The 115,343-nt window shown below is 42.3% G+C and carries 96 protein-coding genes (1 of these 96 running past the window's edge); 80 read left to right on the top strand and 16 right to left on the bottom strand.

Features of this window, described 5'->3' with window-relative positions; translation table 11 throughout:
- On the bottom strand, positions 1-589 hold the 5' portion of the coding sequence (locus DEF30_RS06225) for a tetratricopeptide repeat protein (protein ID WP_294097452.1). It extends 356 nt beyond the left edge of the window; only the first 589 of its 945 coding nucleotides appear in the window; its start codon is at positions 587-589; its stop codon lies beyond the left edge, outside the window.
- Between the two features lie 207 nt (positions 590-796).
- On the opposite strand from DEF30_RS06225, the gene DEF30_RS06220 reads away from it, so the two are divergent.
- The 4 genes from DEF30_RS06220 (at position 797) to DEF30_RS06205 (ending at position 6,035) form a co-directional block, all read left to right on the top strand.
- Positions 797-1,351, top strand: a complete 555-nt coding sequence (locus tag DEF30_RS06220; RefSeq protein ID WP_294097451.1) for a sigma-70 family RNA polymerase sigma factor — start codon at positions 797-799, stop codon at positions 1,349-1,351.
- Entirely contained in the window at positions 1,348-2,568 is a 1,221-nt protein-coding gene (locus DEF30_RS06215; protein WP_294097450.1) for a hypothetical protein, read from the top strand. The genes DEF30_RS06220 and DEF30_RS06215 overlap by 4 nt, the downstream gene beginning before the upstream one ends.
- Positions 2,569-2,793: 225 nt before the next feature.
- Entirely contained in the window at positions 2,794-3,447 is a 654-nt protein-coding gene (gene ppaX, locus DEF30_RS06210; RefSeq protein WP_031576665.1) for a pyrophosphatase PpaX, read from the top strand.
- Between the two features lie 305 nt (positions 3,448-3,752).
- Positions 3,753-6,035 carry a hypothetical protein gene (locus DEF30_RS06205; protein ID WP_294097449.1) on the top strand — a complete coding sequence of 761 codons (2,283 nt, stop codon included), beginning with the start codon at positions 3,753-3,755 and terminating at the stop codon, positions 6,033-6,035.
- A 90-nt stretch (positions 6,036-6,125) separates the two neighbouring features.
- On the opposite strand, the gene DEF30_RS06200 is transcribed toward DEF30_RS06205, so the two are convergent.
- Together DEF30_RS06200 and DEF30_RS06195 are read right to left on the bottom strand one after the other, a co-directional pair.
- A complete protein-coding gene (locus tag DEF30_RS06200; RefSeq protein WP_294097448.1) occupies positions 6,126-7,934 on the bottom strand; it encodes a family 10 glycosylhydrolase in 1,809 nt (602 codons plus the stop codon).
- Positions 7,935-8,061: 127 nt separating this feature from the next.
- Positions 8,062-9,378 carry a serine hydrolase gene (locus DEF30_RS06195; RefSeq protein WP_294097447.1) on the bottom strand — a complete coding sequence of 439 codons (1,317 nt, stop codon included), beginning with the start codon at positions 9,376-9,378 and terminating at the stop codon, positions 8,062-8,064.
- Between the two features lie 189 nt (positions 9,379-9,567).
- Here DEF30_RS06195 and DEF30_RS06190 point away from each other — a divergent pair, with 189 nt between their 5' ends.
- The 13 genes from DEF30_RS06190 (at position 9,568) to DEF30_RS06130 (ending at position 21,893) form a co-directional block, all read left to right on the top strand.
- Positions 9,568-10,185, top strand: coding sequence for a CoA pyrophosphatase (locus tag DEF30_RS06190; protein ID WP_294097446.1), 618 nt, complete (start codon positions 9,568-9,570; stop codon positions 10,183-10,185).
- Positions 10,172-11,332 (top strand): iron-containing alcohol dehydrogenase, encoded by a 1,161-nt coding sequence (locus tag DEF30_RS06185; protein ID WP_294097445.1) that lies wholly within the window; start codon positions 10,172-10,174, stop codon positions 11,330-11,332. The genes DEF30_RS06190 and DEF30_RS06185 overlap by 14 nt, the downstream gene beginning before the upstream one ends.
- A 177-nt stretch (positions 11,333-11,509) precedes the next feature.
- Complete coding sequence (locus tag DEF30_RS06180) at positions 11,510-11,746, top strand: hypothetical protein (RefSeq protein ID WP_294097444.1); 237 nt, start codon at positions 11,510-11,512, stop codon at positions 11,744-11,746.
- A gap of 164 nt (positions 11,747-11,910) precedes the next feature.
- Entirely contained in the window at positions 11,911-12,537 is a 627-nt protein-coding gene (locus DEF30_RS06175; RefSeq protein ID WP_294097443.1) for a deoxynucleoside kinase, read from the top strand.
- A 445-nt stretch (positions 12,538-12,982) separates the two neighbouring features.
- Positions 12,983-14,536: a phosphoenolpyruvate carboxykinase (ATP) gene (pckA, locus tag DEF30_RS06170; RefSeq protein WP_294097442.1), complete on the top strand. Its 1,554-nt coding sequence runs from the start codon at positions 12,983-12,985 to the stop codon at positions 14,534-14,536.
- A gap of 177 nt (positions 14,537-14,713) precedes the next feature.
- Positions 14,714-15,553 carry an undecaprenyl-diphosphate phosphatase gene (locus DEF30_RS06165; RefSeq protein WP_294097441.1) on the top strand — a complete coding sequence of 280 codons (840 nt, stop codon included), beginning with the start codon at positions 14,714-14,716 and terminating at the stop codon, positions 15,551-15,553.
- Between the two features lie 63 nt (positions 15,554-15,616).
- A complete protein-coding gene (locus DEF30_RS06160) occupies positions 15,617-16,375 on the top strand; it encodes a serine hydrolase (RefSeq protein WP_074911321.1) in 759 nt (252 codons plus the stop codon).
- A 147-nt stretch (positions 16,376-16,522) separates the two neighbouring features.
- Positions 16,523-17,149 carry a PASTA domain-containing protein gene (locus DEF30_RS06155; RefSeq protein ID WP_294097440.1) on the top strand — a complete coding sequence of 209 codons (627 nt, stop codon included), beginning with the start codon at positions 16,523-16,525 and terminating at the stop codon, positions 17,147-17,149.
- A 49-nt stretch (positions 17,150-17,198) separates the two neighbouring features.
- Positions 17,199-18,152, top strand: coding sequence for a PASTA domain-containing protein (locus DEF30_RS06150; protein WP_294097439.1), 954 nt, complete (start codon positions 17,199-17,201; stop codon positions 18,150-18,152).
- Positions 18,153-18,375: 223 nt separating this feature from the next.
- Positions 18,376-18,903: a GNAT family N-acetyltransferase gene (locus DEF30_RS06145; RefSeq protein WP_294097438.1), complete on the top strand. Its 528-nt coding sequence runs from the start codon at positions 18,376-18,378 to the stop codon at positions 18,901-18,903.
- A 155-nt stretch (positions 18,904-19,058) separates the two neighbouring features.
- On the top strand, positions 19,059-19,436 hold the full coding sequence (locus DEF30_RS06140; RefSeq protein ID WP_294097437.1) for a RidA family protein: 378 nt from the start codon (positions 19,059-19,061) through the stop codon (positions 19,434-19,436).
- A gap of 43 nt (positions 19,437-19,479) precedes the next feature.
- The gene (locus tag DEF30_RS06135) at positions 19,480-20,862 is read left to right on the top strand and encodes a tryptophanase (RefSeq protein ID WP_294097436.1); all 1,383 of its coding nucleotides are present in this window, start codon (positions 19,480-19,482) and stop codon (positions 20,860-20,862) included.
- A gap of 164 nt (positions 20,863-21,026) precedes the next feature.
- Entirely contained in the window at positions 21,027-21,893 is an 867-nt protein-coding gene (locus DEF30_RS06130) for a hypothetical protein (RefSeq protein ID WP_294097435.1), read from the top strand.
- A 99-nt stretch (positions 21,894-21,992) separates the two neighbouring features.
- On the opposite strand, the gene DEF30_RS06125 is transcribed toward DEF30_RS06130, so the two are convergent.
- A complete protein-coding gene (locus tag DEF30_RS06125) occupies positions 21,993-22,913 on the bottom strand; it encodes a Gfo/Idh/MocA family oxidoreductase (RefSeq protein WP_294097434.1) in 921 nt (306 codons plus the stop codon).
- Between the two features lie 132 nt (positions 22,914-23,045).
- Entirely contained in the window at positions 23,046-23,927 is an 882-nt protein-coding gene (locus DEF30_RS06120; RefSeq protein WP_294097433.1) for a polysaccharide deacetylase family protein, read from the bottom strand.
- Positions 23,928-24,382: 455 nt separating this feature from the next.
- Here DEF30_RS06120 and DEF30_RS06115 point away from each other — a divergent pair, with 455 nt between their 5' ends.
- The 3 genes from DEF30_RS06115 to DEF30_RS06105 are packed head-to-tail and all read left to right on the top strand — an operon-like array spanning position 24,383 to position 29,177.
- Positions 24,383-25,084: an ABC transporter ATP-binding protein gene (locus DEF30_RS06115; protein WP_074911344.1), complete on the top strand. Its 702-nt coding sequence runs from the start codon at positions 24,383-24,385 to the stop codon at positions 25,082-25,084.
- Positions 25,084-28,581 carry an FtsX-like permease family protein gene (locus DEF30_RS06110; protein WP_294097431.1) on the top strand — a complete coding sequence of 1,166 codons (3,498 nt, stop codon included), beginning with the start codon at positions 25,084-25,086 and terminating at the stop codon, positions 28,579-28,581. The genes DEF30_RS06115 and DEF30_RS06110 overlap by 1 nt, the downstream gene beginning before the upstream one ends.
- A gap of 11 nt (positions 28,582-28,592) precedes the next feature.
- Positions 28,593-29,177, top strand: a complete 585-nt coding sequence (locus tag DEF30_RS06105) for a TetR/AcrR family transcriptional regulator (RefSeq protein ID WP_294097430.1) — start codon at positions 28,593-28,595, stop codon at positions 29,175-29,177.
- Between the two features lie 112 nt (positions 29,178-29,289).
- Here the strand turns inward: DEF30_RS06105 and DEF30_RS06100 are convergent, their stop codons facing one another.
- Both DEF30_RS06100 and dusA read right to left on the bottom strand, forming a co-directional pair.
- Positions 29,290-33,126 carry a S8 family serine peptidase gene (locus tag DEF30_RS06100; protein ID WP_294097429.1) on the bottom strand — a complete coding sequence of 1,279 codons (3,837 nt, stop codon included), beginning with the start codon at positions 33,124-33,126 and terminating at the stop codon, positions 29,290-29,292.
- A 325-nt stretch (positions 33,127-33,451) separates the two neighbouring features.
- Positions 33,452-34,471, bottom strand: a complete 1,020-nt coding sequence (gene dusA, locus DEF30_RS06095; protein ID WP_294097428.1) for a tRNA dihydrouridine(20/20a) synthase DusA — start codon at positions 34,469-34,471, stop codon at positions 33,452-33,454.
- Positions 34,472-34,889: 418 nt separating this feature from the next.
- Here dusA and DEF30_RS06090 point away from each other — a divergent pair, with 418 nt between their 5' ends.
- The 7 genes from DEF30_RS06090 to nagA all read left to right on the top strand — a co-directional run bounded on the left by DEF30_RS06090 (position 34,890) and on the right by nagA (position 46,002).
- On the top strand, positions 34,890-35,768 hold the full coding sequence (locus DEF30_RS06090; RefSeq protein ID WP_294097427.1) for a methyltransferase domain-containing protein: 879 nt from the start codon (positions 34,890-34,892) through the stop codon (positions 35,766-35,768).
- A complete protein-coding gene (locus DEF30_RS06085) occupies positions 35,765-37,705 on the top strand; it encodes a DNA topoisomerase IV subunit B (RefSeq protein WP_294097426.1) in 1,941 nt (646 codons plus the stop codon). The genes DEF30_RS06090 and DEF30_RS06085 overlap by 4 nt, the downstream gene beginning before the upstream one ends.
- A gap of 11 nt (positions 37,706-37,716) precedes the next feature.
- The gene (locus tag DEF30_RS06080; RefSeq protein ID WP_294097425.1) at positions 37,717-40,689 is read left to right on the top strand and encodes a DNA topoisomerase (ATP-hydrolyzing); all 2,973 of its coding nucleotides are present in this window, start codon (positions 37,717-37,719) and stop codon (positions 40,687-40,689) included.
- Positions 40,690-40,962: 273 nt separating this feature from the next.
- The gene (locus DEF30_RS06075) at positions 40,963-42,531 is read left to right on the top strand and encodes a PTS transporter subunit EIIC (RefSeq protein WP_294097424.1); all 1,569 of its coding nucleotides are present in this window, start codon (positions 40,963-40,965) and stop codon (positions 42,529-42,531) included.
- A 45-nt stretch (positions 42,532-42,576) separates the two neighbouring features.
- Positions 42,577-43,914, top strand: a complete 1,338-nt coding sequence (locus DEF30_RS06070; RefSeq protein WP_294097423.1) for a 6-phospho-alpha-glucosidase — start codon at positions 42,577-42,579, stop codon at positions 43,912-43,914.
- A gap of 113 nt (positions 43,915-44,027) precedes the next feature.
- Entirely contained in the window at positions 44,028-44,801 is a 774-nt protein-coding gene (locus DEF30_RS06065; RefSeq protein WP_294097422.1) for a MurR/RpiR family transcriptional regulator, read from the top strand.
- A 1-nt stretch (position 44,802) separates the two neighbouring features.
- Entirely contained in the window at positions 44,803-46,002 is a 1,200-nt protein-coding gene (gene nagA / locus DEF30_RS06060; protein WP_294097421.1) for an N-acetylglucosamine-6-phosphate deacetylase, read from the top strand.
- 124 nt (positions 46,003-46,126) lie between these two features.
- On the opposite strand, the gene DEF30_RS06055 is transcribed toward nagA, so the two are convergent.
- A complete protein-coding gene (locus tag DEF30_RS06055; protein WP_294097420.1) occupies positions 46,127-46,456 on the bottom strand; it encodes a hypothetical protein in 330 nt (109 codons plus the stop codon).
- 237 nt (positions 46,457-46,693) lie between these two features.
- Here DEF30_RS06055 and DEF30_RS06050 point away from each other — a divergent pair, with 237 nt between their 5' ends.
- From DEF30_RS06050 to recJ, 17 genes are all read left to right on the top strand, one after another.
- Positions 46,694-48,325, top strand: a complete 1,632-nt coding sequence (locus tag DEF30_RS06050) for a PucR family transcriptional regulator (RefSeq protein ID WP_294097419.1) — start codon at positions 46,694-46,696, stop codon at positions 48,323-48,325.
- Positions 48,326-48,478: 153 nt separating this feature from the next.
- Positions 48,479-49,585, top strand: coding sequence for a ring-opening amidohydrolase (locus DEF30_RS06045; protein ID WP_294097418.1), 1,107 nt, complete (start codon positions 48,479-48,481; stop codon positions 49,583-49,585).
- A 31-nt stretch (positions 49,586-49,616) separates the two neighbouring features.
- The gene (locus tag DEF30_RS06040) at positions 49,617-50,873 is read left to right on the top strand and encodes a hypothetical protein (RefSeq protein WP_294097417.1); all 1,257 of its coding nucleotides are present in this window, start codon (positions 49,617-49,619) and stop codon (positions 50,871-50,873) included.
- Positions 50,874-50,926: 53 nt separating this feature from the next.
- The gene (locus tag DEF30_RS06035) at positions 50,927-52,231 is read left to right on the top strand and encodes a nucleobase:cation symporter-2 family protein (RefSeq protein ID WP_294097416.1); all 1,305 of its coding nucleotides are present in this window, start codon (positions 50,927-50,929) and stop codon (positions 52,229-52,231) included.
- Positions 52,228-53,115 carry a DUF2877 domain-containing protein gene (locus DEF30_RS06030; RefSeq protein WP_294097415.1) on the top strand — a complete coding sequence of 296 codons (888 nt, stop codon included), beginning with the start codon at positions 52,228-52,230 and terminating at the stop codon, positions 53,113-53,115. Before DEF30_RS06035 ends, DEF30_RS06030 begins: the two co-directional genes overlap by 4 nt.
- Entirely contained in the window at positions 53,096-54,640 is a 1,545-nt protein-coding gene (fdrA, locus tag DEF30_RS06025) for an acyl-CoA synthetase FdrA (RefSeq protein ID WP_294097414.1), read from the top strand. Before DEF30_RS06030 ends, fdrA begins: the two co-directional genes overlap by 20 nt.
- A gap of 3 nt (positions 54,641-54,643) precedes the next feature.
- Positions 54,644-56,074 (top strand): DUF1116 domain-containing protein, encoded by a 1,431-nt coding sequence (locus tag DEF30_RS06020; protein ID WP_294097413.1) that lies wholly within the window; start codon positions 54,644-54,646, stop codon positions 56,072-56,074.
- Entirely contained in the window at positions 56,067-56,984 is a 918-nt protein-coding gene (arcC, locus tag DEF30_RS06015; protein WP_294097412.1) for a carbamate kinase, read from the top strand. The genes DEF30_RS06020 and arcC overlap by 8 nt, the downstream gene beginning before the upstream one ends.
- 661 nt (positions 56,985-57,645) lie before the next feature.
- A complete protein-coding gene (locus DEF30_RS06010; RefSeq protein ID WP_294097411.1) occupies positions 57,646-58,821 on the top strand; it encodes a hypothetical protein in 1,176 nt (391 codons plus the stop codon).
- Positions 58,822-59,056: 235 nt separating this feature from the next.
- Positions 59,057-59,962, top strand: a complete 906-nt coding sequence (locus DEF30_RS06005; protein WP_294097410.1) for a diacylglycerol kinase family protein — start codon at positions 59,057-59,059, stop codon at positions 59,960-59,962.
- A 219-nt stretch (positions 59,963-60,181) separates the two neighbouring features.
- On the top strand, positions 60,182-61,138 hold the full coding sequence (locus DEF30_RS06000; protein WP_294097409.1) for a Gfo/Idh/MocA family oxidoreductase: 957 nt from the start codon (positions 60,182-60,184) through the stop codon (positions 61,136-61,138).
- Between the two features lie 201 nt (positions 61,139-61,339).
- The gene (locus DEF30_RS05995) at positions 61,340-62,701 is read left to right on the top strand and encodes a DUF4301 family protein (protein WP_294097408.1); all 1,362 of its coding nucleotides are present in this window, start codon (positions 61,340-61,342) and stop codon (positions 62,699-62,701) included.
- Between the two features lie 218 nt (positions 62,702-62,919).
- On the top strand, positions 62,920-63,870 hold the full coding sequence (locus DEF30_RS05990; protein ID WP_294097407.1) for a Gfo/Idh/MocA family oxidoreductase: 951 nt from the start codon (positions 62,920-62,922) through the stop codon (positions 63,868-63,870).
- 121 nt (positions 63,871-63,991) lie between these two features.
- Complete coding sequence (locus DEF30_RS05985; protein WP_294097406.1) at positions 63,992-64,333, top strand: hypothetical protein; 342 nt, start codon at positions 63,992-63,994, stop codon at positions 64,331-64,333.
- Positions 64,323-65,909 carry a sulfatase-like hydrolase/transferase gene (locus DEF30_RS05980; protein WP_294097405.1) on the top strand — a complete coding sequence of 529 codons (1,587 nt, stop codon included), beginning with the start codon at positions 64,323-64,325 and terminating at the stop codon, positions 65,907-65,909. Before DEF30_RS05985 ends, DEF30_RS05980 begins: the two co-directional genes overlap by 11 nt.
- A 119-nt stretch (positions 65,910-66,028) precedes the next feature.
- A complete protein-coding gene (locus DEF30_RS05975; protein ID WP_294097404.1) occupies positions 66,029-66,613 on the top strand; it encodes a DJ-1 family glyoxalase III in 585 nt (194 codons plus the stop codon).
- Positions 66,614-66,777: 164 nt separating this feature from the next.
- Positions 66,778-68,535: a single-stranded-DNA-specific exonuclease RecJ gene (gene recJ, locus DEF30_RS05970; protein WP_294097403.1), complete on the top strand. Its 1,758-nt coding sequence runs from the start codon at positions 66,778-66,780 to the stop codon at positions 68,533-68,535.
- Between the two features lie 317 nt (positions 68,536-68,852).
- On the opposite strand, the gene DEF30_RS05965 is transcribed toward recJ, so the two are convergent.
- The 6 genes from DEF30_RS05965 to DEF30_RS05940 form a co-directional block, all read right to left on the bottom strand.
- Positions 68,853-69,551, bottom strand: coding sequence for a class A sortase (locus DEF30_RS05965; protein ID WP_294097402.1), 699 nt, complete (start codon positions 69,549-69,551; stop codon positions 68,853-68,855).
- A gap of 181 nt (positions 69,552-69,732) precedes the next feature.
- Complete coding sequence (locus tag DEF30_RS05960) at positions 69,733-70,752, bottom strand: LCP family protein (RefSeq protein WP_294097401.1); 1,020 nt, start codon at positions 70,750-70,752, stop codon at positions 69,733-69,735.
- 151 nt (positions 70,753-70,903) lie between these two features.
- On the bottom strand, positions 70,904-71,626 hold the full coding sequence (locus DEF30_RS05955; RefSeq protein WP_294097400.1) for an NAD-dependent protein deacylase: 723 nt from the start codon (positions 71,624-71,626) through the stop codon (positions 70,904-70,906).
- A gap of 141 nt (positions 71,627-71,767) precedes the next feature.
- Positions 71,768-72,352 (bottom strand): sigma-70 family RNA polymerase sigma factor, encoded by a 585-nt coding sequence (locus DEF30_RS05950; RefSeq protein ID WP_294097399.1) that lies wholly within the window; start codon positions 72,350-72,352, stop codon positions 71,768-71,770.
- A 262-nt stretch (positions 72,353-72,614) separates the two neighbouring features.
- Positions 72,615-72,875, bottom strand: a complete 261-nt coding sequence (locus DEF30_RS05945; RefSeq protein WP_294097398.1) for a hypothetical protein — start codon at positions 72,873-72,875, stop codon at positions 72,615-72,617.
- Positions 72,876-73,024: 149 nt separating this feature from the next.
- Positions 73,025-73,876 carry a DUF4037 domain-containing protein gene (locus DEF30_RS05940; RefSeq protein ID WP_294097397.1) on the bottom strand — a complete coding sequence of 284 codons (852 nt, stop codon included), beginning with the start codon at positions 73,874-73,876 and terminating at the stop codon, positions 73,025-73,027.
- A 270-nt stretch (positions 73,877-74,146) separates the two neighbouring features.
- Between DEF30_RS05940 and DEF30_RS05935 the strand changes: the two genes are divergently transcribed.
- From DEF30_RS05935 to DEF30_RS05880, 12 genes are all read left to right on the top strand, one after another.
- A complete protein-coding gene (locus DEF30_RS05935) occupies positions 74,147-74,713 on the top strand; it encodes a sugar transferase (protein ID WP_294097396.1) in 567 nt (188 codons plus the stop codon).
- An 18-nt stretch (positions 74,714-74,731) separates the two neighbouring features.
- Positions 74,732-75,925 carry a glycosyltransferase family 4 protein gene (locus DEF30_RS05930; RefSeq protein WP_294097395.1) on the top strand — a complete coding sequence of 398 codons (1,194 nt, stop codon included), beginning with the start codon at positions 74,732-74,734 and terminating at the stop codon, positions 75,923-75,925.
- A 2-nt stretch (positions 75,926-75,927) separates the two neighbouring features.
- Complete coding sequence (locus DEF30_RS05925; RefSeq protein ID WP_294097394.1) at positions 75,928-76,953, top strand: polysaccharide biosynthesis protein; 1,026 nt, start codon at positions 75,928-75,930, stop codon at positions 76,951-76,953.
- Complete coding sequence (locus DEF30_RS05920) at positions 76,950-77,804, top strand: SDR family oxidoreductase (protein ID WP_294097393.1); 855 nt, start codon at positions 76,950-76,952, stop codon at positions 77,802-77,804. Before DEF30_RS05925 ends, DEF30_RS05920 begins: the two co-directional genes overlap by 4 nt.
- Positions 77,805-77,814: 10 nt before the next feature.
- Entirely contained in the window at positions 77,815-78,939 is a 1,125-nt protein-coding gene (gene wecB, locus DEF30_RS05915) for a UDP-N-acetylglucosamine 2-epimerase (non-hydrolyzing) (protein ID WP_294097392.1), read from the top strand.
- Positions 78,940-79,003: 64 nt separating this feature from the next.
- Positions 79,004-79,996: a glycosyltransferase family 2 protein gene (locus DEF30_RS05910; protein ID WP_294097391.1), complete on the top strand. Its 993-nt coding sequence runs from the start codon at positions 79,004-79,006 to the stop codon at positions 79,994-79,996.
- Positions 79,993-81,288: an O-antigen polymerase gene (locus DEF30_RS05905; RefSeq protein ID WP_294097390.1), complete on the top strand. Its 1,296-nt coding sequence runs from the start codon at positions 79,993-79,995 to the stop codon at positions 81,286-81,288. The genes DEF30_RS05910 and DEF30_RS05905 overlap by 4 nt, the downstream gene beginning before the upstream one ends.
- A 71-nt stretch (positions 81,289-81,359) precedes the next feature.
- Complete coding sequence (locus DEF30_RS05900; protein WP_294097389.1) at positions 81,360-82,754, top strand: oligosaccharide flippase family protein; 1,395 nt, start codon at positions 81,360-81,362, stop codon at positions 82,752-82,754.
- A gap of 49 nt (positions 82,755-82,803) precedes the next feature.
- On the top strand, positions 82,804-83,640 hold the full coding sequence (locus tag DEF30_RS05895) for a LicD family protein (protein WP_294097388.1): 837 nt from the start codon (positions 82,804-82,806) through the stop codon (positions 83,638-83,640).
- A gap of 59 nt (positions 83,641-83,699) precedes the next feature.
- The gene (locus tag DEF30_RS05890) at positions 83,700-84,650 is read left to right on the top strand and encodes a glycosyltransferase (RefSeq protein WP_294097387.1); all 951 of its coding nucleotides are present in this window, start codon (positions 83,700-83,702) and stop codon (positions 84,648-84,650) included.
- A 62-nt stretch (positions 84,651-84,712) separates the two neighbouring features.
- Complete coding sequence (ispD, locus tag DEF30_RS05885; RefSeq protein WP_294097386.1) at positions 84,713-85,423, top strand: 2-C-methyl-D-erythritol 4-phosphate cytidylyltransferase; 711 nt, start codon at positions 84,713-84,715, stop codon at positions 85,421-85,423.
- Positions 85,423-86,466, top strand: coding sequence for an alcohol dehydrogenase catalytic domain-containing protein (locus DEF30_RS05880; RefSeq protein ID WP_294097385.1), 1,044 nt, complete (start codon positions 85,423-85,425; stop codon positions 86,464-86,466). The genes ispD and DEF30_RS05880 overlap by 1 nt, the downstream gene beginning before the upstream one ends.
- Positions 86,467-86,629: 163 nt before the next feature.
- On the opposite strand, the gene DEF30_RS05875 is transcribed toward DEF30_RS05880, so the two are convergent.
- On the bottom strand, positions 86,630-87,649 hold the full coding sequence (locus tag DEF30_RS05875) for an LCP family protein (protein WP_294097384.1): 1,020 nt from the start codon (positions 87,647-87,649) through the stop codon (positions 86,630-86,632).
- A 301-nt stretch (positions 87,650-87,950) separates the two neighbouring features.
- Between DEF30_RS05875 and DEF30_RS05870 the strand changes: the two genes are divergently transcribed.
- From DEF30_RS05870 to murJ, 7 genes are all read left to right on the top strand, one after another.
- Positions 87,951-88,538 carry a sugar transferase gene (locus tag DEF30_RS05870; RefSeq protein WP_294097383.1) on the top strand — a complete coding sequence of 196 codons (588 nt, stop codon included), beginning with the start codon at positions 87,951-87,953 and terminating at the stop codon, positions 88,536-88,538.
- Positions 88,539-88,570: 32 nt separating this feature from the next.
- Entirely contained in the window at positions 88,571-89,977 is a 1,407-nt protein-coding gene (locus tag DEF30_RS05865) for an O-antigen ligase family protein (RefSeq protein ID WP_294097382.1), read from the top strand.
- A 25-nt stretch (positions 89,978-90,002) separates the two neighbouring features.
- Positions 90,003-90,722: a WecB/TagA/CpsF family glycosyltransferase gene (locus tag DEF30_RS05860; protein WP_294097381.1), complete on the top strand. Its 720-nt coding sequence runs from the start codon at positions 90,003-90,005 to the stop codon at positions 90,720-90,722.
- A 74-nt stretch (positions 90,723-90,796) separates the two neighbouring features.
- A complete protein-coding gene (locus tag DEF30_RS05855) occupies positions 90,797-91,966 on the top strand; it encodes a glycosyltransferase family 4 protein (protein WP_294097380.1) in 1,170 nt (389 codons plus the stop codon).
- Between the two features lie 116 nt (positions 91,967-92,082).
- Positions 92,083-93,309: a nucleotide sugar dehydrogenase gene (locus tag DEF30_RS05850; RefSeq protein WP_294097379.1), complete on the top strand. Its 1,227-nt coding sequence runs from the start codon at positions 92,083-92,085 to the stop codon at positions 93,307-93,309.
- 30 nt (positions 93,310-93,339) lie between these two features.
- Positions 93,340-94,452, top strand: a complete 1,113-nt coding sequence (gene wecB, locus DEF30_RS05845; RefSeq protein ID WP_294097378.1) for a UDP-N-acetylglucosamine 2-epimerase (non-hydrolyzing) — start codon at positions 93,340-93,342, stop codon at positions 94,450-94,452.
- A gap of 237 nt (positions 94,453-94,689) precedes the next feature.
- Positions 94,690-96,222 (top strand): murein biosynthesis integral membrane protein MurJ, encoded by a 1,533-nt coding sequence (gene murJ / locus DEF30_RS05840; RefSeq protein ID WP_294097377.1) that lies wholly within the window; start codon positions 94,690-94,692, stop codon positions 96,220-96,222.
- 149 nt (positions 96,223-96,371) lie between these two features.
- Here the strand turns inward: murJ and DEF30_RS05835 are convergent, their stop codons facing one another.
- A complete protein-coding gene (locus DEF30_RS05835) occupies positions 96,372-97,373 on the bottom strand; it encodes a glycosyltransferase family 2 protein (RefSeq protein WP_294097376.1) in 1,002 nt (333 codons plus the stop codon).
- Between the two features lie 453 nt (positions 97,374-97,826).
- Here DEF30_RS05835 and DEF30_RS05830 point away from each other — a divergent pair, with 453 nt between their 5' ends.
- The 17 genes from DEF30_RS05830 to DEF30_RS05750 all read left to right on the top strand — a co-directional run bounded on the left by DEF30_RS05830 (position 97,827) and on the right by DEF30_RS05750 (position 115,328).
- Positions 97,827-98,513, top strand: a complete 687-nt coding sequence (locus tag DEF30_RS05830; protein ID WP_294097375.1) for a Wzz/FepE/Etk N-terminal domain-containing protein — start codon at positions 97,827-97,829, stop codon at positions 98,511-98,513.
- Between the two features lie 29 nt (positions 98,514-98,542).
- Positions 98,543-100,411 carry a nucleoside-diphosphate sugar epimerase/dehydratase gene (locus DEF30_RS05825; RefSeq protein WP_294097374.1) on the top strand — a complete coding sequence of 623 codons (1,869 nt, stop codon included), beginning with the start codon at positions 98,543-98,545 and terminating at the stop codon, positions 100,409-100,411.
- 50 nt (positions 100,412-100,461) lie between these two features.
- Positions 100,462-100,854 carry a prepilin-type N-terminal cleavage/methylation domain-containing protein gene (locus DEF30_RS05820; RefSeq protein WP_294097373.1) on the top strand — a complete coding sequence of 131 codons (393 nt, stop codon included), beginning with the start codon at positions 100,462-100,464 and terminating at the stop codon, positions 100,852-100,854.
- A gap of 251 nt (positions 100,855-101,105) precedes the next feature.
- Entirely contained in the window at positions 101,106-101,723 is a 618-nt protein-coding gene (locus tag DEF30_RS05815; RefSeq protein WP_294097372.1) for a sugar transferase, read from the top strand.
- Positions 101,724-101,932: 209 nt separating this feature from the next.
- A complete protein-coding gene (locus DEF30_RS05810; protein WP_294097371.1) occupies positions 101,933-103,084 on the top strand; it encodes a glycosyltransferase family 4 protein in 1,152 nt (383 codons plus the stop codon).
- 22 nt (positions 103,085-103,106) lie between these two features.
- Positions 103,107-104,426 carry a nucleotide sugar dehydrogenase gene (locus DEF30_RS05805; RefSeq protein WP_294097454.1) on the top strand — a complete coding sequence of 440 codons (1,320 nt, stop codon included), beginning with the start codon at positions 103,107-103,109 and terminating at the stop codon, positions 104,424-104,426.
- An 18-nt stretch (positions 104,427-104,444) separates the two neighbouring features.
- Positions 104,445-105,434 (top strand): SDR family oxidoreductase, encoded by a 990-nt coding sequence (locus DEF30_RS05800; RefSeq protein WP_294097370.1) that lies wholly within the window; start codon positions 104,445-104,447, stop codon positions 105,432-105,434.
- A gap of 4 nt (positions 105,435-105,438) precedes the next feature.
- Entirely contained in the window at positions 105,439-106,566 is a 1,128-nt protein-coding gene (locus DEF30_RS05795) for a glycosyltransferase (RefSeq protein WP_294097369.1), read from the top strand.
- 49 nt (positions 106,567-106,615) lie between these two features.
- Complete coding sequence (locus DEF30_RS05790) at positions 106,616-107,725, top strand: glycosyltransferase (RefSeq protein WP_294097368.1); 1,110 nt, start codon at positions 106,616-106,618, stop codon at positions 107,723-107,725.
- Between the two features lie 90 nt (positions 107,726-107,815).
- Positions 107,816-109,036, top strand: a complete 1,221-nt coding sequence (locus DEF30_RS05785) for a hypothetical protein (protein ID WP_294097367.1) — start codon at positions 107,816-107,818, stop codon at positions 109,034-109,036.
- 43 nt (positions 109,037-109,079) lie between these two features.
- On the top strand, positions 109,080-109,619 hold the full coding sequence (locus tag DEF30_RS05780; protein ID WP_294097366.1) for an acyltransferase: 540 nt from the start codon (positions 109,080-109,082) through the stop codon (positions 109,617-109,619).
- A 4-nt stretch (positions 109,620-109,623) separates the two neighbouring features.
- Positions 109,624-110,634 carry a hypothetical protein gene (locus tag DEF30_RS05775; RefSeq protein WP_294097365.1) on the top strand — a complete coding sequence of 337 codons (1,011 nt, stop codon included), beginning with the start codon at positions 109,624-109,626 and terminating at the stop codon, positions 110,632-110,634.
- A gap of 58 nt (positions 110,635-110,692) precedes the next feature.
- Positions 110,693-112,126, top strand: coding sequence for a lipopolysaccharide biosynthesis protein (locus DEF30_RS05770; RefSeq protein WP_294097364.1), 1,434 nt, complete (start codon positions 110,693-110,695; stop codon positions 112,124-112,126).
- A 49-nt stretch (positions 112,127-112,175) separates the two neighbouring features.
- Positions 112,176-113,060 carry a glucose-1-phosphate thymidylyltransferase RfbA gene (gene rfbA / locus DEF30_RS05765; RefSeq protein ID WP_294097363.1) on the top strand — a complete coding sequence of 295 codons (885 nt, stop codon included), beginning with the start codon at positions 112,176-112,178 and terminating at the stop codon, positions 113,058-113,060.
- Between the two features lie 17 nt (positions 113,061-113,077).
- Entirely contained in the window at positions 113,078-113,626 is a 549-nt protein-coding gene (gene rfbC / locus DEF30_RS05760) for a dTDP-4-dehydrorhamnose 3,5-epimerase (RefSeq protein ID WP_294097362.1), read from the top strand.
- Between the two features lie 28 nt (positions 113,627-113,654).
- Complete coding sequence (locus DEF30_RS05755; RefSeq protein WP_294097361.1) at positions 113,655-114,794, top strand: DegT/DnrJ/EryC1/StrS family aminotransferase; 1,140 nt, start codon at positions 113,655-113,657, stop codon at positions 114,792-114,794.
- Positions 114,795-114,797: 3 nt separating this feature from the next.
- Entirely contained in the window at positions 114,798-115,328 is a 531-nt protein-coding gene (locus DEF30_RS05750) for a GNAT family protein (protein WP_294097360.1), read from the top strand.
- Positions 115,329-115,343: the final 15 nt, after the last annotated feature.

The following is a 115,343-nucleotide window of genomic DNA, read 5'->3' as shown; positions in this document are numbered from 1 at the left end:
AGAAGTAGGACTGGGCGAGGTTGTCTGTGATGACATAGTCGTCCTTATTGTACTCATAGGCTTCTTTATTGAAGGACAGGGCTTTTTCGTAGTCCCCTGACGCGATGTAGAGGTAACCGAGGATCTCATACATGATGGAGTTTTTATACTCCTCTTTGATCTCTTCTACAATGTCAATGGCCTTGGGGAGATTTCCTTTTTTCCACTCGAGAATGGCCATGTTGAGAATGTTGTTGTAGCGGAACCTGGGGTCCTTCATCTTGGAGTTCTCCGCTTCTACCAGGTACTTCTCTGCTTCTGTGAGGTTTCCTTCCCGAAGAAGGATGTAACCAAAGCTGGACTTGATATAGGGCTTGGCAAAGGGATGCTTCACGGCTTTCTTAAAATAGGTCATTGCCATATCGGTGTTTCCGGCGTTATAGGCTCTACTTCCTTTGGTGGCCTGAAGGGTCGGGAAGTTTCTGTACACCGTAAAGAGAAGATACGCGCCTATGAGCAGATTTGCCGGCGTGGAGTATCCGCTGTAGATCAGGATAAAAATTCCTGCAATGGCCAGGAGATCTAAAATGGGGAGATTTCTTGTTTTCATCGTCATTTCCTCAACTTCAATTTACTTTCTTTTCTATAAAATCATAACATGAATCGGACTATATTTGAACAGGGAAGCTTTATAGAAGATTATTACACAATAGGGTTATAGAAAGCTTAATTTCTTTCAAGATACCTGTGCTATAGTGAAAAGAAGAACGTCTATAGAAGTGAACAGACAAAATATAGAGAATAGGGGGGGGAGAGTTTGGAAGATAAAAGGATTATGGATCTTTTTTTCAGAAGATCAGAAAAAGCAATTGAAGAGCTGGCCGCTAAATACGCTGTGCATCTTCGGTGGATTGGAATGAACATTCTAAAAGATCCGAGAGAGACGGAAGAATGTGAAAACGACACCTATCTTAAAACCTGGAACAGTATTCCGCTGGAAAGACCGGAGTTTCTAAAGGCCTATGTGAGTAAGATCATGAGAAATCTGGCCCTCGACCGGTACCGGAAAAGCAGGACACTAAAAAGAAATGTAGAGATGGATGCGCTTCATCGTGAGCTTCTGGAGACTATTCCAGACAGTAAAGATGATTTTAAAGCCGAAGACCAGGAAATTCTACAAGCGATCCATACGTTTCTTGGAAGTCTTGATGAAAATCTGCGAACGCTCTTTGTAAGGCGGTACTTTTATGGGGAAAGCGTTAAAAGTCTTTCAGTAAAAATGGGGATCAAAGAAAGCGGTGCGGCTACGAAGCTCTGGCGCCTAAGATCTCAGCTGAAAGAAACGCTTGAGAGGGAGGAGGTTTTCTTATGAGAAAAGAAGACAGACTGATGGATCTTCTGGGACAATTGGATGATTCGTTTCTGGTAGATCTTGATGATGAAGTTTCTACTGTATTGAAAGAAAAGAGGAAAAAAACTGTTGGAGAGGCGATTTGGTTTCAAGGAGCTTCACTTGCAGCGGCGGCTGTGCTGACGCTCATCATAGCAAGGACTTCCCTTTTGCCTGAAGTGAAAGTACCACCCTTTGATTCCACCCTTCCGATCCTCCATATGGACTATGAGCGTTTATTTGCTGGAGGCTTGGGCTATGAAGGACTCATGGGAAAGAACATTGAGGAAATCCACTATGATGCGCCTTGGGAAAGTGGAGACTTTGATACCCTTCCAGTGTTTCAAAATGCCATGGGAAGTAAGAGTGAAGTCTATACCATGGAGGAGAAGCTGTTGAGGATGAAAAAGACGCTGCTCTCCGCAGGGGAGAGAGTGGGGGTAGTGATACAAGAAGAGGAGATTCTTGTGGAATGGGTCCAAGAGGATTATCCCATAGTATCTTATGAATCAGAAGAACATACCATTAGTGTGAATCCGGATCTTAGTGCTACCATTCAGTTCAAAACGCCGGTGATGATTCCGAATGATCTGAGAAGTAAGGAGGAGCCATATTTCGAGCAAGACTCCAGCATGGTTTATCCAACGCTCAAAGAGAAACTTAGACTTTCGGAGTACTTTGCTGCAACCTATGGTGATTTATTAATGATGAATTATCCTGAAACGGCCGTAGAGGGGGGAGACAGGAATATTTATGGAAAGAGATACTATCATGTATTCTTCTATGAGGGTTCTGAAGATCCAAAAGAAAAGTTTTTGAACTACTTTTTTAGTAGAACCTATTTCAATGCGTTGGAAATGGACGAACTGAGTTCTATAGCTATTTTCCATACGGATCTATCTCAAAAAGTAGGGGAATATCCCATCATTTCTGAAAGAGAAGCCAGAGACCTTCTAGTGAAGGGTAATTATGTGAGCTCTGTTCCGGAAGTGTTTCCCGGCAGAAAGTATATCAGAAGGGTGGAGCTTGTTTACCGCACGGGTTATGAAGAGGAACTTTTCATGCCTTACTACAGAATTCTAGTGGAAGTGCCTGCACTGAAATATGAAGGGATGAATACCTATGGGGCCTACTACGTGCCTGCTGTTAGATCGGAGTACCTTTTAGGGCTCCCGACCTATGACGGTTCCTTCAACTGAGTGGAAAGATGCTTTAGATTCTATAATTTGACATATATATCTTTAAGAGCGGAGTAAGGTTTAAGACCATGCTCCGCTTTTGAAGAGCTTTCGTGGACAAATCTTTTCTCACTGGGTACAATGGAAGAGTCCAGTTTCTTCTTTTCACCGATAAATAAAGCACATCCTAGTGGATAGAAAGGTGAGAAGTGAAGAAAAGTATGAGATGGGAAAGGTGGAAAATAGATGATAGAAGCAGTGTTTTTTGATTTGGATGGCACAGTGGCCAATACCAATGAACTCATTTACCAGTCCTTCAAAAGGATGTTTACCGATAAGATGCAGATGGAAGTGGAGGATGCGGAGATTTATAGCCTCTTTGGAGAGCCTCTCACCACAAGTCTTCTGAAATACCAGGAGGACATCACAGACATCATGGACTACTACAGAGCCTATAATGCAGAGCATCACGATGCCATGATCACTTCTTTTGAAGGGGTGGAGGAAGCACTGAAGGCACTGAAAGATAATGGACTGAAGCTTGGCATTGTCACCTCCAAAAGAGAGCGTATGGCAAGAAGAAGCCTCAGCTGCCTGGGACTTTTAGAGTATTTTGATGTCATTGTCACACCGGAATATACGGAAAAGCATAAACCTGAGCCGGATCCTTTATGGAAAGCCTGCGAGCTTGCCGGGGGCATCGATCCGAAAAATACCATCATGGTGGGAGATGCCACCTATGACATTCTTTGTGGAAACGCAGCAGGTGCCACCACCGTTGCAGTATCTTACAGTGTCATCGCACCCGAAGTGCTGAAAGGGGCATATCCTCATTATACCGTGGATGATCTGCGGGAACTTTTGAAAATAATTGAAGAGAAGAACCAGAAAGCCATTTAGTGCAAAGTAATAAGATAATAAAACCCCCTCCAGTTCTTTTTAAGAACAGAGGGGGTTTTTGCGCAAATGAATGAAAAGATAGATATTATCGAAGAAAAAGAAAAACTAGTAAAGTAAATCAAATACGATGAAGAGGAATATCAACTGTTTATGAAAAAAGCCAGATAATCCATAAGTATAATTAAATATTGGAATAAATTCATGAATATGTTTAGGTTGTATTAGGTCAGAATAACTCAGATAAATTATTTGATTATCCAATCTATTCATTGGATAATATATGTATAAACGGAGGAGGATCTAGTATGTGGTGGATTATTGGAATTATTTTTTTTGTAGGTGTCATCTGGCTGATCGTGCAAGGTATTCGGAATGGGGTGAAAAAGTTCAATACCTCATCATCAGCAAGAGTGAAGTACTTTCTATTCATGCTGATTTTGTTCTATGCCCATGGAATGAACTTTGGATTTAGCTGGATTGTAGCTTTATTTTTATTTTCTCCATTTCTATTGAGATTTTATAAGAATTTGAAAAACAATCTTGGCAATGGGCTGATTAAAAATCAGATTAAGGAATGGGAGAGTCAGCATGCACCAAGATTTTCCTACTCAGAAATCTATAAAATGTTTGATGGGGTACCTGAGTCCATTGCTAAAACAGATGCCAATACGCAGATATATTTTGGAGAAACGATACCTTACGGTAGGGCGAATAATTTTCTGAATTATTTTGAGAAGAGCATAGAGTTGGAAGAGGTGCTCTATTATTCACCAAAAAGAAGCTTGGAGGATGAGGAGCTACGCGAATATGGCATGATTGTAACCCTTGGAGGGATTTATCTGTCCAATCAGTACTTATTGGACAGTAAGAAAAGAGAATATGGTGTGGATCTTTTTGATATCCGATTCAAAGGTCTGTTCGTGACGAATCTCCATGAGGACATACTTACACTCATTTACAATGATTTATCAGGAGTCCGTTTGAGGCGGGGAGAATGTTCAATTCCACTGGAAGTTATAGACGAACTTTGCAAATTTTTGATCAATAATAGGTTCACGCTGTCTCTTTTAAAAGAGAACATTTCTGATGATACCATTTCAGATGGTATCAGCTATAAAAATGCATTGAAAGAGGTAGAAGAGACTTTTTCGAAAAATCAGAACGAGAGTTACAGTAATGATATACTGACAAACGCGGGTACTGTTGGAGCGATGCATAGTATGGCCGGACAGTATGGAGAGCTAAAAAATCTGATGAATGGGCGTCAGGGACATGGATATGGGGCGGAGTATGGAAATAACACCATGGATAAGCTAAGAGGAAAATCTGTTCAGAATGCTGGCCAAAAACTTGTAGATGGACGTCAGGTGAAAAATGGTGCAGACCGTATAGTCAACGGGGTCGAGATCCAAACAAAATACTGCAGGTCTGCATCCAGTACTCTTGGAGAAATTATTGATCATGATCGTTTGAGGTATTGGAACTCAGAGGGAAAACCCATGCGTATTGAAGTGCCTAGAGAGCAGTACAAAAAAGTGGTCAATGATCTTCAGAGGAAAATCGATAATGGTGAAATCAAAGATCTCCCCAAGGGAACAAAAGCAACAAAGATCATTGCGAAAGGATTGCTGACCTATCTGGAATCTCAAAGAGTAGCAAAAGGCGGTACGATTGAAGGGCTTGTAGTTGATACAGCCAATGGTGTGATTACCTGTGCCTATGCTGGTGGAATCAGCGCACTCATGAACTTTGCAACGAATATATGGGCTGGAGCAAGTCTTGAAGATTCCATTGCTTCCAGTGTGAAGGTATCAGCCAAGGTGATGGGAAGAGGAACCGCAATCTATGTGCTTTCTATGCAGCTCTCCAGGAAAGAGTTTGTTAATTATTTCAAGGGTCATACTCTGGACGGTATTTTGAATGGAACGGGATACAGCACCATCCTGAATCCTGCCTATATCGCATCAGAGAAGCTGGCACGGGATATAAAAGGATCTACACTGGCAAGATCTACCTTGGGAAACAAACTTCAACTCCAGAAAATTGATGGGAAGATGGTTATATCCTCAGGAGTTATGTTCGCGTTTACCTTTGGTCCAGACATCGCTCGTACGATGGTGGGCAGAATTTCAACTAAGCAGTTATTTAAAAATGCCACAACCAGCTCAGCGGCGATTGCCGGAGCAGCCATCGGTAATACGTTCATGCCCGTTGTAGGTGCGGTGGTTGGAGGTGCTGTTGGTGGATTCATCGCAAAAAGTGTTCTGGATGAATTTATTGAGGATGATGCAAAAGAAATGTTTCAGGTTCTGAAAGAAGAGTTCATCGACTGTGTGATGCTCATGAACCTAAAGAAAGAGGAGTTTGCTGAGATGCTTTCTATGACTATGGGTAATCCTGAACTTCCTCATGTGCTTCGAGATATGTATGCAAGCCAGAATGTAAGGAACTATGCCCGGGAGAACCTGGTGGAAGAAGCAGCAGTGATTATTCTTGGGAAGAGAAAGAGAATCACAGCGGATATGATGGATGAAGCGATGAATAAGTACATAGAAGCAGAGTATACTCTTACAAAAGAATTAGCCTGATCTTCTATCTAAACAGAAGAAATCAAAATAAAGAAGTCCACCACAATCGAAATGATTGGGTGGACTTCTTTGTGAGCGATATTCTGTTTGTCAATCATTGAGGGGTAACACCACGCTGCTCTCTTCATGAAGCCTGGTGAAAGCGGATACGCCATAGGTGTAGTTTTCTGTGTCCAGATGATTGAGGCTGTAGGTTTTTATGCCAGACACCACAGGGATTTTCTTAAAAAGATAGGCGGGGTTTTCTGTGTTCTGGTCTCCTTTTGGAAACTGGTAGACCATGAAGTACCGGGTCTTGTCTTTTTCTTCAAAGCCTTCATACCCGTCCTGGAAAGTGAGTACATTATTTTTTAGACTGACCTCTTTTGGCTCTTCCGGCATAGTTTCCGGGAGATTCCGGTTCACAGGCACCACAGCCATCTGGCTGAAGTGGTTTTTGATGTACTCATTGTTCTTCCTGAGGTTTTCCAGACCAGAGCCTGAGAATTCTCCACTGTTTTCTGCGAGATAACCCAGTCTGAAGAAGACACTTCCTCTTACATTTTGCAAGGTATTTGTGTAAGCCATCTGGTCTGTGAGGACGCTCGCCTGAGCCCAATTTGGATCTTTGACGTTCTCATAGAGCTTGTAGTTTGCATGTCCGATATATAGATCCACCTTGGTGCCTTCCGCCACATCATTCCACCATCTGGCTAAGGTGCCAAAGGGAGCAGCGTTTTCTTCAAAGGCCCAGTAGATCTGGGGCACGATATAGTCCACAAGATGTTCTTTAACGAGTTTTCTGGAGTCTAAAAAGACGCTGTGATGATAGGTTTCTGAACTGTCTGTAGGGGTGTCTGACCCCAGACCATCGGTCTCCTCACTGTGTCCCCAGATGCCGAAGGGACTGAGTCCCACCTTCACGTAGGGCTTCTGGTCGTGGACTCTGTGGCTCAGCTCCTTCATAAACTCGTAGGTGTTATTTCTTCTCCATTCTTTGATGTCTGTGAAATCTCCTTTATGGGTTTCAAAGGTTTGTAAGTCCTCTTCATCTTCTCCGAAGAAGTAGGGAACCGTTTCCCCATCCTCATTCACCCTGGAGCTTCTATAGGGATAAAAGTAATCATCCAGATGCACCGCATCGATGTCGTAGTTTCTCACCACTTCCATGATGCTTTCTATGACGAAGCTTCTGACTTCCGGGTCTCCGGGATTGAGAAACAGTCTGTCGTCAAAGCGCAGCACCTTTTCAGGGTGAAGCCTTGCGTAGTTTTTCTCGGACAATGTAGCTAGAATCTCTTCTGTGGTCAGGTCCGGTATTTTATCCACCGTAACCCGGAAGGGATTGAACCAGGCATGAAACTCCATGCCTCTTTCATGGGCAGCATCTACGGCGTAGGCCAAAATGTCTGTGGGGAGGCCTTTTGTGATATCTCCTGTGACATAGATGGAAGGGGGATTCAGTTCGGAAGCGTATAAAGCGTCACCGGAAGGACGCACCTGAAGGATTACGGCATTCATTCTGTAGAGCTCATAGAGATCCAGATTTCTTTCAAAGGCACGTTTCAGTTCATCCAAGCTCATACCCTGGCTTTTTGGGAAGTCCAGGTTCCTCACAGAAGCCATCCAAGCGGAGCGGAAAGCGTATTTACCGCTGTCTTCGTCTTTCTCCACGGGCAGCAGAGTGTAAGGAGGCTCTTCCTCTTCAGGTTCGGAAGGGGTTTCCACTTCCGTTTCTGGTGGTGGCAAAGGTGCGGAATCAGGCTCGTCCTGAAAAAGCTCACTGCAGGCAAGAAGAAGTGCGGAAACCAATAGAAGGCTCAGCAGTGTCAGGAGCGCTGTATTTCTTTTATTCTTTTTCGGAATGGACAAATCTTCAGGGTACTGAAGTATCTTATCCTGTTCCTCCGTAGGATTCATGCGTTTCACCTCACAGGGGTCAAGTTTCATCTCATTTCATTACGCATACAGTATGGCATGAAATCGAAGGGAAAGAGTGACATTTTTGTGAAAAGAAAGGGACCGATTCCTTCGGTCCCGGTATATCTTATTCTAGGAAGCCTTTCTTGCTTCTCTCATCCACATAGCGTTTGTTTTTTCTGGCCGCCTCGATTCTTCGTCTTCTGGCAAGCTTTCTTCGTCGCCTCTTAATGGAAACCACAAGGATGGTGACAATAACTGTAATGGTCACAAGGACGATGAGGATGTAGCTGAGCAGGTGAGTTTTTAGGATTCTTTTACTCACATCCACCGTGGAGAGAAGATTCACTTTCTTTTCCACAAGGCGCTCTTTGATGGAAGCTTCTCCCACAATGGAGTCCACTTTCACCTCTTTTGCTGTGACCTCCTTATAGGTAAGAACCAGTTCGGACTCACTCAGGTTGACGCCGTTTCCATAGTAGGAGATGGTGTCTTCCGCTTTCACGGGGACTTCCATTTCCTTGGTGGGACCCAGGATGAAGTAAGGCTTGTAGGATACCGTGATGACACCCACTTCTTCAGATTTGGAGAGCTTGATGATCTTGTCTTCTTCAAAGGCGCTGTCTACGACTTTCAGAATGTCCTCGAAGACGAGAATATTTACTCCATCATTTTGAGAATTGAGGATGATGCTTCCTAGGGTTCTGCCGTCTCTTTGGTAAACTCCAGCAAAGCATCTGCCTGCCTGCTCCGTGTATCCAGTCTTTCCCATGATGTTTCCATGGAGTCCGATGTGCTTGTTGGTGCTTTCAATGAGGCCTAAAGTCTGATCTTTGGTCTTTAAGTCATAGGACTGCTTGCTGGCTACCTCTCGGATCCAGGGATCATTGTAGGCCGCTTCCAGAAGAAACATCAGGTCATAGGCAGTGGTGTAGTGATTGTCATCATGAAGGCCTGAAGCGTTGACGAAGTTTGAGTTCATCATGCCGATTTCTTTTGCTTTTTCATTCATCAGCCCTGCAAAAGCGGCTTCTGATTCTGCCACATTGAGTGCCACCACTACAGAAGCGTCATTGAAAGACGAAAGAAGCAGCGCATGCATCATATCATCTGCAGAAAACTCTGTGCCCACCGGAATGTTTTTTAAGTTCCAGTAGATGGCGTTGGGGACCACCAGCTTCCCTTCCTGGGGATAGGTGAGATACTCCGTTTTCTTTGCCGAGTATTCATCTGAAAAGACGAGAGCCGTTAAAAGCTTGGTGATAGACGCCGGATAGACCTTGCGGTCAATGTCTTTTGTATAAATGAGTTCCTTGGTGTCCAGATCAAAGGTGATGGATGAGGAACCATTGATCTCCGGCATTTCTGCCCGGGCTGCCACTGCGGGAAACAGCAGAAGCAGAAGTAGAAGAAATGCTGGAATTTTTAAGAGAGTCTTTTTCATTCAATCGCCTCCAGAAAGTAGTACCTTTTCTATGTGTAAATAAGTTATATCATTCATATGATTTCACAAGGCTTATCAAAGCCTGTAAACATTATAACGCAAAATACACGAACTTTTCATCCTTTTCTGGTGAATAAATCTGTTATAATGAAATAGTAAGAGAATTTTAAGGTAGAGGTGAGTGTAAGCTTGAAATCTGTGGATATTTTCAGTACCCGTAAGCCTAAAATCATTGGGAAAAGGCGGGAATACTCCGTGATGCTGCTGCTCACAGAGATAGAGGGAGAGCCCCATCTTATTCTGGAAAAGAGAGCCAGTACTTTGAAAAGTCAGCCCGGGGATATTTGTCTTCCTGGCGGAGGGATCGAGCCTTTAGAGTCCCCTCTGGAAGCTGCTGTCCGGGAAACCATGGAGGAGCTTTGCATCTCCAGGGAGGAGATTGAGGTCATTGGGCCTATGGACTACTTCTTAAGTCCCTATGGCCAGACCATGTATCCCTTTGTGGCGAAGACAAACCGTACAGAGTTTCTGCCCAGTGCGGATGAAGTGGAGCGTCTTATTTTTGTTCCTCTTTCATTTTTTGAGGAGCATGTGCCGCTGAAATATGAAATTGATCTCACGGCAAAGCTTGGAGAAGATTTTCCCTACCACCTCATTGAGAACGGAAAGGATTACCCCTTTCGGCGGGCCACCAACAAACAGTATTTCTATAAATTTGGAGACATTGTCATCTGGGGCTTCACCGCTCAAATCGTTAAAAGTTTCATCGATATATTAAAGGAGGACGAATCACATGCTGAATTTTGATTTTCACAATCCCACGAGGCTGATCTTTGGACAAGGAACCATCAAAGATCTGGGAAAACATATTAAAGAATATGGAGACAAGAAGGTGCTGCTTCTGTACGGAAAAGGGTCCATCTTCAAGAATGGGGTCTATGACGAAGTGGTGAACTCTCTAAAAGAGTATGGCATTGAATATGTGGAAATGGACGGCGTAAAGCCAAATCCTGTTCTTTCCAAGGTCATTGAGACCGTGGATCTTATGAAAAAGGAGAAAGTGGATGCCATCGTGGCTGTGGGAGGAGGATCTGTTCTGGACACCTCCAAGATTTCTGCAGCAGCGTACTATTATGATGGAAATCCCTGGGACTTTTATGAAGGCAAGGTTTACCCGGAGAAAGCCCTGCCCATCTATGGGGTGCTGACCATCTCTGCCACTGGCTCGGAGATGAACTCCGGTGGGGTCATCACCAATGAGGAAGAGAAGAAGAAGTGGGGATGGGGATCCAAATACACCTATCCAAGACTTTCCATCGTGGATCCATCGGTGCAGAAATCCCTTCCAAGAAATCAGACGGTAAACGGTGCAGTGGATACGCTGACCCATGTGTTTGAAGCTTACTTTGGCGGAACCAGCGGCACGCTGATGCAGGATGAGTTCTCGGAAGGCATCGTCCGCACCACCATGGCCTCTGTGAAAGTGCTTCTGGAAAATCCGGAAGATTACGAAGCAAGAGCAAACCTTGCCTGGGCAGCGACCTTAGCGCTCAATGGATTGAATGGTCTTGGCCGAAGAGGAGACTGGGCTTCCCACAGCATTGAGCATTCTGTGTCTGCATACTATGACATTGCCCACGGGGAAGGTCTTTCCATTGTGATGCCTGCCTGGATGAAGTATGTGTATAAAAATGATGTGGAGAAGTTCGCACGGTTTGGTGAAAAGATCTTCGGCATCGTGAAAGAGGACAAAGAGGAGCAGGCTCTGGCAGCCATTGAGGCTTACAAGGAATTCTTGAGAAGCATTGGCGCACCGGTTTCATTAAGCGAAAGAAACATTGGAGAAGAGCATCTGAAGGAAATGGCGGAGAACGCAGTACTGAGAGGTCCTCTTGGAAGCCTCATGAAGCTTCAGGCGGAAGATGTCTATGAAATCTACAAGCTTGCGCTGTAGACCCTGAAAGAAAGAAAAAGAATCGGCATAGACGTCGAACTGATGAGAAGAGAATGGTTGTGAAACCTCTCTTCTCTTTTTTTGACCCATGAATCGGTAAACTAGAAGGAGATTTCCGCTATAATAAGGTTAGGATGTAGAAAACATGGATTATTGAGGAAAAGGAGAAAGAGCACCATGACAAAAAAGGAAAAAACGAAGGAGAAGAAGTTTGAAAAAGAGCAGAAGGAAAAACACTCCCGGGTGGGCGTAGGGATCACCTATGGACTTCTTGGTGGTGCGGCCTTTGCTGCCGTCTTCAGCTCATTCTTTGAAGGGTACATCCTGTGGTCCCTGGCCCCCCTTCTGGGGATGACCCTGGGCATTCTCCTTGGTGCGGTTCTTGATGCAAAAGAGCAAGGAAAGGACCAGTAAAAAGAATCTTTTTGTGCTTTTTCAAGCGGTTCACAGCTTTCGAAGAATTTCAAGACTTATGAGGATTGATATTTTTTGGTAAGATGAGAAAGCTTTAATTTATAAGATCCGAAGTTTTCATGTCGGATTGAAAGGACTGTTTCATGTACAAGGAGTTTTTTAATATGATAAAAAAGAATAACCCCAATGAGCTCATCATTGTGGATGGCGTGGTGGGCTCCGGCAAGACCACCTTTATGAATCTTCTGAAGGAAGAGCTTTCCCTGCCGGGCTTTGAAGAGCCCGTGACAGACAACCCCCTTCTCTCCAAGTTCTACCATGACAGAAAAAGATATTCCTTCCCGCTTCAGGTCTTCTTCCTCAACAGGCGTTTCCGGATGCTGAAGGATGCAGGAGCGAATCTCACCGCTTCAGTCATGGACCGAAGCATCTATGGGGATGTGATCTTTGCAAAGCTTCTCCATGAAGGCGGAGATATGGAAAAGGATGAGTTTGATCTATATCAGGAGCTTCTCGTCAATATGCTGGACCACATTGAGTCCCCGAAGCTCATGATTTATCTCAAATGCGATGTGGATACCGCCATCAGCCGTATAGAAAAACGAGGCAGAGACTATGAGCAGATTGTGGAAAGAGACTACTGGGAACGGCTGAACCGGGAGTATGAAGCCTACTTCAAAGAATACAACCTCTCCAAGCTTCTGGTCATTGATGTGAAGAACTATGACCTTCTGGAAAATGAGAAGGACAGAAAAGAAGTCATGGATCTTGTGAAAGATGCTCTGAAATAGACTTGTGGTAAAATCATCCATTACTGGTGTCAGATGAGAACCTCTTTGAGGTTCTTTTTTTGATTGTCTGCCATGGAAGACAATCTGTTTTTCTCTTGTGGCAAAAGCCTTTCCCTTGCATCCAATATGAAATGTGAAAATTTAAACCATCTATGAAAAATGAAATAGAACTGGGATCTTATCTCAAAAATGATGAGTTTTCTAGAAATGTTCTTCCATAAATTGAATAACTTGTTAAATTATTGAAAAAGTCATATAAAAACGGGCAAAAGGTCCAAAGGCTTCATCTTATGTTATAATTTTGCCGAAGAGATGAAATATCGTTTTCATCTGCACTTTCAGTGCATTTCTTCATCGGGGCATATAGGTTTGTTTCTTCATCGGGGTTATGATGGGGATGGAAACAACTTATAGATATTTAGGGTAAATCTAAGGAGGAAATGGAATGTCAACAATGGACTTATTGGGACTGAGAGAAGAACAGCTGAAGGCTGGCTACTCTGTATGCAGGCTCATCAACGAAGCGGTGATGAGAGGCGAGGGAAGGCTCACAAAAGAAGGAGCACTGCTCATCGAAACGGGACAGTATACCGGGCGCTCTCCTAAGGACCGATTTATTGTACTGGATGAACTGACAAAGGATACGGTGGCGTTCGGGAAAACCAACCTTCCTTTATCAGAAGAGGTCTACAGAAGTCTTCTTCAGAAAGTAAAGTCCTATGTGGAGGACAAAGAATTATACGTCATCAAAGCCAAGGCAGGAGCATCCGAAAACCACGCATTGAACATCAATGTGTTCTGTGAAGATGCAGCCCAGGCGGTATTCTCCAGCCAGATCTTCATCAAGGATCAGGACAGGGAAGGATTCGATGCCGATTTCACGGTCATCGCGCTGCCCAACCTGAAAGCCAATGGCAAAGAGGATGGTATAAACTCTGAAGCCTTTGTGGTGATCAATTTCACGGACAGAGTAGTCCTCATTGGAGGCACCAAGTACTCTGGTGAGATTAAAAAATCCATTTTCTCTGTGATGAACTACGGACTTATGGCTGAAGGAGTTCTGCCCATGCACTGCTCTGCCAATATGGGCAAAGATGGAAAAACGGCTCTCTTTTTCGGACTGTCCGGAACCGGAAAAACAACCCTGTCTGCGGATCCAAAGAGATTCCTCATTGGAGATGATGAGCATGGCTGGTCAGAAGAAGGAGTCTTCAACATGGAAGGCGGATGCTACGCCAAGTGCATAAACCTCGACAAAGACAAGGAAAAGGAAATCTATGAGGCCATCCGTTTTGGGTCGGTCCTTGAGAATGTCGTCGTCAGTGACCGGGGGATTGCTGATTACTGTGATGGCAGCTTAACTGAAAACACCAGATGCACCTATCCTCTGGAATATATTGAAAACAGAGTGGATGAGAAGAAAGGCGGCCATCCTTCCACGGTGCTGTTCCTGACAGCAGACGCCTTTGGGGTGATTCCACCCATCTCTAGGCTCACTAAAGAAGGGGCCATGTACCACTTCATGTCCGGATACACCTCAAAGCTCGCAGGCACAGAAAGAGGCATTGTGAATCCGGAAACCACTTTTTCTGCACTTTTTGGAGAGCCTTTTATGCCAAGAAAGATCGAAGAGTATGCGGAGCTACTTGGAAAGATGATTGACGAGCACAATACTGAAGTGTATCTTATCAATACCGGATGGTCCGGTGGCGTCTATGGCATAGGTCAGAGAACACCGCTGAAGTACACAAGGCTCATGGTGGATGCAGCCCTTGGTGGAGATCTGGATAAGGTGGAGTTCATCCATGACGAGATCTTCCATCTGGATGTGCCCGTTTCTGTACCAGGAGTGCCAGAGGAGCTTCTTCATCCAAGAAAGTTCTGGCAGGATGAAGCCGAGTATGAAGCCACGGCAAAAGAACTGGCCAGGAAGTTCAAAGAGAACTTCAACCGCTTTGAGGGCGCTGCGGAAAGAATCGTCGCAGCAGGTCCTTACTAAAATTCTAAAAAAAGGTCTCAGGATCAGGCCCTGTGTGAAAAGGAGATTGGGGGAAGCGCACAGGAGCCTGTCCTGGGCCTTTTTCTTTTTGAAAATTAAGGGGATTTTCAGGGATTTATGAAAAAAAGTCTAGTAGAATAGAAGATAGACGTAAATTGAAGATGGAGGTATTTTTTCTTGGATATTTATTTTATTTTTAGAGCTGTGGTGGTGGCCATTGTGGAGGGGCTTACAGAGTTCATTCCGGTGTCTTCCACAGGGCATATGATTCTTGTGGGAGATCTTATCGGGTTTCCAGAGACGGAGTTCACGAAGATGTTCAACGTGGTGATTCAGCTTGGCGCCATCCTGGCCATTGTGGTCCTTTATTGGCAGAAGCTGCTTCATGCAGCCATTTCCTTTTTTAAGGGAGAAAAAAGAGGGCTGAATTTTGGGTTTGCTCTCATCATCGGGGTGCTGCCCGCTGCCTTTTTTGGCTTCCTTCTGGAAGACACCATTGATGCGTATCTTTTCAAGCCCCTGCCCGTGATCATCGGCCTTTTTGTGGGAGCGGTTCTCCTCATATTTGTGGAGAACAAGTACCGTGGGAAAGCCCATGTTCATGAAGTGGAAGAGATCACAAAGCTTCAGGCTTTAAAAATCGGCTTTTTCCAGTGCCTCGCCATGTGGCCTGGTATGTCCCGTTCCTCCTCCACCATCATGGGAGGCTGGATCAGCGGCCTTTCTTCGAAGGTGGCTTCAGAGTTCTCTTTCTTCCTGGCCATTCCTGTGATGGTGGGCGCTTCTCTTGTGAAAGTGGTGAAGTTTCAGGGAGATGTGGGCTTTGGCACCTTAGGGGCTACGGAGTGGACCGCATTTCTTCTTGGATTTGTGGTGGCTTTCATCGTGGCGCTTTTATGCGTAAAGGGATTCATCGGCTACATCCAGAAAAAGCCCATGAAGATTTTCGCCTATTACCGCATTGCCATTTCCACTGTATTTGCACTTCTTCTTCTCACTAATGTCATTTCCATCTAATGCTTTTCAATAGGTCTTTCTTTATGCTAAAATGGGCTTAGTAACGAATTGGAGTGATTGAAAATGAAGGAAGTCAGAAGATATTTGGAAGACCGGCTCGGGTCCTACAGTTTTTACTTTGAGGATCTCAAATCCGGATTCATCTATGGGTACAACGAACATGTGAAAATGACCTCAGCAGGGTGCATGAAGCTTCCTGTGGCCATGGCGGTGATGAAGGATGTGGAGGAAGGAAAACTTTCTCTCAATGATCAGGTACTTCTCATCAGCAGGGACCGCGTGGAAGGATCGGGTATTCTGAAACATTTGAACTCCAGAGAATACACCGTAGGAGAGCTGATTCTTGTGATGCTTGTGGAGAGTGACAATACGGCTACCCAGAAGCTTGTGACGCTCATCGGTTTTGATGAGCTGAAGTCAAAGTTTGAGGAAATGGGACTTCAGAATACGGCCATGAATGACATGCCGGGTTCTCCGATAAACCATACCACCAGCTATGACCTTTCTTTATGCTGGAAGATCCTGAAAAAGGGAGAGTATCTTTCCCAGGAACATTCCAGATATATCATTGAGCTTCTGAAAGGTGAGAACAAAAAGAAGAAGACGGCTTTTTATCTGGATGAACCGCTGAAAAACAAGATTGCCTCCAAGGCAGGAGATATGCCTGGCATAGAAAATGACACCACCCTCATTGAGCTTCAGAAGGGGGATTTCATTTTTACCATCATGAGTCAGGATCTGCCAAACAGTGTCTATGGACTGGTTTCTTTGGCGAAATCCGGTAAAATGATCTGGGATGGCATCACCTACAACTGGAAATAAGAGATTTTTTAACGCCTGCAGGGTTTTCTTGCAGGCGTTTTTCATTTTATGTTCAAAAAATGTACTGGGGTATGTTATACTATTTTCATATTAAGAGTATCTTTGAGAAAAGATGCAGAAATAAATGGAAGAAGTTTGAGGTGTATCATGAAGAGTAAAATCATTATGATTTTGATATTGCTTGTAGCAACATTTTTCTTTGTCACAGGTTTTTTAAAGTATCAGAGCAATTTACAGGAAACCCTGGCCAAGGAGATTGGGGATTCCGGTCTGCCATCTCTTGAGATTCCTTCTGAAGGATCTGGCGGTGAAGAAGACCCCGTAAAGGAAGAGCCTTCTGTGATTGAAAATCCGGAGAGGGTGGAAATGCCAGATCTTTATGAGCTGACAGAGGAAGAGGCGAAAGAGCTTCTGTCGGAGCTGAAACTGAAGATGGAAGTTCTGGAGGAAAAGAACGCCTCCTTTGCCACAGGAGTGGTGTTTTTCCAGGAACCTTATGTGGAAGAGGAGATTCTGCAGGGAGAAACCGTCACAGTCTATGTGAGCAACCAGAATCTTCTGGGGGAAGAAGAAAAAATAGCGGTGCCCCTGCTCATTGGCCTTTCGGAAGAAGAAGCAGTGAAAGAGCTGAGAAACCTTGGTTTCCAGGTGGGATATGAATACAATCCTGCCAGTGGCTATGGCAAAGGGATGGTCTACAGCCAGAATTACCTGGTGGACTCCAAGGTGTCCAAGGGCACCAGAATCACCATCAGAGTCAGCACCGGGTCCTAACAGAGAAGAACAAAAAAGCTAGAAGTTTAGAAGGATGGGAGGGGTCAAGATGCTGAAAAAATTACTCTTGAGTGGTCTTTTTGCCATGGTAACCTTAGGTTTTTTTATAGGCTTTGTTTCCTATCAGAAGGAAATCCGGGATGCGCTCTCCCAGTCCATTGATACGCCCTCTCTGGAAGAAGAGCCACCCCTTGTGGAAAAGCCCACGGAAAAGAAAACTGCAGTGCCCAGAATCATTGGTCTTCCTGAAGAAGAGGCGAAAAAACTTCTGGAAGAAGCGGGGCTCATTCCCAGTGCTGTGACAGAACATACGGATCAGGTGGACAAAGGCTATGTATTTTATCAAAGACCCATGGAAGGGACTGAAATGTTTGAAGGGCAAGAAGTCATTTATACCGTGAGTGCAGGTCCTTTTGGACAGGGGAATCTGGAAGAAGAAGAGAAAAAGGAAGTGCTTCTTCCCTCTCTCCTTGGAAAAACCCAAAGAGAAGGAGAGAACATCCTCAAGGAACTGGGTCTTCGTGTCCGGGTGAGAAAAGACTACAGCGCGGATGTGGCTGCAGGGATTGTCATGGAGCAGGAGCCTTCCATAAATGCAAAGCTTCAGCCATCGGATGAAGTGACGCTGTGGGTGAGCCTTGGGGCAAAGCCCGAAGAGACAAAGCATCAGGTGCCTCGTGTGGTGGGGAAGACAAGGGCGGAAGCCGAACGTCTGCTAAAGAATGCAGGCTATGAGGTATCGGTAACTGAAAAAGAAGATACGGATGTGAATATTGGAAAAGTCATTTCCCAGTCCCCTGGAGGTGGAACGGAAGTTTCTGTAAAAGGCAGAGTACAGATCACCATCGGGAAGAAAAAGACTGCAGCGCCTGAGACGCCTTCGGAAGGGCCAGGGGAAGAGGAGCCAGATCCCGGCGATGCAAAAGACCCCTCTGTGGAAACGCCTGTGGAGACTCCCTCTGTGGGAGAACCGGAAGAGCCTGTGGAGACCGGTAATGAGTAGAAGCGAAGAAAGAGCATGCAGATCCTGCATGCTCTTTTGTATGGTGTTTTTTAGTAGCGTGGAGGACCGGCCGATCCCTTTTTCCAGGATAATGAATCTGTGGAATCGGGATACTATCATAGCGGTGTACCATCATAGCGATAGAAATGGTTTACAATTTCATGACAAAGCAGTATAATTATGGGCAATGACAAAAAATGTGTGATGATATTTGGGGTGAACTATGTCAATTGCTGAACAAAACACGAATCTTGTGATCAGAAGATGCAATGCGGAAGATGTGGAGGAAATGAAAGCATTTCTGAAAGAATGCATCACCGTCAACAAATATATTTACGGAGAGTATGACTGGATGGAGTTTCCACTGGAGGATGCCACCTATGAGACCTTCCAGGAAACCTTCGGAACAGGAAACCTTCTTTTGGGTCTGGAGGACGATGTGCTCCAGGGCATCGTGGTACTCACAAAGAAAAGTGCTGAAAAGTACAAGCATGTGGGGAACATCACCCTGGCACTGAGAACGGATGAACATGTGAGCACCATGGGGAAAGAGCTCATCGCCAGAATGATTCTGGTCTGTAAAGGCAAAGGCGTCATCCGGAAGGTGAATCTTCGGGTCCGGGAAGACCATTTCAAGATTCAGGAGATCTACAAAAATCTTGGGTTTTATGAAGAAGGAAGCCTTGCAAGAGATGTCTGCCAAAATGGAATGTTTTTCTCCACGCTTCTTTATGGACGAAGTATTGATTAAGAATTATGACGTGAAGACCCGCTGTTTCAGCGGGTCTTTGTGGTTTTGTGGTATAATTTCTAAAGGAACCTTTTCCGGAACTTGTCCTTGTAAGAAGAAAGGGACCTGTACTATAATAAGTTTGTAAACATTTACAGATTAAGGAGGAATATGAGTTGAAAAAAGTCATTGCAACCAGCAAAGCACCCGGCGCCATCGGGCCTTATTCACAGGCCATCATTGCAGGCACCATGATCTATACGTCTGGCCAGCTGCCCATCGATCCAGAGACCGGAGAGATGGTGGCAAACGACATCACCCTTCAGACCAGAATGTGTTTGAAGAATGTCAAAGCCATTTTGGAAGAAGCGGGGTCCAATATGGACAAGATTGTGAAAACCACAGTTTTTCTCAGTGATATGGCAAACTTTGTCAAGATGAATGAAGTCTACAAAGAGTTCTTCTCCGGTGATTTTCCGGCAAGAAGCGCTTTCCAGGTGGCAAGGCTGCCAAAGGATGCCCTGGTGGAAATTGAGGTCGTGGCGATTCTGTAGCGTTTAAAATGCGCAAATAATGAGGTTGGGGGATAATTTATAAATGAGTGTGAAGTATTTTGCAGAGCCTTTCAAAATCAAAATGGTGGAACCCATCAAGATTCTCACAAGAGAGGAGAGGCTGAAGAAAATCCAGGAGGCGGACTATAACGTTTTTTCGCTGGCAGCAGAAGACTGCTATATTGATCTTCTCACAGACAGCGGCACCGGTGCCATGAGTGCGGACCAGTGGGCAGGCATCATGCGGGGGGATGAGTCCTATTCCGGGTCCAAGAGCTTTTACCGCCTTCAGGAGTCGGCGAAGGATATTTTTGGCTATGCATTCATTCAGCCCGTGCATCAGGGACGGGCAGCAGAGAAAGTGGTGATGCCGATTCTTCTTGGAAAAGGTAAGGTATCCATTTCCAATATGCATTTTGACACCACCAGAGCCCATGTGGAGATTGCAGGGGCTAGGGCTGTGGACTGCGTCGTGCCCGAAGCTCTTGATACGGAGTCCTATGCGCCTTTTAAAGGGAACATGGACAATGAGCGTCTTGTGAGACTCATTGAAGAGTATGGAAAAGAAAATGTGGGGGCCATCATCATCACGGTGACCAACAACAGTGCTGGAGGACAGCCGGTTTCCATGAAGAACATCAAAGAGACGTCAGAGATCGCCAAGAGATATGGCATTAAGGTGGTCATTGATGCGGCAAGATTTGCTGAAAACTGCCACTTTATTAAGCGAAGAGAAGAAGGCTATGAAGATAAGTCCATCCGGGAGATCGCAAGAGAGCTGTTCAGTTATGGAGATCTCTTTACCATGAGCTCTAAAAAAGATGCCATCGTGAACATTGGTGGTCTTGTGGGCGTCAAGGAAGATGCGGATCTTTTTGAGAAGGTCAAAGCCAATACCATACCCTTTGAAGGGTTCATTTCCTATGGCGGCCTTGCCGGAAGAGATCTGGAAGCTTTGGCCATTGGTCTTCAGGAAGGTGTGGAGGAAGACTTCCTGAAATACCGCATCGGTCAGATGGAATACCTTTCATCAAAGCTCACAGAAGCAGGCATCCCGCACCAGACTCCAGCAGGCGGTCATGCCATATTTCTGGATGCCAAGAAGCTTCTGCCCCGCATTCCTTATCATGAGTTCCCGGGTCAGGCTCTGACCATTGAGCTTTATCTGGAAGCGGGCATCAGAGGCTGCGACATCGGCTCCTATATGCTGGGGAACGATCCGGACACAGGAGAGCAGCTGGAATCCCAGTTTGAGTTCACAAGGCTGGCGGTGCCAAGAAGAGTGTACACCCAGTCCCATCTGGATGTGATTGTGGAGGCACTTGTTGAAATCAAAAAGAGAAAGGACTCCTTGAAAGGGTATGAGATTACCTGGGAGCCTAAGATTTTAAGACATTTCACCGCAAAGCTTCAGCCACTGAAGTAAAAAAGAAAAAAGAGAAGATAGAACTTCAGTGCCCTATTCCTGAAAGGAATACAGTACGCTGGAGTTCTATTTTTATGATCTTTCTGTCATTTTATAGAGAGAGATGGAAGATAGTATGATACTATAGGAGGTAAGTATTAGTAGAAACAGCTGGAGGTTTATTCATGGATAAAAGAAATAAAGGTCAGGTATTGGTCGTCTTAGGAGCACTTCTACTGCTCCTGGTCAATAATTTCAGTCTGAGGCATAAGCTTTCAGATCTGCAGCTGGAGCTTCAGAATATTAGAGGATCCATTTCCGCCATTTCCTTTAATGATGGTGGCATGGAGTACCGGATCATGGAAGAGCTCAAAAAAGGAGCCAGTGCTTTGGCGTCCTCAGAAACTAGACTTTCTTTCAAAAACGGTAAGCTCATGCTGGATGTCACCATGGTTCCCAAAATGCTGCAGCCAGGGAGCACATACTATGTGGTGTCCGGATACAATAAAGTAGAGGCCAGAGCAGAGAATGAAACTTCATTTGCAGCTTCTCTGCCCTTTGATGTGGCTGAAAACAATCAGGTCTATGCTGTCATAGAGACAGAAGAAGGTTCCCTTCAGGAGAAGCTTCCTGAAATCTATGTGGACCAGTACCTTGCTGTAGAGATCAGAAGCATGAGTCTGGAAGAAAATGACAAGAAAGTTGTCATGAATCTCACCGCTGCCACAGAAGAGACCGCTACTTTTTTAAAATCTCTAAAAGAAGTCTCTGCAGTGGTCTTGAATGAAAAAAATGAGGAAACCGAAAGACTTGAGATGAAAGAAACGGATGAGGTGCTTCCTGATTTAGAACATGATTATGGTTTTGCCCACAAAACTTTTACAGTGAACCTTCCAGAAGAACTGTACGAAATGGATCTATTCAAAGTGATTGTAAAACTCAAGAATTATGGCGTGACCATGACTTCGGATGAAATCTATCAGTATAGTAAAGATGGCACTGAGATGAATGGTGTTATGGGTGCAGGATTCCGAATATCCTTTGAGGAGTAGGTAGAACATAAACAAGGGAATGAAAATAATAAACCCCGACATTCTCCGAACAGTGAAGTACTGTTTCGTGATTGTCGGGGTTCCCTGTTTAAAAAATGATCAGATGCCTCGCAAAAGGGAATCCATGACTCTTTGGGTCGCCAGGGCTTCCATTCCGGAAGAAGGCATTTCTTTATTTAGAAGAATGGCATCAGAAAAGGCGTCAATGGCATCGCTGAAGCCTTTTACCTTCTCCACTGTATCCCATTGGGAAGGGGATTTGATTCTGGTTTCGTTCTTCACGTCCGTCTCCATGGTGGCAAGATCGATGACTCGGACGGTTTTTCCTTCTTTCACCAGTTCCATGAGTTCCAGAGTCTTTCCGGAGTCCCGATGAAGGAGTGTTTCCACCTGAAGCCCTTCCGGGCTTACAAATCTGTGCTTTGCATAAATGAGCTGATTGTCTCCATTCACCTCAATGTTCCCGTCCTCCATAATGAGCTTTCCGTCCACCAGCCACCTGGCGGTGTCCACCAGATGGATGTAGTCATCATTCAGTGTGAAGAGGGCATCTTCCGGTCCAATGCGGCCGCAGCGGTTCTTCACGATCCGGATGAGAGAGGTGGGGGTGATTTCGTCTTTCACCGCCTGATAAAGGGGGGCGAATCTTCGGTTGAAGTTCACCATGAGTTTTGCCTGATGATGGACGGAGTAGAAGACCAGTCTTTCACATTCCTCCACCGTAGGTGCAAGAGGCTTATCGATCATCACATGGATGCCTTTTTCCAGGAAAAATTTCGCCAAGGTAAAATGACTCTCTGTGGATGCATTGATGATGACAGCATCCACGTCTTCGGAAAGAGCTGTAAGGCTTTCATAGGCTTTGACCCGGTATTCTTTTTCAAAAGCGTCCCGTCTTTCTTTTGTTCTGGCATACCCACCTACTAAGGTCCATTTGGTTTCCTTGGAGAGTACAGGCATATAAGCTTTTCTGCAGATGGAGCCTAAGCCCACCAGTCCCAGTTTAATTCGTTCATCCATTTCTATTCCTCCCACGCGATCAGGCATTGGATAATCTTCTTTAAATTCAGATAATTTCACTATATATCCTCATTATAGCTAGAATCGCCTATGGTGACAACAAAAGCTTTGTAAAAGACGTGGTGAAAGGGACTACTTTTCTCCATAGGCCAGGCGAATGGCTTCTCTCAAATCAGAGTTGTTGTAGACGGGATAGAACTTCAGGTTATCCAGTGCGTAAGAAGGAAAGTGGCCGAGGTCTTTCCTCCAACCGCGGATGAGATCATACCCCAAAGATTTTCCGTAGCTTTCTACTGCTTCTTCTTTGAATCCGGAACCGAAAGGAAGGGCGAGAAGATTTACGGATTCACCCAATGCGTTTTCCAGAATTGTTTTAGATAAAGAAAGTTCCTCCTGAAGTTTTTTATGAAAAGCTTCCTCTGATTCTCCAACTTGCCTGCCGATGGCAATATGTTTTCCACCATGGACGCCTACTTCTATGAGAGGGACACCCTGGTCTGTGCGGCAGTTTCTCATGGCTTGAATTTCTTCAAAGGACATGAAACCTTTATGATGTTCCGCCGCTCGGACGGAGGAGATGAAGTGGGTGGATTTCATACCATACTTCTGAAGGAGAGGAAGAGCTAGATCATAGTCACTCTTAAGGCCATCATCAAACTGCAGGATGAGTGCAGGCTCTCTAACAGAAGGATCACCGTTTTTTAGTGCGGTGAGTATTTCGTTATAGGATTTTACCTGGATGCCACATTCTTTAATGAGCTTAAGGTCCTTCTCAAAATCTGCTGCTGTCCGAAAGAACTGCCACGGATCCTTGGTGAGGGCTTCCGTGCAGAGGGCATGGTAAGTTACAAGGACGATGTTTCCCGAAGTAGGTTTTAGGACAACATCTAACTCGGGGGAGTCTGGTGTCTCTGATGGGAGAGGTGATTCTGACTCCGGTGCCTCTTCTGGTGACTGCTCTTCGGAAGAAGGGAGAAGATTCTTTGGGTTCTCTGCAGTTTCTTCTTCAGGCATAGCAGTTTCTCGGGGAGGGAGAAGAGGTTTTACTGGTTCTGTATTTGTTTCCGAGGCTGCATTGGGATGCTTTTTTGGGGGGATATAGATATGGATGAATTCTGTCTTATTTTCTGATTCTGGAGGCCAAGGGCTAGCTGGTGAGGTCGATGCAGTTTTTACAGCACACCCCGGCAGTGATAGCAAAAGAGTAAGAAAAAAGCATAGATAGTAATTTTCTTTACGATTCATATAAAGTACCTTCCAAAAAAGTGTAATCATGGACGTATAACTCCTGAAGAATATCCTCATAAAGTTATTTTATCATTAAAGATAATAAAGGAGTAACAAATGCAAGACAAAAGATAGTCAGAATTCGAAGTGCTTTCCGAAATATTTAAGGGTTTCTTCATTGACTATCGGTCAGTCAGTGATAAAATGAAGCATATACCAAGTGAAAGAAAAGGTGAATGAAAATGGCATTTATAGAACTGGAGAATGTCCAGAAACGATATAAGATGGGAGAGGTCACCATCACCGCCGTGGACGGTGTGGACTTTTCCATTGATCAAGGAGACTTTGCGGTGGTGGTGGGAGCCTCCGGCGCAGGAAAGACCACGGTGCTAAATCTGCTGGGTGGCATGGATACCTCCGACGGCGGAAAGATCCTGGTGGACGGAAAAGACATCAGTAAGTATAACCGGAAGATGCTCACAGAGTACCGCCGGTTTGACATCGGATTTGTGTTTCAGTTTTACAATCTGGTGCAGAACTTGACCGCTGTGGAGAATGTGGAACTTGCGTCCCAGATTTCAAAGAACCCCCTGGACGCGGAGATGGTCCTGGATCTGGTGGGGCTTTCAGAGCGTGCCAACAATTTCCCGTCCCAGCTTTCCGGTGGAGAGCAGCAAAGGGTGGCCATCGCCAGGGCTATTGCAAAAAATCCAAAGCTTCTTCTTTGTGATGAACCCACAGGTGCTCTTGATTACCAGACAGGAAAGAACATCCTGAAACTTCTTCATGACACCTCCAGAGAGCGTGGCGTCACCGTGGTGGTCATCACCCATAATGCGGCTCTTACGGCCATGGCGGATAAAGTCATCCGCATGAAGAACGGCAAGGTCCGGGAGTTTTATGTCAATGAGAACCCTGTGCCTGTGGAAAGGATTGAGTGGTAATGGCGAAGAATGCGTTTCAGAAGGACCTGTACCGGGCCATCACAGGCAGTAAAGCCAGATTCTTCTCCATCCTGGTGATGATTGCCCTGGGCGTAGGATTCTTCTCGGGCATCAATGCCACCAAACCGGATATGGTGCTGTCGGCAGATGCCTACTATAAAGACTATAACCTGGCGAATTTCAGGATATATAACCCCTTAGGGTACCAGGAAGAAGACCTTGCAGCCGTAGAAGAGACACAAGAGGTGCTTGAGGTGCTTAGAAGCTACAGCAAGGATCTTTTTGTATCGTCCTCTTTAGAAACGGCTGTGACAAAAGTGTTCAGCTATGATATGGGGAAAGAGGGACTTCTCAATGAGCCCAGAGTGCTGGAAGGAAGACTGCCGGAAGCGTCCGGTGAGATTCTTCTGGAGATGGGCGCAAAAAACGGCCTCTCCATTTCCCTGGGAGATGAAGTAACGCTTTCTCTTCCCAACGGGGAAGAACTCACTGATTTTATCAAGGAGGATACCTACAAGGTGGTGGGATTTATCATGTCCCCCCTCTACATCAGTTTTCAAAGAGGACAGACCAACATCGGAGATGGCTCCATTGATTATTTCGCTTATGTGCCCCAGGAGGATTTCTCCATGGAACACTATACGGATCTTTTTGTGAAGACCGTGAAGTCTGATGATCTGGAAGCTTATTCCAAAGGGTACAAGACCTACCATGAGCCTCTTCTATCCTCTTTTTCCGCTTTGGGAGAGCTGGCCATGGCAAGGGACACCAAAGACCTCCGGGAGGAACTGGAGGAAGGGCGTGCAGAGTTTTTATCCGAAAAAAATGATGCCCTGAAGAAGATTGCAGATGCCCAGGAAGAGCTTCTAGAAGCAAGAGAAGAGATCCAGGAAGGAGAAGAGAAGCTTCTATCAGAAGAGGAGAAGTATACGCAGGAGTTCCAGGAAAAAAGACAGGAGATTCTGGATGGAAAAGAAGCCCTGGTGAAAGGCCGGGAAGAGTACTTTGAAGGATATGCTGCCTGGCTGGAAGGCTATAATGACTATCAGGATGGGCGGGCTGAGCTTCAAAGCGCAAAGAGCACCCTGGATCTTGCGAAGAACCAGATTGATGCAGGAGAAAGAGAACTTGCTTCAGCCAAAGCTCAATTGGATTCTGCCAAAGAGCAGATTGCCCTTCTGGAAACTGCACTTCAGGGGCTAAAAGACATCCGGGCCAGTCTTCCGGAAACGGGAGGAGAACTGACAGAGGAAGAGTACAGACAGATCATCGAGGACATCCGGGTGTTTTCACCAGACCTTGCAAGGCTTCTGGAGGAAAGTGTTCCCTATAATGACCCGAATCTTGTGAATGCCTTAAGAACCGCTCTGGACAGCACCATCCTGCAGCTCACAGACACCCTGGAAAGTGCGAAAAAAGACTACGCAGATGGCGTTCTTGCCTACGAAGAAGGACAGAAGACCCTGGCGGAGAGTAAAGCCGCCTATGAGATAGGCTTACGGGAATACCAGCAAGGGGAGAGGGAGCTGGCTGAGGCCAAGAAGGAGCTGGATGCTGGAAAGGCCGAGCTGGATGCTGCCAAAAAGAAACTCGATGACAGTGAAAAGACCTTAACAGATGGAGAAAAGGCGCTGGAGGAGGGAGAAAAGACCTTTAAGGCATCCATGGAAGAGGCAAGAGCGGACCTGGAGAAAGGAAAGGCGGAGCTTCGGGAAGGAGAAGAAACCTTTGCCCGGGAGAAGGCCGACGCCGAGAAGAAGATTGCCGATGCGGAGAAAGAAATCCTCGATGCAGAGCGTGCTCTTCTGGAAATTCCCAAAGAATGGTTTGTCTATGACCGGGAAGGATTCCCGGGCTACGGATCCTTAGGAAACGATGCAGACAGGCTGGGGTCCCTGGCCACCACCTTCCCGCTGTTTTTCTTCCTGGTGGCGGCCCTGGTATGCCTCACCACCATGACAAGAATGGTGGAGGAGGAAAGAATCCAGATCGGCACACTGAAAGCCTTAGGATACACCACTTTTACCATCGCCATGAAGTACATCAGTTATGCGCTGCTAGCAAGCCTTCTTGGCAGCGTCCTGGGCTTTTCCATTGGATTCAAGCTGTTCCCTTATATCATCATCACGGTGTACGGAGCCATGTATAATACGCCTTATGTGCTGACGCCCTTTCACCTGGATCTGGCACTTCTCTCCACGGCCATTGCGGTGTTCACCACGGTGTCCGCCAGCCTCTTCGCTACTCTTTCGGAGCTTCGGGAAACACCGGCGAACCTTATGATGCCCAAAGCGCCAAAGCCCGGCAAGAGAATTCTACTGGAAAGAGTGCCGCTTCTTTGGAAGCGCATGAGTTTTTCCTACAAGGTGACCTTCAGAAACATCTTCCGGTATAAAAAGAGGTTTCTTATGACGGTGCTTGGGGTTTCCGGTTGCACCGCCCTTCTGGTCACAGGCTTTGGCATCCAAGATTCCGTCAATGCCATCATGGGCAAGCAGTTTGAGGAGATTTTTCTCTATGACGGACTGGCGCTGCTTAATATGGACAAGGAGGAAGGAGAGAGAAACCTTTCTGAAATTCTTGGAGAAGAAGGAGAAGTGGAGCGCTATGGGGCTTTCTTAAGTGAAAGCATCCGGGTGCACCTGCCGGGAAAAACCAGAGAGTATGAAGCGACGCTGATGGTGCCGGAAGAGAAGGGTTCCTTTGCAAGCTTCATTGACCTACATGACCGCGTGACCCAGGAAAAGATCCCCCTGCCAGAAAAAGGCGCGGTGATTTCAGAGAAACTGGCCAATCTTCTGGGGGTATCAGAAGGAGAAGAGCTCATCTATCAGGATGCGGAAAACAGAACCTATACCTTCACGGTGACGGACATCACAGAGAATTATCTCGCTCATTATATCTATATGTCTCCAGAAGCCTTTGAAAGCCTTACGCTTCGAAAGCCGGAGTTTAATGCCGGCGCTTTCCGATACCGTGAAGGCCTTCAGGTGGAGGAGACGGCCCTTAGTGAGCGGCTTCTGGAAAACGACGGAGTGCTTGCCACGGTGATGGTTGAGAGTATCCAGGAGGAGTTTGAGAAAAGCATCTCGTCTTTAGATTATGTCATTGTGATTCTCATTCTTGCTGCAGGCGCCCTGGCATTTGTGGTGCTGTATAATTTAACTAACATCAACATCACAGAAAGGCTCCGGGAGATTGCCACCATCAAGGTGCTGGGATTCCGGGATCAGGAAGTGGCGTCCTATGTGTACCGGGAAAATGTATTTTTAACCATTGTGGGCAGTCTTGTGGGGCTTGTTCTGGGCTTCAGTCTGCATCTTTTTGTCATCCGTACCATGGAGATTGACACCATGATGTTCGGCAGGAACATCCATGTCTTGTCTTTCCTCTATTCCATGGTGCTCACCATGGCCTTCTCAGTGTTTGTGAATCTCTTCATGTCGAAGAAGCTTCAGAGCATTGATATGGCTGCTTCACTAAAATCTGTGGAATAGGAGGACTTCTTATGCGTATTACAAAACATCCGGAGGAACGGAAACAGGAAATACTGGAGACTGCCCTGGGGCTTTTTGAAGAGAAGGGGATCCAGAAAACGTCCATGAATGACATTGCAGAAACCATGGGCGTTGCGAAGGGGCTCATCTACTACTACTTCCGTTCCAAGGAGGAACTGGTGAAGGCTGTGGTGGAGAGTTTTTCTGAAGGTGTGGAGAAAGAAATAAAAATGCTGCTTTCTACGGAAGGGCTTTCTTTCCACAAGCGTCTGGGTCAGGTGGTGAAGGTGTTTTTTCTATCCATCCAGGAGCATCCAGCCCTCATGAACATCACGCCGAAGAATCCAGGTCTTTTCGAACTGGTAAAGACCAGCCTTTCGGAGCTAGCGCTTCGGCATGCGAAAGTGCTGCTCCAAAAAGGGGTGGAGGAAGGATATCTGAATCTTCAGTATCCGGATTATATGCTGAAGATTCTCATCCACGGCATTGCAGACCTTTATGTGGAAGGAGTTACAGATCCCGAGATCCACTGCACTCTCATTGAGGAGGCGCTGGGGCTGAAGACGGGTACCATCTTAAAGGAGTTTGGCTACTAGGAAAACTTATGGTCCTTTCGTTGAGCTTACTATATACCCCATGAAAGAGACCCCGGAAAGGGCTTTGCAGAAAATCTGCAGCTGCCTTTCGGGGTCTTCTCCATGGGAGAGATTATTTGTTACGTCTGATGGTATAGGTCATTTTCGTCAGGTTTCCTGCACTGTCTTCCGCTTCTAAAATGATGGTGTTGTTTCCAAGGTTCAGCGGAATACTTTCTTCTACCGAATAGGAAGCAGGGGCCAGACTGTCAAAGTAGGACCAGTCCTGCTCGATATTTACCAGCATATTGCCGTTCAGTGTCACTTTTAGATCCGGCAGGTTGTCTGATACAAGTGCTTTCAATGTGATGGAGGCTTCCTTGGTGACTCTTGGGAGGGATTCTGTGAGATTGATCACAGGTTTCTTTGTATCTACAAAGATCTTGTGGAGGAAGTCCAGCTGATTTCCGGCTTTGTCTTTCACATCCACGCGAATAGAATGGTAGCCATCCTCAAGAAGCAGCGTGTGGGTGAAGACCCATTTGCCGCTGGCTGCGTTCCATCTGTAGAGCACATTCATTCCATCGATCTTCAGATACTCCAGAGGAGATGGGTCAGAGACCGTTCCTGTTACCGTCACTATTTTTGAAGTGACAGTTTCAAAGAATTCTGGGGACTCGACCATGACCACAGGAGCGTCCACATCACCGGCAACAGGAGTTTCAGGCTCCAGATAGGCTGCAGGTGGGATAGGAGGCTCTGGTACTGGAATACCAGGAAGTTCAGGATTCACAGGCTTGATGATTTTTCTCAGTTCTTTGGCAAGATCCAGAGTTTCCACATTTCCTGCAAAGTCATAGATTTTCAGGGTGGATTTCTTGGTTAAGGTTATATCCGTGAAGTCAAAGATACCTGTATTGTTTGAAACAGGCTCTTCACCGGTGATTTCCAGCACATAGGCATAGATGCCGCTGAAGTCATCTTTACCTTCTACGCTAAGGGTTTTGGTATCTTCATCATAGGCGAGGCTTTCTTTCATCGGCTTCTTGGTGTCCACTTTTACAGGGAACTTCATGCTCTGCCATGCAGCATCCTCAAAGTCGATCTTTGTTTTCACCTCATAGAAGTAGTTACCGTCTTTTACAAGCTTGCCTCCAGCTGTTCCGTCCCAGATCCAGTCCAGGCTTGCTGTGTAAGGAGAACCGTTACCACCGTCATAGTAGTTCTTTGTGAGGTTACTGTCCTTGTAGAGCGCTCTGATGATCTTTCCGCTCTCATCAAGGATATTCAGTTCCATTTCCTTGGCGTTTCTTAAGAAGGATAGTAGAGGAAGTACATCATCGCGGTTCTTGTCTCTGTTTGGAGAGAAAGCGATGGTATTCTTGTCTCTTGCGCCATCGAGGTCCACACCCAGGAACTCAAACATCTCATTGGGTTGATCATACCAGGCCAGAGTAGTGATGCCATAGAAACTTCTGCCTTCATAGATGCTCTGATCCACTATAGGAGCTTTATCCCATTCTCCATAGAATCCCATGTAAGGAATGCTGAGGGTTGGGTTCACTTCTTCTGGATCTTCCAGCACCACAAAACCTTCCAGGAAGGTTCCATTGGGGAATACTTCTGATAAAGGCAGATTGTAGTACCAGTCTATACCATTGGTCACGTCTACGGTGACCGTGAGAGTTCTTGTTTCTCCGGCTGGAATCGTTAAAGAGTCTTCACTGAAATAGATGGGGTACTCACCGGAGTATAGTCCGTTTGGTCCATATTCTTCCAGGGTGCCATCTAAGTATACTCCCTGGGTTTCCAGATAGTTATACTCGCCGTCGGAAAGATCCGTCTGCACGGTGCCTCTGGGCACATAAGTCACTTCTTCATCGGACAGATTTTTCACGTCTACTTTGAATGTAGTGACATCCTTCATTTCCTTCAAGCTGACTTTTCCAATACCTGAGGTTTTTTCATAGGCCACGGCTGGGCTTACCACTGCGGCGTAGACATCCATGACTCCAGCGCCTTGTCTTCGTGGAGAAGAGTAGTTGTAGTCGCCGTTTCCGAAGTAGCTGTTGTATGTTCCAGTATCGTGGTGGGCGATGGCTGTATTCATGAGGAGGTTCTTCGCCATGAGAACTCTTTCTGAAGAGGATAAGTTGAAGTATTCATCCACTCTCTGAAGAACCAGGGCAGATCCACCAGCCACATGAGGGGCTGCCATAGAGGTTCCGCTCATGGTCTGGTACTGGTTGTTTTGAGCAGTAGACCAGATGCTGCCGCCAGGGGCGGTGATTTCTGGTTTGAAGTCCAGGTTCGGTGTGGTGCCCCAGGAACTGAATCCGGATAGGTTTCCTGCTTCTGGATTTCCTGCTTTTGCAAGTTTGCCGGAGAAGGCCACATAGTTTCCTTCTGTCTGCAAGAGTTCCACAAGGTTCAGTCCATGGGATCTTCCGATGAAGACCGCTGGAATACTGATGCCTTCAGGGTAGAGCATATTGATGAGACCATCTCCACCTGCAGGACTGTTGTAGACGATGACGCCGATGGCGCCGTTATTATATGCGTTCTGGATCTTGTCTGTGAAATTGTAGCTGCCTCTTTCAATGAGGGCAATTTTGCCATTGAAATCCTGTCCGGCAAAATCGTCAGGCCCACCGAGACCGGCATGAAGATAAGGAACCCTTTCTGTGAATACATCTTTGGGGTCTTTAGGGCCAGCATTGGCGTATGGAGCTAGAAGTTCTTCTCCTGCGTAGAAATAAGACAGGGCATTTGCAGTGACGATGTTGTTCTCAATGGACGCTACCTGAATGGTTTCAGGAGCAAGACCTGGAGAACCTACTACGCCGATGTCCGGATTTTCTGTGTAAGGCTTGTCAAAGCCGTCGCCGAACATGGCGGAGTTACCAGCAGATACTGCTGCGATGACGCCGTTTTCCATGGCATTACGGATGGCCACCTGCTCCAGATCATTCTCATCCACATAGGAAGCGGTGGAGCCAAGGCTCATATTGATGACGTCTGCGCCCAGAGCCACAGAATCATCGATGGCTTTCACAATGACATCTCCAAAGGTGGAAGGCATAGACGGATTATTTCCAAATACTTTCATGGCAAGAAGCTGGGCTTCAGGGGCTACACCCTTGATGCCACCGGCTTCCAAGTCGCCATTCGCGCCTACGGTACCGGCCACGTGCATGCCGTGCATTGATGCACCAGGTCCTAAATCGAGAATCTCCTGATTCTTGTCCATATAGTTGTAGCCATAAGGAACCTTTGCTGTGCGGTAGGTTCCAGGCAGTCCATTCAGAGTAGAAGCAGTGAGTTTTGCTTTGCTTTCATCGGAAAGGATCATATCTTTATGGGATGGATCAGTGCCCGTATCGATGATGGCAACGACCATGCCTTCGCCGTTATATCCTGTATCTGTCCAGGTTTTGATGGCGTTGACCATTTCTGTGCTGCTGCTCATATCTGGCTCAGGTCTTGAGAAGGTATGGGCCACGGATACGTGGGTGACTCCTTTCAGGTTTTTGATGGTTTTCAGGTTCTTGTAGGTGGTTTCAATACTGAATCCATTGAGGACATTATCATAGGTTTCCAGTTCTTTGAGAGAAATTCCCGCAGCTTTTATCAGATCCTTGACGGATTTCTGGGTTGCGCGGTTCTTGTCTGTGATGGATTTTTTCAAGGATTTTGTAAGATCTCTTACAGAAACACCTCTTTCTGTCGCCACATCGATGACTGGTTTTCCGGTGACTTCGATGAGAAGACGCACCACATCGTCATCTTCATAGAGGATGTCGCCTTTGCTCTTGGCGATGCTGGTGGAGGTGGTATCCCTTAGGGTGCTTTCAGGGCTCTTCAATGCATCCTTGGGCACCAGAGGAGAAGCTTTTACTGTGAGGGCACTGGACGACAGTAGAAACAGCGACAACAGAACGGATGTGAATTTTACCATGTGTCTTTTCAAGTATGTTCCCTCCTATGATTCAATTGAATGTCAATTCTGAATATTTATGATGAAAAAAAAGAACCTATCCAGAGGTTGAAATTCTGTGATAATTATAGCAATTGCGAAGTTTATTCACAAGAATTCTGTAACTGATTTGTCATATTTTGCGTTTTGTAACTATATTCTACCAGATGTTTAAAAATACCATCGGTATTCTGTGGATAAATACGAAATATTACTTCGAAATTCAAATAAGTTTTCGACATGGTTGTATAGGATTATTGTCACAAAAAAGAGAATCTTTCAGGATGATCCCAACAGATTCTCTTGGTTTTTCCGCTTGTTACAGGGAGGTTTCATGGAGGCTTTCTTCAGGAAGTTCCCTGAGGGCTTTATGAAGCACCTCTTCTGCGGTCATGTCCGGATGAAGAGAGCTGCTTACAAGCTGCCGCCAGAGCCTGCTTCCCGGTCTTTCATGAAAAAGACCCAAGGTGTTTTTCAGCGCACGATGGGCTGTCCGTTTGTCTTCGCCAAACTGGGCCACATAGGGAAGAAAGTTCTCGATGACTTCCCGTCTTGTGGGGGAAGGAGTGGTTTCTCCGGGAAGAAGTGCATCCACTTTTGAAAGAAGATAGGCATCCTCATAGGCAGCGCGGCCGATCATGACCCCATCCACCTGGTTCAGATGGCGTTTGATGCTCTCCACTGTCCGGATGCCACCGTTGATCTCCACAAAAAGATCCGGAAACTCTTTTTTGATGCGGTACACATCCTCATAGCGAAGAGGCGGGATCTCCCGGTTGTCCTTGGGACTGAGGCCGGCTAGGATGGCAATCCTTGCGTGGATGATGAAATGCTCTGTGCCGCGGTCTTTCAACGTCTTCACAAAGTGGTATAGATCTTCATACTGGTCGAGCATCACCCGGGGCAGAGAGTCAGGGAGCACACCCGTGCCGTCAATGCCGATGCGGGACTTCACGGTGACAGGCTTCTTTGTGACCTTTCTTGCCTCACCAAGGATTTCTGCCACAAGATCCGGATAAGCCATGAGGGAGGCCCCCATGTCATTTCCTGAGACCCGGTCGGAAGGGCAGCCAGCGTTTAAGTTGATTTCATCATAATCCCAGTCTTCTGCAATTTTTATTGCTTCTGCAATCTCTCTGGGATCTGAGCCAGCGATCTGAAGGGTGATGGGTTTTTCAAGAGTTGAAAAATCCAGAAGCTTCTTCCGGTCTCCGTGGAGGATGGCGCTGCTGGTGATCATCTCTGTATAGAGCATGGCTTTCTTTGTGAGAAGCCTTGTGAAATATCTGAAATGACGGTCGGTGACGTCAATCATGGGGGCAATACTGATTCGTTGCACGATGCTAACTCTCCTTTATCTTTTCCATGGAATCAGGGGTCTTTTCTCCATGAGGCAGTTCATAAGATCCTTCATGGATTATTTTTGAAGGATTCCTTTGGGGGATAATCTGTTTATTATACATTCAACAGAAAGAAGTTTGAAAGCCAGTTCATAGAAAATTAACAGGAAGGAAAGAGGAGAAGACCTGGAAGGAGGGGGAGAAATCGTGGGGTATCCCGATGGGAAAAAGACGCAGACACGCTCTCCTCAAAGTTTCATTTTCCAATCCCTGGGCTTTTCTGCTATAATTTAGAATGGGTTTAGCATGCAGGCTTATCATACCGCAGTATGTGCTATGCAGATGCTTTCATGGCAACGCATGGAAAAACCGAATGAACACCTTCTTTTTAAGAGAAAGAAGACAGGAGTTTAGAAGATGAAAAAAATGGATCAGAAAATCATTCAGATGAAAGAGATGGACCTTCTTCTTTGTCCCAAGTGCAGAGAAGAGCTTCATGTGGAAGAAAAAAGTTTAAAATGCAAAAACCGCCATACCTATGATGTGTCCAAGAAAGGCACCGTGAACTTCGTGCTGGGTTATGGAGAAGAAAACTACAACCTGGCTATGCTGGAAGCAAGAGAGCGGGTCATGGGAGAGGGTTTTTTTGAAGAGATCTTAACGGCCCTGGCCGAAGAGATCTATGAGGATATCCTGCTTCTGGAAAAGGAAGGGGATGTCATCCGAATTCTTGATGCAGGCTGTGGAGACGGAAGTCACTTGGCCATGCTGGGAGAGGCGCTGAAAGAAAAAGGTCTTCAGGTGTCCATGGTAGGCGTAGACCTGTCGAAGGACGGGATTCTTCTGGCAGGCAGAAAAATGAACGACGCTCTTTATTTTGTGGCAGACCTCAGTGCACTGCCCTTTAAGGACAATTCCTTTGATGTGATCTTAAATATCCTTTCCCCTGCCAGCTATAAAGAGTTTCAGCGGGTCCTTTCCCCTTCAGGCCGTGCCTATAAGGTAATTCCGGGGGCAAAGTACCTGACAGAGCTTCGGAAGCTCTATGGTCTGGCCGAGTATGACAATGGAGAAATCGTCTCCCATCTGAAAAGCCACACGGTGGTATACAAGGAGCGGGATATAAGAGTCCAGAAAAAGGTAGAGCGTTATGCGGATGATCTGCTTCTCATGACGCCCATGCTGTGGGACAAAACGATTCTGGAACCCGGAGCCAAGCTGTCCAAGGTCACCATTGATGTGCATCTGGCCACCTTCGGGTATCCAAAGAAAATTGAGGAAGGAGTGTCTCTATGAGTGAACAGAATAAAAGCTATAGTGTAGAAGACTTAACTTCGCTGGAGAAACTCGAGCCTGTAAGAGTCCGTCCGGGGATGTACATTGGAAGCACCGGACAAAAGGGAGTCCATCACTGTGTATGGGAGATCCTCGACAATGCCATTGATGAGATCACCAATGGATATGGGGATACGGCTTATGTGATTTTGAACAAAGATAAGAGTGTCACGGTCATTGACAATGGCCGTGGCATTCCTGTGGGCATACATCCCACCAAGAAGATCTCTGGTGTGGAAATGGTCTATACAGAGCTTCATACCGGTGGTAAGTTCAACCACGAAAACTATAAGACTTCAGGTGGCCTCCACGGTGTAGGCGCTTCTGTGGTCAATGCCTTAAGCAAGTGGCTGGAAGTGGAGGTCCATAAGGACGGAAAGCTTTATCGCCAGCGTTTTGAACATGCTTATGACAAGAAGTACGACAGAAAGATGCCGGGAACACCGGTGACAAAGCTCGAAACCGTGGGCAGCACCAAGAAGCAGGGAACGAAAGTCACGTTCATGCTGGACCCGGAAGTCTTCACCAATGTGGAGTTCCGTTTTGAGATCATCGACATGAGAATGATGGAGCTTTCTTTCCAGAACAAGGGCATCACCTTGGTTTTAAAGGATCTTCGGGGCGAAGAACCTGTGGAGAAGACCTATCACAGTGAACGGGGACTGCTGGATTTCATTGCCTATTTAAATGAATCCAAGACCGTGATCCATGAGGAGCCCATCCATTTTGAAGGCGAAAGAAGCATTGGCAATGTGACCTTGGAAGGGGAGGTCTGTGTGCAGTTTACAGACTCTTCTTTGGAGAACATTGCAAGCTATGTGAATAACATTCCCACCAATGAGGCAGGTACCCATGAGACGGGGTTCAAGACCGGCATGACAAGAGCGTTCAAAGAGTGGGCAAAGAAGCTGAACCTGGGGAAAGACAAAAACTTTGAAGGGGACGATCTTCGGGAAGGCATGACAGCCATTGTGAAGGTGCGTCTCACAAACCCCATGTTTGAAGGGCAGACCAAGAACAAGCTTGGAAACTCTGAAGCGTACACCCTTATGAACGATCTAGCGTACACCAAGTTCTATGAGTGGATTGAAGACCATAAGGACATCGCTTCTCAGCTTATTATGAACGCCATTGATGCGGCGACCCGCCGGGAAAAGATCAAGAAGATCAGTGACATGGAACGTAAAAAGGTGGGTAAAGGCACCTCTCCTCTGGCAGGAAAGATTGCTGTAGCCACCTCAAGAGACAAGAATGTTTTGGAATTCATCGTGGTGGAGGGAGACTCCGCAGGAGGATCCGCCAAGCAGGCAAGAGACAGACGGTTCCAGGCCATCATGCCGTCTAAGGGAAAGATCATGAACACGGAAAAGCAGAAGCTTGAAAACGTTCTGGGATCCGAAGAGCTGAGGCTTTTTAACACAGCCATCGGCACCGGCACCTTAACGAGCTTCAAGCTGGACGATGTGCGCTACGGGAAAATCATCATCATGAGCGATGCCGATGTGGATGGATATCACATCAGAACCCTGTGGCTCACCTACATCTACCGCTACATGCGGCCCCTCATCAGTAATGGCATGCTGTATCTGGCTCAGCCCCCTCTTTATAAGGTCTACAAGCAGACCAAGAAGGGGGAAGTTCATAAGTACGCCTACTCCGATGATGATCTGGAAGTGCTGAAGAAAGAGTTTGGACAAAACTACAACATTCAGAGATTTAAAGGTCTGGGAGAAATGAATCCGGACCAGCTGTGGGAAACTACCCTCAATCCGGAGACCAGGACCCTTCTTCGGGTCACCATCGATGACGCCGCCAGGGCGGAGCGTATGGTGTCTCTACTCATGGGCGACGTGGTGGAGCCCCGTAAAAACTATATTTATAAACATGCAGAATTTTAGGAGGTGGCATTTTGGCGAAAGACAACAGAATTCCTGAAGACCAGAACATCTTGAATGTCCCTCTGGAAGAGGCCATGCCGGACAATTTTCTACCCTATGCCGTGGAAGTGGCCAAGGACAGAGCTCTGCCGGATGTTAGGGACGGTTTGAAGCCTGTTCATAGAAGAATCCTTTATGGTGCCTATCAGCTGAAGGCGTTTCCGGATAAGCCCTACTATAAATCCGCAAGAGTGGTGGGGGACATCCTTGGAAAGTATCATCCCCATGGAGACTCTTCGGTCTATGAGGCCATGGTGATCCTGGCCCAGGATTTTTCCACAAGGCTGCCTCTTATAGACGGCCATGGAAACTGGGGCTCCATCGATGGAGACAGCGCGGCTGCCATGCGTTACACTGAAGCCAGGCTTTCGCCCGGGGCCATGGAAATGCTCCGGGACATTGATAAAGATACGGTGGATTTTACCTATAACTACTCTGATACAGAGCTGGAGCCTAAGGTGCTTCCGGCCAGATACCCCAATCTTCTCGTGAACGGCGCCTTCGGTATTGCCGTAGGCCTTGCCACAAACATTCCTCCTCACAACATGAGAGAGAGTATTGATGCGGTGTGCGCCTACATTGACAAGGAAGACATCACTGTAAAAGAGCTCATGAACCACATCAAAGGACCGGACTTTCCCACAGGGGGGGTTCTCATAGGTGGAGACTCTCTACAAGAAGCCTATGAAAAGGGCGAAGGAAAAGTCGTCCTAAGAGCCAATGCCAAAGTGGAGAAGCTCACCACGGGACGTTATGGCGTCGTCATCACGGAGTTTCCTTATCGAAAGAACAAGGCGAAGCTTCTTCAGCAGATCTCTGCCATGACGGCAGACAAGCGTCATCAGAAGGTTCTGGAAGGCATCATGGACATCCGGGATGAGTCCGATCGAAACGGCGTCCGGGCGGTCATTGAGTTTAAAAAGCAGGTGGATCTGGAGACGGCAGAAAAGATTCTTCTCTATCTCTACAAAAGATGCGACCTGCAGATTAATGTGAATTTCAACATGGTGGCCCTCTATAAAGGAAAACCAGAAACCATGAGTCTTCTGGATATGATCCGCTATTATGTGGAGCACCAAAGAGAAGTCTTAACAAGAAGAACAAAGAAAGAGCTGGAGACGGCCATGAAGAGATTCCACATTGTGGAAGGCTTCATGAAGGCCATTGACATCATGGATGAAGTCATTAAGACCATCCGGGAGTCCAGTTCCAAAGCCAACGCCAAAGAGAACCTCATGAAAAACTTTGGCTTCTCTGAGGAGCAGGCCACAGCCATATTGGAGCTGATGCTCTACAGACTCACAGGATTAGAGCTGAAAGCCTATGTGAAGGAACACAACGAGCTGAAAAAACTCATCGCGTCCCTAGAGAAGATCCTAAACAGCGAAAAAGAGCTCAACAAGCTGGTGAAGAAGGAGCTTCTGGAAGTGGCGGAAACCCACGGGGATGAAAGAAGAACCATGATCATCCGGGACGAGGAGGAAGCAGTCATTGATGTCATGGACATCATCGTCCAGGAGGATGTAGCGGTGACCATCTCCAAGGAAGGCTTCATCAAGCGTCTGCCGCTGAAGAATTTCCAGAGGGTCACCTCCGACACCTCTGCCATTGAGTATCGGGAAGGGGACAGTCTGTCTGTGCTTCTGGAGAGCAACACCCGGGATCTTCTTTATATCTTCACGGATGCGGGGATGCTGTATCAGATGAAGACCATGGATGTGCCGGAGCACAAGTGGAAGGACAAGGGCGTACGGCTGGACAACTACATCAAGGGCATTGACTTCAATGAGGAGTCTGTCATTGGTGCCTTCAGCCTGGAGAATCCGGAAGAGGAAGGCACCTTCCGCTTCATCACGTCCCGAGGAGCCATGAAGAGAACGAGTCTTGAAAGCTTCAAGACCAGTTACACCAAGATCATTGCCCTGAAGCTGAAAGGGGAAGAGAAGCTGGTGTCTGTGGTCCTTGAAAAGCATAGGATCTATTATGAGAATACAGCAGGAGCACTGCTGCCTAAAAAATACAAAGATTTCCTTTATGAGCATAAGGAAGCGCTTCATCTTGTGGAGCTGCCAAAGGCCCCTGAGTTTATCAGGATCCTCACAAAGAATGGTCTGGACTTCACGGTGCCCGAGGCCCATGTGGAGGTCAAGGACCGTATGACAACACCGGATCCTTTCTTATCCCTGCCGGATAAGGATGAGGTCTACCGTGTCCACTATGAGGAGGACTATGAAGCCAAGGCCTTCAATGTCACAGTCTCCGACCGAGGAGAAATCAAGCTGACCCAACGGGCCAGCAGAGCCCGTAATCTGTATAAGGCTTCTGGAGAGTCCTATGAGATCCTCGTCATTGTCACGAGTCTTGGGGCCTACTATAAGCTTCCCCTCTATATGTTTGAAAATCTTACAGGAAGCGTTCTCATGCAGGACCTTTATGACGACTACGACAAGAATGAGAAGGTGGTGGGCATCTTTACCCTGGAGGAGGAGACAAATTCCGGGAAAGAAGTGTATTTTGCCACCGAAGAAGGCATCGTGAAGAGAACCTCTGTGGAAGACTTTAAGGGCGATTCCACCAAGGGGCAAGTGGTGAAGTTCAAAACGCCAACGGATAAACTGGTCTATGCAGAAGCCTTCCCTGAAAACATGGAGGAGACCATGCTCATGGTGTCTTCTAAAGGGATGGCCATCCGGTTTGAATCATCCAGTATTTCTTTATTATCGAAAAATGCAGCGGGCGTTCTTGGGATGAATCTTCGGGAAGAGGACAGGGTGTTCTTTGCGAAGATCATCACCGAGGAAAAGGAAATGGTTGTGGGATCCAAGGGTAATGCCGATGAAACTCAAGTGATTTCGGACATCAAGCTTCAGAATCGTGCCACCCGAGGAAAGAGCATCATGACCCTGTACCTCGGAGATACCATCAACAAGGTGGATCTCAACTAAAAACAGCTAAAATGTACGGTTAGAATAAGCGGATCAGCCTAGTAGAAGGCTGGTCCGTTTTTCCATAACAGAAAGACTTGTGTCCGTACAGGTTCAGTGAAGATATAGAGATAATCAATCTTAGAGCCTAGAGACGCAAGGGTTCTATACCATGGTCACAGGTTCTGACCAAAGGCAAAACTGGGAATATGCGTCCTAAAGGGTGAGAAACCCTTTTCATTTTATTTTCTCTCCGATAAGGTAAGAGTATCAAACAAGAAAGAGGTGCAGTACATGACAAAACGAGAACGATTCAGTGAAGGAATCCAGAGATTCGGACGATCTCTCCTTCTGCCCATCGCCATCATGGCCCCCATGGGAATGATTCTAGGACTGACAGGTGCCCTGGTTCAGGGGTACATGGTCGAAAGAGTGCCATTTTTAGCCAATGAGACGCTTCAGCTGATTCTAACCAGCCTACGAAGTATCGCCGACATTATTTTTTCTAATATTCCGGTACTCTTTGCCATGGGCGTAGCCTATGGAATGTCCAGGAAGGAGAAGGGCATTTCTGTCTTTTCCTCCATCATCGCCTATCTCATTTTAAACATCACCATCAACGTCTACTTAAAGGCCACGGGAACCCTGGCGGATTCCGAAACCATGGCTCAGGTGGGTCAAGGCATGGTCCTTGGCATCCAGACCTTAAGGCTCGATGTCCTTGGCGGCATCATCGCCGGTCTCATCGGCGCCTTCGCAGCAGACAAGTATTACAACAAAGAGCTTCCCGTAGCGTTTGCCTTCTTCTCCGGTAAGAAGTTTGTGCCCATGGTGAGCATTGTATGGGCCACCATTGCAGGGCTCATTATTCCCTTCTTCTGGGCATATCTCACCAAGGGACTCATTGCCCTGTCCAAGGTCATCCTGGTAGGTGCGGTTGGACCATTCGTCAATGCACTGATGGTGAGGCTTCTTATTCCACTGGGTCTTCATCATGTATGGAGTGCGCTGATCCGATTCACCCCAGCCGGAGGAACCTACGTCATTGACGGAGAAACCTTCACTGGTATTCTTCCAACCTTAAACGAAGTGCTCTTTAATCAGGGACCTAATTCTGAAGCTTGGGAAATGCTGCCAGAGCTCACCAAGTTCATGGCGCAGAACCAGATGCTGGTGACTCTTTTCATCATCCCTGCCATCGGCCTTGCCATGTATAAGAGTGCCTATGCCAAGAACAGACCTTTTGTAAAAGGTATCATCATCACCATGGTGATTACACCATTTCTTGGGAACATCACAGAGCCTATGGAATTCTCCTTCCTCTTCATCGCACCGCTTCTTTACGTGGTCTATGTGCTTCTTGCAGGTGTGGGCGCTGTGGCGCTTTACCTCATGGGTACTGGGGTAGGATACATTAGAGGAACCATCTTTGACTTTGCCATCTTCGGTCTCATGTATGAGAACACCAGATGGTACAACATCCTCATCGTGGGTGTGCCTCTAGCCATTGCCACATACTTTATCTTCAAGTGGGCCATTGAGAAATATAACATTGCCACCCCTGGAAGAGAAAGTGATGAGTATGAATACAACAACCTCATTAAGGAAAAGCGTTATGGAGAAGTGGCGAAGATTGTCATTGAAGCCATCGGTGGATCTTCTAACATTGTCAACGTGGACAACTGCGTCACAAGGCTTCGTATTGACCTGAAGGACATGAACTTGGTGAACAAGGAAAGGCTGAAAGACTCCGGCACCTCCGGAATCTTCTTCCCCATGAAAAACCACATCCACATCGTCTTCGGACCCAATGTGGAATTTGTGAAAAACGCTGTTACAGACGAACTGAAGATGATCAGCTAAAGGGGTTCTCCCCTTTAGCTCCTTTAAAAGAAGGAGGAAATTACCATGAGAAAGAACCCTGTGATTACCATTGCGGGCGCTGGAAGCCTTCGGATTCCTGCCCTCATTGGCAGTCTCATTTATTATAAGGAAACGCTGCCCGTAGCAAAAATCATACTCTTTGACATTGATGAAGAAAGGCTGGAAAGAGTGAAAGCCTACATCGATCTCACCCTCAAGGAGTACTACAGTGAGGCGGAAGTGCTGTTCACAACCAAAGAAGAGGAAGCCTATGGAGACACGGACTATGTCCTCTGCAACATGAGAGTGGGTGTGGACACCATGAGAAGTGTCGATGAGAAGATTCCTCTAAAGTACGGCCTGGTGGGTCAGGAAACCTGCGGTCCGGGAGGCTTCTCTTATGGCATGCGGTCCATCGGCGCTATGATTGATATGGTGAACACCGTGAGAACGTACTCCAAGGACACCTGGATCCTCAACTACACAAACCCTGCCGCCATCGTGGCGGTGGCACTGGACAAGGTCTTCCCAGAGGACAAGCGCATCATGAACATCTGCGACCAGCCCTACTCCATGATCAAGTCCTTTGCGAAAATTCTCGGCGAGGATATGTATGATCTAGAGCCCAGATACTTTGGCCTCAACCACTTTGGCTGGTTCACCTCTCTAAAGAACGCAAAGACCGGGGAGGAGCTTCTTCCAAAGCTCAAGGACTACCTCATGGGCCATGAGTTCAAGCCTTTCAACGCGGAGCAAAGAGACCCTTCCTGGCTGAAGACCTATAAGAACGTCAACAAGCTCATGCAGTTCTTTCCGGAATATGTGCCAAACACCTATCTTCAGTACTACTTCTTTGCAGAAGAGATCGTGAAAGATTCGGATCCAAGCTTTACAAGGGTAGATGAAGCGAAGCTGGGCCGGGAGAAAAAGGTGCTGGATATCCTGAAAAAAGCGGAGGAGCAGGGAAACCTTACAGACATTCCGCTGATGCAGGGAGAAGTCTTTGGAAATCTTATGGTGGAAGTGGTGGACTCCATCCACAATGACCTCAATAAAGTCTTTGTGGTCATTGGCAGAAATGGAGACCTCATTCCAAACCTTCCGGAAGACGCCATGGTGGAGCTGGCCTCTTACCTTGGAAAAGAAGGTGCGAAGATGATTCCTTATGGAGAGGTGAAGCCTTTCTATAAAGGGCTCATTGAAGGCCAGTATGCCTATGAGAAGCTCACGGTGGAAAGCTACCTGGAAAAAGACTACACCAAAGCACTCCAGGCCCTTACTTTAAATCGGTCCATTGTGGATCCTGTGAAGGCGAAGCTGGTGCTGGATGATCTCATGGACCACAGCTCGGACTACTGGACTTTAGAGAAAAAAGAGCTGTAGGAGATCATAGAAACATAAAAGAGAAAGAGCTGAAAATGAAGGAAACCCCCAAGGCGTTGGGGGTTTCTTCCTAAATAATTTGATATACTGGAGAAAGGGGGTGCATGCAAAATATGAAACTGGATAGACTCACAGGTTCCTACGGACAGCTCAGCAGCTTGGAGAAGAAAGTGGTGGAGTTCATGGCGTCTTCGCCGGAAGAGGTGGTGAAGATGACTGCCAGGGATCTTTCAGAAAAACTCTTCATCTCTAAGACCACCATCATCAATTTGTGTAAAAAACTGGGCTTTGAGGGCTATACGGAGCTGAAATACTATCTCAAAAGCTCTTCTGAAGAAGAAAAGAAGGTGTGGAAGGAAATAGAAGAGGTATCTTTTTCGGAGATTCTCCGGGATCTCCGGGAGGAAGCCGAAAAGACCTTGGATCTTCAGAAAGAGGAGAATGTGGCCAAGATGTCCGAGATTCTCCAGTCGGCGAGAACCGTCTATGTGGTGGCCCGAGGAGCTTCGAAACCCTTTGGGAGCTACCTGAATACTAGGCTCGCCATGCTGAAAATAAGGACTATTTTCGTGGATGACTTCAATCTCATCGACAACATCAAAGACCATATAGAGCCCGATGAAGCGGTGCTTCTTCTTTCTTTATCCGGAAACACCAAGAGGATCCTCGATATTGCCAAAGGGGCCAGGATCCGTGGGGCCAAGGTGCTGGTGATCACTGGTTTTTCGGACAATAAAGTGGAAAAGTACGCAGACAGCGTGCTGTATGCCTATGCCAAAACCACAGATACAGAAGTCAATGATCTCATATCCAGAGTGGGCATGCATCTGACGCTCCAGATTCTCTTGACCTATACGCAGAAAATGCTGGAGAAAAGGAGAGTTTGACATGATCATTCGTTCTAGAAATATACATACAGAAAAAGGCGTTGTGGATGGATTCCTCAAAGTCCAGGATGGCAGAATTGTATCTATTCATGAAGAGGGGAAGGGAGAAGGATTTCTTGATTATGGTGACAGCCATATCATTCCGGGCTTTCTGGACCTTCATGTCCATGGCTTTGGCACCGGATCCTTCTGGTATGAAAAGACCGAGGAGTCTCTCAATGCCATGGCGAGAAGCATGGTGAAAGAAGGAGTCACCACCTTTCTTGGCACCACAGGCACCGATGATCTTGAAGAGATCAAGGAAAGCCTGGTGGAAGCGAAGAAAGCGGTGGAAAACTGGACACCGGAAAAGGGATCCAGGATCCTTGGCGTCCATCTGGAGGGACCTTTCATCAATAAAGAGTTCAAAGGGATGCAGAAGGAGGAGTTCTGCCTCGATCCCACGGTGGAAGTGGCAGAGGAGCTTTTGTCTGCCATAGGAGAAGAGCATGTGTATCTCATGACCCTGGCACCGGAGCTTCCTGGTGCGGAGGAGGTCATAAAGTATCTTCATGAGAAGAAGGTCCAGATCAGCATCGGTCACAGCGCAGCGGAGCTGGAAGACATCGGAAGGCTCAAGGGCTATGGCCTCGGGGGCGTCACCCATATGTACAGCGGCATGCGGGGCTTTCATCATAGAAGACCTGGCGTGGTGGGGGCTGCTCTCTTCTTTGAGGATCTCTACTGCGAGTTTGCCAAGCAGACGGGAATGACGGTGTCTCATGAAGCTTTCCGCATTGCCTATAAAGTGAAAGGGGCCAAGGGCATCATGCTGTGCACGGATTGCACGGGTCTTGCCCATGTGAAGAGTCCTTTCCATCACTACATCCGGAAGGAAACCTATATCCCTGATGGAGAGTCTGTCCTCATCCGGAAGGATTCTGGCGAGGAGTACCGCCTAAACAGACGGGATGTGGAAGAAGTAAAAAACCTGGAGATGGGCTACTTCTCCTCGGTGAAGACCATCATGGAAAAGCACAGCATTTCTTTAGAGGAGATCATCACCATGGCTTCGGAAAATCCAGCCAAGTACATTGGTGTCTTTGATCAGGTGGGATCTCTGAAAGAAGGAAAGAAGGCGGATTTCCTGGTGCTGGACAACCATATGGACCTCATGGAAGTCTATGTGGAAGGGATATCTCAGAAGATCCATAAAGAATAGAATCAATGAAAAAGTCTCTGTGAAGAAATATGCTTCTTTCACAGAGACTTTTTCCCATCTCTAGGTTTTTGCATTGAGATAACAGGCATAACAAAAGGGACTCCGTGGAATCCCGTGCGATTGTTTATATAGTGCTGATATAGTTTACTGTATGGAGCGTCATGTCGGTGGCGACAAACACCAAAAGAATCAAGGCAACCCCTATAAAAAGTATCTGAAGATTTTGGGATACTGTTCTATCTTTCCGTTCCTTCAATGTGCCAAGGATCAGCAAAACGCCCTTCACGAGGACATAGATACTGAAGATGATTAGGAACAGTCGATAGGGAATATAAGCAGATGGAATGGTACTCAGTTTTTCATTGTTATTCAGTGCCATGAGTGCAACAGAGAAAACACTTAGGAACAGTTGGCGTAGAGGGCTTCTTTCTTTTTTCTCAAATAAGTTTGCCATGATGCATACCTCCAAGATATTGAATTTGTATTTTACAAAACATAATAAAACCACTTACTTCTACTCTATTATATATTGTAATACTACTATAGTCTAGAAAATCAGGATTACTATTGTTATATATCTTCATCTGTTCTCTTCTTTTGGTTTCTAAGGGAGAAAGAAGGAGAGAGGCCTTGTCAAAGGGGGCGGTCTTCCGCATAATGTACATAAGTGATAGAAGGGGGAGATAGAAAGATGGCACTGGTGACAATTGAAAACATACTTCAGCTGGAAGGATTCCAGAATGCAAAGGTGGTGGCCGGAGCAGCGGGCATGCATCTCATGGTGAATAATGCCATGCTCATGGAGGTTCCAGATATCTTTCCTTATGTGGAAAAGAATAATCTTCTTATTACGACCCTCTTTCCGGTCTATGAGGATGAGAAGGCCATGGAGGAGCTGATTCCAAGGCTCTCTGAGCTGGGAGTCTCCGGCATCTGCATCAAGCCTTTCCGGTACATCGGGGGAATTCCAGAACGGATGAAGGAGCAGGCGGATGCCCTTTCCTTCCCGGTGATTGAGCTTCCCAAAGAAGCGAACCTTTCGGGTCTCGTCACAGAGATCCTGGAGATCTCCCTGAAAAAACATATGGATGTGCTGAACTTCAGAAATAATGTCCACGACCGCCTCATGGGGCTCTTTCTGGAAGGCCGGGAAATCCCGGAGCTTCTTCAGAGCCTTGCGGACATCTGTCAGAGTGAAGCGGTGCTTCTGGATGCCTCCTATAAGGTTCTTCACCGGTCCGGAGAAGCCTGTAGCCCTTGTTATACCTTCACAGGAACACCAGAAAGGGGCGTTTTGAAAGTTCATCTGGGAGAAAAGCTTCTCAGTGAAGAAGACTATATTCTTCACCCCATCCGGGCTGGAGCGAGGCTTTTTGGCTATCTTCTTCTTCTGAAAGAAAATGGAAAAAGCGACAGTCTTCAGGTGGCGGCAGAGGAAGCATCGCTTCTCATCGCCTCCGTATATTTTAAAAACTATGCGGTGATGGAAAAGGAAAGAAGTTTCCAGGACTCCTTTATCCGTGACATCCTCCAGGGGAAGGTCACCTCGCCCATGGAGACCATCAATAAAGCCCGGTACTTCGGCTGGAACATGGAGTTTCCCCAGGTGATCCTGGTGCTGAAGATCTTTGCAGGTGACGAGAAAATGAAAAAGACCTACTATGAAGAGGTCATGGATGAGAAAATCATTGACGGCGTGCTGGAAAGAGAGCTGAGACTCACAGGCAAGAAGTTCAAGTATGTGTATCTCGATGACTCCATCGTTATTTTCATCAACACCATCTTCCTGGAAAAGAGGGAAGAAGCGTTAAAAAATGCCGCGGAGAAGCTTCTTCAGATGAAAAAGACAGAGATGCGTCTTGGCATCGGCATCTCCGAAGAAGCACTCTCCATTTTAGAGCTTCCTTCGTCTTACAGACAGGCGAAAATGACCTTGGAGATTGGCAGCCTTCTGAAAGAAAGTTCCTTCACCTCTTCCTATCGGGACTATGAAATGTTCTCTCTTTTACGGGAGATGAAGGACAAAGTTCTTCTGGAGGCCTTTGTGGAGAAGAAGCTTGGGAGGCTTCTTCTCCATGAGAAAACCCACAGCGGAGATCTTCTGAAAACCCTTCAGGTGCTTCTGGAAGAGAACTTAAATGCCAAAAACGCTGCCAAGAGGCTCTTCATCCACTACAATACCATGCGCCACAGAATCGAGAAGCTCAAAGAGCTGGGGGTGGAGCTGGAGCAGGGCTTCTCCTTAGGAGAACTTGTCTTTGCCTATTATGCCTATATATGGCAGGAGGCGGAAAAGTCTAGAGAACGAAAAGAAGAGCTATAACACAGATAGTATCATCATTGGGTTCATTGTCACTTGGTGACAGTGAACTCGTTTTCTTTTGGCACTATATCATGATGAAATCACATTTTCCTTCATGATATGATGAGGGCAACAGATAATTTGTTAACAATCAACATTCTAGGAGGAAACAACATGGTAGATATCAACGTATTCAAACTTCCAGTGGCAGGACCCGATGATGTGTCCGTACTGAAGGAAAAAGTAGCAGCAGGAGAGATCGTCGCAGAGGACATCATTGCAGTTCTCGGAAAGACAGAAGGAAACGGCTGTGTCAATGACTTCACCAGAGGATTCTGCACCATGGCGTACAGAAAAACCATCTCTGATCTCACAGGCTTATCCGAGCATGAAGTGGAGAAGAAGGTGGCCTTTGTCATGTCTGGTGGAACTGAAGGAGTCATGTCTCCTCATGTGATGATCTTCACAAGAAAAGAACTGGAAGAGGAAACCTCATCTGAGGAAAAAGCACTGAACGTTACGGTGGGATTCACCAGAAACTTCCTGCCAGAAGAGATGGGTACCGTCACCATGGTTCAGGAAGTGAAGAGAGTGGTGCTGGAGCTTATGGAGCAGGCAAACATCGAAAGCAAGGACGATGTGCATTTTGTGCAGATAAAGTGTCCACTTTTAACCTCTGACAGAATCCTGGATGCAGAAAAGCGTGGAAAGAAAGTTGTGGTCACCGATACCTACAAGTCCATGGGATACACCAGAGGCGCATCTGCTCTTGGCGTTGCCATTGCTCTGGGTGAAGTGGATGAGGCGAAGGTCACAGAAGAGACCATCTTAAAAGACTACAGCCTGTATTCCGGTGTTGCTTCTACTTCCGCAGGGGTTGAACTTCTAAACTGCGAGATCATTCTCATGGGAAATGCCAAGGGATCAAAGAGCAAGTACAGAATCGGCCACAGCGTCATGAAGGATGCCATTGATCTGGAAAGCATCATCGAAGCCATGAACAGTGCGGGTCTTTCTGTGGACAAGCTGCCTACAGAAGAAGACAAGAAGAGAATCGTCAATGTGCTGGCGAAGGCAGAAGCTTCACCGGACGGCTATGTGAGAGGCAGAAGAAACACCATGCTGACGGACTCTGACATCAACCACACAAGACATGCAAGAGCTGTGGTCAATGGACTCATCGCAGGACTTGTGGGAGACCCTATGGTCTATGTGTCCGGTGGTGCAGAGCACCAGGGACCAGCAGGCGGCGGTCCTGTGGCTGTTATCATCGAAAAATAAACGTCGAAGAGTGACGTAAAGGAGACAGAAAATGGATTTACTGATTAATCTTGTGCCTCTTATCATAGTTGTTGCGCTTCTTTTCATGAAGAAGCATATGCTGGTGGCAGGCCTCTTCGGAGGACTGGCTGCCATTCTCATCGGCGGGATGAACCTTTCTGATGTTTCAGGCATGTTTGTGGGCGGCATCTCCAATATGCTGGGCATCACAGTGCCAATCCTTTATGCGGCTTCTGCTGCCATGGTTTCCCAGGCAGGAAGCATCGAAGCTCTGGTGGCCTTGTTCAGCAAGAGCCTCAAAGGTAAAATTGCAGTTCTAGCAGGATTCATTGTCCTCATCCAGGGTTTTGCCACCTATATGGCAGGCATGGGTGCAGGAAACACCATGGTCACCGCGCCACTTGTGGCGGCTGCTGTAGGTGCAGTACCTGAAGTCATTGCAGCCATGGCCATCATTTCTGCAGTAGGCTTCACTACATCCCCAGCTTCCACAGAAACCATTCTGGCGGCTGAAAGCGCAGGGGTGGATGTGGCAGTCCATGCAGGAAACATGATGCCCTTCACCGTGGTATTCTACCTTCTTGCCTTTGGACTGGCAGTTTATGGCGTGAAGAAGAGAGGTGCTCTCTTTGCTGGAAAAGACGCGAAAAAAGAGGAAGATCTTCAGGATGCGACTACAGGTCAGCTTCTCAAAAGAGCCTTCCCAGCCATCGCACTGCTTCTCATGGTGGTAGGTGGATCCAAGATCAACGGACTCATCGGCTTTTCCCTCTTCAATCCAGCCACCACAGTGATTCTTACAGCGGTGCTGACCGTACTTCTCACCAAGATGAACTCTGATGAAACATCTGAAGCACTCATTGACGGGTCCAGATTCATTCTGACCACCATGTTCTCTGTGGGTATTTTCTTATCCTTCATCAACATGATTGCAGCCCTGGGCACCTTTGAACAGATTGCGGGCATCGCAAGAAATGCGCCGGAGTCCATCATTCTCCCCGTGGCCATGATCATCGCGTTCCTCATCGCCATTCCTTCTGGTGCATTCACTGCTGGAGTGCTGACCCTTATTCTGCCAACCCTGTCTGCTTTGGGACTTCCATCGGAAGCCATGGGCTTTGTGGCCATTGCCACAGGTCTTGGTACCCAGATCAGCCCGGTGCAGATCAATGTGGCAGCTTTAGCGAAGGGCTTTGATTCAGACATCATGGGAGTCATCCGAATGAACTTCAAGTATGTCATTGGCGCGATGGTGCTTCTCACTGCCATGGCCGTGATTTTTGTATAACAGACAGCAAGACGTAATAACTGAGTAAACAGGTAAAGGAGCAGGTAAAAGATATGACGGAAAAGAAAGTAAACCCGGATATTTTATATGGGATGGAGGACAGACCGGAGCTGAAGAAAGCGGTGCCTCTGGCTTTCCAGCATATCTTTGCCATGTTCGCCGCGAACATCACAGTGCCGCTTATGGTGTCTGCACTTCTTGATCTTCCCCCTTCGGATAAGACCTTTCTCATCCAGTGTGCCCTTTTCATGGCCGGAGTGGGAACGCTCATCCAAATCCGTAAAGGGAAAAAGATCGGTTCAGGCTTGCCCATTGTCATGGGCACCAGCAATGCGTTCATTGCCACGGTGATGTCCATTGCCGGCACCTACGGCATTGGTGCGGTCTTTGCCTCCAGTTTTGTCGGCGGTCTTTTTGAGATGGTTCTCGGAAAGAGCCTGCCGAAACTGAAAAAAGTATTTACTCCTTTGGTATCCGGCGTGGTGGTGGTCACCCTTGGGGTGACCCTCATCCCGGTGGCTGTGAAGCAGGCAGCGGGTGGAGCGGGGAATCTGGGAGACCCTACGGCGCTTCTGCTGGCGTCGGTGGTGCTTCTTACCATCGTCTTCTGCCACCGCTCCAAAAACAGATTTGTGAAGTCTGCTTCCATCCTTCTGGGGATCCTGACAGGTTTTGTACTCTCCCTTTTCCTGGGGATCCTGGATGGAGGAGCCATCAAGGATGCTTCCTTTGTGGCGATGCCTCTTCCTTTGAGATACCAGTGGCGTTTTTATCCTGCGGCCATCATCGGGATGCTGTTCATGTATGTGGCCACCACCATTGAAACCCTGGGAGACATTTCTGCCATCACCATCGCTGGGGAGGACAGAGAGCCCACAGAAGAGGAAAAGACCGGTGGCGTGCTGGCGGACGGACTTTCCAGCGCCCTGGCAGCTCTCATGAACGGCTTTCCGAACACTTCCTATACCCAGAACATCGGAGTGGTGAATCTCACTGGAGTATTCAGCCGTCATGTGGTAAGAATTGGCGCGTATATGCTTCTTCTTCTGGCCTTTTTCCCTAAGTTCTCGGCGGTGCTTTCAATGATTCCAGTGCCGGTCCTTGGCGGAGCGTCCATTGCCATGTTTTCCATGGTGGCGGTGTCCGGGTTCTCTCTTCTTGGAAAGATCCCCTTCACCAGCAGAAACTCTCTCATCATCGCCCTGTCTCTTGGCCTTGGGATTGGGCTCAGCCTGGTGCCGGAAGCTTTGGGGCATCTTCACCAGGACATTCAGCTCATCTTAACCTCTGGCGTGGTGCCTTCTGCGGTCACCGCCATCGGGCTGGATCTCTTTCTTCCGGCGGAGGAGGAAAAGTGAGGACCTTAAAAGGTCTCCGGGCAGAGGAGCTTCTTTACCGGAGGCTTCAGCCTGGCTGTCCTTTCAAAGGGAAAATCCACAGCATCTTTTCCACCACCATGAATCTCATGGAGGAGGACGGCAGGCTCTGGACCCTTTCCATCCAGCGGGATATGTATCTGCCTGGCACTCTGGAGATTTCAGGAAAAATCCCTTTTGAGGAATACCACCATCTTTTGGGAAAGCCTGTGCATTTGGCTTCGGGGATGCTGGTCTTAGGACACAGCCTTCAGGTGGATCTCTCAGATCTTCTCATGAGAAAACCTGAAGAGAGACAATCTGCAGCCAATGGCGCAGGGAATCCCAAAGATACTGTAGAAAATACCCTGGAAGAGCTTCGGTTATATGGAAAGCGGGGAGGTTGCCTCTCCTTTTTTCTTCCCGGACCTCAAGAGGGGTATCTGGAAAAAGCCTTTCAGGAAAGAATCTTCGAGGTGAAAAGAACGGGAGACTTCAGAAAGATCCTTGGTCTTGGCCTCGGCCTGACCCCTTCGGGGGATGATTTCGCCCTGGGATTTATGGCCATGGCATCTTACTTACAGGGCACCTTTGTGCGAGACACCGCACAAAACCTTAAGACCCTGCTCGAACAGGGGACAGTGAGCACCACGGAGGTGAGCCTCCAGATGCTGCACTTTGGCAAAGAGGGCAGATTTCCCGGAGCTCTCACAAACTTCTGTGAAGAGATCCTCTATGGCAGTGATGTAGAAAAGAGGAAAAATGCTATGAAAAAATTACTGAATATTGGGTCTATTTCGGGGACGGATATGGCCTCTGGTGCACTTTTTGCACTACAACTACATCTAGAACAACAATGTGGAGGAAATGATGATAAAAAAAGCTGAACTGAGAAAGAATATGTATTTTGACTCTGTGACTCTCATGTCTCTCACCGGCAAGATCCGGGAGATGGAAGGCGTGATTGATGCGGTGGTCTCCATGGCCACAGAAATGAATAAGGACCTTCTGAAGAGCGTTGGGCTTTTCACCGAGGAAATGGAAGGCGCAGGTCCATCGGATCTTCTTCTGGCTGTTTCTTCCGAGAAGCAAGAAGTGGTGGAAGAAGCCTACAAAATGATCCATGAGCTTCTGTCTCCAAAGAAAAAAGTGCAGGGAAAAGGGGCGGAAGTAATTCCGGAGTCCGTGGAAGAAGCGGTGGATCTGATTCCTGAAGCCAATGTGGCGGTGCTTTCTGTACCAGGAGCCTATGCGGCAAGAGAAGCAAGAAAAGCTCTGGAAAATGGACTTCATGTCATGATCTTCAGTGACAACATGTCTCTGGAAGAAGAGCGTGAGCTGAAGGAAATGGGCAGAGACAAGGGACTTCTTGTCATGGGACCGGACTGCGGCACTTCTTTTATCAGCGGTACAGGCCTGTGCTTTGCCAATGATGTGAGACGCGGAGGCATCGGTATCGTCGGCGCTTCTGGCACAGGTCTTCAGGAAGTCATGGTTCAGATCCATCATCTGGGCGAAGGTGTTTCCCATGGCATCGGCACCGGCGGACGGGACCTTCATGAGAAGATCGGCGGCATCATGATGCTTCAGGGCATTGAAGCGCTGAATAGCGATCCGGACACAAAAGTGCTTCTTCTGGTGTCCAAGCCACCAGCCAAGTCCATTGCGGACAAGATCTTTGAAACCATCAAAAAGATTGAGAAACCTGTGGTGGTCTGCTTCCTGGATGGAGAACCTGTGGAAGGTCTTCCAGAGCATGTGCATTTTGCCAAAGGACTTTATGAAGGAGCGGAACTTGCAGTATCTCTTCTCCAGCCGGAGAAAGAGAAGAAGGTGCTTCTTTCCGGATTTGATCCAAAGCCTTACAGCGATCTTCTTTCAGAAAAGCAGACAGATCTTCGCGGTCTCTACTGTGGCGGTACCCTCTGCGCAGAAGGCCTCAGCATCCTAAGAGACGCACTAGGGCCTGTGAAGAGTAATGTGGCCAAGAAGAGTGAAGAGAAGCTCACCGATGGCGTAAAGACCAAAGGACATGTGCTTCTGGATCTGGGGGAAGATGAGTACACCAATGGAAAGCCCCATCCCATGATTGAGCCTTCCTTGAGAAATGAGCACATCCTAAGAGAAGCGGCGAAGGAAGAGACCGGCGTTATATTACTTGATTTCGAACTGGGCTATGGATCCCATGACGAAGCGGTGGAAGTAACGTTAAAGGCCATTGAAAAGGCGAAGATCCTGGCAGAGAAAGACGACAGACATCTGGTGTTTGTGGCTTACGTGCTGGGTACAGACCTTGACAAGCAGGATTATCATCTACAGAAGAGACTTCTGAGAGAGCATGGCATCCTGGTCTTTGACAGCAACAAAGAAGCAGCCCTGGCGGCAGCAATGATCATGAAGAAGGCGGTATAAAGAATGAGTGAAATGAGTAAGCTTCTTCAGAGTGAACTGAAGGTAGTAAATATTGGTGCAAAAACATTTATTGAAGATCTGAAGCTTCAGGAAAGAGATGTGGTCCATGTGGCCTGGAAGCCACCTGCCGGTGGAGATGTGTCTCTTATTAGAGCACTGGAAGTGCTGGAGAAGGATGAGAAGGTGAAGGAAGCCAATGAGAAGGTGGTAAACATCATGAAGGCTTCCCATGGCGTCCTCATCGATATGGCGGAAGCCATTGATGTGGTGCCTGGTATGGATGAAAACACCATCCTCCATGCAGGTCCTCCTATTTCCTGGGAGAGAATGTGCGGGCCCATGAAGGGTGCCGTCATCGGAGCTCTTATTTTTGAAGACAGGGCAAAGAATGAAGAGGAAGCGGTGAAGCTCATTGAGTCCGGCATCATCAAGTTCTCTCCTTGCAACGAACATAGTGCGGTAGGTCCCATGGCTGGCGTTCTTTCTCCTCACATGCCCGTGCATGTGGTAAAAGACATGACCCATGGCAACGTGTCCTTCTGCAGTGTCAATGAAGGTCTTGGCAAGGTGCTTCGATATGGCGCCTATGACGAGAGCGTCATCAAGAGGCTCAAGTGGATCCGCGAAGAGTTTGCGCCCATCATGAAGAAAGCTCTAGCATTAAAGGGAGACGGCGTAGACATCAAGAGCCTCATTTCCCAGGCGGTGCATATGGGAGATGAGTGCCATAACAGAAACAAGGCAGCCACCAGTCTGTTCTTCCGTGAGATCTCCTCGTACTTCTTCCTCCTGGAGGAAGACAAGAAGGCCATCGCCAGATGTGTGGAGTTCATGAAAGGCAATGACCACTACTTCCTGAATCTTTCCATGGCGGCTTGTAAGGCAGCTACAGATGCAGCCCAGCATGTGGAAGGATCCACTGTGGTCACAACCATGGCCCGTAATGGTGTGGATTTTGGCATCAGAATCAGCGGTCTTGGCAAGGAAACCTGGTTTACTGCACCTGCAGACAAAATCAAGGGACTTCTTTTCCCAGGCTTCACCGAAGACGATGCAAACCCTGACATCGGGGACAGCACCATCACAGAAACCATGGGCATCGGCGGATTTGCCATGGGCGGATCTCCTGCCATCGTGCAGTTTGTAGGTGGAACCGTGGCGGACGCCATTGCCTACAGCGAAAAGATGTACACCATCACCACATCTGAGAATACAAACTTCTCCATTCCTACGCTGGATTTCAGAGGATCTGCCATCGGCATCGATGTCCTGAAGGTCATCGCCACAGGCACTCTTCCCATCATCAATACAGGAATGGCCCATAAAGTAGCCGGTATCGGTCAGGTAGGTGCAGGTCTTGTCAGTCCGCCAATGGACTGCTTCAAGAAAGCTCTTCTGGCTCTGGCAGAAAAAAGGAGCAACGCGAATGAGTAGAATACTGATTGCCCTGGGCGGAAACGCCCTGGGAAATTCCTGGAAAGAACAGAAGGAAGCGCTGAAAGAAGCGTCCAGATCCATTTCAGATCTGATTGAAAAGGGACACGAAGTGATCATTTCCCATGGAAATGGTCCTCAGGTGGGGATGATCCATGATGCCATGGCGAAGGAAGAGATGCCTCTTACCGAGTGCACCGCCATGAGCCAAGGGTATATCGGCTATCATCTGCAGAATGCCCTAAAGACAGAGCTTTTATCTAGAGGCATTGAAAGAGAAGTGGTCTCAGTGGTCACCCAGGTGGTGGTGGATGAGAAAGATGAGGCCTTCAAGAATCCTCAGAAGCCCATCGGACGTTTCATGACCTATGAGGAGGCCAAGGCTCAGGAAGACGCCATCGGGTATCCTTTTGTGGAAGATTCAGGAAGAGGCTACCGAAGAGTGGTGCCTTCACCAAAGCCCGTGGACATTGTGGAGAAGGAGTCTGTGAAGGTGCTTCTGTCCGCAGGACACATCGTCATCTCCGTAGGAGGCGGCGGAATTCCGGTAAAGAAGACAGTAAATGGATATGAAGGACTGGAAGGGGTCATCGACAAGGACCTTTCCAGTGGAAAGCTTGCAGAGCTTTCCGATTGTGATTTCATGTTCATGCTCACTGGAGTAGACCGGGTAGCCATCAATTTTGGCAAGAAAAACCAGGAAAATCTCTCCAGCATGCATGTGGAAGAGGCCCTGCGCTATGCAGAGGAAGGACAGTTCCCACCTGGAAGCATGCTCCCTAAGGTGCTCACAGGTGTGGCCTTTGCTCAGTCTGGAAAGGACAGAAAAGCCATCATCGGTTCTCTAGAAAGAGCCAATGACGCTCTGGTTGGGAAAAGCGGCACCATCATCTACATCAGCGAGAAGTAGACCTAAAGGACATAGAAAGAAATAAAAGAAGGATTCCCTGGAGCTTTACTGAAAGCTTCCTGGGATCCTTTTTTAAGTTCAAGAAAGCAGTTTCATGCAAGTTCAAAAAGATCATATGGATGGTTCTTTGCTCCTGCTATTTTTGTTTATTCTGTTTGAGTGGGGCCTTATGAGTCTATGGAGTTTAAATCTTTAAAAATGCAAGTGTGTGGAAATTTATTCCAGCAGAATTTTAAAAGAGAATAAAAAATAGAGCAGTATTTCTGTGGTATTGGTAAATTTTTTAGTTGATGTAAACGATTAAACGTATTTATAGTATAATAGAGGTACAGTCATCCCTCTGAAGTCCTGTAAAGAGCAATTTTAGGGGGAATCAGTGGTAGGATCTTCATGTGGAGCCTTTATAGGAGATGCCTCGAAAAATCAAAAAGTACAATGCAGAAGGAAGGAGTGTTTGGGGCTGGGAGACTTCTTTTAAAGAAACCCAGCGTTTAAAGGTACAGAAGAACATGATAGAAAATATAAGCAGATGCGGTGCATCTGTTTTTTGACTTCTTCAAAGCGAAGCTGCTAAAAAATTGCTGGATCCATGGTTCGCTGCAGAAAAAAGACGTGGGACCAAGGTCCAGCGAGAATGAAACAAAAGAATAAAGAATAAAGGATGAAGAACATGAGACTCCTCAAACTTAAGATAGAAGGCCTTAAGGCCTACAAGACTCCTCTGGAGCTGGAATTTGTCGCCAGGCAAAGGGTAGTAAAAGAAAACAGTCCCCTTTATGAGCTGCTTCCCAGGGTCTATCAGAACAGCACCCTGATGTTTATTGGAGACAACACATCAGGAAAATCTCCCACCATAGAGATGATTTCCTTTGCCATGCGTATGCTGGAAGGCATGCCTCTGTCTCTTATTAGAAATGCGATGGTTCTAGATGGCGTTGGTATTGGAGAACGCTTTCATCTGGAAACATATTTTATGGGGAAATCGGAGAGGCTCTATAAGCTGGTGTCCACCATCCGAAAAGATGTGGCTTTCTTTGAAGAGGAGAGCAAGTTCATCATTGAATACGAAGCGCTCTATGAGAAGGAGCCTTCGAAGATCCGATCGAGAAAAAATCTCTTCGCCTTTGAGGCAGAGGAACCGGTCCTCACACGGAAAGGAAAGGCCGAAGAACTGCCTGTAGATGTGAGCATTGCAAAAGATATTTATAAAGAAGAGACCTGTGGAATGCTTCACCTGGATCTCATCCGCTTATCAGAAGAAGAGCTTCTTCAGAATTTTTTCTCTGTGGACAAGACTCTATTAAAGTATACAGCCCCTCAGATTGAGGAGATCCGCTTGGATGCTGTGGATGAAGTGAGGGGAGTGAAGGGAATCCAGTTGAAGTTCTATGATCTGGACCCGTTCTTTCTCAAGGAGGAGAAAGAGCTGAAAAGGTACATATCACCGGGCCTCATGAGAAGCACCGTGCTTCTCCATATGGCCTCCCAGGTGCTGAAACATGGAGGCTATCTTTTGGTAGACGGTCTGGGGAGAGAAATGTCAAGAGACAAAGCCATTGCTCTTTTACGTCTTTTTGGAAATTCTGAAGTGAACCGAAAAGGAGCGTGCCTCCTTGCCACTACATTGGATCCGGATCTTCTGGATGAGATGGAACGAAATGACGGAATCTATCTTCTCCATTACGAAGCTGGAATTGAGGTGAGAAATCTCGCGGAGCTTTTAACGAGAAATGACCTGAAGAAGAGCGACATCTATAGAAGTGGCACTCTTCCGGGTACAGCACCTCTTAAGAGTCAGTTTTATGAACTTCTTAGCCATCTGAAGAGTCAGATGTAGAGAAGACTTTGAGCTTCTGGTTTTCGAAGAAATGCTCGACGTAGAAAGGGGAGATCAGCCCTTTCTACGTCGAGCGTTTCTTTTGGCTTCTCTTTTCAATATTTGTTTTTTATGAGTTCACAGCCGTTACACAGAAGTTTCTTATACTACTATCATCAGTATGCAGTTTTTTGGGGAGACCTTTAGCATGAGGACTCTCATGGATGATTGCGTGTGAGAAAGAGGAGAGGATACTATGAAGAATAAGGCAGTACTCATTGTCAATCCTTCATCCGGAAAAGAGCAGGCGAAAGCCTATGAGGAAGAAGCGGTGAAGGAGCTTAAAAAAGTCTATGAAGAAGTGGAAGTGAAGGAAACAAAGGGAGCAGGGGATGCTGCGGGTTTTGCCAAGGAAGCTTCAAAAGAAGGAGTCTCTTTGGTGGTCTCCATGGGCGGAGACGGTACGGTCCATGAGGTTGTCAATGGTCTTTCAGACCATAAGGTGAGGCCAGCTTTAGGCATCATTCCCCTTGGCACCGTCAACGATCTGGCACGGGCTCTTAAGATCCCTCTGGATCCTGAAGAAGCCGTCAAGGTGCTTTCCGGAGGAATCAAGCGGCCCATCGATGTTGCAAAGGCTGGAGACCGGTACTTTGCCAGTGGATTTGCACTGGGCAGAGTTCCGGAGAGTATCCATCAGGTGACTCCGGATGAGAAATCAAAACTTGGACCTTTGGCGTATCTTCTGGCTGGCCTGAAAAAACTTCTGGAGAAAGAGAAGATTCAGCTGAAGATCGACAGCAGAGAAGAGGTGTTCCAAGGAGAGCTCACGGCTGTTGTGGGTTCCTTATCCGGATCTTTGGGAGGCTTTGAGGGAATTTTTCCCGAGGCGACCCTGGAGGATGGAAAGCTTCATGTACTCCTTATAGAAGACTTGAGCCTTCTCGATACGGCGAAAATTCTGCCAGATTTTCTAAAAGGAGATGTGGTGTCGTCAGATCACCTGACGTATTTTTCCACAAGAAAAATGAAGGTGGCGCCCTTAGGCGAGGAGCATTACGAGAGCGATCTGGACGGAGAAAAGGGACCTAAGGTGCCCTTTACCGTGGAGGTGCTGGAAGGGCATCTGAAAGTTCTGGTGCCGGATGTGGAGAAGAGCTAAATCATGGATGTAGAAGAGTAGTAGATTCAAGAAGGATTAAAGCAAGGGCACAAAGCAAAAGGTGTCCTTCTTTTTTTGAGGATCTCGTCAAGAAAAGAGGAACCATACCTGTGATACACTGGAAGTGTGAAAGAAGTCCGTGAAAGTGACAACTACACAACAAACATGTAGATGAGATCCGATCATAGGTCCATAAATGAAAAAGGGGAGTGGTAGTAAGTGAAACAGATCCATTGGGGCATACTGGGTTATGCAAGGATTGCGAAAAATGAGGTGATTCCAGCGCTACTGGAAGCGCCTTCTGCAAGGCTTTATGGCATAGCCTCCAGAGATGCCGAAAAACGGGAAGAGGCAAGGAGCCTTTTTCCTTTTGAGAGGGTTTATGAAACCTATGAGGAGCTTCTGGAGGATGAGCACATTCAAGCGGTGTATATTCCGCTGCCCAATGCTCTCCATAAGGAGTGGGCAGTAAAAGCCATGGAGAAAGGAAAGCATGTCCTATGTGAAAAGCCTTTGGCATTGTCAGAGAAAGAGGTGAAGGACATGACAGAGACCAGCGAAAAGTATGGTGTTCTTCTCATGGAGGCCTTCATGTACCGCTACACCCATAGAATCAGGAAGGTTCTGGAGCTTGTACAAAGTGGGGTCTTAGGAGAAATCCGTCATATCGACTCCTCGTTCCGGTTTTACCTGAACCGGCCCAATACCATCAAAATGAAGAAGGAGCTGGGGGGAGGAGCGCTGTATGATGTGGGGTGTTACCCCGTGAGCTTTGCAAATCTTCTTCTGAAAGAAGAGCCGCAGGGGATTGCAGTATCCTCCGTCATGGAAGATGGGGTAGACATTGAGACCTCGGTGCTTTTAACGTATAAAAATGGGGTCACGGCGTCTCTTCACTGCGGGTTCAATGCCTATGGGGTAAACTCCAGTGAGATCCTCGGTACAGAAGGAAGGCTGGTGATTCCCGATACCTTCCTGGAAGAAGCGGGAGACCTTACCCTTTATCATAAGAATCAGGTGGAGGATATTTCTGTACCTGGCTGTCACCGGTACACTTTGGAAGTGGAGGATTTCTCAAAGGCTGTTTTAGGGAAGTCTAGGCCTCTTATCTCCCTTTTAGAGAGTCTTCTTCAGGCTCGGGTCATGGACAGGATCCTTTGGAACATCTACAAATAAGCATTTCTACTTAGAAAATAAATCCATATAGAAAGTGTATTTTGATATTTATCAAGAAATCTTCATAGAATCAGATGATATCGGAATGAGAATCAGGAAGTTCTGAGAAACTCTGAAGATACATTTTTGGTGCAGTTTCTAAGGGGATTCTCTTGTATAATAAAACAAGAACGATAAAAAGAAGTGCATTTGGAGGATCTTGTGAGAGAATATTTGGAGAAATTTGAAGCTGGAACAAAGTATGTACGTATTGTGTCCCCGGTGACCCGGGAGCATCTGACGATGTCAAATGAAATCACAGAGGAGTATCTTGATCTTCACTGTGTGAAGTTTGTGCCGGCCAGCGGCGCTGCCACCAGAATGTTTGAGGATCTTTATCGGTATCTGGATGAGGGCAAAGAGACAGAGGCCATATCTGAGTTTTTCGAACATCTGGAAGAGTTTCCTTTTTATGAGGATCTTGAAGGAGTGCTTCAAGAGAAGTATCTACAAAAGGAGAAGGAAGAGGACCGAAAGAGAATCATAAGGCATCTTCTTTTTGAGATGAAGTATGGGGAATACCCCAAAGCCTTCATCAAGACGAACCGCTATGAGCATTTTTCATCCATGCCCATTGAAGAGCATCTCTATGAAGGAGAGAAGTATCTGAATCCTGAGAGTCTGAAGCTTCACTTCACCATCTCCCCAAACCATGAAGGACTCTTTTTGGCCTTTCGGGAAGAGGTGGCAAAGAGCGGGATGTCCGTGGAGCTGACCCATTCATTCCAGAAGCCTTCCACGGACACCGTGGCAGTGGATATGGAGAACAAGCCCTTTCTGCTGGAAAATGGAGAGCATCTTTATAGACCTGGCGGCCATGGAGCCCTCATTGAAAACCTCAACGATCTGGAGGCGGATGTGATCTTCATCAAGAACATTGACAATGTCTGTCATAGAGCTTTTCTCGGGGATACCGTCCTTTCGAAGAAGAAACTGGCTTCCATCGGATATGCGATGAAGAAAAGAATCGATGAGTATCTTGTGAAGCTCTTGGAAGATGAGGCAGATCTTCAGGAAGTTGGAGCGTTTCTTCTGAATGAGCTGCATATTTCCTATAAAGGGGAACTGACCAAAGAGAAAATAGTAGAGCTGTTACACCGGCCCCTTCGGGTCTGCGGTGTGGTGAAAAACCAGGGTGAACCTGGTGGGGGACCCTTTGTGCTCGATCAAGGGGACTACTCGGATCTTCAGATCTGTGAAAAGAGTGAAGTGGACTTTTCAAAGGAGGATCAGAGGAAGCTTTTTGAAACGTCTGAGTTTTTCAATCCTGTGGATCTGGTGTGCTTTGTGAGAGACTATAAAGGAGAGAAGTTTGATCTTCTTCAGTTTGTGAATGAGGACAGATACTTCATTGCGAATAAAAGCCATCAAGGAAAGCCCATCAAAGCTCTGGAGCACCCAGGACTCTGGAATGGGGCCATGGACAGATGGAATACCATCTTTGTGGAGGTGCCCCTTTCCACCTTCAATCCGGTAAAGAAGGTCAACGATCTTCTTTCACCTTGTCACCGGGGAGAAGCCTAGATTGTAAAAAAGATTAATTAGTGGACAGAAGAGGTGTAAGAGCAGTCTTACTTCTCCTCTGTCCTTTTCTTTTTCCCATTGTTCAAAGATTCTTCAGGAGTGTTTTCTTCCTGTTCATGCCAAGGTAAAAGATTATGCATATACTTCTTAGTAGCACCTTCTAAAGAGGTGTTTAAAAAGAATAATATTAATAAGATAGATACCAACGGAGGTACGACATGAAAAAGATCAATTGGGGAATATTAGGGTATGCATCCATTGCCAAGGACTCCGGCATTCCAGCCATACTGGATGCCAAGCATTCTCATCTGTATGCGCTGGCGACCAGGGATCAGGAAGAGTTGGAAGAGGCGAAGATGAAAGAGCCCTTTGAAAAAATCTATGGGTCTTATGAGGAGCTTCTGGAGGATAAAGACGTCCATGCAGTCTATATTCCGCTGCCCAACAGCCTTCATAAGGAGTGGACGGTGAAAGCTCTGGAGAAAGGAAAGCATGTGCTTTGTGAGAAGCCTCTGGGCCTTTCAGAGGAAGAAGTGGTGCATATGATGAAAACAGCGGAAGAACAGGATAAACTGCTCATGGAAGGATTCATGTACCGCTATACACCAAGGATACAGAAGGTGATGGAGATTGTGGACAGTTGTGTTTTAGGAGAAATCAGGCACATCGATGCCTCTTTCCGGTTCATGATGGAAGAGGATGGAGACATCCGTATGGACAAGGACCTTGGTGGGGGAGCCCTTTACGATGTGGGAAGCTACGGCGTGAACTTCCTGACACTTCTTATGAAAAAGGAACCCATCAGTATCCTGGGAACAAAGAAAGTGAGAGAAGGAGTAGATGTTCAGAGCACGGTGCTTTTTGAATATGAGGATGGGGTCACGGCGGTGATCCACAGCGGCTTCAACTCCTTTGAGAAGAATGAGGCAGAGATCATTGGTACCCAAGGAAGATTGAGGATACCAGATCCTTTCCTCTACAACGACGGAACCATCACGCTGTATGTGGAAGGAAAGAAAGAGGACATCTATGTGGAGCCTTGTGAGAAGTTCACAGAGGAGTTTGAGGACTTTTCTGTGAGCATTCTGGACGGAAAGCTTCCGCTTTTGTCTCTTTCTGAGACCCGGATGAACGCAAGGATACTAGACCGGATTTTTGCTGTAATCTAGATATTCATACTATGAAGTAGCAGAGTTTTCTAATGAAGAACTCTGCTATTTTGTGCTGTTCATTTAAATCATGATGAGTCTATGTTATCATGTGAGTAGATTTTTATGTGAAGGAGCTATTATGGGAGAGATTATTTTTTTGTTGTCAGGACTTCTTACATACCTCATCATGACTAATGAAGAGGTGAGAGATTCACTTCAGCTAAAATGGAAACATGAGTTAAGACGAGCTATAGAGTGTATATTCCTGAACATCATAGTTTTAATTGCTGTTCTTAGATTCCTGTCTGGAAACTCAGAGAGTTTTGTCAATGGAAGAATCAACCCTTCCTTCATTTCGTTAAAGTACCTAATTGTCATTATTGCTGTATCATATATGAATGGTCTTTTACTGAAATTTATAAAGAAAAGCATAAGTATCAAAATTAGTAAGGAGAGAATTATCTCAAAAGATGATGAATAAAAAAACAAAGTCAAAGGACCCGATGTTGGTAGCAGGGTATGTTGCACTGATTCTTGCAGTAGGCCTATACAGATTAGTAGAGTGGGCAAGACTGTCCTTTTCAGATTTGACCCTTGATCAGATTATCTTTCATGTAAAAGTACCCCTTGATGGTGCTGATACAACGATGGTAGGTTCCGCACTCAAATATGTTCTAACTCCCATAGGTTATCTGTTGATAATCATCTTGATTGTACATACAGTTCATAGCAGAATTCTCATCAGAAGCACGTATCGATACAATTTGATTTTCAGCTTCAAACTTACAGAGAAGTATAAAAAAGAAGTAACAATCAGGATCTTACCCTTCCGTTTAATAAAAACAGTGGCTTTATTTAGTGCTCTGGTAATATTACTTTCTTCCTTCATAACAGCGGATAAAAATTTTAACGTGTTGTCTTATGTGAAAAATCAGTATGAAGACTCTTTGTTTATTGAAGAGAATTATGTGGAACCAAGCACGAATACTACTTTTCCTAAAAAGAAGAGAAATTTAATCTATATTTATTTAGAGTCCTTAGAAAATACCTTCTCTTCGAAGAGTAAGGGGGGAGCACTGGAGACGGATCTTATCGAAGAACTTTCCGCTTTGGCACAGGAAAATATCAGTTTTTCAAATTCTGATAAACTTGGTGGATTTGAACAGGCGGTGGGAGCTGGCTGGACTATGGGAGCGATGTTTGCACAATCCACTGGCCTTCCATTAAATATTCCAATTGATGGGAATTCTATGTCAAAACATAGTGAGTTTTTCCCAGGTGTAATTTCCATGGGAGACCTATTAGAGAAAGAAGGGTATTCGAACAATCTATTGATCGGTTCCGATGCGGTTTTTGGCGGAAGAAAGAACTTCTTTGAACAGCATGGCAATTATAATATCTATGATTACAATTATGCGAAGGATAATAAACTGATTCCGGAGGACTATTTTGTTTTTTGGGGATATGAGGATCATAAACTGTTCGATATAGCGAAGATTAAACTGAGTGAACTTCATCAGCAAGAGGAGCCGTTTAATTTGACGATGCTCACTGTGGATACTCATGCTGAAGATGGGTATCTATGTGATTTATGCAGCCATACATATGATGACCAATATGCTAATGTGATATCCTGTTCATCAAAGCAGATCGCTGAGTTTATAGAATGGGTACAAAAGCAGGTTTTTTATGAAAATACGAGTATTGTTATTGTGGGAGATCATCTAACGATGGACAGTGATTTTCTGGATGATATTGACCCAGATTATCAGAGAACGATATATAATGCATTTATAAACTCAGGATTTGAGGATAAGGATATTACGAAGAAAAACAGGCAGTTCAATACCTACGATATTTTTCCAACGGTTCTAGCAACTATGAATGTGGAGATTAAGAATAACAGATTAGGATTGGGAACAAACTTATTCTCTCAGGAAGAAACATTACTAGAGAAATATGGCCGCGATATGAATCTTGAACTTGCGAAGAATTCAAAATACTACCAAGAAAACTTTATCTATGGTAACGGAACAGTAGAAAGTTCTGTGGAGTAGAGGATGCTATATTGTAAATGATGGGCAAGAATTTACAGTTTATGTTGTGGTGCTGTTAAGTTAAATTTTAACTTCTATGGTATAATTTAGAAAATAAGTGTTTCAGGGGAGGAGTCGTAATGAATAGTAAAAGAGTTCTTGTTCTTCTGGCACCAGGGTTTGAGGAGATTGAAGCGGTATCGGTCATTGATATCTTAAGAAGAGCCAAAGTTAAAGTACAGGTGGCATCCATTACTGAAAAAGAAGATGTGACAGGGTCGCATAATATCACGCTGAAAAGTGACGTTCGGTTGGAGTTCATTGACATCTATAACGACGACTACGATCTGGTGTATCTTCCAGGAGGCGTTCCCGGGGTAAATAATCTAGCAGCCAGTGAAAAGGTGCTGGATCTTCTTCGAAAATACAATGAGGATCAGGTGCTCATCGGAGCCATCTGTGCTGCACCTTGGGTACTGGAGGAAGCAGGGATTTTAAAAGGCCATGAGGCCACCTCTGCACCAACCTTTGAGGAGAAGATTCATCCAGAAAAGTATGCTCATGAAGTCTTTGTAAGGTCTGGCAACATTCTCACTTCACGAGGTGCAGGTACATCCATGGAAATGGGATTCTCACTGCTGGAAGCTTTAGGTCTAGAAGAAGATGCCATAAGACTTCGGGAAGATATGCAGTATAATTTCCTTCTGGAAAAGAAGGGAAAGTAGGAGCTTCTGGACCATTCAGGTAAAGTGATCCCATTCTCTTTGAAAGAACTGTGAATTTTAGGAATCTCTGAGTAAAATCAGGGATTCCTTTTGCATTCTCTTGGAAAGTTTGGCTATAATGAATGGTATGAATGAAAATATGAGAAAGAACAGGATAAGAGAGTATGCAAAGTAAATGGATGATGAAAAATATCAGGACAGATTATGGTGCGCTGAGTCGAGCGCTGAATCTGCCGGAAGAGATTGCCAGGTGCCTTGTGAACAGGTGCCCAGGAACTTTAGAAGAGATGAAGGCATATCTTCATCCAAGCCTTTCGGATCTTCACGATCCGGGGCTCATGAAGGATATGGACAAAGCGGTGGATCTGATTTTAACAGCTCTGGAAGAGGAGAAGAGAATCCGTCTGGTGGGAGATTTTGACATCGATGGATCCATGAGTATCTACATCGCGCTGTCAGCATTGAGAGAAGTGGATGCTCTCGTGGACTATGAGATACCAGACAGAGTAAAGGACGGCTACGGCATCAACAAGGATATGGTGGAGAAAGCAAAGGAAGAGGGAATTAATCTTCTCATTACCTTTGACAATGGCATTTCAGCCTTTGAAGCGGTGCAGCATGCCAAGGACCTGGGGATGGACATCATCGTCACTGACCATCATGACATTCCATATGTTATGGAGGGGGAAAAGAAGAGGCAAGTGCTGCCCCCAGCAGACGCTGTGGTGAATCCCAAGCAGGAAGGGTGCCCTTACCCCTATAAAGGACTCTGCGGCGCTGTAGTGGCGTTTAAACTTATCACAAAGCTTTATGAGGTCATGGGCATGGATGAGGATGTGATCGAAAGGTATCTTCCTTATGCTGCCATTGCCACGGTGGGAGACATCATGGATCTTACGGGAGAAAACAGAATCATTGTGAAGCATGGACTATCTCTTCTGAAGAACATTCAGAATGAAGGGCTGCTTGCCTTGGCGGAAGCTGCGGATCTTTCCCTGAAAGAGGTGTCCACCTACAGCATCGGCTTTGTTCTTGGCCCTTGCTTTAACGCGGCGGGCAGACTTGCCACGGCGAGGAAGAGTGTGGAGCTTCTCTTTTCTGAAGGTGAAGAAGCAAAAAGACTTGCAACAGAGCTTTATCAGCTCAATCAGAAAAGAAAGGCCATGACAGAAGAAGGCATCGTCTTAGCAGAAGATATGATCCGGACCCATGGCTACCAGGAGGACCATGTGATGGTTCTTCATCTGGAGGACGTTCATGAGAGTCTTGCTGGGATCATAGCCGGCAGGGTGAAGGAAAGATACTACAGACCAGCCATCGTTCTGACTACCACAGAGAATGGTCTGAAAGGATCTGCCAGATCCATCGAGGAGTATAATATTTTTGAAGGGCTCAGCAGTGTGAAGGAGCATCTGAAAAAATTTGGTGGACATCCCATGGCGGCAGGGCTTACTATAGAAGAAGAGCATCTCAACTCCTTGAGGGAGAGTCTTAATCGGAATTCAGAGCTGTCTGAAGAGGATCTTCTTCCGAAGGTGCGCATCGATGCCAGGCTTTCGCCTGGGAAGATCACCGAGAGCTTTGTCAATGCTCTGGACGCATTGGAGCCTTTTGGCAAGGAGAATCCGAAGCCTGTCTTTGCGGAGAAGGGGCTGACCATTTCCCAGATGTATTTTCTTGGTCAGAACAAGGACCATCTGAAATTTCTGTTCCAGTCCGAAAACTCTTTGGTGGAAGGAATCTATTTTTATGGGGTGAAGAAACTGGAGGATTACTATAGAGAAGTCCATGGCATGGAGGCTGAAAGACTGGATCTATTGCTGAAAGACAAGAAAGTGGATCTTCTATTTTATCCGGATCTCAACACCTACAACGGCATCACTAGAGTTCAGATGAAGATCCTTGATCTTCGTATTTCTTAAGTTTTTTCGAAGTGATATATTTTTACGGTATTTGATTGCAAAGTGGTATAAAGTATGCTAAATTAAATCTTGTGATTGTTATTCCGTCTTTCACGGACAGCTGGTATTCTTTCTCGTACGAAGGGAAGCGGAGCATCATACCACTGGAACCTGGCAGGAACGTGCAAAAACCTCTATCTATTGCGTGATGATTGAAGCCAAAGCAAGTAAGAGCCAGGTTCCTTTTTTGAAAATTAAAATGAATACGATAAAAGACATCCCCATCTGAATTTTATCTTCAGATGGGGATGTCTTCTTTCAATGTCTTCTTTTTCTCATTAGTTTGATGCATTGTAGGCAGCTTCTTCGTGCAGCAGATCTTCACTATAAGGGTAAGAGGTTTTGAAGTCAGCCATGACAAAGTAGCGCTTGCCCGTAGAAGAGGAGTAGTAGCAGGTCATGAGGGAAAGAATGGCGTTTCCTCTCTTCTTCGCTTCCTGATCTTCAATGATGTACACTGCAGTATCTGGTACTGTGGTCACATCATAGGCAACATACTCAAAAATGGTCTCGTTGTCTGTGAGCCGTATGATGTCTCCTTCTTTCACATCCATGAGAGAGCCAAAGAGAATATTCTTATCTTTGGAATAGTGCCCGGCGAGAGGATAGTTACCTTGCCCCATCTTCTGGTCCTTTCTCATGGTGGCAGAGCCTGCCAGGAGATTTGCATTGTTGATGCCTTTGAATATCGGGATGTTCATTTTGACGCTGGGAATCACCAGCTGTCCGATGAGAAGGTTCTTGTTGATTTTACTGGCATCCAGCAGGGTGCCTGTGACGCTGATGTCCTCTACGATGGAGAAATCAAACTCTGCTTCTTCATTCTGCTCGTTCTCTTTGATTTTCTCCGGTGTATAATCAGCAACGATTTTTACTGTATTATTGATGGTGTCCTGAATCACCAGATCTTTTATTTTAGGAGTAAAGATTAATAGCAGGCCAAAGGCGATGAGGAGAACTGCAAAAAACTTCTTCATGTGGAATCCCTCTTTCATGATTTCTTTTTCTTTTCTTTAAATAACTATAACATTGGTTGGTGGTGGGTTCAACGGAAAGAAGGTTACAATTTCTAGTTGTTCCATTATTGGAGCATGATTCAGATAAGAAGAGAAGAAAAAGAGCACTACAGAACGTTTCATTCTGTAGTGCTCATAAACTTTAATTGGATGTTTTTTCATCCAGGTAGATGTAACTGCCGATGCTTCTAACAGCGCTGTCTCTGTTGAATACATAATAGTAGATACCCTTGATGGTCTGTCCGCTGGAATAGGAATCTTCAGGGAATCTCATCTGATCAACAGTTCTAATTCCGTTGGTTACAACGCTTCCTGCAAGACTTAAGATGTCATTGGATCCCATGTTGGTTGTAATGAGTGGTAGAATCTTGCTTAAGATTCCTGGGTAGGAAGTTACAGGTTTATCGAGCATTTTTTTGATGATGGCTTCAATGACGGTTCTCTGTCTGTCTGATCTTGCAAAGTCTGAGTCAATTTTACGTATTCTGACATAAGATAGTGCTTGCTCTCCAGTGAGGGTATAGGTCCCTCCTTTGGAGATACCAGCAATCTGTGTGGCTTCTGCATTGGTTACAGTAATGCTTACACCACCTAAGGTATCAATGACCTTAGGAAGAGTAGTGAAGTTCACGGTGGCGAAATTTCTTATATCCAGATGGAAGTTTGAGTTTAGAGTCTTGAGCGCCAGTTCAGGACCTCCGAAAGCGTAAGCGTGGTTCACTTTATCCATTCCTCGATCTGGAATGTTCACATAGCTGTCTCTGATGATGGAAGACAGCTTGATTTTCTTTGAGTTTCTATCAATGGTGACGATCATGATGGCATCGCTTCTGCCACGTTTTCCTAGAGGAGCATCTACACCAAATAGAGCGATATTTGTGATTCCTTTAACTTCTTCATAGTAATAGGGAAGATCACTGCCATCATCTTCGCCTCCTGGAATCTCTATGCCTTCTTCGTATTCAAATTCGAACTCTTTGTCCCCAATACCCAGTTCGCCTTCCCCTTGAGGAATTTCTTCTTTAATTGTTGAATTCAATAGATTATGGACGTATGCATATCCGAACCCTGTTAGGAAAAGGAGTACTGCCAGTGTGATGAGAAGGGGTGTTTTTACATTTCTTTTCTTTTTCTTTGTTTTTTTATATTCTCTTCGTGTCATTTAAGTACCTCCAAGGGGCATAATAATAGTATGATTTCACTTTCCAATTATAACCTTTTTTTCAAACAATACATTACAATTTAGAGAAATTAAGAATTTTTCATGGAAAACTAAGAATTGTTAGAAATAAAAAAGTGAAAATGAATAAATATTATATAAGTTTGTTGATTCTTTCGAGTGTAGCTCCAATACCATCGTGAATTTCTGTTACATTGTAATGGTGCTCGTAAGGGGTTGCATCCTTGTTTATGATGATCATCGCTTTGTTTTTTAGACAGAATACCTCTGGGATGCTGGCAGCTGGATATACTTTTAGTGAGGTTCCTAACACAAGAAGAAGATTTGCTTCTTTAGCCATGGTAAATGCTTGATGGATCAGGGATACTTCTTCGTCATAGAGTACGATGTCTGGTTTATATATACCACCGCAGAGACAGCTGTAGCCATCTCTAAAGACTTCACGAAGTGGCTTTTTCTGATGGCAGTTTATACAGGTGCAAGTAGCCAGTGTGCCATGAAGTTCCAGTACGTTTTTACTGCCTGCTTTTTGATGAAGCATATCGATGTTCTGTGTAATAATATTAATGTTAAAAGTATCTTCCCACTTGGCGAGAATGAGGTGTCCTTTGTTGGGGGAAAACCCCGTTACATTAAGCTTTTCTTTCAGGTACTGATAGAAAAGGGAGGTGTTATGGTAGAAGAATCTTCTGGAGAGAAGTTCTTCCGGGTAGTATCCTTCATAGAGCGTGGATGCCAGCCCGTCCTTGGATCTAAAGTCCTTAAGACCAGATTCCGTGGACATGCCTGCGCCTGTAAGTACAAGTATGTTTTTAGCGTTTTTCAGCAGTTCTGCTGCAGTTAACAGTGGATTCATTTTCATCACCTTCTATTGGTATTTTACCATAGGAGAAGGAGTGGAGTTATTTTTTTCATTAAATAAAAGCCCGAAGTCACCTTCGAGCCTTGGTATTTCTTGAGTGCAGATAAATTTCATATGTTTTATTTGGAACGGAAATCAGAATTCAAAGTCATCATTTTTATGGGCATCCAGATAAGCTTTCATTTTTTTCAGTGTTTTATCTTTCAAGTATCTGGCTTTACGGTAGTCGGTGTCATAGAGCTCTGAATATCTTTTGATGCCTCCATATGGATCTTGGATAAAGTACGAAAGAACTGTTTTCTCTTCCGGGGTTAAGGTCATAAAGGCGTCTTTCACCCTGGAACTGTTTTCTTCACGGAAGAAGATGGATTCCGTATTTTCTTTGGCGACGAGTTTCTCAGCATGGGTAATCCCATCTTTATCCTCACTATCGAGACTCGTATCCTGTGGCTTTGCAAGGATCCGTCTGGCTTCGTATTTGAGTGCATTATGGATACATTTCATCAGATAGGATGGAGCAGAATCCAAATGCTTTTCATCGAGCTTTGGGATCGCCTTGATGATTGCTTCATAGGAGATTTGACATAAGTCTTCGAAATCGTGTTCTCGAAGCTTCATTCTACGGCACTGTTTAAAGATAAAGGGTTCAACGGTCTTGATGACAAATTCAATCGCCTCTCTATTTCCGTTTTTCGCTTGAATAAAAATATCGCTGTTCATTAAGTCCTCCCCAGAAATTATATCTGCATAAATTAAATATGCATTAAATACTTAATTGGCATACTCAAGATTAATTATATTATAATATAGATTGACTAAAATAATACAATTTACGGAATGAATTATGAAAACAATATTTATATTGTAATTATATAAGGATAATTGTCATAATAAATTATTTTAATTATTAATATAGTTTATTGCGAATAAGTATTGGTTATATATTTAATCAAATTGAGTTTATGAGTCATTTTTATTAGCGTTAATTGGAGTCCACATAGATTACGTAGGAGATCCGGATAAGGAGAAGAACGAGAATAGATCCAAGAACGGCGTTTAGAAATCCATACCCCAAAAAAACCAGTCCGAAGAACGTTATAATCATAGCCAGGACTGTCAGTCTATTTAATTTTTGGAAAGTTGTAGTGCCTTTCATGCTTTTATAGAGAATAAATAGTATTACAATAATAATTCCTAAAAAAAGACCCATGGATAGTAAGTTATAAATAAGTGATAACATCATACACCTCCTATTTCGAATTAATTTTAACATAATATGATAATAATCGGTATTAAACTTGAAAACATAGGTCGAAAAGAGTATTATTACATAGTGTATGAATTCAATATAAAAGCTTGGACTGCTCCAAGCTTTTGTATTGGTTTTATTTTTTAGAGAGGAAGTCTCTTGATCATAAACTTATCGAAGGTTTCTTCTACGCTGAAGTCTACTTCTGGGAACTGCTGTTTTACAAGGATTAGTGTCTCAAAGACTAAAGCATAAAGATCTTCAACAGCTTCAAATTTATTGATGGAGTACATTTCCTTAAATCTCAGTGCAACATTCACTGGCGCAATGGTCATGGCTTCTAGTTCAGGATACATCCATTTGTAACCTCCAGCATAGGTTTTGTTGATGGCAGAAAGGATGTTAAAGAGTTTTCTCTGAATGGCAACCATCTGGGCATAGTACTCAGTAGGGTTATCTCTTTGAATGTAGAGTTCAATGTTTCCATTGTGAAGTTTCACAAGATTATCAAATATGACATTGATGGCCAGTTCCCTGGGGTAGTTATCTGTCTTTTCTTTCCAGGCGTTAAGGATATCTTCGCCGAAAAGAGGATATGCATAGGTGATGGTGTCAAGGAATCCTAAAGTCTGATAATCAGCCAAATGGAACTCCCAGGCGTCTTCAATCATATTGTCATAATAATCAACAGTATTGTGAAGGATATCAATCTGGATGTCTTTCAGAATGAGATTGTCTTCATTCTGATCATCGTCAATGGGGAAAATGAGATCTGCTTTAATCGAGTCCACCAGCTTTTGCCTGGTATCAACATCTGGAAATACATCCCAGAAGCAAAGGAGTTCAAGATCAGAGAAAGCATCTGCTTGTCCTCTGGAAACTGATCCACCTACGGCCATGGCAACGAGTTCCGGACCTTCAAATTCGACGTTTCTCAAATTTTCTCGAATTTCATGGGCCAGGATGACTCTCGGATTGTTTAAATCAATTTTCATGTGATCCACTCCTTTGTTAGATTGATTCATAACTTTCTGTTATCTCTTCTTAATAATAACAGAAAATTGTAAAAAAAAGAATGGATGTGCTTATATTCACGAAAACTTAAATATAAGATAGAAGAACACAGGAGTGTCGAGTTTCTACAAAATTATTACAATGTAATCAAATAGTATAAGAGAGATGATTATGATAAAATTAAAATGTTGGAGATTTGAAGTTATAATGATTCCTCTCAAAAAAATTCATGTTTACTTAGGAGTTTTAATATGAAGTATTATAGTGTATTAGGGATAAAAAGGTTATTTGATATAGTTTTTTCGTTTATATCAATTATAATTTTGACTCCAATATTCTTTCTTATTGCAATTCTTATAAGGGTTGACGGGAAAGAAAAAATACTTTTTAGGCAGCAACGTTTAGGGTTGCATAGTAAGCCTTTCAATATTCTAAAGTTTAGAACCATGAAAGTGGATGCCCCAAATATTGCCGCTAAAGATATTGATAATGATGCTTATGTTACACGAGTTGGTAAGGTGCTTAGACGCACTAGTTTAGATGAGTTGCCACAATTATTCAATATTTTAGTTGGTCAAATGTCATTTGTAGGGCCAAGACCGCTGATTCCAAATGAAGGAGAAATCAACAGTTTAAGAAGTCAGGCTGGTGTGGATGAGATTCGCCCGGGGTTAACGGGATGGGCTCAAGTTGTAGCTAGAGATACATGCGATGATCTAGAGAAATTGAGTTTGGACGTATTTTATAAAGAAAATGAATCATTTTTACTTGATTTGAAAATTATATTAAGGACTTTTACCTCGTTAAGGGGCAAATAGAGATTGAGGGGTATGAATTTGAAGATTCTTGTAGTTGGACAAGTGTTTTATCCAGACAGTTTCAGAATAAATGATATCGTTAAAGAACTGGCAGTGAATAATGATGTTATGATGATTACTGGACTTCCAGATTATGATAAGGGATATATTCCTAAAGAGTATCGATTTTTCAAGAAAAGAAAAGATAAGTATCATAATGCTCGAGTTATTAGGGTTCCGATGATATCAAGAAGATCGGGAGCACTCTTTAGAAGTCTCAATTATGTTTCGTTTATGATCACTTCATCAGTGTATGCATTTTTTTTAAAAGAGAAGTTCGATGTAGTGTTCTGCTATCAGACTTCACCAATTACGATGTTTGTACCTGGTTTGGTTTATGCTAAGAAGAATAAAGTAAAATCAGTACTGTATTCTACTGATTTATGGCCTGAGTCTGTAAAGGCTATGAATATTGATGAATCTTCAAGAGTATTTCCAATCCTTAGTAATATAAGCAAAAAAATCTATAATAAGGCAGATCAGGTGATTGTATCTTCTCCCTCTTTTATTGAATATTTAAAAAGTGTCCATGATTTGGATAGTAGGAGTATTGAGTATCTGCCTCAGTATACTGATGAATGTAAAGAGATTGTGGAAGTTAAAAAGAGTAACTTTGACAAAGATAAAATTGTTTTTACTTTTGCTGGGAATATAGGTCGAGTGCAAGATGTTGATGTAATCATACGTGCTGCAGAAATTCTTAAAAATAAAAACTATAACTTTAAGGTTAAGATTGTGGGTTCTGGATCTGATTTACCATCAGTAATGAAACTTTCGGAAGAGTTAAACGTTGATGATTATGTTGAGTTCACAGGTCGGAAAAGCCACGAAGAGATGGATGAAATTTATGATGATACTGATGTGTGTATTTTAACTTTAAAAGACGTAGGCTATATTGGTAAGACGATACCTAGTAAACTCCAGACATATTTTGCAAAGTCAAAACCTGTTGTAGCAGCTACATCCGGTGATAGTAAATTTGTGATTCAAGAAAGTGGAGCTGGGGTTTGTGTGGAAAGTGGAGATGTTGAGGGGTTAGCTAACTCTATGAAGCTATATATTATAAATCCAGGTTTGATAAACAAACACGGGCAAGATGCAAAAGTATATTATGATGAGCATTTTTCCAGAGAGATTTTTTTTGGTAGACTCAATAAATATTTGGAGGCATAGTTATGTTTAAAGGTAAGACACTGCTTATAACAGGAGGAACGGGTTCATTTGGTAATGCTGTGATGAAGAGGTTTCTTCATACAGATGTAAAAGAAATCAGGATCTTTTCTCGTGATGAAAAAAAACAAGATGATATGAGGAAACTTTATAAAAATGATAAGTTGAAGTTCTATATTGGTGATGTTAGAGATCTTGCAAGTGTAAAAAATGCTATGTATGGCGTTGATTATGTATTTCATGCAGCTGCACTAAAACAAGTACCTTCATGCGAGTTCTTTCCTCTTGAGGCAGTTAAAACTAATGTCATAGGAACGGACAATGTTTTAACTGGAGCAATTGAGATGGGAATAAGAAAAGTGATATGTTTATCTACAGATAAAGCTGCATATCCCATTAATGCAATGGGGATATCAAAAGCGATGATGGAAAAAGTTTTCGTAGCGAAATCTAAAACAGTGGATCCTTCTAAAACATTGATTTGTGGTACCCGGTATGGGAATGTAATGGCTTCGAGAGGTTCCGTTATTCCTCTATTTGTAGAACAGATAAAGAGTGGCCAGCCGTTAACCGTAACAGATCCCAATATGACAAGATTCCTGATGAGCCTTGAAGAAGCAGTAGAGCTAGTTGTATTTGCATTTGAAAATGCTGATGCTGGTGATATTATGGTTCAGAAATCTCCAGCGTCTACAATTAGAGACTTAGCTCAAGCGGTAAAGGAACTGTTTAATGCACAAAACGAGATTAGAATTATTGGGACAAGACATGGAGAAAAGTTATACGAAACTTTACTAACGAAGGAAGAACATGTTGGTGCTATAGATATGGGTGGTTTTTATAGAGTTCCTGCAGATAAACGTGATTTAAACTATGACAAATATTTCGTAGAAGGGAATGAGGATTTACAGCTTGTAGAAGACTATAACTCTCATAACACCGAAAGATTGAACATTGAACAGATAAAAGAAAAGCTTTTGCAATTAGACTATATCCAAGATGAACTGAAAAGCTGGGAGGGTCATTTATGAAGATACTAGTACTCGGAGGTACAGGTATGGCTGGCCACATGATATCTTTATATTTTAAAGATGCAGGTCATGATGTGACTGCTTTCAGCAGAACAAAAGTTTCTTTTTGTAAAAATATCAATGGTGATATCAAAGATTTTAAAAGCCTAAATCATATCATCTCCGAAGGTCAGTATGATGCCGTTATTAATGCAATTGGAGTTCTTAATCAAGACGCTGAGGATCATAAATCTAATGCAGTACTTCTAAATAGTTATCTTCCTCACTTTTTGAGTGAAATAACAAAGGATATGAAAACTATAATTGTTCATATGAGCACAGATTGTGTTTTCTCAGGGAAATCTGGAAGTTATTTGGAAAGTTCACTTCGTGATGGTGAAACCTTTTATGATAGGTCTAAGGCGTTGGGGGAACTTGAAAATAGTAAGGACCTAACCTTTAGAAATTCAATAATCGGACCTGATATGAATGTGAATGGGATTGGACTGTTCAACTGGTTTATGAAGCAGAATACGCCCGTCAGCGGATTTACAAAAGCGATTTGGACAGGAGTAACCACTCTAACCTTAGCGAAAGCTATGGAACAAGCGCTGAAAGAAAATTTAACGGGGCTATATAATCTCGTGAACAATGAGACGATTAGCAAGTATGAATTAATTGGCCTTTTCAATAAGCATATGAGAGATTCTAAGCTCGAAATACTTCCAAGCGAAAAAGTCATTATTGATAAGTCACTGATAAATACCCGTAAGGATTTTTCTTTTCATGTGCCGAGTTATGAAATCATGGTAGCTGAGATGAAAGAGTGGATAGTATCTCATAGAGAGTTATATCCACACTATTTTAACTAGGAGGATCATAATGAAGAAACTCAAACTAATGACCATTGTAGGGACACGTCCTGAAATAATAAAATTATCTGAAGTTATAAAAAAGTGTGATCAGTATTTTAATCATGTTTTGGTTCATACTGGTCAAAATTATGATTATGAACTGAATCAAGTGTTTTTTGATGAGTTAGGAATTAGAAAGCCAGACTTTTACTTGAATGTTGTTGGGAATCATCTTGGTGAGACAATGGGAAATGTCCTAGCGAAATCATATGATATTCTAGTACAGGAAAAGCCTGATGCCCTTCTAGTTTTAGGGGATACAAATTCTTGTTTAAGTGTTATATCAGCTAAAAGACTTAAGATTCCGATATTCCATATGGAAGCTGGTAATAGATGTTTTGATGAGAATTTACCTGAGGAGATAAATAGAAGAATTGTCGATCATACCAGTGATGTTAATTTATGTTATACAGAACATGCTCGGAATTACTTGAATTGGGAAGGAGTTCCTAAAGAACGTACTTATGTTGTTGGATCACCAATGGCTGAAGTGCTTAAGAGTAACATGAGGAACATTGAAGCTAGTAGAGTTTTAGAAACTCTGTCACTTGAGAAAGGAAAATACATATTGTTGTCTGCTCATCGTGAAGAGAATATTGACAATGAAGAAAATTTTATGGCTTTGATGAATGCAGTAAATGCAATGGCAGAGAGTTATAACTTGCCTGTAATTTATAGCACTCACCCACGAAGCAAAAGATTTATAGAACAAAGAGGATTCAAATTTCATCCTAATGTTAGAACTCTTCAACCGTTTGGGTTTGCTGACTATAATCATCTGCAACAGCACTCTTTTTGTGTTGTATCAGATAGTGGAACCATAGCAGAAGAGGCATCGTACTTTAAGTTTCCAGCTGTTTCAATTAGAACAAGTACAGAACGACCAGAAGCACTAGACAAAGGTAATGTGGTAATTGGAAGCATAACGACTGAGCAAGTGCTTCAAGCTGTAGATATTGCTGTAGAAATGAATGAACTTGGTGATATAGGAGTAGATGTACCGAACTATACCGATGATAATGTCAGCGTTAAGGTGGTAAAATTGATCCAAAGCTATACTGGAATAGTAAATAAGATGGTATGGCGAAAATAGATGAGAGAACTAAAAAATGCCATTCAATTTTTGCGATGATTTAGTTTATTTATAGGAGAATGATATGCCGATAATTACAGTGATTGTGCCCGTATATAACGTAGAAAAGTATTTAGGGAGATGTATGAATTCAATACTAAATCAAAGCTTTAAAGACTTAGAAGTTATATTGATAAATGATGGATCGACAGATGGAAGTGGCGAATTGTGTAATGAATACGCTTCGCAGTATAACAATGTCAGGGTATTTCATAAAAATAACGGCGGATTAAGTTCAGCTAGGAATTTAGGGCTGAATCATGCGAACAGCCCTTACATTTCCTTTATAGATAGTGACGATTGGATTGCTAAAGATACTTATGAGTACATGATGAAGTTGATGTTGACATATGATGCCGAGATAGTGTCCACTAGGTACCTAATCAAAAAAGATGAAATAATGGATCAAAGACCTACAAGTAACGCTAAAATTGAAGTTTTGGAAAATGAAGATGCATTGAAGTTTTATATGCAAATGGGAATAAGTAATTCTGTTAATGATTATTCAGTATGTACTAAATTGTACAAAAAAGATTTGTTTAATGATATCTGCTTTCCTATTGGGCAATACTATGAAGATGTAGTGACAAACTTTAAGTTGATCAAGAAAGCAAAAAAATACATATATAGTGATAAAGTATGTTACTATTATTTCCAGGAAAATACTAGTATTACGCGAAATAAGTTTAGTAGTAAAGACTTTGATATGGAGAAAATTGGACTACAATTGATTGCGGAGAGTAAAGAACTTAATAATCTAGCTTTAGTAAGATTAGCTGAAGAAAAATTAGCTAGAAATTATATGTCGATGCTTTATAAAGCCTGTAAATATGGAATTGACAACTCTCTAGATGACAAAAAAGTTTTTAAATTGTTACAAAAGAAATTAAATGATAATTTTTGGGTTTTGCTTAAATCTAGACTTCAGATTTCCAGAAAGATTCTTACTTTAATTCTAAGAGTTTCTCCTAGATTGCTATTTGATATCTTTAGATTTATTGAGAGGAGGAGGAAATGATAGAATTATTGATTTTTTTGTATATTTTAGTATCCATAGCGGCAACTATTTTTACAAAACTAAAACTGGATAATTACATTAGGTTAAACACTCTCTTTACATATACTTGGACAATTGGAGGGATACTGAATCTAACTAATTTCGCCGGTATGTATCGTGCTGAATATAAAATTCACGGGTATATCTTTATAACGTTGATCATCTTTAATATTGGGTATTTACTTTTTTCGGAGAAAGTTGAAAAAAGAAAGAACATTAAGACCCTATCTCTGTACTTTCCCAAAAGAATACTATTTTTAGCAAATCTTTTGGTTATTCTTTTTATGCTGCCATTTTTTGTGAAAGCGATTAGAATCATTAGTGTCCATGGCTTTGCTTACCTTAGAAAATTCGCATTTGTAGCTAGTGAAGAGTTTACCTCATTGTTTGAAGCGAGAATAATGGTATGGATAGTAGCACCAATAGTATTTGTTTCACTTATAATCGTAGTTATACAGATTATTACGGGGAACTTTAGCATGAAATTAAGCGTGTTAGTGTTGGTTAATGTAGGTTTATATACATTCACGTTAGGTGGGAAAATGTTAATAGTTGTGGCAATATTATTATTTGTTTTGATGCTATTAATAAATCAAATATATTTTGAGCCAATAAAAAAAATAAAACTGAATTTTATTCATCTAACTATACTTGGGGTAGCAGTCTTATACTTAGTTATTACAACCAGCAAAAGAGCATTAAGCGGACTAGGAGTTATTGAAAACTTTGTAGTGTATAATTATGGTGGTATATCTTATTTTGATGCTATTTTGAAAAGTAATGAATACTCAGCATCAAATTCTGAGTTGTTATTAGGTAGAGGTGTATTTGGCATTGTTCTGACACCTTTAATCTATATTATTAGACATACTATAAGAGTTCCATTATATGATTCTGAGTATATTACAAAGTTGATTACTACGTACTTTTTGCCGATTAGTGAGAACTATAATTTTAACTCCCATCCTACCGCGTTATACATTTTCTGGAGAGACACTAATAGTGTTATAGGAATTATCATCGGTGCGATTTTTCTAGTGATGATATCCATCTTTGTTGAAAAGTATTTTAATAAACATCACAATGTGCTTTCACTAAGTATGTTATTGTTTTTATTCTACGCATTTTTCATGACAACACAGAAGTTTGTGTTATATGAAGTTCAATCGGCTATGAATGTTTTTTTTATGTTGCTTTTTACAACTCGGATACTTGAACCAATAGAAATCAAACTGGAGAAAATCTCTAGATAAGAACTCTTTAATAGTTCTTTATCATGCTATATATAGCACAAAATTATAAATTTTTAGGTTAGAGTGAATATATGAAAGAATTAAATAAAATTGCTAAGAATACGATCACATACTTATTAGGGAGCGTGTCATCAAAGCTTGTAGCTTTTTTCATGATCCGTATTTATACCTCATACATCAGTCCAGCTAATTATGGGTTATATGATGTTTCAATAACCTATGCAACTTTATTCTCTTCAATTATTTTTTTGGATATTTGGAGTGGAATGATGAGGTATATATTTGACTATATCAATCCAAAAGAAAAATATGTAGTTGTAAAGAGTTCGTTTATTATATTTGGGTCTTCAATAATTGTATATTCTGTGTTCGTATTTATTTTTAGTAATATTGTCAGACTGGATTATCCATTTTGGGTATATATTTATGGGATATCAATCTCAATTCAGAATCTTTATGGATATTTGGCACGCGGATTTGGATTAAATAAGAAGTTTGCTATATCAGGTATAGTAGGGACGTTTGTGAACTCCTTTTTCAATGTGATTCTTTTAGTTTGGCTAAATTATAATTATAGTTCTCTTTACATATCATATGTCGCAGGTGTGTTAGTACAAGTAATTATATTGGAATCTTCTTTAAAATCAACAAGGAAAATTTTCGAAAGTAAAATAGATTATTATTTAATTAAGAGTCTTTTTAAATTCTCATTACCTTTATCAATAAATTCAGCATCTTATTGGCTTCTTAACAGTTATAGCAGAATTGCAATTACAAATAATTTAGGTGCAGAGCAAAATGGTATTTATGCAATAGCAACCAGATTCGGTGTCATGATTAACTTAATTGCGACATCATTCACAATGGCGTGGCAAGAAATGGCTTTTTCAAAAACTGGAAATGACAAGGAAACATCGAGATTTTATTCAAATGCTACAAATACATTCCTAAAATTATTGCTACAGGCAACTGTGATACTAGTGCCAGCAATATATGTAATTTTTCCTGTATTTGTTGATAATAGCTATTCTGAATCGAAACCAATAATTCCAATATTTATTCTAGCGACCTCATTAGGAATTGTGTCAACTTTTCTTGCGAATATACTTACTGCATATAAGCGAACAGATACAATATTTTATTCCACAGCAATAGCAGGAGTTGTAAATATTTTTTTCATATCAATATTCATTAATGTTTATGGTGTTATTGTAGCAGCGTACGCATTGTTGTTTGGTTATCTTGTGAATTGTGCAATTAGAATAATCTTAATAAAAAGAGAAATTAGATTAATAATTGAGTGGTCAAAGTTGATTCCGCAAATTTTCTTATTAGTTATTTCTTTGTTTTGCTTTTATTATGAAAATCTTCTAATAAATATAATAATAATGATTTTATGTGTTGTTTTAATGTTATATGAGTATAGAATAAAGATTATTGATGTTTATAAAAGTATAAGAAAATAAATAGTGGTGTGAACATGAATAAAGTATTTAGGTAATAGGAGAATGTTTAATGCAAAACAAAGTAAACTTAGATGAAGTTCAGGACAGATTATTTGAAATGATGATATCATTTCACGATATATGTGTCGAAAATAACATTAGATATTATATGTTAGGTGGTACACTATTAGGAGCTGTACGACATGAAGGATTTATTCCTTGGGACGATGATATTGATATCGGACTTCTGAGAGCAGATTACGAAAAGCTGATTTCTTTACCAGAAGCAGTATGGCCGAAGAATCTAGAGCTAAGGATTCCAGGTAAGGATTCAGATTATCCATATGGATATACAAAGTTAATTAGCAGTGATACTACTGTTGTAGAAGATTATGGGAAAGGTATAGTTTTAGGGCTTTTCATTGATATTTTCCCAGTAGATTTTGCAGGAAGATCTAAATTGTCAAGTGAAATGAAGATGAGAGCAGTATCCACTTTAAAAAAGGTTCTTCAAACCACACAAATTACCTCAGTTGATGAGTATACTTTTTTGAAGAAGTTTATAATCATGATAATTAAGAAAATTGGCGTTGAAAGAGTACTTAGAATGACCGGTTGCATTTTAAAATCTGAGAATTCTAATCCTGAATACTATTCGGCTAATTTTTTAGGTGCATGGGGAAATCGAGAAATCGTGAGAACAAAACTATTTGGGAAACCCAGATTATTTAAATTTAGAGATCGAGAATTTTTTGGACCAGAGAATGCAGATGAGTACTTAACATCAATTTATGGAGACTATATGAAACTACCTCCTCTGGAAAAACAACAATCACATCACAATTATCTATATTTTGATTTAGAGACTTCATATAAAGAATATAATAAAATCAGTAATAGTAATTGAGTGAAGCTAATAGGATGGACTTTAACCTATAAATACTAGCTGATTAGTAGGGAGCAATTATGAAAAATAAAAGACTAGTTTCTGTTATTATGAGTGTATATAATGAAAAGCTTGAATGGCTCAAAGAATCTGTAGATTCAATATTGAATCAGACTTATGAAAATATTGAATTTATAGTAATCCTTGACAATCCTGAGAATACAGTATTAAAGCAAACTTTAGAAGAGTATGCCAATATGGATCATAGAATCAAGCTATATATCAATCCTAAAAATATGGGCTTAGTAAATAGCTTGAATTTTGGGCTTACAAAATGTGATGGTGAGTATATTGCTCGTATGGATGCAGATGATGTCTCAGAACTAGATAGGTTTGAAAAGCAAATGCAGTATTTAGAATCTAATAATATTGATTTTGTTTTTTCAGGAGTAGAGTGCATTGATGAAACTAGCCATAGTTTATATATTTTAGGAAATGGGGAATATAATTTCAAAAAATGTAAGAGACTATTGGAAACAACGAACTGTTCATTCCATCCTACATGGTTTATGAAATCTGACGTATATAATGAACTTAATGGATATAGACAAGTTCATTACTGTGAGGATTACGACTTTTCATTAAGAGCTTTAAGTAAAGGGTATAAGATTGGTAAAATTGATAGTGTTTTATTAAAATATCGTGTAAGGAGTAATAGTATATCGAGAAGTTATGCATTGACTCAGTATTTGAACATGGTAGAAATACTCCAACTTTATAAAAAGAATCGACTTAATGATATTGCGGAATTAAATCGAATTTTGAAGGCGAATGAGAAAGAATCGATTGAAAACAATAAAGAAAAATATAAAAATGCTGAAATAGAAATCATGAAAATTACACATTTATTTAGCGGGAAGAAGTATATAAAAGCTATGTCTAATATTGTTAAGATGAGTCTGAAAAATGTTTATTTCAGACAAAAACTTACAAAGAGTATTAAGTTCAAGCTAATAAATAAGTTTTATTAATCATTATGAGTTAACTAATCGACTAGATGTACATCAAATGATAGTGTAAAGGAGTAAATAATATGAATATAGCAATTATACTTGCAGGTGGAAAAGGTACTCGTATGGGCATTGTGGATCAACCTAAGCAGTTTATTGATATTTATGGTAAGCCAATCATGGTACATACATTAGAGATGTTTGATGTACATGAGAATATCGATGCAATCTGTATAGTTGGACTTAAAGAGTGGCATGAAGATATTAAAATCTGGGTTCGTAAATTTGAAATTAATAAAGTTAGGTGGATCGTTGAAGGGGGCCAGTCAAGGCAAGAATCTGTCCTGAATGGGTTAAGTGCAATCAAAGATGATGTAGATGATAATGATATAGTTGTAATTCATGATGCTGCAAGACCGTTAGTAAATCATAGAATCATAAGTGATAATATCAATACTGCAATAAAGTATGGATGTGTTGATACCGTAATTCCTTCAGCAGATACAATAATAAATAGTAATGATGGAAAAAGGATAAACTCAATACCAAGTAGAAATGAGCTTTATTTAGGGCAAACACCACAGAGTTTTCAGTATTCGATAATATGGAATGCTCATCTGCATGCGAGTGATGAAGTAAGAAAATCTGCTACAGATGATTGTAAGCTGGTTTTAAACTATGGAAAAGAAGTCCATTTGGTACAAGGAGATAAAATGAACTTCAAGATTACAACAATGGAAGATATTTTGTTGCTTAAATCTATTGTTAAAATGAGTAAACTGGAGAGGATATAATGCTTAGTAAGGGATTCAAAGTTGTCCAACCTAGAAGGTTCGAAGTTTATATTGAAGATCTTGATTTTAACGAAGGAAGAACTCTAGTTAAGATTGATACTGCAGCTATTTGCAAAGCTGACTTAAGATACTACATAGGAAAAAGAGACGCTAGAGTACTTGGTTTGAAGTATCCAATGAATTTGATTCATGAAGCTGTTGGAACAGTAGTAAAAGATAAGTCTGGAAGATTTAGTGTAGGAGATCGGGTGGTATTGGTTCCAAATTATATTCCAGATACTCATAATTCAAGTGAATGCAAAGTTTGCCAAAATAGTTATTTGGGTGAAAACTACTGCCCAAGTGCGTTGTTTGCGTCTAGCAATTTTAATGGTTTCAGTAGAGACTACATCGTATGGCCGGCTAAGAATCTTGTTAAATTTGATAACTCAATTAGTTTTAATCATGCAGTTTTTGCAGAGTTAACATCTGTAGCCAATGCAGCGTACCGAAGAATTGATTCTAGGGAGGATGATGTCATTGCTGTTTGGGGTGATGGAATCCTAGGCTATATTCTAGTGGCAGTATTAAAACAGTTTCATAATGGAGATATAATTGTAATTGGGCATAATGAAGAAAAGCTCTCGAAATTTGAAGGTGTTAGAACTTTCTTATCTGACGATCCAAGAATAAGAGATTGTAGCATCACTGTTGGATTTGAATGTATTGGAGGTGCTCCTTCTGAAAAAGGGATTGAAGAGATAATAAATGTTATCCAACCTGGTGGGCGTATAGTGTTAACAGGAGTTGCAGAAGATTATGTTAAGATAGATACAAGAAGAGTTCTAGAAAAAGGGCTGTCATTATATGGAATTACAAGAAGTTCTGTTAAGGATTTTGAAGTAGCAGTACAACTTCTTAAGAAAGCTGATTTCATATCAGATATTTCCAAGTTAGTCTTAGAGGTTGATATCATTAAAAATATTATTGATTATTATGAGACATTCGAAAAGGAATCAACAAATAGAAAATTAGGTAAGTTTGTTATGAAATTCCAATTCTAAATTCATAAGATAAAATGCTTTTTTATAATAATCGGGCTTTTAAAGACCAGAAAGGAAAAAACTATTGGCCAGTTTATTTCTAAAAGTATTTCTGGCCAATAGTTGTCAAAATAAGTTTTGAAATGCAAATATTCAACCTAACGCGGCTAACTACATAATAGTTCTAATTACGGAAAATGAAATTATGAAGTGCATCTACAGTCTTATACTTATCAAAAACGAGGTACCAGATTCCATTAATCATCTCACCTTCAGAATCTTCATCTAACGGAAAACGAGCTTGCTTGATTTCCTTCATACCAGTATTTAAAACGCTTGTACCCACTTTGAGCATATAGCTTGAAGTAATGTTGGTTTCAACATTGGGTGCAAGCTTTTGTATTGTTCCTGGAAGTTCCAAAATATTCAATGTAGTTAGTTTTCTGATGATCCCTGAAAGAACAATTCGTTGTCTTTGGGTTCTCTCATAATCACCATCTCCGACCTTGCGAATTCGGGCATAAGCGACAGCTTGTGTTCCATCCAGCAGCTGATAGCCAGGTTTTGTGATCATGCTGAAGTCCGTACCATTAACATAAGCTACATCATTTGTGTATTTGTTGATCATATCAATTTCTTCTTCTTTTACCTGTGCATAGATTCCGCCGATGGAATCAATAATATTAGTCAAACCACTGTAATCGATAGAGGCAAAATACTTGATGTTCATCTTATAGTTCTTGTTTATTGTATGGAGAGCAAGTTCTGGGCCCCCAAAAGCATAAGCATGATTCAGTTTATCTTCACCGTGCCCTTTGATCTCTACTAGAGAGTCACGCATTATTGATGAAAGTTTAATGCTGTTGCTAATAGGATCTATGGATAGGATCATCATGGCATCGGATCTGCCCGGATCATACTGATCCCGTTTATCGATTCCCATAAGGAGAATATTGATGATCGCTTTATTCTCTTTAAAGATATTAACGATTTCTTCTTCCTCTTCTTCTATGCCCAATTCCTCGTTTTCTTTTGGAATATCAACATAAGAGACTTTATTATAGGTGTTTTGAAAAAAAGTATAAGCTATACCGATAGCAGATAACAATAATCCCAGCAAGATTAAGATTGTTATTTTAAGTTTCTTATGTCTTTTCCTCTTGTTTTTTCCTTTTGATAAATTAACTTCAACTTCAGTGTCCATCTAAAATCTCCTCAAAATTCATTGCATATTATTATAGTTGGAATTTCTTAATTTTTTCCATGTATTCCTTACATAAAAAAATAAAATTCATGATGACGTTTACGTCACTATTTTATGATTGATATTTTTTAAGGATGATGTATTCTGTTTAATGGATGTAATCGCTTGTTCACAATACTTCAGACATCTTTCAATAATTGATAAGAACGAGTTCATATGTGAGTGGTAATTTAATTGTAACCATATCAGGAGATTACAACGCTAAAATGAAGTATCCCTATGAAAGTGAGAATAGAAACTGATGAGCGTTCATTCCTTAGAAAATCGACTATATGAAATCATAAAGAGAGTATTTGACCTGATTGTATCAGGAGTATCCATTGTTTTACTTTTCCCGTTGATGGGTATTATTTATTGTATCATCAAAATTCAGGATCCTGGCCCTGCGATTTTCAAGCAGGAAAGAATCGGAAAGGACGGTAAACTTTTTAGTATTTACAAATTCAGATCCATGAAGCAAAATGCACCTAACATTGCGGCAAGAGAGATCAATGAAGAGGATTATGTGACAAGCATAGGAAAGATCTTGAGAAAGACTAGCCTTGATGAGTTGCCGCAGCTTCTTAATATTCTAAAAGGAGAAATGTCCTTTGTGGGTCCAAGACCGCTGATACCCAACGAAGGCATTATCAATGATCTAAGAGTAGAAAAAGAAATACATAAGCTGATTCCTGGACTTACAGGGTGGGCACAGATCAAAGCTAGAAACACCCACAGTATGGAAGAGAAACTTGATTTAGATGTGTATTATTATAGCAATCGAAATTTCCTGCTGGATCTTAAGATCATCTTCATGACTTTTTCTTCTATGATTCAAAGAGAAGAATAGGATTTTTTGAAACAGACACATTCGGAGGACATATGACAATTAAAGATGGTATTAAAAATTACTGGAGTGAATTTAGAAGCAAAGATCTTTTCGTAAGACTACTGATTCTTTTTATTCTTTTAAGTCCTCTTATGGATATCCTTACATCCATAGGAAAAAGAGAACTGAACATTGACCTCAGCATAGGTATTCTTCTTAAAGGTATATTTTTAATTTATATAGGACTAAGACTCATTATTGAGAAATCTCAAAATAAATTACAACAAATACTAAGAGGAATGGTCATCGCGGTTGTATTTTACGCGCTGACTCATCTCACCATCGTTTATCTGAACTTTGGATTAAGCAGAATGATCCTGGCTGCACTAAATTTAGCCAAAACATTTTTCTTCCCAGTTTTTACCCTGGGATTGGTGAAATTCCTCAAGAAAGAAGATTATAAAGATATACGAGATGCCATGGTCATGAGTGGAGTTATCATCATCCTCACCATGGCAATTTCAATGGCAACAGGGACGGACTACAATGCTTATAAATTCAATAAGTTAGGCTCAGTAGGATGGTTCTTCGCAGCAAATGAGGTAAGCGCATTCATCGGCATACTTACCCCCATGTTGCTGTACTACCTTCTGGAGAAATGGAAGCTGCCCTTATACCTTAAAGTGCTGTCTATCACAGGTTATGTTCTAGTATACTATCAGATCGGAACCAAAGTGGTAGGACTCTCCGTAATACTCGTGACAGTTTTTCTTGTGTTATATCATATGGCAGGAAAGCTGAAGGATCCGAAGCTGCGCGTAAAGAATCAGCTGATACCACTCCTGCTTATTCTGGTTGTAGGAATAGGATTTGTTCCTTTGACCCCCATCGGGATCAACATGAACATTCATCTGGAGCTTTTAAAATATCAGGAACCTGAAATAGGGGAAGAGGAAGGAGCTTCAGGTGAAGAACTTTCTGAGGACTTTGATATGGAAGAGCTTCTTCATAACAATCCGCAAGTTCTGAATTTTATTTTTAGTGGAAGAGATCAGTATTTTGCAGTAAGAAAACACATCTATGATGAAGCTGATAGCTTGCAGAAGATCTTTGGCTTATCTCAATTCGGTTATACCGATGATGGAGAAATAAAGTCCTACATTGTGGAGATTGATTATGTGGATATATTTTTCAATTTTGGGGTCATTGGGATGCTTCTATACTGGGGGATAATCTTTATGGTGATTTTCACGAGTATCTATCATCTTCTTAAAAGAAAACTTCTATTTGTTTTAAACAGCCCGATTCCTTATATCATCAGCGCCATGATCCTGGCTTTCGGCATAGGGATGTTCGCTGGTCATGTATTTGTATCCCCTGCGGTAAGTATGTATATCGCTCTCTATATTGCAATGCTTTATAGGGAGACTCAAAGTCCAAAGAAAAAAGTTACTGTTTAAGAACTTGAACGATTGGAGCAGACAAATGAAAACTGAAAGTATTCTTGGTGTGCACATCCTCGCCACGGATTATAAAGAGTTCATGGATGTATTAAAAGAAGACATTATCAATAAAGAAAAAAGGATTATCGTTGCCATCAATCCGGAAAAAATCATGAAGATGCGGAGGGATAAGATTTTACAAAGATTTATCCAAAACTCTGATTACCGCATTCCAGACGGAGTGGGTGTCCTCATGGCATCCAAGAGAAAAGATGGCGCCATCAAGAATCGTATCACGGGCGTAGACACCATGACCCACCTTTGCGGCTTAGCAGCAAAGGAAGGTTTCAAGGTCTTCCTATATGGCGGCAAAGAGGAAGTAGTTCAAAAAGCAAAAGAGAACCTTCTGGAGACCTATAAAGGCTTACAGATTGTAGGAACACAAAATGGTTATGACGCACCAGAGAACCTGGTGGATATCATCAATGAAAGCGGAGCACAGATCCTCTTCATCGCCATGGGATCTCCAAAGCAGGAGCTGTGGATGGAAGAGCATCAGGAGAAGCTTCATGTGAACATCATGCAAGGAGTCGGCGGATCCTTTGATGTTCTAGGAGGCTTCGTGAAAAGAGCCCCGGCATGGATGCAGAGTCATGGACTGGAATGGCTTCATCGGCTTCTAGTGAATCCATCGAGAATTCTAAGGCAGATGAACCTTATTCGGTTTTACCTGCTCTTACGTAAAGAAGGAAAGAGCCTGTAGCCTTCACTAGCATATATATTAGTGCTGGAATAGAAAAAGAAAGTACGAGTAAACATTTCGGGAGGAGAAGCTTCATGTCTATCAAGAAGAAAGAAAGAATACTGCTGGTGACACCGGGCTATCCAAGTCCTGACAATCTATACAACCATTCTTTTGTCCACCAGAGAGTTCTCGGGTACAAAGAAGAAGGTCTTTTGGTGGAAGTCTTTTCTGTTCCTGGCAGCCCATACAAGAAAAATATGGAGACACCTAAGGTCAGAAAATATCAGATCGATGACGTGGAAGTGCTGGAAGGTACCCATGGAAATCTCAAAGACCATCTGAGAAAAAATGTATATGACAAGATCCTCATCCATTTCGCCTGGAAAAACATCATGGAGATCGTTCTCCCAGAGAGTGTGGGCACACCTCTTCTCATCTGGGTTCACGGGGTGGAAGCCTTATCCTGGAAAAGAAGACTCTTTAACCTGACACCGGATGTGAAGGAAGTGGTGAAGTTTCTGGGGTATATTCCTTTTAACATCCAGCAGCTGCGTTTTGTGAGAGGGCTTATAGAGAAGAAGGATAGACGGATCACCTTTATCTTTGTTTCCCACTGGATGAAAGACATCCTGGAGAAGGATACCAAGACTAAGGTGGAGAGCTTTCAGATCATCCCTAATGTCATCAATGAGAATCTCTTTTCCTATGAGAAAAAAGAAGAAGATCAAAGATACCATATCTTCAATGTGCGGCCATACCACTCTAAAAAATACGCCAATGATCTTATGGTGGAGACGATTTTGAAGCTGAAGGATTCACCGGAGTTCTCAAAGCTTCAGTTCCACCTGTACGGTGCAGGCAGGCTGTTTGAGAAGACCGTAAGAAGAATCAAAGATCTTCCCAATGTGCATCTGGAAAACCGGATGCTGCCTCAGAAGGAGATGGCAAAGATCCATAAAAAATGTGGGATCTTACTCATGCCCACCAGACAGGATGCCCAGGGCGTTTCCATGTGTGAGGCCATGAGCAGCGGCCTTGTGCCTGTGGTATCGAAAAATACAGCCATTCCGGAGTTTGTGCCGGAAAATGCAGGGTATCTTTGCGAGAATCCAGAAGAGATGGCAAACGCCATACAGGAACTGGTGGAGCTGGAGGATGTATTTTTAAGAAAATCAGAAGCGGCATCAGTGTTAATTCAACAGAAATGTGGTACCAAGACGGTGCTTCTTCAGGAGATTCATTTGATCCAGGGAAACCGCTAAATTCTACAGGAACAATGAAAGAAAAATTCAAGCACATTGCTAATTAATATAAAGAAAGACTAGGAATCCTTTGGCCTTGCCAAAAGGATTCCTGCTACAAAGAGGAGACTAAAATCATGAGACCAATCAATGTCATCGGATTAGGATACATCGGACTGCCCACAGCGCTGATGTTTGCAAAAAGTGGCGTACCTGTCATCGGTACCGATTATAATAAGGATCTGGTGGAGACCCTGAAGGCCGGACACCTGACCTTTGAAGAAGAGGGTATGGAAGCGCTTTTTGAAAAAGCGTTGATAGAAGGCATCCAGTTTTCCACAGAGTATCAAAAAGCAGATGTCTACATCATCTCTGTACCCACACCTTTTATCCGTTCCAGCAAGAAGATTGACCCAAAGTATGTGGTATCTGCGGTAAGCAGTGTGCTGGATGTCTGTGAAAAAGGAGCTATTCTTATTTTAGAGTCTACTGTTTCACCTGGTACCATGGACCGGTTTGTAAGACCGGAAGTGGAGAAAAGAGGCTATACCATAGGAGAGGATATTCACCTGGTGCATGCGCCGGAAAGAATCATTCCTGGAAATATGGTCTATGAACTGGAGCATAACTCCAGGACCATCGGTGCGGATTCTACAGAAATCGCAGAGAAAATAAAGAGCCTTTATGGGAGCTTCTGTAAAGGAGAGATTGTTTTAACGGACATCCGTTCTGCTGAAATGTCCAAGGTGGTGGAAAACACCTATAGAGACATCAACATCGCCTTTGCCAATGAATTGGCGCAGTTGTGCAGACACGACAACATGGATGTCTATGAGATCATCCGCATTGCCAATAAGCACCCAAGAGTCAATATCTTAAGCCCTGGACCTGGAGTCGGTGGACACTGCATCTCCGTGGATCCTTGGTTCTTGGTGGGGGATTATCCTGATTTTACCAGCCTCATCCATAACGCAAGAGACATCAATGACTCCATGCCGGAGTTTGTGAGAAAGAGAATCCTCACCATCATGAAGGAAAGAGGCATTGATTCCTTACAGAAAGTGGGTCTCTATGGACTCACCTACAAAGAGAATGTGGATGATTTAAGAGAAAGTCCCACTTTGCAGCTTTTGGAGATCTTCAAGGAGAATCTCAATGAAGGCGTCAAGGTGTATGACCCTTTCATCCGAAAAAGCGTTGTAGAAGGGCAGGTGCTGGACTTCTCTGAATTTCTGAATGGACTGGAGATGGTGGTTGTCATGGTAGCCCATAACCACATCAAAGAGCATCTGAAAGAAATTGAAAATCTTGTGGTGTTTGATACCAAAAATGTTACGGGCCTTGCTCATGCTGAAAAGCTGTAAGATGCCGCTAAGAAAAGGAGGGAAAACTCCATGAAGAAATTAAAAGTCATGACCATTTTCGGCACAAGACCAGAAACCATCAAAATGGCCCCTTTGGTGTTGGAGCTGAAGAAAAGAGAAGAGATCGAGACCATTGTCTGCGTCACAGCCCAGCACAGACAGATGCTGGACCAGGTGCTTTCAGCCTTTGATATCGTGCCGGATTATGATCTGGATGTGATGCAGAAAAACCAGACGCTGACAGACATCACCAGCCGTGTGCTTCAGGGCCTTGATGGTGTTATGAAGGAAGTGCAGCCGGATCTTGTGCTGGTCCACGGAGATACCACCACTACCTTTGCGGGTGCCCTTGCGGCATTTTACAACCAAGTGGCCATCGGTCATGTGGAAGCGGGGCTTCGGACCTTTGATAAATATTCTCCGTTTCCGGAGGAGGCCAACCGCCAGTTTGTGGGCGTCATTGCAGATCTTCATTTTGCGCCTACTGAAAAGAGCAAGGAGAATCTCTTGAAGGAGCAGAAGAAAGAAAAGGACATCTATGTCACTGGCAATACAGCCATAGATGCCTTAAAGACGACTGTAAGAGAGAACTACAGCCATGAGATCCTGCATTGGGCTGAGGGCTCAAAACTCATCACCCTCACAGCCCACAGAAGAGAAAATCTGGGAGAGCCCATGCGCCAGATGTTCCGTGCCATTAAAAGAGTGCTGGAGGAGCATGAGGATGTGAAGGTGATTTATCCGGTGCATCTTAACCCCAAAGTCCAGGAAGTGGCGGATGAGGTTTTTGGAAGCCATGACCGGGTACGCCTGGTAGCGCCCATGGAGGTTCTGGATTTCCATAACATCCTAGCCAGATCTTACCTGATTCTCACAGACAGTGGCGGCATTCAGGAAGAAGCGCCATCTTTAGGAAAACCTGTCATCGTCCTTCGGGATACCACAGAGCGGCCAGAAGGCATTGCTGCAGGTACCTTGAAGCTGGCAGGAACAGAAGAGGAGACCATTTACAGCATTCTTTCAGAACTCTTGGAGAATCAGAAGGAATATGAGAAAATGAGTACAGCGAAGAACCCCTATGGGGATGGTCATGCCAGTGAGAAGATTGTGGACATCATCCTGGAGAGGTTCAGACAAGCATAACGAATCTTGCAAAAGCAGGGGTAGTGGCTTGGAAATAGATAGAGTGTAACGTTAATCGTTTTTAACATGGTTTTAATTTTAATGAGCAAGGCTGCTAAAGCATTGAAATGAAGTTTTATGGATATGAAGCAGAAGCGGAAACCTTAAGCTTAAAAGGTGGAGCTTCTTCTTTTGCTTAGAAGCAGCAGACTGAATCGGACAGGAGGAGCAGCGCATTTTCTGCGCTTTAAGATAGAGATGAAGAAAAATATAATGTTTATCATGATCATCACCGTATTTATTAAGATTCTGGGGTTTGGCAGAGAAATTGTACTGACTTACTTCTATGGGGCATCCAGAATCAGTGATGTGTATCTAGTGGCTCAGACCATTCCTACTACCATCTTTGCGCTTATAGGGGCCGGTCTTGTGACGACTTTTATCCCCATATACAGCAAAGTCCAGAAGGAAAAAGGAGATCAGGAAGCGCAGCGGTTTTCATCCAATGTGATGAATACGGTGGTGATCCTATCCTCTGTGATCATCCTTCTGGTTCTCGTATTTACGCCACAGGTGATTCTTCTTTTTGCATCAGGTTTTAAGGGGGAGACGCTGGACCTTGCGGTGCTCTTTACAAGAATCAGTATATTCGGTATCGCCTTTTCTGGGCTCATCTACATTCTGAATGCCTATCTTCAGCTGAAAGATAATTTTGTTATTCCTGCACTCATCAGCCTGCCCATGAATCTTGTGCTGATCTTTTCCATCTATCTTTCGGATCTCGCCGGCATTGAGATTCTAGCCTATGGTATTTTAGCTTCAGTTGTCATACAGCTGCTTTTCATCATTCCATCGGTTCTGAAGTACCGGTTCAAATATAAGCTGGTTTTGGACTTTAAAGATCCATACTTAAGAGAGATGCTTCTTTTATCCATACCCATCATCATCGGTACTTCAGTAAATCAGCTGAATGTTCTGGTGGATAAGAACATTGCTTCCAATGTGGCTTTAGGGGGCATTTCCGCGCTGAACTATGCCTATCGACTCAATGTGTTCATCAATGGTCTTTTTGTGTCACCCATCATTACAGTGGTTTATCCAAGAATTGCTAAAAAAGTCATCGATGGGGATGAATCGGGTTTAAAATCCATGATGAACGACGCTATTCTTTACATCAGCCTTCTGGTCATTCCTGCTTCTGTAGGAGCCATGGTCCTTGCTCGGCCCATCATTGAGTTTCTCTTCATGAGAGGAGAGTTTGATTCCAGTGCCGCAGCCATGACTTCACAAGCACTGTTTTATTATGCTTTAGGGATGCTGGCCATTGCCCTGCGGGATGTATTCTCGAGGATATTTTACTCCTATAAGGATACGAAGACTCCAACGGTCAATGCCATCATCGGTGTTGTGCTGAATATCATTCTGAATCTGATTTTGTCAAGATTCATGGGCATTGGAGGATTGGCCTTGGCCACCAGTCTTTCGGCCATGATCACGACGCTGCTGCTCATCATCAGCTTGCGGAGAAAGGTGAGAAACTTTGGGTTTAGAGAAACCTTCCAGAAGCTTTTCAAAGTACTTTTAGCTTCTCTTCTCATGGGACTCGTGGCCTACGTTGTCTTTGAAAGTCTTCTTGTCTCTATTGGCAGCAGCAAAGCGCTGATCCTTTCGATTCTCGTCTCTGGTGCAGTCTATCTGGTCCTTGTGATCCTTCTGAAGGTACCGGAGGTCATGGGAATTCTAAAGTTATTTAAGGAGAAGATTCAAGGACTAAGGAAGAAGAAGGGGTAAAGAGTGGTCTTAAGGTGAGTGAGACTGCCTTACTCAGCTGATAGAAAAGCATATATCCAGCAGGATGAACTTAATGAAATACGATACATAATTTTAAAATCCCCAAAGAACGAAGGTGACTTTCCTTGGTTCTTTGGGGATTCTTCTTTTTAGAGATCGTAGCGTTTGATGAGTTTATTGAAGACAAAGACATAGAGTGCCGGACTGAAGCTGAAAAGCTTCATGGAAAGCCTATGTCTTCTAGAGACTGCTTCATAGCCTTTACTCTTTCGAAGCGCTTCATAGTTTTCGCTGAAGATCTTCAGGAAGTCTTTCTCAAAAGCATTCCGTTCTGATTTAGTGAGTTCAGGAAGGTTTTGTAGGTAACGGTAGCCCTGCATGGAACGGCTGCAGTAGAGCTTATTTGCCATATAAAGAAGCTCAGGCGCATTTTCTTGAAGAAAATTAGAGTAGTATCTAGGCTCATAGAGGTTGCTGATGATGTGCTTCTTCTTGTAGGGGCCTCTCAGAGTACTAGTGCTGGACTGGACATAGAAGTAGCTTGCTTCTGGCAAGAGAAGGATTCTCTTTGCGTATTTTAGTAGTTTTAAGATTACCATGCCGTCTTCGTAGTAGTATCCTTCTTCCATGAGAAGATCATTTTTCAGGCTATGGTGAAAGAGTTTTTCACATACACTGGCGGCGATACTTTTAGTAAGGAGGTAGTGCTCTACTTTATCATTGAAGTCTTGAAGGAGCTCGAATTCCTGCGTCACTTCACGTATTGTCTCTCCAGATTCATTTACAAGGATGTATCCTGTCTGGGTGATTTCTGCCTGGTGCTTTTCTGCTTCTTTCAGCATTATTTCATACATATCTTCTTTGATATAGTCATCACTGTCCACAAAACCTAGATAGGTGCCTTTGGAGGCTTTGATGCCAAGATTTCTAGCGGCTGCCTGGCCCTTGTTTTCTGTGTGAAAGACGTTGATTCTTGGGTCTTCTTTCTGAAGGGCATCGCAAAGATTACCGCTTCCATCCGTGGATCCGTCATCCACCAGGATGATTTCCAGGTTTTTGTGGGTCTGTGCTTTAATGCTTTCAACACATTTTTTGAGATACTTCTTTGTATTATATACGGGAACGATGATACTTATGAGAATGTTCTCCATGCTGCTTTCCTTTCTGTTTTAATAGGGACTTTGTATTTAGTCTAATTCTACCATGGTCTCAACAGATTGAGTAGTAGGCTCAAAAAAAGCGAAATCTATGTAGAGAGATTTATAAATTCTTATGGTAAGTATCTTTAGGGATTATCACCTTCTGTTGGTACCAATAAACTTCATGTCAAATTTATGTAATTTCACATTTTGCTTTTTTACATTCGAAACAAATTATTATGATTTTATTAAAGAAAATTAAAATATACAAAGAGTTCAGCTTGTTACTCGTGTCATATACGGATGAATGAGGTTACAATAAAGTAACAATTAAAGTTTCGGTATATATCGCGCGAAGTATGTAATCTGAAAAAAATCTATACCCAGATAATTTATGCTATAATTAATATTCGAGTAAAGTATTTGATTTTTTATATTTAGTAAGTAGAGGAGTTATTGTAGTTTATGAATGAAGAAACCATAGATCTGAGTAAATTGTGGCAGATGATTAGAAAGAAGATGGGACTCATTATTGTGTTAACGGTCCTTGTCACCATGCTGGCAGGCATTGTCACTTTTTTCTTCATCGAGCCGGAGTATAAAAGCACCGTTTCTGTATTTATCAGTGATGAGAGAGACGGAAATTCTGTTTCAGAAACCATCAATGACATCAATATGTACCAGAAGTTGGTGGACACCTATGCGGAAATTGCCAAGTCCAGAACTGTTTCTGAGGATGTCATTAAGAACCTGGATCTGAATCTCACCGTAGGGCAGTTCCAAGGAATGATCAGTACATCCCCAAAAGGAAACACACAGTTTCTGAATCTAAGCGTCACTTCTACAGACAGAGAGCTGGCGTATAAAGTGGCCAACCAGATGGCAAGAAGCCTGAAGGTGGTGTCGAGAGAACTAAGAGGCACTGACATTGTGCAGATCCTCGATCCTGCCAATGTGCCTGGGGGGCCTTCGTCCCCGAATCTTCAGATGAACCTGGCCATTGGTTTTGTGCTGGGCCTGATGCTTTCCGTATTCTTAGTGTTCCTCATGGAATTCATGGATAAGACCGTGAAGGATCCGGACTTTATTACAAATGAACTGAACCTTCCTCTTCTTGCAGCCATTCCTTTCTCTGAGGATATGCAGGCGTAATCTAGACTAGTGATGGAGATGAAACGATAATGATGCTACTTAAGTATAGAAAATATAAGAGAATCTTCATCCTCATGGCGGATGTTCTTCTCATCTTCTTATCCTTTGTCATGGCTAATATGCTGCTTCATGAATTTCGCGTGCCTCTGATTGATCAGGGCACCTTTTCATTTTATGGGATAGTGATTCCACTTTCATATGTTCTCATATTCTATGCCTTTGGCCTCTATCAGAGTCTCTGGACCGTGGCGGGGTATTATGACTACCGGAATGTGGTCATGGCCAATGTCATTTCCGGGCTTACGGTAAATCTTCTGAGCATCCTTCTTTTTAATGGTCTCATTTCCATCTCCGTCATCATTATGGGGTCCATCATGGCTCTCACGGGGACCTTGGCGGTGAGAATGTACTTTAGAATCTACAGAAGGCTTCTCTTGGAGAAACTTCCTAGAAAAGGTGGTGTGCATTCGGGTCTGAAGAAAGTTCTCATCATTGGCGCGGGTCAGGCGGCTGCCATGATCATCAAGGAAATCAGAAACCATCGGGAGCTTCTCATGGAAGTAGTGGGCCTGGTGGATGATTCGGAGTTCAAGCAAGGGTCAAGGATTGCAGGGTATAAGGTTCTTGGGAAGGCCAAGGAGATCCCGGCTCTTGTGGAAGAGTTAGAGGTAGATGAGATCCTTTTTGCCATTCCGAGTCTTTCCCATGAGGACCGAAGACGGGTGCTGGACATTGCGAAGACCACTAAGGCCAGGCTGAAGACTCTGCCTGGTATTTATGAGATGGTGGATAAAGGGATCAACATTTCCTCCATCCGTGATGTGGAGATTTCTGATCTTCTGGGGAGAAAAGAGATCAAGCTCAATAATGATAAGATCTCTGAGTACATTAGAGGAAAGACTGTGTTGGTAACAGGGGGAGGAGGTTCCATCGGCAGCGAACTCTGCAGACAGATTGCAGCTCTTCAGCCGAAGAAGCTCATCATCCTGGACATCTATGAGAACAACGCTTATGCCATTGAAAATGAGCTGAAGAGAAAGTATCCGGAGATGCACCTTCTGACGCTCATAGCGTCTGTTAGGGATCAGAAGAAGATCGACAGGATTTTTAAAGCAGAGAAGCCGGAGACGGTGTTCCATGCAGCGGCTCATAAGCATGTGCCTCTCATGGAGACCAGCCCCGAGGAAGCCATCAAAAATAATGTCTTTGGTACGCTGAATGTGGCACTAGCTGCCAGAAACTTTGGCACAGAGAAGTTCATTCTTATTTCTACAGATAAGGCTGTGAACCCTACGAACATTATGGGAGCTTCCAAGAGGCTCTGTGAGATGATTGTTCAGACCCTGGATGCGGATGCAGAAAAAACAGAGTTTGTGGCGGTGCGGTTTGGAAATGTATTAGGATCCAATGGTTCTGTGATTCCTCTATTTAAGGAGCAGATCAAGAATGGTGGTCCTGTGACCTTAACCCATAAGGATATTGTGAGATACTTCATGACCATTCCGGAAGCGGTGCAGCTGGTTTTACAGGCTGGTTCTTACGCCCAGGGAGGAGAAATCTTTGTGCTGGATATGGGAGATCCTGTGAGGATCTATGATCTGGCGGAAAATCTCATTCGCCTTTCCGGGTATGAGCCCCATGAGGACATTGAGATTAAAGTGACGGGGCTTCGTCCCGGGGAGAAGCTTTATGAAGAGCTTCTCATGGCGGAGGAAGGTCTCGAAAAGACACCCAATGAGCTCATCTATATTGGAAGACCCAATGGGTTTGATAAGGAGACTCTGAAGGAAACTTTGATGATGCTGAAGGAGAAAATTCATGATGAGGAAGTGTCTTCTAAGATGGTGAAGGAGCTTGTGGGTTCCATCGTAAAGACCTACACACCGGATTTGAGGTAAACTCATTTTCATCATAGAGTATGCTCGCCTTTGATTACAGGAGTGGTTTTGTGAAGAAGAAGTATCTGATGAAGAAACTAGGAAAATCCAGGAATAAGCGCTCAAGGAGTGAAAAGGGATTTACGCTCCTTGAGCTCCTTGCGGTCATGGGGCTCCTTGCGATTCTTCTTGCCTTGGCTTCTCTTAAGGGGACTGATATCTTGGCAAATGCAAGAGAACGTGTTTGTCAGTATAATCGGACACAGCTTATCAAAAAATATGAGAGTCATCTTGTAGCAACTGGAGAAGAGCACAACGAAACACTTTTAGCAGGATTTATACTGGAAGAGGGAGAAAATATCTGCCCTAGTCATGGTACAATAAGTATTGCATTTCAAAATTTGCTTTGTAGTGTTCATGACATAGATGAAGACGAAGATGATGTTCCATATTTGCTGAAGTGATTGGATTTATCGAACGACGTGAGTATGGTGAAAGGATAAAGAGGCTGTAAGGCAGTAATATCAAGGGTTTAAGAGGTTGGTGTATAAGGGTGAATGTTACAGAAGCATTACACGTCTAAGCATCCAATCAAAGCACACATTTATGCAAGATATAGTGCTAAATTAAGAATCACATACAATATATAGATCAAGAAAACAAGGTGTTCTACACACCGCCAACATACATTTACATAGAGCAGGAGGAATTAAACATGGTTTACTTAAAAATCAAAAGACTAATAGATATCATACTTTCTACACTTGGACTTATCATTTTATCTCCTGTTTTTTTAGTACTCATTATAGCAATCAAGCTTGACTCCCCTGGACCTGTTCTCTTTAAACAGAAGAGAGTCGGAATCCATAAGAGTCATTTTCATATATTGAAGTTTAGGACTATGCGTATTGATACGCCAAAGGACACCCCAACACATCTACTAGAAAATCCGGATCAGTGGATTACAAAGGTAGGGAAGTTTCTACGGAAGACTTCTCTTGATGAGCTACCTCAAATCATCAACATCTTCAAGGGTGAAATGAGTATCATAGGCCCTCGTCCAGCTCTCTGGAATCAGTATGATCTGATTGAAGAGAGGGACAAGTACGGTGCAAATGATGTACCGGTTGGCCTTACGGGCTGGGCGCAGATTAATGGTAGGGATGAACTTGAGATTGATGTAAAGGCGAAACTTGATGGAGAGTATGTAGAGAAAATTGGACTTCTGATGGATATCAGATGCTTCTTTGGGACGGTAATAAGTGTACTAAGGACTGATGGTGTTGTTGAAGGTGGGACTGGAAAGAAAAAAGCTAAACATGCTAAAGAATGATTATCATTCCCTTCTTGCTAGAGGACATATGTTAACTGCTGAAGAGTGTAATATGATTTGTAAGTGCAATTGCAATATTTGAAAAATATTAGTGTTTTTCACTCATAAGATTAAGTTAATGTATAAATTAACGCTAGAATAATATAATCAAAACTTGAACCATATCTACATTTAAACTTGGACGACAATAATTTGAATGGAGTTTTAAAATGAACAAAAGTATGAAGGCTCTTATCGTAACAACTGTAGCATCTACTATAGACCAATTTTGCACAAATGATCTTGAAATATTGTTGGAAGATTACTCCATAGAAGTTGCTGCTAATTTTAGTTTTGGCAATAACACGACTCAAGAGCGAACTGAAGAATTTAAAAGGGAACTGATTGAAAAGAAAATATATGTACATGAGATTCAATTTAATAGGAGTCCTTTTAGAGGTAGTAACTTGAAAGCTTATTTTAAGTTGAAAAAAATTATTGAGCAGAATAAATATGAAATAATTCATTGCCACACACCAGTTGCAGCAATGCTAACAAGACTTGCTGCCTACAATGCTAGAAAAACAGGAACTAAAGTTATATATACTGCACATGGTTTTCATTTTTATAATGGAGCTCCTATAATAAACTGGTTAGTTTACTACCCAATAGAGAAACTACTATCAAAATATACAGATACTTTAATTACGATTAACCAAGAAGACTATCATCTAGCAAAGAAAGAATTTTATTCTCAAAAAATCGAATATGTTCCAGGTGTAGGAATTGATATGGGTAGATTTACTGAGATTAAGAAAGATAAAGATGAAAAGAGAAGTGAAATTGGTTTGCAGAATGATGTATTTGTTGTTTTGTCTGTTGGTGAATTGAACAAGAACAAAAACCATGAAGTCGTTATTAAAGCTTTAGCAAAGATAAATAATCAGAGCATACATTATCTGATTTGTGGGAAAGGATTACTCGAAAATAAACTAAAAGAACTAGCTAAAGATTTGGGCATTGAAAAGCAAGTGCATTTTCTTGGTTTTAGAAAGGATATTTCTGAAATCTACAATGCTTCAGACTTATTTGTTTTTCCATCTTATCGCGAAGGGTTATCTGTTGCTTTAATGGAAGCTATGGCGAGTGGATTGCCAGTAGTTTGCTCTGATATACGGGGCAACTCAGATCTTATAGAACACAACATGGGTGGTTCATTGATTCCCCCGAGCAGTATTGGCGATTATGTAGAGCAAATAGAAAGATTTTATAGAAACTCTATAGCAAGAGAAAAATTTGGTGATTTTAACAAAAAGAATATTAATAAATTTTCAAGTTTTGCTGTTAAATCTAGGATGAAAGAAATTTACAGAAATTTGTAAGATGAGAAAAGGAGTAGTCAAAATGAACTTATACGAAAAAATCAAAAATGGAGAAGAAAAAATTTCCCTCGTAGGTCTTGGTTATGTTGGAATGCCAATTGCAGTAGCTTTTGCTAAAAAGGCAGGGGTTATTGGATTCGATATTAGTAAAGAAAAGGTGGAGTTATATAAAAAAGGCATCGATCCGACAAAAGAGGTTGGTGATGATGTGATAAAAAATACAACTGTAGAATTTACAGCAGATGAGAATAAGCTTAAAGAAGCTAAATTTCATATTGTTGCAGTTCCTACGCCTGTAAATGCTGATCATACACCTGATCTTAAACCGGTAGAATCAGCAAGTAGAACAGTTGGGAGAAATCTTACTAAAGGTTCAATTGTTGTTTTTGAATCGACTGTTTATCCAGGTGTTACAGAAGAAATCTGTATTCCAATTCTTGAGAAAGAATCAGGAATGAAATGTGGCGAAGATTTCAAAGTAGGATACTCTCCTGAGAGAATCAATCCTGGTGATAAAGTACATAGACTTGAGACAATCGTAAAAGTTGTATCTGGTATGGATGAAGAGTCACTTGATATTATTGCAAAAGTATACGAGCTTGTGGTTGATGCTGGTGTACACAGAGCGGAGTCAATTAAAGTAGCAGAAGCTGCAAAGGTTATTGAGAACTCGCAAAGAGATATTAACATAGCGTTTATGAATGAGCTTTCCATTATCTTTAACAAGATGGGGATTGACACTAAAGCTGTTCTTAAAGCCGCAGGAACGAAGTGGAACTTTCTAAACTTCTTCCCTGGACTAGTTGGAGGGCATTGTATTGGCGTAGATCCATACTACCTAACATACAAAGCTGAACAATTAGGATACCATTCACAAATCATTCTATCTGGCAGAAGAATCAATGATGATATGGGCAAATATGTGGTTGAGAATTTAATTAAAAACCTCATTAAAGCAGACGTGCCAGTTAAGGATGCAAAAGTGGCAATCTTAGGATTTACATTCAAAGAAAACTGTCCAGATACTAGAAATACAAGAGTTATTGACATCGTAAATGAACTAAAAGAATATGGATTGACTCCTATGATTGCAGATCCAGAAGCTGATTCTGAGGAAGCAAAACATGAGTATGGAATTGACTTTGATTCAATAGAAGAAGTTAAAGATATGGATGCAATTGTTGTAGCTGTGGGACATGATCAGTTCCTAAAATTTACTCGCGATGACTTCAATAAGATGTTTAAAGAAGGATTTAACGAGGGCAAAGTATTACTTGATATCAAAGGAATCTTAGATAGAAAAGAATACGAATTAGCAGGATATAAATACTGGAGATTGTAATGAGAGGTGGCTTAAGCCATGGGATATGAAAATATAACATTTGAAAAAGATAGTGTATTTCTTGTGACAGGTGGAGCTGGTTTCATTGGCTCCAACTTGTGCGAGGTTTTATTAGATAAAGGTTATAAGGTTAGATGTCTGGATGATCTTTCTAATGGTAAAGAAGCCAATGTGGACTTGTTCATTGATAATCCTAATTATACTTTTATCAAAGGAGATATAAGAGATATAGATACGTGTATGAAGGTTTGTGAGGGTGTTGATTACGTTCTTAATCAAGCAGCTTGGGGAAGTGTTCCTAGAAGCATTGAGATGCCCTTGCTTTATGAAGAGATTAATATTAGAGGAACACTCAACATGATGGAGGCAGCTAGACAAAATGGAGTTAAGAAATTTGTCTATGCTTCCAGCTCATCTGTATATGGGGACGAGCCAAATCTCCCAAAACAAGAGGGGAGAGAAGGAAGCCTATTATCACCATATGCTTTGACTAAAATGGTTGATGAGGAATATGGGAAGCTTTATTCAAAACTATACGGATTAGATACTTATGGATTAAGATACTTCAATGTGTTTGGCAAAAGACAAGACCCAGATGGGGCTTATGCTGCAGTAATTCCAAAGTTTATCAAACATCTGCTTAATGATGAACAACCAACAATAAATGGTGATGGAAAGCAAAGCAGAGATTTTACTTATATCGAAAATGTTATTGAGGCTAATCTAAAAGCTTGCAAGGCATCGTCTAAAGTTGCCGGAGAAGCATTCAATATCGCTTATGGTGGAAGGGAATATCTAATTGATGTTTACTACTCTCTTTGTAAAGCTCTTGGAAAAAATATTGAACCAATATTTGGACCTAATAGGAAAGGTGATATAAAACACAGTAATGCTGATATTAGTAAGGCTAAAGAGATGCTAGGGTATGATCCTAGTTGGAGTTTTGAAAGAGGAATTGAGGCTGCTATTGAGTGGTATAAAGAAAATCTTTCAAAGCAGGAGATATAGAATTATGATAAAAGTAACACATATCATAACAAGCTTAAACTCTGGTGGAGCGGAGAGTATGCTTTACAAACTACTAAAATATTCAAATTCAAAAAAGTATACTAATGAAGTGATTTGTCTGCTGGATAAAGGTATATACGGAGAAAAAATTGAGAAAATGGGGATTAAAGTAACTGTTCTTAATTTGAATAAAGGGAATATTATTGGTGCTCTATATAAAGCAAGAAAAGTATGTGAAAAATCTGATATTGTTAATTCTTGGCTATATCACTCTGATTTAGTAGGCTTTTTTGTTTCTAAAGTATTATTAAGAAAGAAACTAATTTGGAATGTTAGGCATAGTAATTTAGATAAATCTGCAAACAAAAAAACTACTCTATTAATTGTAAAACTTAATGCAATGCTTTCTAGATATGTTGATTGTATTACTTATAATTCTAACAAAGCTAATTATGTTCATAATCAAATTGGGTACACTGGAAATCGAAGTGTTGTATTATCCAACGGCTTTGAATTAAATGAATTCACCCCTAATAATTTATCGAGAGAGAAACTTCATAAAAGCTTTGATATTAATGATAGTGAGAAGTTACTAATCACTGTTGGTAGATGGGATCCGCAAAAGGATTATGAAAATTTATTAAAATCCTTGAGTATTCTTAAACAAAATAGCATTAATTTTAAGTTGATAATGGTTGGGACAAACCTAGATTGGAATAATACTGCATTAAATAAGCTTATTGAAGGATATAATTTGGTTGAGAATGTACTATTGCTTGGTAGACAAGACAATATTCCAGAGTTATTATCAGCAGCGGATATTTATGTCTCTTCATCTTTAGGAGAAAGTTTTTCAAATTCAATTGGAGAAGCGATGGCTTGTCAGTTACCTTGCATTGTTACAGATGTAGGGGATTCAGCAATTATTGTTGGTGATTGTGGTGAAATTGTTCCAAGTCAAAATTCTGAAGAACTATCAAATGCTCTTAGTTACTACATAAAAATGGATAATAGCAATCTCCAAAGAATTGGTAGGAAGGCTCGAAAAAGGGTTGTTGAAAATTATGACATTATTAATATTGCTCAATTGTTTGAAAGTAATTATACAGAGACATTTCGTATAAGCAGGTGAGAGTAATAACTTAGTTTGATAATTTTCTGTCTGTAAAGGGGGAAAGTAAATGATAAAATTAATGTTCTTCATGCAGTCATTAGGTGGCGGTGGAGCTGAAAGAACGATAATAAATTTATTGAATAAAATTGATAAGAATAAGTTCTTAATAACATTAGTAATTGGAGACTTAAGCAATAATGCCTATAAAGACTTCTTAAGCAATGATATTAAAGTGATTGATTTAAAAACTAATAGGGCTAGGTATTCATTTGTTGGACTGAGACGAATGATAAAGAACGAACAACCCGATATTGTTTTTACAACTATCAATAGTAATAATTTATTGTTATCACTAGTAAAACTATCTTTTTTCAGCAAAAGATTTTCATTAATTGTTAGAGAAGCATCATATAGATCTGAATCTAAAAAAGTATCTTCATTTAACAGAATGGCAACTAAGTATTGCTATAACATTGTGGCAGATGGGATTATTGCTTTATCTAAAGGCGTTAAAGAGGATTTAGTTAATTGGTTTGGAGTTGAATCAAACAAGATTACAGTAATCTATAATCCAGTTGATTATAAGCAGATTAATGAGATGTCACAAGAAGATTTATATGAGATAGATATAAGAAGAAATGAATTCACTATTCTATCAGTCGGGAGATTAGTAGAAGCTAAGGATTATCCAACGCTGCTAAAGGCATTTGAAATTTTCAGGAGTAGACATGACGCGAAATTGCTCATTGCTGGCGAAGGAGAATTGATGACTAGTCTAGAGAGTCTAGTTGAAAGCTTGAATTTGAAAGACAGTGTACAAATGATCGGATTTGTTGAAAACCCATATAAGTACATGTATAATTCTAACTTATTCGTATTGTCTTCTAAATACGAAGGCTTTGGACATGTAATTGTAGAAGCTATGGCAAGTGGAGTACCTGTAATAGCTACAAACTGCAAATCCGGACCAAGTGAAATTATTACGGATAAATATAATGGAAGACTAGTTGAAGTAGGTAACTATATTCAATTAGCAGATACTATGGAAGATGTGCTGATGAACGAGGATTATAATCTAGTCAATAATGCCTCTAAGAGAGTTTTAGATTTTGATGCTGACAAAATTACAAGAGAATATGAGAATTATTTTGAGAAATTCCATAATCCTTCTACTTAAAAAAAAGACCTCGAGTGAGAAATTTTCTATAGTAACACAAATAACAAAAAGTGCTTTAGATATTAACTTTGCAGTATGAGGAGATAATGTATGTTCGAACGTAGAATAAATTTCAATTGTATAATCAATGGAGTTTGGTTAATACCAATCATAGTTTTAACAGGGTTATTAATCCTTCAAAACATGAATGATTTAGCGACAATATTATTTTTTGCGGGATTTTCTCTAGTGATTATATCGAAATGGAAAGCTAATATTGGTATAAAGTTGCTTTTGATTCTATCAATCCTCTTTAGGTTCATCTATGCATATAAAATATTTGGTATGGAGACGTATTTATTTCCTGATAGCAAGTATTATGTGAGTACACTTATATGGATAAATGATTTAGAAACATTAACTTTTGACAGTATTGCAGGAGCTGCAGGGACAGTACACATTGGTTATAATTTATTATCCTTTGTAACATACAGAATATTTGGTTCGTTATACTCTTTGTTCGCAGTAAACATTTTAATGTTTGCAATATCTGTTATATTATTTCATGAACACTTAACAAAGAGATTTAATATAAAAATAGCTAATAGTATTGCTTTTTTAATGACGGTAAGCATGAATTTATTCATATTTACTTCTCATATTTTGAAAGATTCAATGGTCATGATGTTAACTGTGCTTTCTTTACATATTTATGATAAGTACAAAGAAAAGAAAAGCAAGATGTTGATTGTCAGTTTAATTTTTGTAATATCTTTATTGGTAACCACTCGCATATATGCAGGATTTGGAATTTTAGCCGGAATTGTACTAGATTATATTTTGAATAACAGTTCCAGTTACGAAGAAAAGAAAAGAGTGTTTAAGAAGCTAATGGTAGTAAGTATTGCGTTGCTTGCAGGCTTCATCATTCTTAATGATAATCAGTACTATACCATGTCAATGAGGTATATTCGAAATGTTAATTTTTCATTTAATACAATTGCTGCAATGGGTGTTTATTTACTTAGCTTTTTGTTTTCTCCACTCCCTTGGAACATGTTAAATGATGTAACAGTATATACACCAATTGTGTTGGACTCAATTTTTATGATTATATTTAGTCCTCTATTTATTCTATTTCTGTATAAATTGCTTCGAAATAAGCTAATGATGAAGAAGTTCTATATATATATCATTCCCACAGTTTTCCATATATTTGCTTTGAGTACAAGTCTTGAAACGGGTGCTATCCGACAGCGAATAGGGGTGTTTCCTTTTCTGCTATTGATGTATATGTCAGGAATTTTTTTAAAAAGGACAAATAACAATTAAACTAATCAATATATCAAAATTACAGCGTGTAGGGATTGATTAAATGAGCATTTTTAACATCTTAAAGAACTATTATTATGACGTGAAATATATTTCAAATCGTATTGCTTATGGCCGGAAATTGGGGGCTAAAATTGGTGAAAATTGTAAAATACTAGTAAATCCCAGAAGAGCTTTTGGGAGTGAACCTTATCTAATAACAATAGGTAATCACGTTGAAATTACAGATGGCGTTAGATTTATAACACATGACGGTGGAGCTTGGGTATCTAGATCTTTTAAGCCAAATGCAGCGGTCTACGGAAAAATTCATATAGGAAACAATGTATTTATAGGCTTAAATTCAATAATTCTTCCCAATGTAACAATCGGAGATAATTGTGTAGTAGGTGCCGGTTCTATTGTTACCAAGAGCATAAGTCCAAATAGTGTGGTTGCCGGCGTACCTGCAAAATATATAAAGTCATATGATGAATATATTAAGTCGATATGTGAAAACTCAGTGGATATACTCAATTTCACATATGATGAAAAAAAGAAATTTTTAATTAAGAAGTATCCAGAATGGTTTGAGGATAGGTGATCGAATGGATAAAAAGTACGATTATATTGTATATGGAAATGATACAGAATGGTGCGAAGTGGTAAATTATGACTTAAAAAATTTGAGCAATGCGATATTCGTTAATGATCATGTTCAACTTATCAAATCAAATTTTTTGAGAATATTATGTAAGATCCATTTTTCTGAACGAATGAATCGATTTTTTCAACTACCATTAAAAAATATTTGGTATGGATTTTTTCATAAATTTACTGGAATTATTCAGGATGATAGCGTTTTTTTGTTCTATGATTGGAATAAGCTATCGTACGATGATGGGTATCATAGATACCTTAAGTCAAAGTATAAGAATTGTAAATTGGTATTCATTTTTACTAACATTGTTAATAAGAGCTGCGCCTACAAAAATGGATATTTCAATAAATTGAAAAGTGAGTTTGATTTAGTAATAACTTATGATCACCAAGATGCTATTAAGCACAGTTTATTTTTACATTCTTACATGTACTCGAAAATTTTAGATGATGATTCAAATAACAAAATTGACTTAGACGTTTTTTTTATAGGTCATGCTAAAGAGAGATTAGGATTGATTCATAGTATTTATAGAAAATTAACTGACCAAGGGTTTAAATGTCTTTTTTATATAACAGGTGTTGAAGATCATAATAAATTGGATGAAAAAAGAATCATTTACAATAAGACTATTCCCTACAGAGAAGCTTTAAATATTATGATTAAATCAAAATGTATTCTTGAAGTGATGCAAGAGGGAGCTTCTACTTTTACTTTGCGTACTCAAGAAGCAATACTTTACAATAAAAAGCTGATAACAAACAATAAAAACATTAGAAAAGAAAGCTTTTATGATGAGAAAAACATACTAATAATTGACAAAGATATTGAACATTTAGATTTTAGTTTCTTGAACTCTGACATAATGCCTAATTACAATAACGAACTCACTGAATTGTTTTCTCCTGTCAAGTTATATGAGAGGATAAAAACAGCTTTTGCAAAGAAACAACTTTGATAAAAATTATCACGAGGAGAAATAGTTATGAATAATGATGAAATACGAGGTTTGATAAATGGGTCGTAACACACTTTTTTCATTTATATGGAAAATGCTTGAACGCATTTCTACACAATTAGTTCAATTTGTTGTACAAATTGTATTAGCACGATTATTAATGCCAGAAGATTATGGTATCGTTGCAATCGTGATGATATTAATATCCTTTGCATCTGTATTTGTTCAAGCTGGTTTTAATTCTGCCTTAATTCAAAGAAAAGATGCAACTAATGAGGATTTTTCTTCAGTACTCTATATAAATTTATTAATGGCCTTTGTGCTTTATATAATTATATATTTATCTTCTGAGGTTATAGCTGACTTTTATAAACAACCATTATTGACAAATGTTTTACGTGTATCTTCATTAACATTGTTTTTTAGTGCAGTTAACTCAGTACAATATGCCTATATATCTAAAAGGTTGGAGTTTAAGAAGTCTTTTTATTCTTACTTTGTAGCTGTTACCCTATCAGGTTTCGCTGGCATAATATTAGCTATAAATGGATTTGGAGTATGGGCTTTAGTAGTGTATCAATTGTTAAACAATATTTTAATTTGCATAATCATGTGGTTAACTGTTAAATGGAGACCAGTTAGGACTTTTTCAATTTCAAGAATAAAAATATTATTTACTTATGGATGGAAGATTTTTTTTGCACATATGATAGATGCAATTTATAAAGAAGTTCAATATATATTTTTGGGAAAAATAGCAACTCCAGAAGTGTTAGGTTACTATAGTAGAGGTATGCAGTTTCCAGGCATGTTTGTAAGAAACATCAATGATACAATTAAAACAGTCTTACTACCCATGTATTCAAAAGAACAAGAAGACAATCTCAAAGTGAAGACTATGCTTAGGATATCTATAGGATCCATTTCGTATATTGTTTTCCCTATAATGGTAGGGATGGCGGTAGTGGCTGAACCTATGATTAAATTATTACTTACAGATAAATGGTTACCCGCAGTTCCATTTGTTCAAATATTTTCTGCGTCTTATGCTTTATCATCCCTAATGTCATCTAATGGTCAAGCAATAAACTCAGTCGGTCGAAGTGATATTTATTTAAAAATCATATTGGGGAAAATTTTATTTATAATATTGTCATTACCAATAGCATTAAAATTAGGTGTTTATGCAGTTGCTTTAAGTACTTTGTTTGCGGATTTGTTAGGTATATTCCTTACCTTTAAACCAAATAGAGCATTATTTAATTATACTATAAAAGAGATTTTACTTGATATTATACCATCTTTAGGGATAGCGTTACTGATGGGAGCAATCGTTTATTTGATTTCATTTGCCATTGATAGTGCTCTTTATCAACTAATAACTCAAGTTGTAGTTGGCATTCTAAGTTATATCATTATGTCTAGGATATTTAAATTAAAAGAATATAGTCAATTAATTGAAATGATTAAAACAATAAAACAATCAAGTTAATATGCTTAAAATCATCTCATTTTTTAGATCTATAGAAGGAGGTTAATCAATGAAAGGAATAGTTTTAGCTGGAGGATCTGGGACGCGATTGTATCCATTAACAATGGTAACAAGTAAACAGTTACTGCCTGTATATGATAAACCAATGATCTACTATCCGTTGTCGATTTTAATGCTTGCGGGAATAAAAGAAATTCTAATAATATCTACACCGCAAGATTTGTCTAATTTTAAGCGTTTGTTAGGTGATGGCCATGAATTCGGGATAGAGTTATCTTACGCCGAGCAACCTTCACCAGATGGTCTAGCGCAAGCATTTATAATTGGTGAGGATTTTATAGGCGATGATAATGTGGCTATGATTTTAGGAGATAATATTTATTACGGTAATGGCTTAACTTCTGTTTTAAAAGAGGCTGTTGAAAATGCAGATAAGGGGAATGCAACAATATTTGGATATTATGTTGACGACCCAGAAAGATTTGGTATTGTAGAGTTTGATGATTCTGGAAAAGTAATCTCAGTTGAAGAGAAACCCAAAACACCAAAGTCAAACTATTGTATTACAGGGTTATACTTCTACGATAATAGAGTTGTTGAATATGCTAAAAAAGTGAAGCCGTCACATAGAGGGGAATTAGAAATTACCGATTTAAATAGAATGTATTTAGAAGATGAGACATTAAAAGTCAAACTTTTGGGTAGAGGTTTTGCCTGGCTTGATACTGGGACAATGGATAGTTTAGTTGAAGCTGCTGAGTTTGTCCAAATGATTGAAAAAAGACAGAGCGTTAAAATTTCTGCACTTGAAGAAATTGCGTACCATAACAATTGGATAAACAAAGAAGTTCTTTTACTATCAGCAGAAAAATACGGAAAATCTCCGTACGGTGAGCATCTTAAAAAGGTTGCAGAAGGAAGAATAAAATATTAATTCAAGGCGGTGAAAAAGTGAAATTAACTAAGACAACGATTGATGGTGTTATAATTATTGAACCAGAAGTCCATGGGGATCATCGCGGATGGTTTACAGAAACTTATTCTGAAAAAGAATATATAAAGAATGGGCTTAATATGAATTTTGTACAAGATAATCATTCAATGTCAGCAAAAAAAGGGACTCTACGGGGACTACACTATCAGGAAAAACCGAAAGCACAAACAAAGCTTGTAAGATGCACAAAAGGAAGAATATTTGACGTAGCGGTAGACTTAAGAGCAAGTTCTGTAACATATGGTAAATGGGTAGGGGTCGAACTGTCTAGTGAGAACAAAAAGCAATTACTGATACCCAAGGGATTTGCTCATGGATTTGTAACTCTCTGTGAGAACGTAGAAGTTCAGTACAAAGTAGATGAATATTACGCGCCAGAATATGATAAGACTATTCGATTTGATGATCCGGATATTTCAGTAAACTGGGGTGTTGAAACTCCAATTTTATCTGAAAAAGATAAAAATGCACCATATTTGAAAGATATAAAGCCGAGTTTTGTATAATAGACTAAAATTTGAAAGGAGTAATAATATGGCAATTCAATTATTTGTACCTACTTTTGACGTTGATGGGTGTTTAGAGGAAATTAGAGAGTGTTTAGAAAAAGGTTGGACAGGGATGGGGTTTAAGACTGTTCAGTTCGAAGAAGATTGGAAGAAGTATACTGGAATGCAAAATGCTCATTTTTTAAATTCAGCTACTTCTGGTTTGAATATTGCTTTTGAAATATTTAAGGAAAAATATGGCTGGTCTGACGATGATGAGGTGATTACCACTCCATTAACATTTGTTTCATCTAATCACGCTATTTTACTTGCAAATCTTAAAGCTGTATTTGCAGATGTGGATGATACATTGTGTTTAGATCCGAATGATGTAGAAAAAAAGATTACATCTAAGACAAGAGCAATATTATATGTTGGGATGGGAGGAAATCCTGGAAAATATGAAGAAATCGTAAGTTTGTGCAAGAAGTATGATTTGAAATTAATATTGGACGCAGCTCATATGGCTGGTACAAGAGTTAAGGGAGTAGTTCCTGGTAAAGAAGCAGATGTTGTTATTTATTCATTCCAGGCAGTGAAGAATTTACCAACAGCAGATAGCGGGATGATTTGTTTCAAAGAAAACGAGTTGGACGAAATAGTAAGAAAGAAAACATGGCTTGGAATTAATAAAGATACTTATGCTAGAACAAATTCCACAGGTAATTATAAGTGGAAATATGATGTAGAATATGTCGGTCAAAAGTACCACGGGAATTCAATAATGGCAGCAATAGGTATTGTTCAGCTGAAGCATCTTGATAAAGATAATTCATATCGTAGACAAATCGCAGATTGGTATACAAAAGGATTTTCATCATATAGTAATGAGATAAAATTAGTTGAAGTACCTGAAGGTACAGAAGCATCAAGACACTTATTTCAAATCATTGTAGATGATAGAGATGGATTAATGCAAGCTTTGAATGAATCTGAAATATATCCAGGAGTACATTATACTGATAATACGCAATACAGAATGTACAAATATGCTAAAGGAACTTGTCCTCACGCAGAATATATAAGTGATCATGTGCTTTCTTTACCAATGCATATGCAGTTATCGTATGAAGACGTCCAGTTTATAATCGGCAAAGTAATTGATTTTGTATTTAAAAAGGCATGATTTATGAGAGAAAAGAATATTAGATTAAGACCTATATCACTGAACGATACAAATAATATTGTTAAATGGCGAAACACAGATAGTGTTAAGCAAAATCTTTTTACACGTGATGACATTACTCATGAAGATCATATTAAGTGGTTTAATAATTATGTTATGAAAGGATTGTGTTCGCAATTTATTATAGAAATAATAGAGCCTTCAATGGATATAGGTACGGTTTTTATTAAAAATATTGATAAAAAAAATGACAAAGGTGAATTTGGGATATTTATAGGAGAAGAAGAGGCGCGTGGAAAAGGATTCGGTAAAACTGCGACAAAGTTAATTTTAGATCACGCTTTTACGGAGTTAAATCTCAACAGAGTATATTTAAGTGTATTTGTAGATAATCTCAGTGGAATAAAAAGTTATGCAAATGCTGGTTTTGAACAAGAGGGCGTGCTGAGACAAGACTACAAATACGGTAACAAATATTATGATGTTCTGTTAATGTCAATACTACGTCATAAATGGATGGAGATGAAAGGTTGAAAATGTATAAGTTAA

Source organism: Proteiniclasticum sp., assembly GCF_003514505.1.
Lineage (GTDB): Bacteria > Bacillota > Clostridia > Clostridiales > Clostridiaceae > Proteiniclasticum.
Note: the sequence above shows the minus strand (reverse complement) of the source record. Positions and strands in the feature narration are given on the sequence as shown.

What these genes read in the sequence shown, in the direction of transcription:
- DEF30_RS05925 (WP_294097394.1), top strand. Translation starts at nt 75,928, where the DNA reads ATGTTTAAAGGTAAGACACTGCTTATAACAGGAGGAACGGGTTCATTT.
- DEF30_RS05955 (WP_294097400.1), bottom strand. Translation starts at nt 71,626, where the DNA reads ATGAATCCACTGTTAACTGCAGCAGAACTGCTGAAAAACGCTAAAAAC.
- DEF30_RS05935 (WP_294097396.1), top strand. Translation starts at nt 74,147, where the DNA reads ATGAAGTATTATAGTGTATTAGGGATAAAAAGGTTATTTGATATAGTT.
- DEF30_RS05815 (WP_294097372.1), top strand. Translation starts at nt 101,106, where the DNA reads ATGGTTTACTTAAAAATCAAAAGACTAATAGATATCATACTTTCTACA.
- DEF30_RS06215 (WP_294097450.1), top strand. Translation starts at nt 1,348, where the DNA reads ATGAGAAAAGAAGACAGACTGATGGATCTTCTGGGACAATTGGATGAT.
- DEF30_RS06150 (WP_294097439.1), top strand. Translation starts at nt 17,199, where the DNA reads ATGCTGAAAAAATTACTCTTGAGTGGTCTTTTTGCCATGGTAACCTTA.
- DEF30_RS06205 (WP_294097449.1), top strand. Translation starts at nt 3,753, where the DNA reads ATGTGGTGGATTATTGGAATTATTTTTTTTGTAGGTGTCATCTGGCTG.
- DEF30_RS05800 (WP_294097370.1), top strand. Translation starts at nt 104,445, where the DNA reads ATGGGATATGAAAATATAACATTTGAAAAAGATAGTGTATTTCTTGTG.
- DEF30_RS06125 (WP_294097434.1), bottom strand. Translation starts at nt 22,913, where the DNA reads ATGGATGAACGAATTAAACTGGGACTGGTGGGCTTAGGCTCCATCTGC.
- DEF30_RS06085 (WP_294097426.1), top strand. Translation starts at nt 35,765, where the DNA reads ATGAGTGAACAGAATAAAAGCTATAGTGTAGAAGACTTAACTTCGCTG.
- DEF30_RS05895 (WP_294097388.1), top strand. Translation starts at nt 82,804, where the DNA reads ATGCAAAACAAAGTAAACTTAGATGAAGTTCAGGACAGATTATTTGAA.
- nagA (WP_294097421.1), top strand. Translation starts at nt 44,803, where the DNA reads ATGATCATTCGTTCTAGAAATATACATACAGAAAAAGGCGTTGTGGAT.
- DEF30_RS05865 (WP_294097382.1), top strand. Translation starts at nt 88,571, where the DNA reads ATGACAATTAAAGATGGTATTAAAAATTACTGGAGTGAATTTAGAAGC.
- wecB (WP_294097378.1), top strand. Translation starts at nt 93,340, where the DNA reads ATGAAGAAATTAAAAGTCATGACCATTTTCGGCACAAGACCAGAAACC.
- DEF30_RS06040 (WP_294097417.1), top strand. Translation starts at nt 49,617, where the DNA reads ATGGATTTACTGATTAATCTTGTGCCTCTTATCATAGTTGTTGCGCTT.
- DEF30_RS06035 (WP_294097416.1), top strand. Translation starts at nt 50,927, where the DNA reads ATGACGGAAAAGAAAGTAAACCCGGATATTTTATATGGGATGGAGGAC.
- DEF30_RS06120 (WP_294097433.1), bottom strand. Translation starts at nt 23,927, where the DNA reads ATGCCTGAAGAAGAAACTGCAGAGAACCCAAAGAATCTTCTCCCTTCT.
- DEF30_RS06185 (WP_294097445.1), top strand. Translation starts at nt 10,172, where the DNA reads ATGCTGAATTTTGATTTTCACAATCCCACGAGGCTGATCTTTGGACAA.
- DEF30_RS06155 (WP_294097440.1), top strand. Translation starts at nt 16,523, where the DNA reads ATGAAGAGTAAAATCATTATGATTTTGATATTGCTTGTAGCAACATTT.
- DEF30_RS06115 (WP_074911344.1), top strand. Translation starts at nt 24,383, where the DNA reads ATGGCATTTATAGAACTGGAGAATGTCCAGAAACGATATAAGATGGGA.
- ppaX (WP_031576665.1), top strand. Translation starts at nt 2,794, where the DNA reads ATGATAGAAGCAGTGTTTTTTGATTTGGATGGCACAGTGGCCAATACC.
- DEF30_RS05870 (WP_294097383.1), top strand. Translation starts at nt 87,951, where the DNA reads ATGAGCGTTCATTCCTTAGAAAATCGACTATATGAAATCATAAAGAGA.
- fdrA (WP_294097414.1), top strand. Translation starts at nt 53,096, where the DNA reads ATGATGATAAAAAAAGCTGAACTGAGAAAGAATATGTATTTTGACTCT.
- DEF30_RS06065 (WP_294097422.1), top strand. Translation starts at nt 44,028, where the DNA reads ATGAAACTGGATAGACTCACAGGTTCCTACGGACAGCTCAGCAGCTTG.
- DEF30_RS06050 (WP_294097419.1), top strand. Translation starts at nt 46,694, where the DNA reads ATGGCACTGGTGACAATTGAAAACATACTTCAGCTGGAAGGATTCCAG.
- DEF30_RS05770 (WP_294097364.1), top strand. Translation starts at nt 110,693, where the DNA reads ATGGGTCGTAACACACTTTTTTCATTTATATGGAAAATGCTTGAACGC.
- DEF30_RS05780 (WP_294097366.1), top strand. Translation starts at nt 109,080, where the DNA reads ATGAGCATTTTTAACATCTTAAAGAACTATTATTATGACGTGAAATAT.
- DEF30_RS06055 (WP_294097420.1), bottom strand. Translation starts at nt 46,456, where the DNA reads ATGGCAAACTTATTTGAGAAAAAAGAAAGAAGCCCTCTACGCCAACTG.
- DEF30_RS05965 (WP_294097402.1), bottom strand. Translation starts at nt 69,551, where the DNA reads ATGAAGAAGTTTTTTGCAGTTCTCCTCATCGCCTTTGGCCTGCTATTA.
- DEF30_RS05750 (WP_294097360.1), top strand. Translation starts at nt 114,798, where the DNA reads ATGAGAGAAAAGAATATTAGATTAAGACCTATATCACTGAACGATACA.
- pckA (WP_294097442.1), top strand. Translation starts at nt 12,983, where the DNA reads ATGTCAACAATGGACTTATTGGGACTGAGAGAAGAACAGCTGAAGGCT.
- DEF30_RS05860 (WP_294097381.1), top strand. Translation starts at nt 90,003, where the DNA reads ATGAAAACTGAAAGTATTCTTGGTGTGCACATCCTCGCCACGGATTAT.
- DEF30_RS05875 (WP_294097384.1), bottom strand. Translation starts at nt 87,649, where the DNA reads ATGGACACTGAAGTTGAAGTTAATTTATCAAAAGGAAAAAACAAGAGG.
- DEF30_RS06195 (WP_294097447.1), bottom strand. Translation starts at nt 9,378, where the DNA reads ATGAAAAAGACTCTCTTAAAAATTCCAGCATTTCTTCTACTTCTGCTT.
- DEF30_RS06175 (WP_294097443.1), top strand. Translation starts at nt 11,911, where the DNA reads ATGATAAAAAAGAATAACCCCAATGAGCTCATCATTGTGGATGGCGTG.
- DEF30_RS05805 (WP_294097454.1), top strand. Translation starts at nt 103,107, where the DNA reads ATGAACTTATACGAAAAAATCAAAAATGGAGAAGAAAAAATTTCCCTC.
- DEF30_RS05985 (WP_294097406.1), top strand. Translation starts at nt 63,992, where the DNA reads ATGGGAGAGATTATTTTTTTGTTGTCAGGACTTCTTACATACCTCATC.
- DEF30_RS06020 (WP_294097413.1), top strand. Translation starts at nt 54,644, where the DNA reads ATGAGTGAAATGAGTAAGCTTCTTCAGAGTGAACTGAAGGTAGTAAAT.
- DEF30_RS06200 (WP_294097448.1), bottom strand. Translation starts at nt 7,934, where the DNA reads ATGAATCCTACGGAGGAACAGGATAAGATACTTCAGTACCCTGAAGAT.
- DEF30_RS06070 (WP_294097423.1), top strand. Translation starts at nt 42,577, where the DNA reads ATGAGAAAGAACCCTGTGATTACCATTGCGGGCGCTGGAAGCCTTCGG.
- DEF30_RS06075 (WP_294097424.1), top strand. Translation starts at nt 40,963, where the DNA reads ATGACAAAACGAGAACGATTCAGTGAAGGAATCCAGAGATTCGGACGA.
- arcC (WP_294097412.1), top strand. Translation starts at nt 56,067, where the DNA reads ATGAGTAGAATACTGATTGCCCTGGGCGGAAACGCCCTGGGAAATTCC.
- DEF30_RS05950 (WP_294097399.1), bottom strand. Translation starts at nt 72,352, where the DNA reads ATGAACAGCGATATTTTTATTCAAGCGAAAAACGGAAATAGAGAGGCG.
- DEF30_RS05795 (WP_294097369.1), top strand. Translation starts at nt 105,439, where the DNA reads ATGATAAAAGTAACACATATCATAACAAGCTTAAACTCTGGTGGAGCG.
- DEF30_RS06045 (WP_294097418.1), top strand. Translation starts at nt 48,479, where the DNA reads ATGGTAGATATCAACGTATTCAAACTTCCAGTGGCAGGACCCGATGAT.
- DEF30_RS06110 (WP_294097431.1), top strand. Translation starts at nt 25,084, where the DNA reads ATGGCGAAGAATGCGTTTCAGAAGGACCTGTACCGGGCCATCACAGGC.
- murJ (WP_294097377.1), top strand. Translation starts at nt 94,690, where the DNA reads ATGAAGAAAAATATAATGTTTATCATGATCATCACCGTATTTATTAAG.
- DEF30_RS05790 (WP_294097368.1), top strand. Translation starts at nt 106,616, where the DNA reads ATGATAAAATTAATGTTCTTCATGCAGTCATTAGGTGGCGGTGGAGCT.
- DEF30_RS05880 (WP_294097385.1), top strand. Translation starts at nt 85,423, where the DNA reads ATGCTTAGTAAGGGATTCAAAGTTGTCCAACCTAGAAGGTTCGAAGTT.
- DEF30_RS05810 (WP_294097371.1), top strand. Translation starts at nt 101,933, where the DNA reads ATGAACAAAAGTATGAAGGCTCTTATCGTAACAACTGTAGCATCTACT.
- DEF30_RS06135 (WP_294097436.1), top strand. Translation starts at nt 19,480, where the DNA reads ATGAGTGTGAAGTATTTTGCAGAGCCTTTCAAAATCAAAATGGTGGAA.
- DEF30_RS05940 (WP_294097397.1), bottom strand. Translation starts at nt 73,876, where the DNA reads ATGAAAATTGATTTAAACAATCCGAGAGTCATCCTGGCCCATGAAATT.
- DEF30_RS06010 (WP_294097411.1), top strand. Translation starts at nt 57,646, where the DNA reads ATGAAGAACATGAGACTCCTCAAACTTAAGATAGAAGGCCTTAAGGCC.
- DEF30_RS06160 (WP_074911321.1), top strand. Translation starts at nt 15,617, where the DNA reads ATGAAGGAAGTCAGAAGATATTTGGAAGACCGGCTCGGGTCCTACAGT.
- DEF30_RS05755 (WP_294097361.1), top strand. Translation starts at nt 113,655, where the DNA reads ATGGCAATTCAATTATTTGTACCTACTTTTGACGTTGATGGGTGTTTA.
- DEF30_RS05910 (WP_294097391.1), top strand. Translation starts at nt 79,004, where the DNA reads ATGCCGATAATTACAGTGATTGTGCCCGTATATAACGTAGAAAAGTAT.
- DEF30_RS05900 (WP_294097389.1), top strand. Translation starts at nt 81,360, where the DNA reads ATGAAAGAATTAAATAAAATTGCTAAGAATACGATCACATACTTATTA.
- DEF30_RS05890 (WP_294097387.1), top strand. Translation starts at nt 83,700, where the DNA reads ATGAAAAATAAAAGACTAGTTTCTGTTATTATGAGTGTATATAATGAA.
- DEF30_RS06105 (WP_294097430.1), top strand. Translation starts at nt 28,593, where the DNA reads ATGCGTATTACAAAACATCCGGAGGAACGGAAACAGGAAATACTGGAG.
- DEF30_RS05835 (WP_294097376.1), bottom strand. Translation starts at nt 97,373, where the DNA reads ATGGAGAACATTCTCATAAGTATCATCGTTCCCGTATATAATACAAAG.
- DEF30_RS05855 (WP_294097380.1), top strand. Translation starts at nt 90,797, where the DNA reads ATGTCTATCAAGAAGAAAGAAAGAATACTGCTGGTGACACCGGGCTAT.
- DEF30_RS05975 (WP_294097404.1), top strand. Translation starts at nt 66,029, where the DNA reads ATGAATAGTAAAAGAGTTCTTGTTCTTCTGGCACCAGGGTTTGAGGAG.
- recJ (WP_294097403.1), top strand. Translation starts at nt 66,778, where the DNA reads ATGCAAAGTAAATGGATGATGAAAAATATCAGGACAGATTATGGTGCG.
- DEF30_RS06130 (WP_294097435.1), top strand. Translation starts at nt 21,027, where the DNA reads ATGGATAAAAGAAATAAAGGTCAGGTATTGGTCGTCTTAGGAGCACTT.
- DEF30_RS05980 (WP_294097405.1), top strand. Translation starts at nt 64,323, where the DNA reads ATGATGAATAAAAAAACAAAGTCAAAGGACCCGATGTTGGTAGCAGGG.
- DEF30_RS05920 (WP_294097393.1), top strand. Translation starts at nt 76,950, where the DNA reads ATGAAGATACTAGTACTCGGAGGTACAGGTATGGCTGGCCACATGATA.
- DEF30_RS05825 (WP_294097374.1), top strand. Translation starts at nt 98,543, where the DNA reads ATGATGCTACTTAAGTATAGAAAATATAAGAGAATCTTCATCCTCATG.
- rfbA (WP_294097363.1), top strand. Translation starts at nt 112,176, where the DNA reads ATGAAAGGAATAGTTTTAGCTGGAGGATCTGGGACGCGATTGTATCCA.
- DEF30_RS06180 (WP_294097444.1), top strand. Translation starts at nt 11,510, where the DNA reads ATGACAAAAAAGGAAAAAACGAAGGAGAAGAAGTTTGAAAAAGAGCAG.
- DEF30_RS05850 (WP_294097379.1), top strand. Translation starts at nt 92,083, where the DNA reads ATGAGACCAATCAATGTCATCGGATTAGGATACATCGGACTGCCCACA.
- ispD (WP_294097386.1), top strand. Translation starts at nt 84,713, where the DNA reads ATGAATATAGCAATTATACTTGCAGGTGGAAAAGGTACTCGTATGGGC.
- DEF30_RS06090 (WP_294097427.1), top strand. Translation starts at nt 34,890, where the DNA reads ATGAAAAAAATGGATCAGAAAATCATTCAGATGAAAGAGATGGACCTT.
- DEF30_RS05775 (WP_294097365.1), top strand. Translation starts at nt 109,624, where the DNA reads ATGGATAAAAAGTACGATTATATTGTATATGGAAATGATACAGAATGG.
- DEF30_RS06005 (WP_294097410.1), top strand. Translation starts at nt 59,057, where the DNA reads ATGAAGAATAAGGCAGTACTCATTGTCAATCCTTCATCCGGAAAAGAG.
- wecB (WP_294097392.1), top strand. Translation starts at nt 77,815, where the DNA reads ATGAAGAAACTCAAACTAATGACCATTGTAGGGACACGTCCTGAAATA.
- DEF30_RS05960 (WP_294097401.1), bottom strand. Translation starts at nt 70,752, where the DNA reads ATGACACGAAGAGAATATAAAAAAACAAAGAAAAAGAAAAGAAATGTA.
- DEF30_RS05945 (WP_294097398.1), bottom strand. Translation starts at nt 72,875, where the DNA reads ATGATGTTATCACTTATTTATAACTTACTATCCATGGGTCTTTTTTTA.
- DEF30_RS05905 (WP_294097390.1), top strand. Translation starts at nt 79,993, where the DNA reads ATGATAGAATTATTGATTTTTTTGTATATTTTAGTATCCATAGCGGCA.
- DEF30_RS05830 (WP_294097375.1), top strand. Translation starts at nt 97,827, where the DNA reads ATGAATGAAGAAACCATAGATCTGAGTAAATTGTGGCAGATGATTAGA.
- DEF30_RS06145 (WP_294097438.1), top strand. Translation starts at nt 18,376, where the DNA reads ATGTCAATTGCTGAACAAAACACGAATCTTGTGATCAGAAGATGCAAT.
- DEF30_RS05990 (WP_294097407.1), top strand. Translation starts at nt 62,920, where the DNA reads ATGAAAAAGATCAATTGGGGAATATTAGGGTATGCATCCATTGCCAAG.
- DEF30_RS05785 (WP_294097367.1), top strand. Translation starts at nt 107,816, where the DNA reads ATGTTCGAACGTAGAATAAATTTCAATTGTATAATCAATGGAGTTTGG.